Raw genomic sequence first — 114,747 nt, 5'->3', positions numbered from 1 at the left:
CTACGACCACGACGGGCACCGCCACGCGCCGCACCGGACGGGCGAGGGCGTGCACTACGACGAGCACGGGGTGGGCCCGGTGGGCGCCCCCCGGGACAGGACGGGGCGACCATGACCGATCCGGCCGCGCCCGCCGCCGACGTCCCCGCCCGCCGCACCACCCGTCAGCGCAGCGCGCTGGTCGCGCTGCTCGACGAGCTGGACGGCTTCCGCAGCGCCCAGGACCTGCACGCCCTGCTCCGGGAGCGGGGTGACTCGGTCGGGCTCGCGACGGTCTACCGGGCGCTGCAGGCGCTGGTCGACGACGGGCAGCTCGACGTGCTGCGGGGCTCCGACGGCGAGGCGTCGTACCGCCGCTGCTCCCCCGCGCACCACCACCACCTGGTCTGCCGCTCCTGCGGCAAGACGGTCGAGGTGGCCGACCAGCCCGTCGAGCGCTGGGCGTCCCGGGTGGCCTCGGAGCACGGCTTCTCCGACGTCGCCCACCAGGTCGAGGTCTTCGGTACCTGCGCCGCCTGCACCGCCGCCCGCGGCTGAGCCTCAGCGGTCGCGCAGCGCCCGCAGCGCGGACTTCCGCGCCTCACCGGTGAGCCGGTCGAGGAAGACCTTGCCGTCGAGGTGGTCGACCTCGTGCTGGAGGCAGCGGGCCATGAGCCCCTCCCCCTCGATCCGGAGCGGCTTCCCGCGGACGTCGAAGCCCTCGACGACCGCGCGCATGGCACGCACGGTGGGGGCCCAGATGCCCGGGACGGACAGGCACCCCTCGTCACCGTCCTGGATCTCCTCGGAGACCTCGACGAGCACCGGGTTCACCACGTGCCCGATGCGTCCGTCGACGTTGTAGGAGAACGCCCGCACGTTGACCCCGATCTGCGGCGCGGCGACACCGGCGCGGCCGGGGTTGTCGACGGTCTCCTCGAGGTCGCGCACCAGCGCGGCCAGCCAGCCGTCGAAGGCCGTGACCTCGTCGGAGGGGGTGCGCAGGACCGGGTCACCGAGCTCGCGGATGGGGCGGATCGTCACGGCTGCAGTCTCTCAGCCGGGCTTCGCCGCCCCGCCCCGCGGGTTCAGGGACGGCGCCGGACGAGCACCATCTCGTCGCGGTGCACGACCTCCCGGCGGTACTCCGGCGGCAGGTCGCCGGACTTGTGGCCCAGCAGCCGGGGCAGCTCGGAGGCGTCGTAGGCGACCAGCCCGCGGGCCACGACGGTGCCGTCGAGGCCGACCAGCTCGACCGGGTCGTCGGCGACGAACTCCCCGGACACGGCCGTGATGCCCGCGGCCAGCAGCGAGGCGTGCCGCTCGCGGACGGCCTCCACCGCGCCGTCGTCCAGGACCAGCCGGCCGCGCGGCCGGCTGGCGTAGCGCAGCCAGAACTGGCGGGCGCTGGGCCGGCGGCCCATCGCCTGGAACAGGGTGCCGACCCGCTCCCCCGCCAGGGCGGCGCCGGCCTGCGCCGTCGAGGTGACGACGACGGGCACGCCGGCGTGAGCGGCGATGAAGGCGGCCTCCACCTTGGTGGCCATCCCGCCGGTGCCGACCCCGTTCCTGCTGGCCGAGCCGAGGGTGACGGCCGCCAGGTCGGCGGGCTCGCGGACGGTGTCAACCAGCGACGCCGGACCGGTGCGCGGGTCGCCGTCGTAGACGCCGTCCACGTCGGAGAGCAGCACCAGCGCGTCGGCCTGGGCCACGTGCGCCACGAGCGCGGCGAGCCGGTCGTTGTCGCCGAAGCGGATCTCCTCGGTGGCCACCGTGTCGTTCTCGTTCACGATCGGCAGCACGCCCAGCGTCAGCAGCCGCTCCACGGTGCGGTGCGCGTTGCGGTAGTGCCCGCGGCGGGTCAGGTCGTCGGCGGTCAGCAGCACCTGGCCGACGGTGACGCCGTGCGCGGCGAAGGCGTCGGCGTAGGTCTGCACCAGCCGGAGCTGCCCGACGCTGGCGGCGGCCTGCGCGGTGGCGAGGTCACGCGGCCGTCCCTCGATGCCGAGCGGGGCCAGCCCGGCGGCGATCGCCCCCGAGGAGACGAGCACGACCTCCCGGCCGGCGGCGCGGGCGGCACCCAGCACCTCGACCAGTGCGGAGAGCCGACCGGTGTCCAGCCCGCCCGGCAGGGTGGTCAGCGAGGAGGAGCCGACCTTGACCACGACGCGCCGGGCGCCGGCGATCTCGGACCGCACGCCGGACGGCGTCACGGCAGGTCCTCCGGCAGGTCGTCCTCGGTCCACGTCTCCTCGCTCAGCTCGTACGGCACCCGGCGGGCGCGCTTGGCCGCCAGCCGCTCCTCGGCGCGCACGCGGTGCGGCGCGTCGATGCGGGCGTCGGTGCCCCGGCCACCCAGCCCGGCGGTCTCCTCGACCGTGAGCGTGCCGGCGGGCAGGGAGGGCACCCAGTCGAAGGTGACGCCGCCGATGGTGACGGCGTCACCGGTGACCGCACCCGCCTTGGCCAGCGCCTCCTCGACCCCGAGCCGGTTGAGCCGGTCGGCGAGGAAGCCGACGGCCTCGTCGTTGCTGAAGTCGGTCTGGCGCACCCAGCGCTCGGGCCGGACGCCGTGCACGAGGAAGCCTCCGGTGTCGAACTCGGTGTCGCGCTCGACGGTGAAGCCGGAGTCGTCGACCGCCTTGGGCCGCACGGTGACGCGGGCGGGCTCCATCGCGGGCAGGCTCGCGCGGTGCTCCTCGACCGCCGCGGCGAGGGCGAAGCCGAACTCGCGCAGCCCCTCCCCCGTGGCGACGCTGACCGGGAAGACGGTCAGCCCCCGCTCCTCGAGGGTGGTGCGCACCAGGTCGACCAGCTCCCGGGCGTCCGGCACGTCGATCTTGTTGAGGACGGCGATGCGCAGCCGGCCGACCAGGTCGAGCTCGTCGCCGCCGTACTCGGCCAGCTCGTGCTCGAGCGCCTCGATGTCGCTCTCCGGGTCGCGCCCGGGCTCCATCGTGGCCATGTCGACCACGTGCACCAGGACGGCGCAGCGCTCGACGTGCCGCAGGAACTGCACGCCCAGGCCCTTGCCGGTGGACGCGCCCGGGATCAGCCCCGGGACGTCGGCCATCGTGTAGACCGTGTCGCCGGAGCGGACCACGCCGAGGTTCGGCACCAGCGTGGTGAAGGGGTAGTCGGCGATCTTCGGCCGGGCCGCGGACATGGCGGCGACCAGCGAGGACTTGCCCGCCGACGGGAACCCGACCAGGCCGACGTCGGCGATGCTCTTGAGCTCGATGACCGCGTCGAAGGCCTCGCCGGGCTCACCGAGCAGCGCGAAACCGGGGGCCTTGCGGCGGGCGTTGGCCAGCGCGGCGTTGCCCAGCCCGCCGCGGCCGCCCTGGGCCAGCACGACGCGGGTGCCCGCGCCGACGAGGTCGGCGATGACCCGGCCGTCGGGCGTGCTGACGACCGTGCCCGCCGGGACCCGCAGGACCCGGTCCTCGCCCTTGCCGCCGTGCCGGTTGCTGCCCTCGCCGGGCCGGCCGTTACCGGCCTTCTGGTGCGGCCGGTGGTGGAAGTCCAGCAGCGTGTGCACGCTGGGGTCCACCTCGAGGACGACGTCGCCGCCGTCACCGCCGTTGCCGCCGTCGGGCCCGCCGAGCGGCTTGAACTTCTCCCGGTGGATCGAGGCCACGCCGTGACCGCCGTTGCCGGCTGCCACGTGCACGACCACGCGATCGACGAAAGCGGCCATGCCCACCGCCTCCTGCCTGCTAGCGCGACGAGCGCACGGGCGGATCGCCCGTGCGCTCGTCGCGTGGTGAACGTTCTGCGGCCCCGTCCCGTGGACGGGGTCCGGGATCAGGCCTCGACGGCGCTGATGCTGATGGTCTTCCGCCCGCGGCGCGTGCCGAAGGTGACCGCACCGGGGGCCAGCGCGAACAGCGTGTCGTCGCTGCCGCGGCCGACACCGAGGCCGGGGTGGAAGTGGGTGCCGCGCTGGCGCACGATGATCTCGCCGGCCTTGACGACCTGGCCACCGAAGCGCTTCACGCCGAGGCGCTGCGCGTTGGAGTCACGACCGTTGCGGGACGACGATGCGCCCTTCTTGTGTGCCATGTCGAGGTCAGCCCTTCGAGATGTCGCGGACCACGACGCTGGTCAGGGGCTGACGGTGCCCCTGCCGCTTGTGGTAGCCGGTCTTGTTCTTGAACTTGTGGATGCGGATCTTCGGGCCCTTGCCGTGCTCGACGATCTCGCCGGTCACGGTCACCTTGGCCAGGGCCGCGGCGTCGCTGGTGACGGTGTCGCCGTCGACCAGCAGGATCGCCGGCAGGGCGACGCTGTCGCCGGCCGCACCCGCCAGGCGGTTGATCGTGAACGTGTCGCCCACGGCCACCTTGTGCTGGCTACCGCCGGCCTTCACCACTGCGTACACCACTGACTCCTCGTTCGCATTCGTGTGTCCTGCTGTGTTCCCGGCGCGCACGACCGATCGGGCGCCGGGTGCTGGACGGGCTGCGCACGCCTGACCCGGCGGCACCCTGGGGCGCCCGCGCGGTGGCGGTGCAACCCGACCAGCGTACCTGAGGCTGTGCGCCCCGGTCGACGTGACCTAGGACGGTCAGGCGCTGGGCGGCCCGGCCGGGCGGCTGGCTGCCCGGCGGCGGCGCGGACGCCCCGTCGGAGCGGCCGTCGCCGGCTCCTCGGCGACCACCTCGGCCGTGGCCGCGTCGACCGCGGCCACCTCCGCCGCCGCGATCTCCGGTGCGGCCAGGACGTCCTCGGCCGCGAGCGGCTCGGTGGGGGTCGCCTCGACCGCGGGCTCGGCCTGCTCCGGCTGCTCTCCCTGCTCTCCCTGCTCCGGTGCGGGCTGGGCCACGGCGAGCGGCGGCACGACCACCACGTCGGCGGACTCGCGCTCCGGCGTCGCGGGGTGGACCTCCGGGTCCGCGTCCACCGGCGTCACGTCCTCGACGGCGGTTGCGGCGTCGTCGTCCGCGGCGTCGGGCTCCTCGCCCCGGGTGCCGGCCAGGACGGCGGCGTCGGCCGCGGCCCGGTCCTCGCCCGACTGGCCGCGGTTGCGGCGGCCACGGTTGCGTCGCCCGCCGCTGCGCGTGCCCTCGCCCGCCTCGGCGTCGCCCTCGGCGGCCGGCTCGGCGGCCGGGCCGCTCTCCGGTGCGGCCTGCTCGGCGGCGTCGTCCTTGGTGCTGCTTCCGCCGCCGTTGTCGCCCTTGCCGGAGCGGTCGCGCCGGTTGCCGCCGGAGTTGCCCCCGCCGGAGCCGGCGGAGCCGCCACCGTTGCCGCCGCCACCGCCGCGACGCTTCTCGTCGACCGGGTCGGTGCTGACGATGATCCCGCGCCCGCGGCAGTGCTCGCAGTTCTCGGAGAACACCTCGAGCAGGCCCTGGCCGACCCGCTTGCGGGTCATCTGCACCAGGCCCAGCGAGGTGACCTCGGCGACCTGGTGCTTGGTGCGGTCGCGCCCGAGGCACTCGGTGAGCCGCCGCAGCACGAGGTCGCGGTTGCTCTCCAGCACCATGTCGATGAAGTCGATGACGATGATGCCGCCGATGTCGCGCAACCGGAGCTGGCGGACGATCTCCTCCGCGGCCTCCATGTTGTTGCGCGTGACGGTCTGCTCGAGGTTGCCGCCCGAGCCGACGAACTTGCCGGTGTTGACGTCGACGACGGTCATCGCCTCGGTGCGGTCGATCACCAGCGAGCCGCCCGAGGGCAGCCACACCTTGCGGTCGAGCGCCTTGGCCAGCTGCTCGTCGATGCGCAGGTCGTGGAAGACGTCGCCGGTCCCCGAGTAGCGCGACAGCCGTGCGCTCAGCTCCGGCGAGACGTGGCCGACGTAGGCCTCGACGGTGTCCCAGGCGTCGTCGCCCTGGACGACGAGCTCCTTGAAGTCCTCGTTGAAGACGTCGCGGATGACGCGGATGGCCAGGTCGGGCTCGCCGTAGAGCAGGGTGGGCGCGCTGGAGGTCGACCCCGCCTTCTGCTGGATGACCTCCCACTGCGCCGTGAGCCGGTTGACGTCGCGGGTGAGCTCCTCCTCCGAGGCGCCCTCCGCCGCGGTCCGGATGATCACGCCGGCGTCCTCGGGGACGATCCGCTTGAGGATGTCCTTGAGGCGCTGCCGCTCGGTGTCGGGGAGCTTCCGGCTGATGCCGGTCATCGAGCCGCCGGGCACGTAGACCAGGAACCGGCCGGGCAGGTTGATCTGCTGGGTGAGCCGGGCGCCCTTGTGGCCGATCGGGTCCTTGGTGACCTGCACCAGGACCTTGTCGCCGGACTTCATCGCGGTCTCGATCGAGCGCTGCTTGCCCGACAGGCCCGCGGCGTCCCAGTTGACCTCACCGGCGTACAGGACCGCGTTGCGCCCCTTGCCGATGTCGATGAACGCCGCCTCCATGCTGGGCAGCACGTTCTGCACGCGGCCGAGGTAGACGTTGCCGGCGAAGGAGGTCGCCTGCGCCTGGGTGACGTAGTGCTCGACGAGGACGTCGTCCTCGAGGACGGCGATCTGGGTCCGCTCGCCGCGCTGGCGGATGACCATCGTGCGGTCGACCGCCTCGCGCCGGGCGAGGAACTCGCTCTCGGTGAGGATCGGCGCGCGGCGGCGACCGGTGTCGCGGCCGTCGCGGCGGCGCTGGCGCTTGGCCTCCAGGCGGGTCGAGCCCGCGACCCCGCGGACGTCGTCGTCGCTGGTGGTGCGGCCGTTGCGGCCGGCCCGCTCGGGGCGGTCGTCGTCGTCGGTGTCGTCGGAGGCGTCCTCGCCCCCGCTCCCGCTGCGCCGGCGGCGGCGACGGCGGCGGCGGGTGCTCGAGCCGCCCGAGGCCTCGTCGGTGTCGCCGTCGGTGTCCTCGTCGCCCTCGTCGGCCGCGTCCTCGTCGGAGTCCGCGTCCGCGTCGGCCAGGGGCTGGTCGGCGGTCTCGTCGTCGCCGTCGCCGGACTCCTCGGTGCGGCCACGACCGCGCCCGCGGCGACCGCGGCGGCGCCGGCGGCTGCCGGCCCCCTCGGCGGCGTCGCCGTCGTCCCCGGCACCGGCGGTCTCGTCGTCGGCGTCCTCGTCGTCGGCGTCCCGGCCCTCGACGAGCTCGACGTCCTCGACGGGCTCCGCGACCGGACGGCGGCGGCGGCGGGAACGGGTCGGCTCGACCTCCTCCTCGGTCACCTCGGGCGTCGCGCCGTCGGCGGCCTCGACGTCGGGCGACTCGACGGGGCGGCGGCTGCGACGGCGCGGGGCGGGCGGGGCGTCGGCCGGCGGGGCCATGAAGCTGACGAACGCCGGCGCCGCGGCGACGGGCGCCGCCGGGGTCACCGGCTCGACCGCGTCGGGGTCCGGCGCGGCGGCCGGGCGGGTGGCGCGGCGGCGCGGCCGGGCGACCACGGCGGTGGGCTCCGGCGAGCTGAACTGCGCGCCGAACCGGGAGCCGACCTGCTCCGGATCCGCCTCGGGCTCCGGGTCGGGCTGGGGCTCCGGCTGCTGCTCGGGCTGCGGCTCCGGCTCGGCCGCGGCCTCCTCCTCCGGGTCCTCGGGGACCGAGGAGTCCTCGGACACCGCGGGGATCTCGGTGACCTCGTCGTCCGGCCGGGGGCCGTTCTCGTCGGCGCTGGTGGGACTGCTGCTGTCGGTATCGGCCACGAGGGCTCGTCTCCTCAAGGCTCCCGGGCGCCGATCGGATGACTGGCGGCCGCACAGGAGCACGGTTCAGGGCGGGGCGGGCCGTCGCGCGGGTCACGGCGACTGGCTCGCCCTGCGAAGTCTGTGGGCGGCTCCCGCGCGACGGTTGCCGCGGCGGGGAGCCGGACTGCGGTGGTGCTGTGCGGGTGGTGCTGTGGTCTGCGGGTGCGGCACGTCTGGCAGCCGTGTCGCGGGCGACGGTGCGCGGGCCCCGGGGCCTCCGTCGGTCAGACTGCGGCGTGCGCCTCCTGGTCGGGGGCTCCCGCCGTGCGGTCGGGTCCGAGCGGATCGACCACGGTCCCGGTGTCGTCGAGCCGGCCCTGCGCCTCACGCACGGCCCGGGGGGGCAACGGCGGGCGCAGGTCGGCGACGGCAGCCAGGGCGGCCAACACGTCGTCGGGTCGTACGGCGGGCGTCACCTGCCGGACGACCATGTGCAGTATGGCACAACCTGCCCCGGCCGACGCCGACGCGCTGGTCACGGCCACCCGGGCGTCGACGTCCTTGAGGCCGTTCTTGGTGCGCTTGGCGACCGTGACGACGTCGGCGGCGAGGAAGGCCTCGACGGCCCGCGCGAGCTCATCGGGGTCGACCCCGGGCAGCTCCACCCGCCACACCGCGGCATCGATCCGGTCGGCCAGCGAGCCGGTGCCCTCCTGCGCCTCCACGCACTCGAGGACGGCGATGTCCTCGGGCAGGGCGGCGTCCAGCGCGGCGCGCACCGCCTCCGGGTCGCACCGCACCGCCAGGCCGATCTCGACGTACTCCGCCTCGCTGGCCGCGCCGGTCGGGGCGGCGCCGAGGTAGGAGATCTTGGGGTGCGGGCTGAAGCCGGCGGAGAAGGCCATCGGCACCCGCGCCCGGCGCAGCGCGCGCTCGAGGGCCCGCGCCAGGTCGCGGTGCGAGGCGAAGCGCAGCCGCCCGCGCTTGGCGTAGCGGATGCGCAGCTTCTGGACCGTCGGCGGGGGCGGCGGCCCGTCGGGCTGGCGGGCCATCAGACCACCGTGAGCGGGAGCAGGCTGCGACCCGTGGGCCCGATCTGGATCTCGGTGCCGTTGGTCGGGCAGACCCCGCAGTCGTAGCAGGGGGTCCACCGGCAGTCGGCGACCTCCTCCTCGGACAGGGCGTCCTGCCAGTCCTCCCAGAGCCACTCCTTGTCCAGCCCGGAGTCCAGGTGGTCCCAGGGCAGGATCTCGTGCTCCGTGCGCTCGCGGGTGGTGTACCAGTCGAGGTCGACGCCGAAGGTGGCGAGCTCCTCGGCCGCGGCCTGCGTCCACCGCTCGTAGGAGAAGTGCTCGCTCCAGCCGTCGAACCGGCCGCCCTCGCGCCAGACGCGCTCGATGACCCGGCCCACGCGGCGGTCGCCGCGGGAGAGCAGGCCCTCGATCACGCCGGGCTTGCCGTCGTGGTACCGCAGGCCGATCGAGCGACCGATCCGCCGGTCCTCGTTGATCTTGGCGCGGAGCACCCGCAGCCGGTGGTCGATCGTCTCGGCGCTGGCCTGGCCGGCCCACTGGAACGGGGTGTGCGGCTTGGGCACGAAGCCGCCGATGGAGACGGTGCAGCGGATGTCCTTGCGGCCGCTGGCCTCGCGCCCGGCGCGGATCACCTCGACCGCGAGGTCGGCGATCTCCAGGACGTCCTCGTCGGTCTCGGTGGGCAGGCCGCACATGAAGTAGAGCTTCACCTGCGTCCAGCCGTTGGCGTAGGCGGTGGTCACCGTGCGGACGAGGTCCTCCTTGGACACCGTCTTGTTGATGACCCGGCGGATCCGCTCGCTGCCGCCCTCGGGGGCGAAGGTCAGCCCGCTGCGGCGGCCGTTGCGGGACAGCTCGTTGGCCAGCGTGACGTTGAAGGCGTCGACGCGGGTGCTCGGCAGGCTCAGGCCGGTGTTGGTGCCCTCGTAGCGATCGGCCAGCTCCTTGGCCAGCTGCCCGATCTCGGAGTGGTCGGCGCTGGAGAGGCTGAGCAGGCCGACCTCCTCGTACCCGGTCGCCTTGAGCCCCTGGTCGACCATCGAGCCGATGCCGGTGATGGTGCGCTCGCGCACCGGGCGGGTGATCATCCCCGCCTGGCAGAAGCGGCAACCACGGGTGCAGCCGCGGAAGATCTCGACGCTCATCCGCTCGTGCACGCTCTCGGCGTTCGGCACGAGCGGCTGCTTGGGGTAGGGCCACTCGTCGAGGTCCATGACGGTGCGCTTGCCGACCTTCGCCGGGACGTCGTCCCGGGTGCGGGTCACGCCGGCGATGGCGCCGTCCTCGGCGTAGGAGACCGCGTAGAAGCGCGGCACGTACACGCCGTCGACCCGCGCGAGGCGGGCGAGGAGCTCCTCCCGGCCACCCGGGCGGTCCTGCGCCTTCCACGCCTTGACGACGTCGGTGATGTCGCCGACCACCTGCTCGCCGTCACCGAGGACGGCGCAGTCGACGAAGTCCGCGACCGGCTCGGGGTTGAACGCGGCGTGACCGCCGGCGACGACCACGGGGTGGCTCTCGTCGCGGTCGACCGCGTGCAGCGGGACCCCGGCGAGGTCGAGCGCCTCGAGCAGGTTGGTGTAGCCGAGCTCGGTGGCGAAGCTGACCCCGAGCAGGTCGAAGTCCGCGACGGCGCGGTGCCCGTCGACGGTGAACTGCGGGACGCCGTGCTCGCGCATGAGCGCGGCGAGGTCGGGCCAGACGGCGTAGGTGCGCTCGGCCAGGGCGTCGGACCGCTCGTTGAGCACCTCGTAGAGGATCATCAGGCCCTGGTTGGGCAGCCCGACCTCGTAGGCGTCGGGGTACATGAGCGCCCAGTGCACGCTGGCGGCGTCCCAGTGCTTCACCTGGGCGTTGAGCTCACCGCCCACGTACTGGATGGGCTTCTGGATCTGGGCCAGCAGCGGCTCGAGTCGCGGGTAGAGCGACTCGCCGGCGGTGGTGCGGAGCTCTGCAGTCATGACCGGTCCAGGGTAGCCGCCGGGGCGACCACCCCGACCGGCCACGACCGCAGGCTCAGCCCAGGTCGGGGAAGAACAGCCCGATCTCGCGGGCCGCGGACTCCGGCGAGTCCGAGCCGTGCACGATGTTGTTCTGCACCTCGAGGGCGAAGTCACCGCGGATCGTGCCGGGGCCGGCCTTCACCGGGTCGGTCGCGCCGGCCAGCGCGCGGAACGCCTCGATGGCCCGCGGCCCCTCGACGACCAGGGCCATCAGCGGACCGCTGGTGATGAACTCGACCAGCGAGCCGAAGAACGGCCGCTCGCGGTGCTCGGCGTAGTGCGTCTCGGCGACGTCGGCGGTCAGCGTCCGCAGCTCGGCGGCGGCCAGGCGCAGGCCCTTGCGCTCCAGGCGGGTGATCACCTCGCCGACGAGGCCACGGGCGACGCCGTCGGGCTTGACGAGGACAAGGGTGCGTTCGGTCACGGACCGGGAGCCTACGGGCCGGTCTCCGGCCAGCCGATGCTCGGGGCGTGGCCGCGGAAGTGCCGCAGCCACCACCCCCAGTCGCCGGGCACGAGCGCGAAGGGGTCGGGGTGCCCCAGCTCGCGGGCGGCCCACACCGGCCAGTGCGGATTGGCCAGCGCCGGCCGACCGAGCAGGACGACGTCGACGTCGCCGGACCGGACCGCGGCATCGGCGTTCTCCGGGACGCCGAGGTTCCAGCTGGTCGCGACGGGGATGCCCACCTCGCGCCTGATCCGGCCGGCCCGCGCGACCCAGGCGCCGGGCTGGTTCCACAGCGGCTCGGTCATGTCGTCGGTGTTGCCGCCCATGCTCACGTCGGCCAGGTCGAGCCCACGCTCCTTCATCCAGCCGATCGCGACCAGGGCGTCGTCGAACTGCGTGCCCTCGGGGTGGAAGTCGTCAGCGCCCAGGCGCATCGTCAGCGGCAGGTGCTCCGGCCACACCGCGCGCACGGCGTCCAGCGCCTCGAGCAGGAAGCGCGCCCGGTTCTCGAGGCTGCCGCCGTAGCGGTCCTCGCGCCGGTTGGCCAGCGGCGAGAAGAAGCTCGACCCGAGGTAGCCGTGCGCGAAGTGCAGCTCCAGCCACTGGTAGCCGGCCTCGAGCGCCCGCACCGCGGCGTCCGCGTAGCGCCGGTGCAGCTGCGCGATCTCCTCGACGGTCAGCGCGCGCACCGGGTACGGCCGGCGGGGCGCCCCGTAGGGCACCTCCGACGGCCCGACCACCTGCCAGCCCTCCGGGGCGTCCGGCGCGATCTGCCCCCAGCCGGCCCACGGCGGCTCCTCGCTGCCGCTGCGCCCGGTGTGTCCCAGCTGGATGCCCGGCACGCCGCCCATCTCGCGGATCATCGCGGTGACGCGGGCGTGGCCCTCGATCTGCGCGTCCTCGTAGATGCCCGCGCAGTGCACGCTCGTGCGCCCCTCCGGGACGACGGCCACCTGCTCGGGGAAGACCAGCCCGAACCCGCCCGCGGCCCGGGCGCCGAGGTACATGAGGTGGTAGTCGGACAGCCGGCCGTCCGTCGACCGGTACATCGTCATCGGGCTCATGCCGATGCGGTTGCGCAGGGTGACGCCCTTGAGCGTGAACTCGCTGAAGAGGTGGGGCACGGGTCCTCCGTGGCCCATCAGTCCGCGGCGCCGTCCGGGCCGGCCACCGGGACCGGGCCGAACATCGTGCCGATGAGCTCCCGGCGCACCTGCAGCAGGTAGAGCCAGATGAGCAGGAACGCCCCGGCGACGAACCACATCGCGCTGGTCATGAGGCCGGTGGCCAGCAGCGGGACCTGCAGGGCGGTGCCGATGACCAGCCCGCGCTCCCGGCGCTGGATGCCGCTGGCCAGGATCAGCACCAGCGCCAGCCCGACCAGCAGCGTCAGCCGGACCGCGCCGAGCCCGTCGGTCGGCGCGATGGCCCGCGGCACGAACAGGACGGCGATGCCTTCCAGCGCGAGGATCGCCGCGGCGGCCCCGCCCAGCGCCCGGCCGGCCCGGACCGGGTCGGTCGCCTTCACGGACGGCGGCCCTGCAGCAGGGTGCGGGCCTCCCCCGCGGTGATCACGCTGCCGGTCACCAGGACCCCGGAGCCGCCGAGCGCGTCGTCGGGGCCGGCCTCGGCCAGCTCGATCGCCTCGGTGATCGCCTCGCCGAGCCGCGGCGACACGCTGACCCGGTCGGCGCCGAAGACGTCGACGGCCAGGGCGCCCAGCTCGTCGGCGGGGAGCGCCCGCTCCGAGCTGTTCTGGGTGACGACGAGCTCGGCGCAGACCTCCTCGAGCGCGGCCAGCATCCCGGCGACGTCCTTGCCGCGGACCGCGGCCACCACCCCGACCAGGCGGGTGAAGTCGAAGGACTCGCGGATCGCCTCGACCGTCGCCGCCATCCCGGCGGGGTTGTGCGCGGCGTCGACCAGCACCGTCGGGCTGGTGCGCACCCGCTCCAGCCGGCCGGGCGAGCGGACCGCGCCGAACGCGGCGCGCACCGTCTCCTGCTCGATCGGACCGGTGGCCGCGCCGGCGCCCAGGAACGCCTCGACGGCGGCCAGCGCGGTCGCGGCGTTCTGCGCCTGGTGGGCGCCGAACAGCGGCAGGTAGACCTCGTCGTACTCGCCGCCCAGACCCTGCAGGCGCACCTGCTGCCCGCCGACGGCCACCCGGCGCTCGAGGACGCCGAACTCGGTGCCCTCCCGTGCGACGACGACGTCGACCTCGACGGCCCGGCGGATCAGCGAGTCCAGCGCGCCCGGCTGCTGGTGGGCCAGGACCGCGATCGAGTCGGGCTTGATGATCCCGGCCTTCTCCCCCGCGATGGTGGCGACGTCCGGACCGAGGTACTCGGCGTGGTCCATGGCCACCGGGGTGACGACGGCGACCCGCGCGTCGGCGACGTTCGTCGCGTCCCAGGTGCCGCCCATGCCGACCTCGATGACGGCGACGTCGACCGGCGCGTCGGCGAACAGCGCGTACGCCATGCCCACCATGACCTCGAAGAAGCTCATGGGGTGCTCGCCGGCGGCGTCCACCATCTGCACGTAGGGAGCGATGTCGGCGTAGGTCTCGACGAACCGCTCGGCGCTCACCGGCTCGCCGTCGAGGACGATCCGCTCGCGCATCGACTCCAGGTGCGGACTGGTGAAGCGGCCCACGCGCAGGCCGAACCCGCGCAGCAGCTCGTCGATCATCCGCGCCGTCGTCGTCTTGCCGTTGGTGCCGGCGACCTGGATGACCGGCATCGCCCGGTGCGGGTTGCCGAGGAGGTCGACCAGGGCGGCGATGCGGGTCAACGAGGGCTCGAGCCGGCTCTCCGGCCAGCGGGCGAGCAGCTCCTCCTCGACCCGGGCCAGTTCACCGGTGCTGCTGCTGCTCATCCTGCTCAGGATGCCAGCCGGGAGGTTCCTAGACTGAGGCACATGGCACCCGACATCGCGACCTCGGCCACTCCTGCCCCGGCTGCGACCGTCGACGTACCCGAGAAGCCGACCGTCGACGGGCTCGAGGAGAAGTGGGTCGGGCGGTGGGCCGCCGAGGACACCTACGCCTTCGACCGCACCGCCGCGCTGGACCCCGCGACCCCCCGCGAGCAGATCTACTCGATCGACACCCCGCCGCCCACGGCGTCGGGCTCGCTGCACGTCGGGCACGTCTTCAGCTACACCCACACCGACTTCATCGCCCGCTACCAGCGGATGCGGGGCAGGCACGTCTTCTACCCCATGGGCTGGGACGACAACGGGCTGCCGACCGAGCGCCGGGTGCAGAACTACTACGGCGTCCGGTGCGACCCGTCGCTGCCCTACGACCCCTCGTTCGAGCCGCCGGCCAAGCCCGGCAAGGACCAGCTGCCGATCTCGCGGCGCAACTTCGTCGAGCTGTGCATGCAGCTGACCGAGGCCGACGAGGCGGAGTTCGAGAAGCTCTGGCGCCGCGTCGGGCTCTCGGTGGACTGGTCGAACGTCTACCGCACGATCTCGGAGGTCTCCCGCGCCACGGCGCAGAAGATGTTCCTGCAGAACCTGGCCCGCGGTGAGGCCTACGCGCAGGAGGCCCCGACCCTCTGGGACGTCACCTTCCGCACCGCCGTCGCCCAGGCCGAGCTGGAGGACCGCGAACGCCCCGGCGCCTACCACCGCATCGCGTTCCACTCGGCCGACGGCCCGGTGTTCATCGAGACGACCCGCCCCGAGCTGCTGCCCGCCTGCGTGGCCCTGGTGGCGCACCCCGATGACGAGCGCTACCAGCCGCTGTTCGGCACGACGGTCCGGACGCCGCTGTTCGGCGTCGAGGTGCCGGTGGTGGCGCACCGCCTGGCCGAGCCGGACAAGGGTTCCGGCATCGCGATGATCTGCACCTTCGGCGACCTCAACGACGTCACCTGGTGGCGCGAGCTGCAGCTGCCCACCCGCGCCATCGTGGGCTGGGACGGCCGACTGCTCCCCGACGCACCGGACGGCGTCCCGGCGTCGCCCTACGACGAGCTGGCCGGGAAGACGTCGTTCAGCGCCCAGCAGCGGGTCGTGGAGCTGCTGCGCGAGTCCGGTGACCTGGACGGCGAGCCCAAGCCCATCACCCACCCGGTCAAGTTCTACGAGAAGGGCGACCGCCCGCTCGAGATCGTCACCACGCGGCAGTGGTACATCCGCAACGGCGGCCGGGACGCAGACCTGCGGGAGGCCCTGGTGGCCCGCGGCCGGGAGATCCAGTGGGTGCCCGAGCACATGCGGCACCGTTACGAGAACTGGGTCGAGGGCCTCAACGGCGACTGGTTGATCAGCCGCCAGCGCTTCTTCGGCGTCCCCTTCCCGGTCTGGTACCGGCTCGACGAGGCCGGCGAGCCGGACTACTCGGCGCCCCTGCTCGCGCCGGAGGAGTCGCTGCCGGTCGACCCGTCCTCCGACGTCCCGCCGGGGTTCACCGAGGACCAGCGCGGCGTGCCCGGCGGGTTCATGGCCGACCCCGACGTCATGGACACCTGGGCGACCTCGTCGCTGTCCCCGCAGGTCGCCTCGGGTTGGGGCACGGACCCCGAGCTGTTCGGCGCGGTCTTCCCCATGGACCTGCGGCCGCAGGCGCACGACATCATCCGGACCTGGCTGTTCTCAACGGTGGTCCGCTCCCACTACGAGTTCGGGGCGGTGCCGTGGTCGCACGCGGCGATCTCGGGCTTCGTCGTCGACCCCGACCGCAAGAAGATGTCGAAGTCCAAGGGCAACGCCACCACGCCGATCGACGTCCTCGAGCGCTACGGCACCGACGCCGTCCGCTGGCGGGCCGCCGGCGCGCGGCCGGGTGCGGACTCGCCGTTCGATGAGACGCAGATGAAGGTCGGCCGCCGGCTGGCGATGAAGATCCTCAACGTCGGCAAGTTCGTGCTGGGCCTGGGCGCCTCGTCGGCGTCGACGGTCGAGCAGGTCACCGAGCCGATCGACCTGGGGCTGCTCACCGCGCTGGGCCGGGTGGTCGACGAGGCGACCGCGGCCATGGAGGCCTACAACTACACCCGTGCGCTCGAGGTCAGCGAGACCTTCTTCTGGTCGTTCTGCGACGACTACGTGGAGCTGGTGAAGTCCCGCGCATACGGCGACGGGCCGGCGGCGACGTCCGCTCAGGCCGCGCTGGCGGTGGCCCTCGAGGTGCAGCTGCGGCTGTTCGCCCCTGTGCTGCCGTTCGTGACCGAGGAGGTCTGGTCCTGGTGGCAGGCCGGCTCGGTGCACCGCGCCGCGTGGCCGGTGGCCTCCGCGCTGCCCGCGACCGGCGACCCTGCCGTGGTGACGGCGACCGCGGCTGCGCTGGCCGGGGTGCGCAAGGCCAAGTCCGACGCGAAGGTCTCCATGCGCGCCGACGTCGAGACGGCGACGGTCACCGCACCGGCCGCGCAGGTGCCGCTCATCGAGGCCGGCCGAACCGACCTCGTCGACGCGGGCCGGATCGCCACGCTCTCGGTGCAGCCGGGTGAAGGCGAGCTGAGCGTCGAGGTCGTCCTGGCAGAGACCCCCGACGCCTCGTAGCCCGTCGAGCGTGTGCGCTGAGGCCCGGTTCTGAGCTCCGAAACCGGGCCTCAGCGCACTTCGTCGAGCCCGAGCAGACGCCACCGGGCGTCGTAGGCCGAGCGGATGTCCCACCGGCACGCGTCCGGCTGGGTGGTCAGGCGGCGATACCCGAAGCGCAGGGTCTGCCAGCCGATGGTCGCTATCAGCGCGTCACGACGGATGTCGCGCTCCCGCTGAGCCGTCGACCCGTGCCATGCGGCGCCATCCATCTCGACCGCGAGCAGCACCTCATCGCAGGCAGCGTCGAGGAAGAAGCTCTCCCCCGCCACCTCGATCCGGCGCTGCAGACCGAACGACGGCATGCCGGGACCACGCAGCACGTGCAGGCAGCCCCAGATCTCCAGCTCGCTCCGGCAGCCCTCGGCCAAGAGGCGCACGAGTTCCACCAGCGCCGCCCTGCCCGCCAGGCACGGCCGTCTATCGATCTCGCGGAGCAGATCGTGCGGCCCGCACATCCGACCGCGGACCGCGTCGATCGCCGCTGCGCGCAGTTCCGCCCGCGTGAGCCCAGCCGGACGCCCCCAGGCGTCGACGATCGACCGCTCGACGCTCGTGACGGGCAGTCCGTCGGCTCGCCGCTCGCAGTCGCGCAGCGCTCGCGAACGGTGGATGTGGATGCCTGCCGTGCCCCGGCCGCTCCGCGAGTTCTCCACCGTGAGGTGGATCGGACCGTTGCTCGGGGGCATCAGCCGCCACTGCTCCAGGGCCGTCCGGTGGCTCAGCAAGCCCCGGCTGCTCCGCACCGCCGCCTCGAGCCGGATCCGTCGGTCGCCGACGGCGGAGGGCAGCGCGTACACCCCCGGCTGGAGCCGTTCGAGCCGCCCGGTGCCGACCCAGCTGGCGACCGTCTTGCGGTCCACCCGGCTGGTCAAGGCGTCCCACCCGATCCACCCCGCCGGACCGAGGAGCGCGTCCACGTCGTGTGCCATGCGGTCGAGCCTGGCCAGCGCGGACCGGCAACGGGGTCCGCGCCGGCGATCTGTGGACGAGTGACGCGAGGGAGTGCGCTGACGCCCGGTTCTGGGCGATAGAACTGGGCGTCAGCGCACACCTCCGGACCCGGAACGCGACCAGCCCGCTCCCCGGGGTGGGGAGCGGGCTGGTCGGCGGTCAGGTCAGGCGGACTTCTCGCGGCGCTCGCGGGTGGGCTTGCGCGGCACGATGGTCGGGTTGACGTGCTCCAGCACGACCTCCTTGGTGATCACCACGGAGGCGACGTCGTCCCGGCTCGGGACGTCGTACATCACCGACTGCAGCACCTCCTCCATGATCGCGCGGAGGCCACGGGCGCCGGTGCCGCGCAGGATCGCCTGGTCGGCGATCGCCTCGAGGGCGTCGTCGGTGAACTCCAGCTCCACCCCGTCGAGCTCGAAGAGCTTCCGGTACTGGCGCACCAGGGCGTTCTTGGGCTCGGTCAGGATGTTGATCAGCGCCTCGCGGTCCAGCTTCTGCACGCTGGTGATCACCGGGAGCCGGCCGATGAACTCGGGGATCATGCCGAACTTCAGCAGGTCCTCGGGCATGACCTCGGCGAAGGCGTTGGCCTCGGCGATCTCGGCCTTGCCGCGGACCTCCGCGCCGAAGCCGATGCCCTGCTTGCTGGTGCGGGCCTCGATGACCTTGTCCAGGCCGGCGAAGGCGCCGCCCACGATGAACAGCACGTTCGTCGTGTCGATCTGGATGAACTCCTGGTGCGGGTGCTTGCGGCCGCCCTGCGGGGGAACCGAGGCCGTGGTGCCCTCGAGGATCTTCAGCAGCGCCTGCTGGACGCCCTCACCGGAGACGTCGCGGGTGATCGACGGGTTCTCGCTCTTGCGGGCGATCTTGTCGACCTCGTCGATGTAGATGATGCCGGTCTCGGCGCGCTTCACGTCGTAGTCGGCGGCCTGGATCAGCTTGAGCAGGATGTTCTCGACGTCCTCGCCGACGTAGCCGGCCTCGGTCAGCGCCGTGGCGTCGGCGATCGCGAACGGGACGTTCAGCATCCGCGCGAGGGTCTGCGCCAGGTGGGTCTTGCCGCACCCGGTCGGGCCCATCAGCAGGATGTTGGACTTCGCCAGCTCGACGGTGTCCTCGCGGGAGGCGCGGTCACCGCCGGCCTGGATGCGCTTGTAGTGGTTGTAGACGGCCACCGAGAGCGTGCGCTTGGCCTGGTCCTGCCCGATGACGTACTGCTCGAGGAAGTCGTGGATCTCCTTCGGCTTCGGCAGCTCGTCGAACTTCAGGTCCGAGGACTCCGAGAGCTCTTCCTCGATGATCTCGTTGCAGAGGTCGATGCACTCGTCGCAGATGTAGACCCCGGGGCCCGCGATGAGCTTCTTGACCTGCTTCTGGCTCTTCCCGCAGAAGGAGCACTTGAGCAGGTCACCGCTCTCACCGATTCGTGCCACCTGCTGACCTCCACATCGGATTCGCAGCCCTGGAGCCAGGTGCCTGCGTCGTCGTGCACTTCGCCGCTGCCGTCCCCGCTCGACGGGGCTCTCGTCCCGGCGCTGTCAGCCGGGGTTCGGGCGTCCGCCGAACGTACCTGCCACCACCGACGCCTCCGGGCAATGACTCACCCGGCTTCGCGGCGGCCCTCCCACTTCCGTCTCGCTCGCCTCTCGGCCCCTGCCCCGGCCCGGGAGTCGCCTCCCGAACCGCCGCAGTACGACGGTACGAGCCGGGGACGCGACACGCGCGTCCCCGGCTCGCGCCGAGCATCAGGCCGTCGGGAGCGCGTTCAGCTTCCGGCTCTGGATGACCTGGTCGACGATGCCGTAGTCCTTCGCCTCCTGGGCGGTGAGGATCTTGTCGCGGTCGATGTCGGTGCGGACCTGGTCGGCCGTCCGGCCGGTGTGCCGCGCCAGGATCTCCTCCATCTGCGTCCGCACGCGCTCGATCTCGGCGGCGTGGATCTCGAGGTCGGAGACCTGACCGCCCGCCTCACCCGAGGGCTGGTGGATCAGCACGCGGGAGTACGGCAGGGCCAGTCGCTTGCCCGGCGTCCCGGCCGCGAGCAGGACGGCGGCAGCCGAGGCGGCCTGGCCCATGCAGACGGTCTGGATGTCGGGACGGACGAACATCATGGTGTCGTAGATCGCCATGAGCGAGGTGAACGAGCCACCCGGCGAGTTGATGTAGATCGTGATGTCGCGGTCCGGGTCGGTGGACTCCAGCGTGATGAGCTGGGCCATGACGTCGTTGGCCGAGGCGTCGTCGATCTGCACCCCGAGGAAGATGATGCGCTCCTCGAAGAGCTTGTTGTAGGGGTTGGACTCCTTCATGCCGTAGCTCGTGCGCTCCACGAAGGAGGGCAGGATGTACCGGCTGGAGGGCATCTGGAAGCTCATGAGTGTCCCTCCGGACTCAGTTGTCGGTGACCGGGTTGGCGCTGTCGGTCATGGTCGCCCTGCTGACCACGTGGTCGACGAAGCCGTACTCGAGGGCCTCCTGCGCGGTGAACCACCGGTCGCGGTCGGAGTCCTTCTCGATCTGCTCGACGCTCTGCCCGGTGTGCTGCGACTGCAGCTCGTTGAGCTCCCGCTTGGTGCGGCGGAACAGGTCGGCCTGGATGGCGATGTCGGCCGCGGTGCCGCCGACGCCCGCCGAGGGCTGGTGCATCATGATCCGCGCGTGCGGCAGGGCGTAGCGCTTGCCCTTGGTGCCGGCGGTGAGCAGGAACTGGCCCATCGAGGCGGCCAGGCCCATGCCGTAGGTGGCGACGTCGCAGTCGATGAACTGCATCGTGTCGTAGATGGCCATGCCGGCGCTGACCGAGCCACCGGGCGAGTTGATGTAGAGGTGGATGTCGCTCTTGGGGTCCTCGGCGGACAGGAGCAGCATCTGGGCGGCCAGCTGGTTGGCGATGACGTCGTCGACCTGGGTGCCCAGGAAGATGATCCGCTCGCGCAGCAGGCGCTCGTAGACCGAGTCGTTGAGGTTCATCCCCCCGGCAGCGCCGCGCAGCTGCGGGGCGCTGGCCAGGTTCGGGTCGGTGGTGCTCACGGGTGCGGTGACCTCCGTAGGACTGTCCGGCAGTCGGTCTCGTGGGGCGATGGTGCGGGCCTCGACGGCCCCCGGGGAGCGGTGCCCCCCGGCAGTTCGCCTGAGTCCTGTCGACCCTAACGCGCACCTCCGACGTGCAAGTCCCGCAACGGGTGGTGTTCGCCGACGGCGCAGCGGCTGCACCGGGACGAGCACCCGGAGACGACGGACGCCGCCCCACCCGGCATCGGGTGGAGCGGCGTCCTGGGCGTCGTGCGTCAGGCCTTCGAGACGTCCTCGGTGTCCTCGGTCGCGCCCTCTGCGGCCTCGGTGGCGACGGCCTCGACGGCGATGTCGTCCTCGTCGTCGGCGTCCTCGTCCTCGGCGTCGGCAGCCGGCGCCTGCACCGTCTTCGGGCGCAGCGCCTCCAGGTCGACGACGTTGCCCGAGGCATCGGTGATCGTCGTCTGCTCGAGCAGCTGGGCCAGCGTCTTCGTCCGGCGCACGTCGGCGACGAACTCGGCGATGTTGTTGCCCTGCTGCAGCTGCTGCGCGTACTGCTCCGGGCTCATCCGGTTGCGCTGGGCCTGGGCCATGATCTGCGCGGAGAGGTCGTCGTTGTCGACGGTGACCTCACGGGCGTCGGCGATCGCGTCCAGGATGAACTGCGTCCGGACGGCCTCCTCGACGTTCTTGCGCTGGTCGGCGTCGTAGGCCTCGCGGCTCTCGACGCCGGACATCTTGAGGAAGCTGTCCCAGTCCATGCCGGCCTGCTGCAGCTCGCCCTCGAAGGCACGGTTGCGCCACTCGATCTCGCGCTCGACCAGGTTCTCCGGCATCGGCACCTCGACGGCCTCGAGCAGGTGCTCGACCAGCTTGTCGCGGGCCTGCGCGCCCTGCTGGAGGGTCTTGGTGCGGGCCAGGCGGGTGCGGACGTCCTCGCGCAGCTCGTCGAGGGTGTCGAACTCGCTGGCGGTGGAGGCGAAGTCGTCGTCGAGCTCGGGGAGCTCCTTCTCCTTCACCGAGCGAACGGTGACGGTGACGTCGGCGGTCTCGCCGGCGTTGGGGCCGGAGAGCAGCGCGGTCTGGAACGTCTTCGACTCCTCGGCGGACAGCCCACGGACGGCGTCGTCGAGGCCCTCCATGAGGTTGCCGGAGCCGACCTCGTAGGACATGCCGGTGGTCGAGCCGTCCTCGAGCACCTGGTCACCGAGCTTGGCCTCCAGGTCGATGGAGACGAAGTCGCCGTCCTGGGCGGCGCGCTCGACGGCCTGGAGCATGCCGAAGCGCTCGCGCATGACGTCGACCTGCTGGTCGATCTCGTCGTCCTCGACGGCGACGTCGTCGACGGTGACCGCGAGGGAGTCCAGCGCGGGCAGCTCCAGCTGCGGGGCGACGTCGACCTCGGCGGTGAACTCGAGGGTCTCGTTGTCCTCGAGCTTGGTCACCTCGATCTCGGGCTGGCCGAGGACGCGGACCTGGTTCTCGCGGACGACCTCGGAGTAGACCTCCGGGATGGCGTGCTGGACGACCTGCTCCAGGACGACGGGACGGCCGATGCGCTGGTCGAGGACGCGGTTCGGGACCTTGCCCGGGCGGAAACCGGGGACGCGGACCTGCTTGCCCAGCTCCTTGTAGACCTCACCGAAGGCGTGGTCCAGGTCCCCCCAAGCCACCTCGATCGCCATCCGGACCCGCGTGGGGCCCAGTTCCTCGATGGTGCTCTTCACAGCGGCAGTGCTCCTCGGTAAGACGGCTGGTGGGGGCGCCCGGTGGTCGACGGCGCCGCGTCGACCCACGAGTCTACGGGCGGCGGGCGGGGCGACGGCGGGCCGGGATGCGGCTGGCGGAGTTGTCGGGGTGACAGGATTTGAACCTGCGGCCCCCTGCTCCCAAAGCAGGTGCGCTACCAAGCTGCGCCACACCCCGCGGCCGCCCGAGTCTAGGCGTGCGGCACCACCTCCCGGACAGCCGACGGGTCAGGCGGACACCGGCGGACGGCGGTCGGCCCACGGCGCGGCCTCCTCCAGCGCCGCGGCGACCCGGACGAGGACGTCCTCGCGGCCGAACGCGGCGACCAGCTGGACGCCGACCGGCAGGCCGTCGTCGGTCCAGTGCAGCGGCAGGCTGACCGCCGGCTGGCCGGTCACGTTGAACTGCGCGGTGAAAGGCATGAAGGAGCCGATCCGGCGCCCCTCGTCCTCCGGTCCACCGGCGGCGAACCAGCCGAGCTCGGGCGGGGGTGTGGCGACGGTCGGGGTGACGAGCAGGTCGAAGCCCTGGCCGCCCTGCTCCCCCGGCGCCCAGAAGCCGGCCATCCGGCGGACCCAGCCGCCGAGCCAGGCCCGTGCGCCGAGGTAGTCGGTGGCGGGCATCCGGCGGCCGATCGCCCGGTAGAGGGCGTTGCGCGGCTCCAGTTCGTCGTCGGCCACCTCGCGGCCGAGCAGCTGCTCGAGCGCGGCCAGCGTCAGGGCGGTGTCGGCGGCGATCGTGGCGGTGAAGAAGCGGGTGAACTGCTCGTCGAACATCGCCTCCGGCGTCCCGGGCTCCACCGCGCAGCCCAGGCCCTCCAGCAGCTGCCCGGCCTTCGCGACGGCGGCCCGGCAGTCCGGATCGGCCACGAATCCCTGCCCCTCGGCGGCGTCGAGCAGCCCGACGCGCAGCCGCCCGACGGGCGCACCCACCTCGGCCGCCAGCGGGCGGGCGAACGGCGGCGCCGGGTAGGGGTCCCCCGGCATGGCGTGGCTGATGGCGTCGAGGACGGCGGCGGCGTCGCGGACCGTGCGGGTGACGGCGCCGTCGATGGTGGCGCCGGCCCACCCCTCCCCCACGTCGGGGCCCTGGCTCACGCGGGCGCGGGTGGGCTTGAGGCCGACCAGGCCGCACTCGCTGGCGGGGATGCGGATCGACCCGCCGCCGTCGTTGGCGTGCGCCACCGGGACCAGTCCGGCCGCGACCGCTGCTGCCGAGCCGCCGCTGGAGCCGCCGGTGGAGTGGCCGGTGTTCCAGGGGTTGCGGGCCGGCCGGTGCGCGACCGGCTCGGTGGTGATGGTGGTGCCGAACTCGGGCACGTTGGTGCGGCCGACGGAGACGAAACCCGCGGCGCGGAACTGCCGGGCGAGGTAGCTGTCGGACGGCCAGCGGACGTCGGCGTCGCGGAGGAACGAGGTCCCGTAGTTGGTGGCCTCGCCGGCGACGTGGCAGCCGAGGTCCTTGTAGAGGATCGGGACGCCGCGGAACGGGCCGTCCGGGAGGTCTCCGGCCGCCTCCTTGCGGGCGTCGTCGAACCGTTCGCGGATCACCGCGTCGAGCTGCGGGTCGACCCGCTCGATCCGCTCGATGGCGTCCTCGACGAGCTCGAGCGGGCTGGCCTGGCCGCTGCGCACGAGCTCGGCCTGGGCGGTGGCGTCCATCCACGTGGTCTGCGTCACGCCGTGCACCGTAGCGGCGCCGCCTGCGGGTTGGTGCCGACCATCCCGCCTGGCCCGTTACGCTGACCGAGCACCTCGCGGGTGTAGCTCAATGGTAGAGCCCCAGCCTTCCAAGCTGGCCATGCCGGTTCGATCCCGGTCACCCGCTCCGCGACGAATCGTCCGCGCTCTGCGGGCTCTTCCCTCGCATCGCGAGTGCCCGCCCGGGCGTCAACCCCTGAGCAGCTGCTCGGCGGCTGCGGTCTCCTCGCCGTCGTATCCCGGCGGCACGTCGGCCAGCGCCTCCGCGAGGAGATGGCGCCAGCCAGGGGGCCGGCAGGACGCGGGGAGCCGGGCGAGGTCGAGGGCTGCTCGGAGCCGGACGACGCGTGCTCCTTGCCCGGTCGCGGTCCGCACCGCCGCAACGAGGTCCTCCACGGCCGCCGAGGCCTCGCCTCCGCGCATCAGCGTCAGGCCGGCGCGCTGACGGAGCAGGTCGGGGAGGTGGATCTCCTCCCCCATCCGCCGCACCGCGTCGAAGGCCTCGGTCAGGTGCCGATCGGCCCGGTCCAGGTCCCCGGCCGCCGCGTCGAGCCGGGCGAGGTGGGCGAGGTGGAAGGGCAGGAAGGTCAGCCACCCCGTGCGTTCCAGCGTGGCGAGGGCATCCTCGAGGAAGTCGCGGTCCGGCGCCCCACCGGGTGTGCCCGTGGCGGCCCAGGCGGCCCCCCACGCGGACCGGAACGGGAGGCCGTGCTCGCGGCCCACGGCGACCATGTCCCAGCCCGCCCGTGACGCCGCGTCCTCGTCCCCGAGGAAGTACCGGATGATCGAGACGTAGCACTGGACCAGGACGAGGGTGAACGGACCCTGCGGGGAGCCGATCTCCGCCGCCCGTCCGAGGGCCACGCCCTCCCACCGGCGCGACGCGTCGAGGTCCCCGCGCATGGCGCCCACGGCGGCGAGGACGCTCCCCGACGCCGCGATCGGGTCGTCGGGCAGCGGCCACAGCGGCGAGACGCGCTCGTCGGCGTCGCGGGCGGCGAAGGCTCGCTGCGCCCGCTCCAGGTGCTCCTGCGCCGGCACGAGGTGGCCGCGGTGGAACTCCTGGAAGCCCGCCAGCACCGACACCTCCGGCCGGAAGGCGGCGTACGCCGGCTCCCCCACCATCGCGGTGAGCTGGTCGAGCACACCGAGAGCCGTGGTCAGCCGTCCGCTCGTGAGCCAGTAGGCCCACAGGGCGACCAGCGCGGGGAGCACCTCCGGACGCCCGAGCCGGGCGGCGATCTCCTGGGCCCGCCGGTGGTCGGCCTCCACCTCGGGCGAGGCGTAGCCCTGCATCGAGCTGACGGCCAGCCCGTGCATCAGGACGGCGTCGAGCTCGCCGAGGTCGCGTTCGTCCGAGGGGGAGACGGTGTCGAGCAGCTCCAGCACCCGCGAGAACAGCCTCCTGGCCTCCGGGTGCGCCCCGCGGCCGAGCTCGAGCCGGCCGGCGTCCGCGTACCGGGCGACCGCCTGCTCGACCGCCCCGGCGAGGTCCAGGTGCTGCGCGACGAGCGCGGGTTCCGCACCCCGGGCAGCGAGCGCGTCGGCCACACGGGCGTGCCTCCTGCGCCGCACGTCGAGCACCTGCGTCTCGTAGGCGGCGTCCCGCATCAGCGCATGGCGGAAGCGGTAGGTGCCCGCCGCGAGGCCGACCGGCTCGACGATGCCCGCGTCGGCCAGCACCCGCAGCTGGTCGGTCACGAGGTCGGCGTCGCCGGTGACCGCCGCGACGGTCGCCGGGTCGAAGGTCGACCCGATGGTCGCGGCCACCTGGACCACGCGCAGGTCGACGCCCGGCGCCTTGAGGCGCCAGGTCAGCAGCTCCTGCAACCGCAGGGGTATCGACTCGCCCCGCCGCGCGTCCAGGCTCGAGCGCGTGAGCTCCTCGATGAAGAGGGGGATCCCCTCGGCGTGCTCCAGGATGGCCGTCCTCGCCGGGCCGTCCAGGTGCTTCCCGGCCGCCAGGTTGTCGACCAGGCGGTTGGCGGCGGAGCCGTCGAGCCGGCCGAGCTCGACCACGGAGAGGCGGTCCCGCCACGGGACGGCGGCGACGTCGCGTGCCGTCACCACCACCAGCAGGCCCGCGGGACCACGGCGGATGACGCGTCCGAGCAGTTCCACGGTCGAGGGATCGGCCCAGTGCACGTCCTCGACGGCCAGCAGGTGCGGGCGGACCGCGGCCAGACCGGCCAGCCAGTCCACGAGCAGGTCGAGCGTCTCGTCGAGCACGGCGCTCGGATCGAGGTCCGGCGCCGGGAACTCCCCGGTCGGGGCGATCCCGACCAGGGGGCCGAGGAAGGGGATCCCTCGAGCCGGGTCCAGCCCGGCGTCGCGGAGGTAGCTCGCGAGCCGGTCCCGCCGATCGGCGTCCTCGCCCTCGCCGACCAGGCGCTCGAGTAGGCGTGCGACCGGCCACAGGGAGACGTTCGCGTAGTAGGGCAGGCACACCGCACCCACGACCTGCCCGCCGCTGGCCTCGACCCGGTCGAGGAGCTCGACGACCAGCCGGGACTTGCCGATGCCCGCCTCCCCGGCGACCAGGAACGAGGCCTCCTGCGGCTGAGCGCCCTCCCGTACCTCGCGCCAGGCGGAGAGCAGCCGGTCACGGGGCTCGTCCCGGCCGACGAGCCCGGCCTTGCGGTACCGCTCGGCCTGGAACCTGGCGGCGGCGTAGCGCGGGCGCTCCACGGCGAAGACCTCGACCGGGCGGCTGATCCCCTTGAGCCGGCGTTCCCCCAGCGAGCGCAGGAAGAAGTCGGAGTCGACCATCTGCTGGGTGACGTCGCTGACGACCACCGTGCCGGGGTCGGCCGCCTGCTGGATCCGCGCGGCGAGGTTGGGCACGAGGCCGACGACCGAGTCGCGCTCGGCGACGGCGCCGCCGTCGCTCAGGTCCGTGACCACCACCCGGCCGGTGTGCATCCCGACGCGGACCTCCGGCGCCACCCCGAAGCGGTCGGCGAGCTGCGGGGCGGCGTCGCGCAGCGCGACCACCAGGTCGAGGCCGGCCAGCACCGCCCGCCGCGCGTCGTCCTCGTGGGGCGACGGGTGGCCGAACCCCGCGAGGATGCCGTCACCGGAGTAGTGCAGGACGGTGCCGCCGTACCGGGTGACCGCCTCCTGGGCGGCCGAGCGGTAGAAGGCGAAGAGGTCGCGCAGCTGCTCCGGCTCCACCTGCTCGGACATCACCGTCGACCCCACGAGGTCGGAGAAGAGCAGCGTCATCAGCACGCGTTCGCCGGACGGGCCCACCTGCCGGGCCGCCACCCGCTGCAGGATGACCGCGGCGCGCCGGTTGTCCGGATCGACGGCGCGCACCTCCTCGGCCGTCGTCCGGGCAGGTTCGAGGTCGCCCGCCTCCAGGGAGGCCTCAGCGGCCGTGAGGAGTCGTTCGAGCAGGCGGGCGAGCCTCGTCTCCGCCGAGACGACGAGGCCGGTCACGTCCGCCCGCCCGGTGGGCCGACAGCACTCTCGCGGACCTCCACGTGACGTCCCCCTCACGACGCACATCGCAGCGTCCCCATGGTGGGTCGGTCGTCCGGGCGGGACAAGGGTGGGAGGTACGGCCGCGCGGTCGTGCCGACCCGGGCACCGCTCCGGCCCCTACGCTGCCGGCGTGACCGCTGACCGGCCGGCACGGGTGGAGGACGTGCACGAGCTCGCGCAGGCGATGCCGCACGTGACCGTGGTGCACGGGTCGCGGGGCAACGCGGTCTACCAGGTGGGCGGGAAGTCGTTCGCCTTCTTCCGCACGCCGCGCCCGGACGCCGTCGACGCGCAGGGGCACAAGCTGCCCGACGTGATCATGTTCTGGGTCGGGTCGGAGGCGGACAAGCAGGCGCTGGTGCAGGACCCGGCGACGCCGTTCTTCACCACCCCGCACTTCGACGGGCACGCCTCCGTGCTGGTGCAGGCCGGCCGGCTCAGCGAGATCGGCCGGCAGGAGCTCGCCGAGCTGGTGCAGGACGCCTGGCTCGCCCAGGCATCGGCGCGACGCCGGGCCGCCTGGCTGGCCGGGGCGTCGGCCCGCTGAGGCGACGGCGGGACCGGTTGCCGACGGGCACCATGGGGACGTGCCCGAGGGAGACAGCGTCTGGAAGGCCGCCCGGCGCATGCGGGGGCACCTGGTCGGCCGCACCGTCGTGCGCAGCGACTTCCGCGTCCCGCAGCTCGCCACGGCCGACCTGGCGGGCCGCACGATCACCGCGTTCGACTCCTACGGCAAGCACATGCTCACCCGCTTCAGCGGCGGGTTGACGCTGCACACCCACTTCAGGATGGACGGCGCCTGGCAGGTGGTCGGCCCGGGCAAGCGCCTGCCGCGCACCTTCGACGACGAGATCCGCCTGGTCCTGCACACCGACGGCCCGACGGCGTACGCGCTGCGCATGCCGGTGCTCGAGCTCCTCGAGACCGCGCGGGAGGACACGGTGGTCGGCCACCTCGGGCCGGACCTGCTCGGACCTTCGTGGGACGAGGACGCGGCCGTCGAGCGGCTGCTGCGCGATCCCGGGCGCCCGCTCGTCGAGGCGCTGCTGGACCAGAAGAACCTCGCCGGCATCGGCAACCTCTGGGCGGTGGAGACCTGCTACCTGCGCGGCCACTCCCCCTGGACGCCCGTCCGCGACGTCGACCTCCGGGCCACGGTCCGGCTGGCCCGCCGGATGCTGCAGCACTCCCTCGACCACCCCGGTCAGGTCACCACCGGCAACACCCGCCGAGGCCAGACCCACTGGGTCTACGGGAGGGCCGAGCGACCGTGCCGGCGGTGCGGCACGCCGGTCGCCTTCCGCGACTCGGTCACCGGCGCGCCGTACGCCCGCGAGACCTGGTGGTGCCCGCACTGCCAGCCCGGGCCCTTCCCGCCCCTGACCGAGCGCCCCACCCGGCCGGGGCTGCGGCGGGGGGTCGACGAGGAGTCCTTCGGCTCGCGCGGACGGCGCTTGCGCGGGGAGGCGGGGTACGCGCGGCGCCCCCCGAGGTGAGGCCGTGCCCCTGGATCACCGCGCACTCCCCCCTAGACGGTCGGGTCGCCTTCGGGCACCTCGATCGCGACCACGTCGGCCACCTTCGCGTCGGCGCCCGACAGGCCCTCGGCCTCCTCGTGCTCGTCGTGGAAGGCCAGCCAGCGCATGCCGAGCGCCTCGCGCTGCTCGTCGTCGACCGCCTCCTTGAAGGGCGGGAAGAAGTCGGTCTCCTCCTCGGCCATGTGGTCGGCGTTGACCTGCCGCGCGTTGCGGACCGCCGCCCACCAGCCGTCGCTGCCGAGCTCGTGCTCCCCGACGGCCGCCGCGGCGTGCCGGATCTCGTTGTGGTCGTGGACCCCTTCCGCTGTCTCCTGCTCGCCGTCGGCCTCCTGGGCCAGCAGCGGGTAGAACAGCTGCTCCTCGGCGACGGCGTGCACCTCGAGCCGGGCGTGCAGCGCCTCCCAAGCGGCGGCGAGATCCGGTCCGGACAGGTCGTCGAGGGCAGCGAAGTCCCGGCGGAAGATCTCGTGCTCGGCAAGGACCAGGGCGGTGATCTCGAAGTCGGACATGAGGGAGCCGCTACCCGCCCGGGCGCCCGCCACGCCCCGCGTCCTCCCCGGCGGTTTGTCCGCGCTCACGCACGGGGTAGCCGCGACGCAGCGGAGCGGGTCCGCTCCGACATCTGCGCTGGAGGAGAGACGATGGCAAGCGGTGTGGCGACGGTCTGGGTGCCCGTGGACGACATGGACAGGGCGGTGCGCTTCTACACCGACGTGCTGGGGCTGACGGCGAAGAACACCATGGCGGACTGGTCGGAGATCGACGCCGGCGGGCTGACCATCGGCCTGAACGCCCGCGAGGGGACGGCCGCCCATGCCGACGGCGGCGCCGTCATCAGCTTCACGCCCGACTCGGGCATCGAGGAGGAGGTCGAGCGCCTGCGCGGCGCCGGCGTGCAGTTCGCCGGTGACATCGCGAGCTACGACTGGGGCCGGATCGCCGCCTTCAAGGACAGCGAGGGCAACGACCTGCAGCTCTACGCGCCGCCGGCCGGCTGACGACGTCACCGGGCTCGTGGCAGCACGAGCCCGCTCCACCCCGGCGCCGCGGGGCGGGGACGGTCAGTCGAAGCCCGCCGGCAGGCCCAGCTTCACGAACAGCCCCGTCCCGACGTCCAGGAAGCTGGAGATGTGGGCGACCTTCCCGCCCTCGATCTCCAGCACGTGCAGCCCCCACGGCTCGTGCCCGCCACCCGCGCGGGGCCGGTACTGCGCCACCGCCGGCGTCCCGTTGGCCGAGGTGAGGAACACCTTCGACCCCTCGCACTCGCTGCCCGGGCCCCGCATCCAGGTGCCGATGTCCGAAGCACCGCGGAGCCACATCTCGAAAGGGGGCATGTGCTGGGTGGCGTCCTCGTGCAGCAGCTGCACGAACGCCTCGATGTCGTACCGCTCGAACGCGTCCAGGTAGCGGGCGAGCAGCTCGCGGTCGTCGTCGTCCAGGCTGCGCGGCGCCGGCCGGGCCTCCAGGTCGGCGAGCGTGGCCCGCGCCCGCTGCAGCGCGCTGTTCACCGAGGCCACGGTCGTGTCGAGCAGCCCGGCGACCTCGTCGGCCTTCCAGCGCAGCACCTCCCGCAGGATCAGCACGGCCCGCTGGCGGGGCGGCAGGTGCTGCAGGGCCGCGATGAACGCCAGCCGGATCGACTCCCGGGCCACCGCCTGCTCGGCCGGGTCGCCGTCCTCGGGGAGCACCTGGCGGTCGAGCACCGGCTCGACCCACGCCGTCATCGGCCGCCGGCCGGCCAGCGACGCCGGGACCGGCGGGTAGGGGTCGCCGGCGAGGTCCATCGGCAGCGCCCGCCGCTTGCGGCCGTTGAGCTGGTCGAGGCAGACGTTGGTCGCGATCCGGTACAGCCAGGACCGCAGCGCCGAGCGGCCCTCGAAGTCGCCCAGGCTGCGCCAGGCGCGCACCATCGTCTCCTGCACCGCGTCCTCGGCGTCGAAGGCGGACCCGAGCATGCGGTAGCAGTAGCCGGTGAGCTCGCGCCGGTGCTCCAGCAGCCGCGGGTCGAGCTGGTCGGTGGGGCCGAGGGCCACGCTGGTCACCTGGCAACTCCTCCTCCGGTGGGGTGTGCGCGCCAGCACACCACACCGGACCGACAGTCCGGGAGCCCCAGCAGCACGGTTCGGCTGTCGAACCGTGTGGGGGGCGGCCGCTACTGGTAGGAGACCAGGTCAGGAGCGGGGACGACCTGCTCCATCGTCTGCTGCGGGGTCAGCATCGGGGCGTCCTCGTCGTAGAAGTTCTTCCAGCCCCACCAGACCGGCGGCGCCCCCTGGTGCAGCGCCTGCCACGTGGCCTGCTTGTCCCCCTGCGAACCCTGGCCGTCCGCGTGCACCATGACCGCCAGCTCCTCGCGGGAGACGTCGAGCAGCTCGCGACCGGGCAGCATGTCCAGCCGGAACTGGTGCAGCACCAGCAGCTTCTGCGGCAGCCGCTGCTCGCGGGTGAGGTCGGCCAGCCAGGCGACGACGCGGTTGACCTCCTCCACGCCGACCGAGCCGATCTGGGTCAGGTGCACCTCGTCCGGCGCGAGCCGCCACTCCGGGTCCAGCGCCAGGCCGACGTGCGGCAGCTCCAGCAGCGGCCGGTACAGCTCCGCCTGCGTGACGAAGTCGGTGCGCCCGGGCTGCAGGTCCAGGACGACGTACACCCCGGCCGCCCCCGCCGCCTCGACCCAGGGCCGCAGCAGCTCGATGTCGGCCTCGGCCGAGTAGTTGCCGTCCGGGCCCGGGAACTCCGAGGCGACGGTCGCGATGATCTCGAACGACGGCACCACGGCCCGCCCCCCGGCCAGCGGCTCGTACGGCGCGGCGTGCTCGCGCGCCCGCTGGATCGCCGCGTCCACCGGCTGCTCGCCCAGCACGCCGAGGGCGGCGGTCCCGGGGTGGCCGTACAGCGCGACCAGCATCCGCTCGGGGAAGAGCAGCTGCCCGCCGCCCGGGAGCTCGGTCCCGGTCGCCGCCGTCTCCAGCTTCCAGTCCAGCCCGTCCGCGCCGGCCAGCTCCGCGCCCAGGACCACGACGTGCTCGGTCCCCTCGTCGGCCAGCGCCGTCCGCGCCGGCTCCGAGGCGCGCGGGTCGGTCGTGCCGTCGAGCACGACCACCTGCGCACCGGCCGCCCGGGCGGTCGCGGCGGCGGCGAGGGCCTGCTCGCCGGCGGGCACCAGGACGACGGTGCCGGCCTGCCCGTCCCCGGGCCGCACGTCCGGCAGGCGCTCGACGTCGTCGGCCGCGGCCGGCTCCTCGTCGTCGGGCACCAGCGCCACCGGCTCGTCCCGGTCCAGCCCGGCGACCGCGCCCACGGCGCCGTCCTCCGCGACCGGGTCGGCGTCCCCGAGCTCCAGGCCGGTCGCCTCGGCGACGGCGTCCGGCGACGCCGGCACCCGCACGACCTCGGGCCCGTCCCCGTCGACGTCGCCGTCGGCCTCGCCGACCGCGAGCACGGTCCCGGCGCCCAGCCGGTCCACCTCGTCCCCGAGGTCGGCGTCCTCCACCAGCAGCGGGACGCCCAGGCCGACGGCGGCGGAGGCGGCCAGCAGCATCCCGGGCCGGTCGTCCTCGCGGGCGGTCACCACCACCGGCGCGCTCTCGAACAGCACCCCGCTCAGGCCCGAGGCCAGGGCGCCGGCGTCGTCCTCCGGGAGCAGCGTGAGCGGCTCGGCGGGCGATGACATCCCGGCGGCCGTGGCCTCCCCCTCCGGTGCGGCACCCCGCGGCTCGTCCTCCGGAGCGGACCCGGTGCAGCCGGCGACGACCAGCCCCACGGCCAGGGCGACGGGCAGCGCACGGACGCGCACGGGGGACCTCCTCCAGCTCGGGAACGCGCCGACGGCGCTCCCCCGACCCTAGGCGGGTGCCGCGCCGCCCGTTCGCTGGACAGCGGCGGCCCGCAGCGGCCAGCATCGACCCGAGATGAGCGCGCGACGTTCGGGCCGGCCCGACCCCCGATCCACCAGCCAGCGGGCTGGGGCGGCACCCTGCCCGCGACGAGGCTCGACGGCATGACGACCGACACCGCCGTCCTCCCGATCATGACCACGCCAGCCGCCGACGAGGAGCCGCGCCGCTCGAACAGGCTGCGCCAGCTCGGCATCGACACCGGCTACACCCTGACCGGCTTCCCGCTCGCGATCGCCGCCTTCGTCGTCGTGGTGACCGGCCTGTCCGCCGGGGCCGGGCTGCTCGTGGTCTGGGTGGGCGTCGCCGTCCTGTCGCTGACCCTGCTGGCGGCCCGCGGGTTCGCCGCCGTCGAGCGGGCGTGGCTGCCGGCCGTGCTGGACCGGCCCGTGCCGGACCCCGCCTACCTGGTCGCCGAGGGCCGGCCGGTGCGCAAGCTGCTCACCCCGCTGCGCGACCCCCAGACCTGGCTGGACGCGCTGCACGCACTCGTCCGCTTCCCCGTCGCGATCGTCTCCTTCGTCGTCACGATCACCTGGTGGTCGGTCGCGCTCACCGGCATCACCTACGCCGCCTACGACTGGGCGCTGCCCGACTCCTCGACCGACCCGGACAACGAGGACCTGCTGGAGCTCGTCGGCCTCGACAGCACCCCGATCCGGCGCATCGCCCTCTACACCGCGATCGGCCTGGTCTTCGCCGTCCTGCTGCCGTTCGTCGTCCGCGCCGTCGCGCTGCTGCAGGCCCAGCTGGGCCGGGTCATGCTGACCTCGCGGGCCGCGGCCCAGGCCGAGATCGGCCGGCTGGCCGAGGGCCGCGAGGCGGCGGTCGCGGCGGAGGCGGTGGCGCTGCGCCGGCTGGAGCGCGACATCCACGACGGCCCGCAGCAGCGGCTGGTGCGCCTGGCCATGGACCTCTCCCGCGCCCAGCGGCAGCTCGACGCCGACCCGGCCGGCGCCCGCGCCACGCTCGGCGAGGCGACCGACCTCGCCCGCGAGACCCTCGAGGAGCTGCGCGCGCTGTCCCGCGGGATCGCCCCGCCGGTGCTCGCCGACCGCGGCCTCGCCGCCGCCCTCGCCGCCCTGGCCGCCCGCTCCCCCGTGCCGGTCGAGCTGACCGTCGACCTGCCCGCCGAGCGGCTCGCGCCGGTCACCGAGAACACCGCCTACTTCGTCGTCAGCGAGGCGCTGGCCAACGTGGCCAAGCACAGCGACGCCGCGCTGTGCCGGGTGCAGCTGTCCTGCGACGGGCTCCGGCTGCTCGTCGTCGTGGAGGACGACGGCCGGGGTGGCGCGGTGCTCGCGCCCGGGCACGGGCTGGCCGGCCTCGCCGACCGGCTGCAGGCGGTCGACGGGCACCTCGCCGTCGACAGCCCCCGGGGCGGACCCACGCGGCTGACCGCGGCGCTGCCGTGCACGTGAGCGGCCGCCCGCTGCGCGTGGTGCTGGCCGAGGACTCGGTCCTCCTGCGGGAGGGCCTGGTCCGGCTGCTGGCCGACGTCGGGGCCGAGGTGTGCGCGGCCGTCGGCGACGGGCCGTCGTTGGTGGCCGCGGTGGCGGAGCACCGCCCCGACGTCGCCGTCGTCGACGTGCGCATGCCGCCCACGCACACCGACGAGGGGCTGCGCGCCGCGGTCGAGGCGCGCAGCCAGGTGCCGGCGACGGCGGTGCTCGTGCTCTCGCAGTACGTCGAGGTGGCCTACGCCGACGAGCTGCTCGCCGACGGGGCCGGCGGGGTCGGCTACCTGCTCAAGGACCGGGTGGCCGACGTCGACACGTTCCTCGCCGCCCTGGAGGACGTCGTCGGCGGCGGCACGGTCCTCGACCCGCAGGTGGTCGCGCAGTTGTTCGCGCGTCGCCGGGCCGACGACCCGGTGCGCCGGCTCACCCCTCGGGAGCGCGAGGTGCTCGGGCTGATGGCCGAGGGCCACTCCAACACCGCGATCGCCCGTCAGCTGGTGGTGACCCCGGGTGCGGTGGAGAAGCACACCCAGCACATCTTCGCCAAGCTCGGCCTGGCTCCGGACGGCGACCAGCACCGCCGCGTGCTGGCCACGCTGGCCTACCTGCGGAGCTGACCGCTCAGCTGCGGCGCAGCGCCCGCTCCACGTTCTCGACCATCCGGGCGAGGACCAGCACGGTGCGCTCGTACTCCTGCCGGGACAGCCCGTCGGCGGTGTGCCGGCGCACCCGCCCGACCGCCCGCGAGACCCGGTCGTGCGCGGCGGCCCCGTCGGCGGTCAGGTGCAGCAGACCGGCGGCCGGCCGGTCCACCCAGCCGCGGCGGGCCAGGTCGCCGACGACGGCGGACGCGTCACCGGGGAAGTCCGCGAGGGCGGCGACGACCACGGGCTCCTGGTCGACACCCGCGGCGAGCTGGTGCAGCACCTGCCAGTGGCGGCGGGTCAGCCCCTCGCCGGCGACGACGGCGTCCAGCGCCTCCTCGAGGAGCGCGTCGAGGCGCTTCACCCACCAGCCGATCGGCCGCTCGTCGTCCATCCGCGCATCCTGGATACCGATCAGCGGCCCGACAACCCGTTGGCGCCCAACGTCCCCCGACCGGTAGACACGAGCCGTGCCCGAGGACCTCGCCGCCCAGCTCCGCCCGATCACCCGCGCGGAGTGGCCGCAGTTCCTCCGGACGATGGTCGGGGTCTTCGGCGACGAGCCCGCCGGCCGGTACCTGGAGACGCCGTCGCCGTGGGCCGAGCTCGACCGGTCGCTCGCGCTGTGGGAGGACGACCGCGTCGTCGCCACGGCGGGCATCTACAGCCGGGAGCTGACCGTGCCCGGCGCCGTCGTCCCGTGCGCGGGCGTCACCTGGGTCACCGTCGCCCCGACCCACCGCCGGCGCGGCGTGCTCACCGCGATGATGCGCCGGCAGCTCGACGACATCCGGGCCGCCGGACGGGAGCCGGTGGCCGCGCTGTGGGCCGCCGAGGCCTCCATCTACGGCCGCTTCGGCTACGCGCCCGCCACGCGGCGGGGCGGCTGGACCGGGCGCACCGAGCGGCTGCGGCTGCGCTCCGACGTCGACCTCGGCACCGGGGCCGTCCGCCCCGCCGGACCCGCCGAGTTCCGCGCGGCCGCCGCCGGCCTGCACGACCGGCTGCGCCGGTGGGTGCCGGGCAACCTGGCCCGCACCGACGTCTGGTGGGACCGGGTGATGCTCGACGAGCCCGAGGAGCGCAAGGGCCGGCCCGCCCTGCAGCTGCTGCTGCACACCGAGACCGACGGGACGCCGACCGGGTACGCCACCTACCGGCGGACGGCGCGCTGGAGCGAGCAGAGCGAACCGGACGGCGAGATCACGGTCGGCGAGGTGCGCGCCGCGACGCCGGCGGCCTACGCCGCGCTGTGGCGGTACCTGCTCTCGATCGACCTCGTCCGCACGGTGACCTCCGGGATGGCCTCGGACGACGACCCGCTGCGCCACCTGGTCTCCGACGTGCGCGCGCTGCACGCCCGACCGGTCGACGCGCTGTGGGTGCGGCTGGTCGACGTCGGCCGGGCGCTGTCGGCCCGCCGGTACCCCGCGCCGCTGGACATGGTGTTCGAGGTGCGCGACGAGTTCTGCCCGGAGAACACCGGCCGCTGGCACCTGTGGGGTCATCCCGCCGGCGCGTTCTGCGACCGGACCGACCGCGACCCCGACATCGTGCTGGGCATCGAGGAGCTGTCCGCGGCCTACCTCGGCGGCGTCTCGCTGGCCTCGCTGCAGGCCGCCGGGCGGGTGCGCGAGGTGAGCCCGGGCGCGGTCGTGCAGGCCTCGACCGGCTTCGGGTGGCCGGTCAGCCCGTGGTGCCCCGACGAGTTCTGAGCCGGGGACCCGGACCTCAGGGGTGCTGCTGCGGCCCCGTCGGCTGGCCGCCGGCCGGGCGGTGCCGGTCGCGCTCGTAGTCGCGGATCAGCCCGATCCGGCGCACGTGCCGCTCGTCGCCGCTGAAGTCGGTGCGCAGGAACTCGAGCACCAGCTCGGTGGCCTCGTCCACGCTGTGCTGCCGAGCACCGATGGAGACGACGTTGGCGTCGTTGTGCTCCCGGGCCAGCTGGGCGGTGGCGGTGTTCCACACCAGGGCGGCGCGGACGCCGGGCACCTTGTTGGCGGCCATCTGCTCGCCGTTGCCCGAGCCACCGATGACGACGCCGAACGAGCCCGGCTCGGCAACGGTCCGCTCGCCCACCTCGAAGCAGAACGGCGGGTAGTCGTCCTGGGCGTCGTACTCGAACGCCCCGCAGTCGACGGGCTCGTGCCCGGCCTCGGCGAGCACCTTCTTCAGGTGGTCCTTGAACTCGAGGCCGGCGTGGTCGGTACCGACGAAGACGCGCATGGCGTCGAGTCTGTCAGGCTGGCCGCGTGGCGGTCCTGGGGGTCGACGGCTGGCGCGGCCGCTGGGTGGGCGCGCTGCTGGAGGGCCGGTCGGTGCGGCTGCTCGTGCTCGACGACGTCGATGCCGTCCTCGCCGTGCCGGACGTCGAGCTGGTCGCCATCGACATGCCGATCGGGCTGTCCGACGACGGCCGGCGCTTGTGCGACGACGAGGCCCGCGCGCGGCTCGCCCGTGCCGGTAGCTCCGTCTTCCCCGCTCCGTTGAGGCAGGTGCTCGGCGCCGCCGACTACGTCGATGCCTGTCGCATCTCCGTCGCGGCGTCCGGAAAGGCGCTGTCCAAGCAGGCGTGGAACCTGGTGCCGGCGATCCGGCAGCTCGACGACGCCCTGGGGGACCCGCCGTCCGACCGCGTGGTGGAGGTGCACCCGGAGCTGGCCTTCCGGGCGATCGATGCCCGCGTCACCGATCCGAAGGTCACCGCCCGCGGCACCGTGCAACGGCTGTCCGCGCTGCGCGAGGTGATGGACGTCGAGCAGGCGCTCGCCGACGCACCACGCCTCGTCCCGATGATCGACGCGCTGGACGCCTGTGCGGCGGCGTGGTCGGCGCAGCGCCTGGCCGACGGCCGTGGTGGATGCGTCGGCGACGGGGCGCTCGACAGCCGCCGCCGGCCGATGCGGATCTGCTGGTGAACCCGCTCAGGAGCCGGTGAGCCGCCGCACGACCGACAGCGGCAGCAGCCGCAGCAGGGCCGCGACCGGGCGCCACGGCCACTCGGGCACGTAGCCGCGCACCGGCTCCCGCTCGATCACCTGGACCAGCGCGTCCACACCCTTGTCGAGCCCGACGGTCAGCGGACCGCGCCGTCCCTCGTTGATGTCGGTGGCGATGTAGCCGGGCAGGATCGCCGAGACGACGATGCGCGAGCCGTAGGTGTCGGAGCGGATGCCCTCGGCGAGCGAGTTGAGCGCCGCCTTGCTGGCGCCGTAGGCGGTCCGGGTGCCCGGCATGCCCCGCACCGAGGCGACCGACGAGACGATCACGAGGTGACCCGCACCCTGGCCGCGGAAGATCTCCATCGCCGCCTCGCACTGCGCGTGCGAGCCGAGCACGTTGGTCAGCAGGACGGCCCGGTTGTCCGCGGCGGACCCGGTGCCCACCGAGCCGCCCTTGCCGATGCCGGCGTTCACGACCACCCGGTCGAAGCCGCCCAGCTCCTCGGCCAGGCGCGGCATCACCGCCGCGACCGAGGCGGGGTCGTCGACGTCCATCGCCGCGACGGTGACGCGGATGCCGGGGTGGGCGGCGAGCAGCTCGTCGCGCAGCGCCTCCAGCCGGTCGAGCCGGCGGGCGGTCAGCGCGAGGTCGCGGCCCATGGCGGCGAAGCGGCGGGCCATGCCCTGGCCGAGGCCGGCGCTGGCGCCGGAGATGAAGATCCGCTGGCGGGGAGGGTGCGGCACCGGCTCAGCATGCCCGATCCGGCGGGCGACCGATGAGCCGGCGCGTCCCGCGAGGTCGACACCGAGCAGGCAGGACGGGCACGAGCCGAGGAGGACGCATGCTGCAGGCCGACGCAGGAACGGGCCGCGTGGTCGTGACGCGGGAGGTCGACGCACCGCCGGAGGCCGCGTGGCGCGCGTGGTCCGACCCGGAGATGGTCCGGCAGTGGTGGGGGCCCTCCGGCTTCACCTGCCCGCGCGCGGACGTCGACCTCCAGGTCGGCGGTCACACGCTGGTCGCCATGCAGGCCCCGGCCGAGTACGGGGGCTTCGTCATGCACAACCGGTGGACGTACGGCGTGGTCGACGAGCCGCACCGCCTGGAGTTCGTCAGCGAGTTCGCCGACGGCGACGGGCACGTCATCACGCCGGCCGCCGCCGGCATCCCGCCAGGGGTGCCGGAGCAGGTGCCGCACGTCGTGGAGTTCGATCCGCTGCCCGGTGGCCGCACCCGCGTGACGGTCACCGAGACCGGCTACTCCAGCGATGAGGCCCGCGCGCAGTCGCACGCGGGGCAGGAGCAGGTCATGGACAAGCTGCAGGCGCTGCTGGCGCGGCCCTGACGGCCGCCGCCGTCCCCTGCCTTTCCGCGGAATCGCGGCCTGCTCTTCCGCGGAAAGGCAGGGGTGGGTCAGCGGCCGGTGATCTGCAGGGTGTCGGCCGGGACGGACTCCATGTCCGGGCCGGCGGTGCGGGTCCGCTTGAGCTCCCAGAAGTCCGGGAGGTTGGCGAGCAGGACGGCGCCGTCGAAGGCCTTGCCGGCGTCCTCGCCGGTGGGCACCTTACTGATGACCGGGCCGAAGAAGGCGACGCCGTCGATGTGCATGACCGGCGTGCCGACGTCCTCGCCGACGGGGTCCATGCCCGCGTGGTGGCTCTTCTCCAGCTCCTCGTCGTACTCGGTCGAGGTCGCGGCCTCGGCCAGCGAGGCGGGCAGCCCCGCGCGCTCGAGCGCGGGGGCGACGAGGTCCTCGAGCTCCACCTTCTCGTGGTGCCGGAGCGTGCCCATCGCGGTGTAGAGGTCGCCGAGGACCTCCTCGCCGTGCTGCTGGGCGGCGGCGATCGCGACCCGGACCGGGCCGATCGCCTTCTCCATCATGGTCTGGTACTCCTCGGGCAGGTCCCGCCCGCGGTTGAGCACCGACAGGGACATGACGTGCCAGTGCAGGTCGATGTCGCGGACCTTGGCGGCCTCGAGCACCCAGCGGCTGGTCAGCCAGGCCCACGGGCACAGCGGGTCGAACCAGAAGTCGACGCGGGCCCTCACGGGGGCGCTCTGCACTGCCTCGGTCATGCGGTTCTCCTCGCGGTCGGGAACCCGGGTGCGCGTCACCGGGTCTCGGTGGTGCCAATCAGCATCGGCGTCCCCTTGTTCCCGCGCAGGGTGTGCCCCCTCTCCCCCCGCGGCCGCGAATGCCGTCGTCCCCCCGTGGGAAGCTGCCCGACGTGGCCGCACCCAACCTGACCCGCATCGATGCCGCTGCCCGCGCCGAGCTGCTGACCGTCGAGAGCTACGACCTCGCCCTCGACGTCACCGACGGCGCCGGCCACCCCGGCGAGCGCACCTTCCTGTCGACGACGACGGTCGTGTTCGGCTGCCGGGAGCCCGGCACCGCCACGTTCATCGACCTCGTGGCGGAGGACCTCCGCTCGGCCACCCTCAACGGCGTCGAGCTCGACGTGAGCTCGTGGCGGGAGGAGATCGGGCTGCCGCTGCCCGACCTCGCCGAGCAGAACACCCTCGTCGTCACCGCCGACTGCCGGTACTCCAACAGCGGTGAGGGGCTGCACCGCTTCCTCGACCCCGAGGACGGCCAGGTCTACCTCTACACGCAGTTCGAGCCGGCCGACGCCAAGCGGATGTTCGCCTGCTTCGACCAGCCCGACCTCAAGGCCACCTTCACGCTGCACGTGACGGCGCCCTTCGACTGGCAGGTCGTCTCCAACAGCGGCGACCGCACCATCGAGGCCGGCGAGGGCGGCTCGCAGCTGGTGCACTTCGCGCCGACCAAGCGCATCTCGACCTACCTGGTGGCGCTCGTCGCCGGCCCCTACGCCAAGGTCACCGACTCCCACGAGGGCATCCCGCTGGGCCTGTACTGCCGGGCCAGCCTCGCGCAGTACCTCGACCCCGACGAGCTGTTCCGGGTCACCAAGCAGGGCTTCGACTTCTACCACCGGGTCTTCGACTACCCGTACCCGTTCGACAAGTACGACCAGCTCTTCGTGCCCGAGTTCAACGCCGGGGCGATGGAGAACGCCGGCGCGGTGACCTTCCTCGAGGACTACGTCTTCCGCTCCAAGGTGAGCCGCGCCCGCTACGAGCGCCGGGCCGAGACGATCCTGCACGAGCTGGGCCACATGTGGTTCGGCGACCTGGTGACCATGCGCTGGTGGGACGACCTGTGGCTCAACGAGTCCTTCGCCACCTACATCAGCACCCTGTGCCAGGCCGAGGCCACCGAGTACACGACCGCGTGGACGACGTTCGCGAACACCGAGAAGTCGTGGGCGTACGCGCAGGACCAGCTGCCCTCGACCCACCCGATCGCCGCCGACATCCCGGACGTCGCCGCGGTCGAGGTCAACTTCGACGGCATCACCTACGCCAAGGGCGCCTCGGTGCTCAAGCAGCTGGTCGCCTACGTCGGCCGCGAGGAGTTCCTCGCCGGCGTGCGGCGGTACTTCCGCACGCACGAGTACGGCAACACCACCCTCGCCGACCTGCTCGGCCCGCTGTCGGAGAGCTCCGGCCGCGACCTGTCCGAGTGGGCCGACCAGTGGCTGCGCACCAGCCAGGTCAACACGCTGCGGCCGGTCTTCGAGCTGACCGACGACGGCCGGTACGGCAGCTTCGCCATCGAGCAGACCGCGGTGGCCGAGCACCCGGTGCTGCGCAACCACCGGCTGGCCGTCGGGCTCTACAGCGAGGGCCCCGACGGGCTCACCCGCACCGCGCGGGTCGAGCTCGACGTCGCCGGAGCACGCACGGAGGTCCCCGACCTGGTCGGGCACCCGGCCGCCGACCTGGTGCTGGTCAACGACGACGACCTGACCTACGCGAAGCTGCGGCTCGACGAGCGCTCGCTGGCCACGCTGCGCGGCCGGATCGGCGCGATGACCGACCCGCTGGCCCGCGCGCTGTGCTGGTCGGCGGCCTGGGACATGACCCGCGACGCCGAGCTGCCGGCCCGCGACTGGGTGGAGCTGGTGCTCGCCGGCGTGGACGCCGAGACCGAGATCAGCGTCGTCCAGTCGCTGCTGGCGCGGGTGCAGACCGCGCTGAACAGCTTCGCCGACCCGACGTGGGCGCCCACCGGCTGGGCCCGGTTGGGCGACCACGCGCTGGCGGCGCTGCAGGCCGCGCCCGCCGGCAGCGACCAGCAGCTGCTCTGGTCGCGGACGCTGGCCAGCGCCGCCCGCACCGACGAGCACGTCGCCGCGCTGCGCGGCCTGCTCGACGGCTCCCGCACCGTCGAGGGGCTGGTCGTGGACGCCGACGCGCGCTGGGCGTTCCTGCACGGGCTGATCGCCATCGGGGCGGCCGGCGACGCCGAGATCGAGGCGGAGTCCGCGCGCGACGCGACCGCGACCGGCGTGCGACGCGCGGCCACGGCCCGGGCGCTGCGGCCCACGGAGGAGTCCAAGGCCGAGACGTGGCGGCTGTCGTTCCACGACGACGAGGTGCCCAACGCCGTGCACGAGGCGATCGTGGCCGGCTTCTGGCACCCCGCGCAGCGCGAGCTCACCGCGCCGTACGTGGACCGCTACTTCGCCGACATCCGGCCCATCTGGGACCGGCGCTCCGGCGAGATCGCGAAGAACGCCGTCCAGTACCTGTTCCCCTCGGTGGTCGAGCCGCGCACCATCGCCGCGGCCGACGCCTGGCTGGCCGACGCCGAGCAGCCCTCGGCGCTGCGCCGGCTGGTCCACGAGGGCCGGGACGGGATCGCCCGCGCCCTGCGCGCCCGCGAGCGGGACGCCGACGCCGGCCTCCGGGGCTGAACGACGGAGGCCCCGCCCACCGGAACCGGTGGGCGGGGCCTCTGACGTCGAGCGGTCCGGAGGACCGCCAGGTCCTAGTGCTTGCGGTGCGTGGGGCGGCCCGCCTGGTCCGACATCTGGCGCAGGCCGTTGATGATGCCGCCGACGAGGTCGCCGCCGGCGAACGCCGTGGTCATCGACAGCACCGACAGCGCGCAGGCGCGGTCGGGCAGCCGGCGGGCCGCGGCGGAGCCGGTGACGATCTCGACCACGCGCTGCCCCGGGGAGACGGCGATGAGCACCGCCTCGGCGGTGTTCCCGCCCGAGTAGGCATGCAGCTCCTCGGCGCGGGCGCGGGTCGGCGTCCCCAGGTCGCCCACGTAGAGCGTGAAGCGCAGGCCGGTCTCCCGCGAGGACATGGTCAGCGCCTCGTCGAGGCGGGCCAGCTCGCGGAAGCTGAAGATCTGGTCGATGCCCTCGTCGGTGCGCGCCGGCGCCGTCGCGGACGTCGCGGTGTCGTGGGACTCGACTTCGAGCGCGCGGGTCACTGCGGGCCTCCGGGCAGGTCGGTCGCGGGTGCGGCGGGGGTCGTCGGCTGGGCGGTCACCCGGATCACCAGGTGCCCCGGGCGCCGCCGAGCGGGCCGGCCGGCTGGGGGCGGGGAGCGGTCGAGGCGCCACCGGTGTGCGCGGCGCTGCCGTCGGCCGACGTCCCGCCGCTCACGGCGTGCGTCGCGGCGGCATCGGCTCCGTGCCGCTCCCCGTAGACCGAGGAGCCGATGGCCGCGGTCTCGCCGTGCCCGTCGCCGTGCGCCGGGCCCTCCGGGTGCGGCTCGTACCAGATCGGCTCGTGGTCCCACGGCTGCCCCGGCTTGTAGCGGGGACGCCGGTTGCGCACGCCGGGCCCGATGGTCAGCAGCGCGAGCACCAGGACGACGGCCAGCGGCACCCCGGCGAAGACGAGGATGGTCTCGGCGACGGTCACGGGGGTCAACTTACCGGCACCGGCCGCGGTCAGCCCGCCCCGCTCCCCCAGGCGGCGGGGTGTCGACCCGCCCAGGGCCGGGCGGCCTCCAGCTGCGCGGACAGCGCGATCAGGGTGACCTCGTCGGCGGGCCGGCCGACCAGCGCGCTGCCCACCGGCAGGCCGTCGGCGGTCCAGTGCAGGGGCAGGCTGACAGCCGGCTGGCCCGTCACGTTGAACAGCGCGGGGAAGGCCGCGTAGCGCTTGTTGCGCTCGAAGTCCTCGGCGCCGTCGTCGGTGAACCAGCCGACGGGCCGCGGTGTCATGGCCACCACCGGCGCGAGCAGCACGTCGAAGGCCGCGGTGGCCCGCAGGAAGCGGCGGGCGAACACGCGCAGGGCGCCCATCGCGAGCATCGCGTCGCGGGCCGACATCGCCAGACCCCGCTCGCGGAGCACCCGCGTCAGCGGCCGCAGCTCGCCGACCCGCTCCTCCGGCACCGGCAGCGTGGCGGCGGACAGCGCCCACACCTGCTCGAAGGCCGGCATCACCTCGGGCCCGACCAGCCCGCCCGGCGCCTCCTCGACGGAGTGACCGAGCCCGGCCAGCAGCCCGGCGGCCTCCTCCAGCGCGTCCACGACCTCGCGCTGCAGCTCCAGGCCGGGCAGCGGTGACCGGAGGACGCCGATGCGCAGTCGCCCCGGCGCCCGGTCGGCCGCGGCCAGGAAGGTCTCCCCCGGCGGCAGCGGCGGCGCCCAGCCGGGGTCGCCGATCTCCGGTCCGGCCATCGCGTCGAGCAGCGCCGCTGCGTCGCGGACGGTCCGGGCGAGCGGGCCGTGGGTGACCAGGCCGGTGGTCTCGCTGCCGAGCGGGGCGTTGCTCACCCGGCCCCGCGACGGCTTGAGCCCGACCAGCCCGTTGATGCTCGCCGGGATCCGGATCGAGCCGCCGCCGTCGCTGCCGTGCGCGACCGGGACGAACCCGGCGGCGACCGCGACCGCCGCTCCCCCGCTGGACCCACCGGCGAGCATGGTCGGGTCCCACGGGCAGCGGGCCGGGCCGACCAGGTCGTTGTCGGTGTAGCAGGGGAAGCCGAACTCGGGGGTGTTGGTCTTGCCCACGCTGATCGTCCCGGCGGCGGCCAGCCGGGTGACGACGGCGTCGTCCTCGGCGGGCACGTGGTCGGCGGTGATCCGCGAGCCGGACGTCGTCCGCACGCCGGCGGTGTTCGTGAGGTCCTTGATCGCGGTCGGCACCCCCAGGAGCGGAGGCAGCTCCCCGCCGTCGAGGACGCGGCGCCCGGCGGCCGCCGCGGCGGCGAGGGCGCGGTCGGGGGTCACGGTGACGAAGGCGCCGAGGCCGGCGTCGTGCGCGGCGATGCGGTCCAGCGCGTGGGTCACCAGCTCGGTGGGGCTGACCTCGCGGGCGCGGACGGCGGCGGCCTGCTCCAGCGCCGTCAGGTCGTGCAGCTGCGTCACGGCCGGCGACGCTAGTCGTGCCCGCGCGCACGCCCGGTCCGGCGGTGACGTACACAAGGGGACATGGACCTCTCCCGTGCCGCCGCGGAGGCCCTCGACGCGGCCGACCCCCTCGCCGGCTTCCGCGCGCGCTTCGCCGGTGCCGCCGACGAGGGACCGGAACGGATGCTCTACCTCGACGGCAACTCGCTGGGCCGCATGCCGCTGGAGACGCCGGCGGCGCTGGCCCGCGTGGTCGAGCAGGAGTGGGCGCTGGGGCTGGTCGGCTCGTGGTCGCAGTGGATCGGCGCGGCGACGCGGCTGGGCGACCAGCTCGGCGCGGGCGTCCTCGGTGCCGGCCCCGGCCAGGTGCTGGTGGGCGACTCGACCACGGTCAACCTCTACAAGCTGGTGGCCGCCGGCGCCGCCGCCCGACCGGGCCGCGACGTGCTGGTCTGCACCGCCGACGACTTCCCGACCGACCGGTACGTCGTCGCCGGGGTCGCGGAGGCGCGCGGCATGGGCGTGCGCGAGATCGAGGCCGACATCGACGAGGGCTTCGACCTCGGGGTGCTGGCCGCCGCGCTGGACGAGCGCGTCGCCGTCGTCGTCCTCTCGCGGGTGGCCTACCGCTCCGGCGCGCTGGCCGACGTCGCCGAGGTGACCCGGCTGGTGCACGAGGCCGGCGCGCTGCTGCTCTGGGACCTCTCGCACGCCGTGGGCGCGGTGCCCGTCGACCTCGACGCGACCGGCGCCGACCTGGCCGTGGGCTGCACCTACAAGTACCTCAACGGCGGGCCGGGGTCGCCGGCCTTCCTGTACGTGCGCCGCGAGCTCCAGGAGGAGCTGCGCTCGCCGATCCAGGGCTGGTTCGGCCAGCGCGACCAGTTCGCGATGGGCCCGGCCTACGAGCCGGCCGAGGGCATCGAGCGCTTCGGGGTGGGGACGCCGCCGGTGCTCGGCATGGCCGCGGTCGAGGTCGGCGCGGGGCTGGTCGCCGAGGCGGGCATCGAGGCGCTGGCGGCGAAGGGCCGCACGATGACCGACCTGGTGGTGGCGCTCGGCGACGAGTGGCTGGTGCCGGCCGGGGTCGCGCTGGCCTCGCCGCGAGAGGCCGCGCGCCGCGGCTCGCACGTCACCTTCGCCCACCCGCAGGCCTGGCAGCTCACCCAGGCGCTCATCGAGCGCGGCGTGGTGCCGGACTTCCGCACCCCCGACCGCGTGCGGCTGGGCCCCGCGCCGCTCTACACCCGGTTCGTCGACGTCTGGGACGCGATGGACCGGTTCCGCGCGATCCTCGCCGACCGCTCGTACGAGGCCTTCCCCGCCGAGCGCTCGCGCGTCACCTAGTCCGGGTCGGGGACGCCGATCGGGTTGCCGGCCGGCCACAGCCCCGCGACGAGGACCGCGCGGCGCACCGGCCCGAGGAGCTCGACCAGCCGGTCGCACCCCCGGGCGCCGAGCGCGCGCCACGGGCCGAGCGCCAGCCGGTCGGTGTCGGCCTCGATGGCGGTCACCATCGCCAGGCCCTCCGCGGTGAGGGCGCCCTCGTGCAGCCAGCCGCGGTCGGCCAGATGCGCGGCGGCGGCGTCCCATGCGGCGTCGTCCCAGCCGCGCGCCTTCTGCAGCCAGGCGCGGTCGGAACGCCCGGCCGCGGCGGCCAGCACGTGCGACTGCACGCCGTCGACCTCGCGCACCACGAGCGCCGCGGTGTGCCCGTCGCCGCGGTGCTCACGCAGCGTGGTGAGCGCCTGCCACAGCGCGAGGTGCGGCTCGCCGGGGGCGGCCAGGGCGGCGTTCGCGGCCGCGAGCGGGCGGCCGGCGACGTCGACGGCGGCGGCCGCGACGGCGGCCAGCCGCACCGCCTCTGCCGCTGCCTCGGACCGCGGCCAGTCGTCCCCCAGCACGCGGCGGACCGCGGCGTCCACCCCGGCCAGGCGGGCGTCGAGCGCCGCCGCCGGGCTCGCCGCCGACCAGACCGCCGGCACCCGGCGGGCCACGAAGCCGGGCTCGAAGCCCACGAACGCCGCGCCGACGACCTCCGCGCCGACGGCGCCCAGCGGGGCGGCCCGGCCGGCGAAGTAGCCCGACCAGAACCCCGTCAGCCCGACGGCATCGAACGCCGCCTGCGCCTCCGCGGCGAAGTACGTCAGCGCGTGGAACGGCTCCGCCAGGCTCCAGAGCAGTCGGGCGGTTCCGGGCGACGTCATGCGCTGACGCTCTCGGGCATGCCCAGCCACTCGCGCCAGCGCGGGTCGACGGTGCGGTGCCCGAGCAGCCGCCAGGCCGCACCGCTGGGTGTCCGGGGCGGGTGCGGCAGCGCCCAGCCCAGCTCGGCCAGCGAGCGGTCGGCCTTGGTGTGGTTGCACCGCCGGCACGCGGCGACCACGTTGTCCCAGGTGTGCGTGCCGCCCCGGCTGCGCGGGACGACGTGGTCGATCGACGTCGCCGAGCCGCCGCAGTAGACGCAGGTCTGCCCGTCGCGGGTGAAGACCGCGCGCCTGGACAGCGGCACCGACGAGGGGTAGGGCACCCGGACGTACCGGGTCAGCCGCACCACGACCGGGACCGGCAGGCTCACCGTCGCGGCGTGCACGACGTCGGCCGTGCAGTCCACGGCGACGGCCTTCTCGGCGAGCACGAGCACGATGGCCCGCCGGCTGGACACGACGCACAGCGGTTCGAACGTGGCGTTGAGCAGCAGGGACGCGCCCGTCGTGCCCGGCGAGGGCAGGGGCGTGACCGTCGGGGCGGGGTCGCGACGCGGGCCTGGGTGACCCGCCGACGACGACCCGGGCATCGAACGCGGCACGGATCACCTCCGGTCGCCCCGGACCGCCGGTGGCTCCGAGACCCGCGGGCGGTCCCCATTCTGACCCGCCGCGGCGCCCGGCGTCGCCTGCGAACCCTCCGGAGGCCGTCGCAGGGGCTCTACCGTGGCCGGATGCGCTATCCCGACGCCCCCCGGCTCGACCTCGTCGAGGACCTGCACGGACACGCCGTGGCCGACCCGTACCGCTGGTTGGAGGACGCCGACGACCCGCGCACGGTCGCCTGGAGCGAGGCGCAGGACGCGCTGGCCACCGAGGTGCTGGGGGCCCTCCCGTCGCGCCCGGCGTTCGCCGCGCGCATGGAGCAGCTGGTGCACGCCGGCGCCGTCGGGCTGCCGGTCTGGCGGGGCGACCGGGCGTTCTCCACCCGCCGCGACCCGGGGCAGGAGCACGCGGTGCTGCGGGTGACCGAGGCCGACGGCACGGTCCGCGTTCTGGTCGACCCGATGGTCCTGGACCCGGCCGGCACCACGACGCTGGACGCCTGGTCCCCCTCGGTCGAGGGCGACCGGCTGGCCTACCAGCTCTCCGTGGGCGGCGACGAGGAGTCGCGGCTGTACGTCGTGGACGTCGCCAGCGGCGAACTGCTCGACGGGCCCGTCGACCGCTGCCGCTACTCCCCCGTGGCCTGGCTGCCCGGTGGGGAGGAGCTGTTCTACGTGCGGCGGCTGGCGCCCGAGCTCGTGCCCGAGGGCAAGGAGCAGTTCCACCGCCGGGTCTGGCGCCACCGCGTCGGCGCACCGGCCGATGAGGACGTCCTCGTGCACGGCGAGGGCAGCGATCCGGCCAGCTACTTCGGCGTGCACACCAGCCGCGACGGCCGCTGGCTGGTCGTCTCCCGCTCCGTGGGCACCGCCCCCCGGGACGACGTCTGGCTGGCCGACCTCTCCGGCGACGCGACCCTGCGCGAGCTGCAGGTGGGCGTGGACGCGCAGACCTCGGCCTGGGTGGCCCGCGACGGGCGGCTGTGGCTGATGTCGGACCGCGGCACCCCGCGCTGGCGGCTCGCGGTCGCCGACCCGGCCGACCCCGCGACCTGGGCGCCGGAGTCCTGGCGGGACGTCGTCCCCCAGCAGCCGGACGCCGTGCTCTCCGACGTGACGCTGGTCGACGGCCCCGACGGCGGGCTGCAGGTGCTGGCCGTGCACGCGGTCGACGCGACCGACCGGCTCTCGGTGTGGGCGGCGGACGGCTCGGGCCGGCGCGCCGAGGTGCCCGCACCGGGCGCCGGCAGCATCTCCGGAGTGGTGAGCCGACCGGAGGGCGGCACCGAGGCCTGGGTCGGCTACACCGACTACGCGACGCCGCCGTCGGTGCTGCGCTGGGACGCCGGGACCCCGGAGGTGCTCGCCGACTGGGAGCGGGCGGCGGTCGCAGGCGCGGTCCCCGGGCTGGTCGTCGTCGAGACGCACGCCACCTCGGCCGACGGGACGCCGGTGCACCTGTTCGTGCTGTCGCCGACCGGCGCCCCGGACACCCCGCGGCCCGCGGTGCTCTACGGCTACGGCGGCTTCAACGTGTCGCTCACCCCGGCGTACAGCGCGCAGGCGCTGTCGTGGGTCGCCGCGGGAGGTGTGTGGGCGGTGGCCAACCTGCGCGGCGGCTCGGAGCACGGCGAGGAGTGGCACCGGGCCGGTATGCGCGAGCGCAAGCAGAACGTGTTCGACGACTTCGCCGCCGCGGGCGAGCACCTGGTCGCGGAGGGCTGGACGACGCACGCGCAGCTCGGCGTCTTCGGCGGCTCGAACGGCGGGCTGCTGGTCGGCGCCACGCTCACCCAGCGGCCCGACCTCGCGGCCGCCGTCGTCTGCAGCGCGCCGCTGCTCGACATGGTCCGCTACGAGCTGTTCGGGCTCGGGCGCACCTGGAACGACGAGTACGGCACCGCCGAGGACCCGACGGAGCTCGGCTGGCTGCTCGGCTACTCGCCCTACCACCGCGTCCGGGAGGGGACGGCGTACCCGGCGGTGCTCCTCACGACGTTCGAGTCCGACACGCGCGTCCACCCGCTGCACGGCCGCAAGCTCGCCGCCGCCCTGCAGCACGCGACCAGCGCCGAGGCGCCGGTCGTCCTGCGGCGCGAGGTCTCGGTCGGCCACGGCGCGCGGGCGGTCAGCCGAACGGTGGGGCTGGCGGCCGACCAGCTGGCGTTCCTGGCCCAGCACACCGGCCTGGCGCCCGCGGAGGACGATGACGACGCCCGTGGCTGACAGAGGGCCGGGCGCCTGACACAATTTCGGTGATTGTCAGATCACTAATCGTGGCGGCGCTCCGCGCCGACGGGGACGAGATGCCGGGGGGTCCCATGCGCAGGTCGGACGGCACCTCGCGCCCGCCGGTGCGCCGCGGGTCGGCCCGCCGGTGACCGCCACCGCGTCGGAGGACACCGACCCGGTCGGCTTCGCCCGGCCGGCCACCTACCGCGAGGTCTTCGCCGTGCCGGAGTTCCGGCCGCTGTTCGGGACTTTCCTGCTCTCCACGGCCGGCGACGAGCTGGCCCGCGTGGCGCTGACCGTGCTGGTCTACCAGCGCACCAGCTCCCCGCTGCTCTCCGCCCTGACCTTCGCGATCAGCCACTTCCCGTGGCTGATCGGCGGCCCGTTCCTCTCCACGCTGGCCGACCGGCTGCCCCGGCACCGCGTGCTCGTCGCCACCGACGCCGTCCGGGCCGTGGTCCTCGGGCTCATGGCCATCCCCGGGATGCCGCTGCCGCTCCTGCTCGGGCTCCTGCTGCTCGTGTCCCTGTGCGCACCACCGTTCGAGTCGGCGCGGTCGGCGCTCATGGCCGACGTGCTCGACGGCGACAGGTACGCCGTCGCGACCTCCCTGACGACGGTCACCCTGCAGGTCGCGCAGGTGGTCGGCTTCCTGGTCGGCGGGGCGCTGGTCGCGCTGCACCCCTCGCTCGCGCTGGGCATCGACGCCGCCACCTTCGCGGTGTCGGCGCTGTGGCTCTCCGCGCGCCTGCAGCGCCGCCCGGCGCCCGCGCCCCCGGCCGGAGGCGCCTCGCTGTGGCGGGACACCGCCGCCGGCCTGCGCTTCATCCGCGGCAGTCGCCGGATGCTGGCGATCATAGCCGTGCTCTGGATCGGCGCGCTGTTCGCCAACGCCTGGGAGGGCATCGCCGCCCCGCTGGCCACCGAGCTCGACCGCGGCAGCATGGTCATCGGCGTGCTGCTGGCCGCCAATCCGGCGGGCGTCGTCGTCGGCGGGCTGCTGCTGGGCCGGTTCGTCCCGCCCCGCCGCCGCGAGCGGCTGGTCGTGCCGCTGGTGGTCCTCTCGCTGGTGCCGCTGCTCGCCGGCGGCCTCCTCGTGGGCGCGGCCGGGCCCCCGTCGTTCCCCGCCCTGCTGGCGCTGCTGTTCCTCTCGGGCCTCGGGGCGGCGTGGCTCGTCCCGCTCAACATCTCCTTCGTCCAGGCGACGCCGCCGGCCTACCGCGGCCGCGCGTTCGGCGTCGCCGTCAGCGGTCTGTACGGCGTGCAGGGCCTCGGCGCCCTCGCCGCCGGTCTGGCCGCCGAGGGCCTGGCGCCCAGCAGCGTGCTCGCCCTCTGCGGCGGCGTCGGAATGATCGCCGTCGCCCCGGCGCTGGTTGCCTATCGACGGACCCAGGGGTGGTCGTCCGTCGGAACCGAGGCTGAGGGAGCATCGCAGGCATGAGCGAGTCGAGGCGGCTGCCGTCGGCGCGGACCTTCTACGAGGAGGTCGGCGGGCCGGCGACGTTCGAGCGGCTCGTCTCCCGGTTCTACGCCGCCGTCCGCACCGACCCGGTGCTCGCGCCGCTGTACCCCCAGGACGACTGGGAGGGCGCCGAGACGCGCCTGCGCGGCTTCCTGGAGCAGTACTGGGGCGGCCCGACGACCTACTCCGACGAGCGCGGGCACCCCCGGCTGCGGATGCGGCACGCGCCCTTCGCCATCGGTCCCGCCGAGCGCGACGCCTGGCTGCGGCACATGCGCGACGCCGTCGACTCCCTCGAGCTGCCGGCCGAGCAGGACGCCACGCTGTGGGGGTACCTGTCGATGGCCGCACGCAGCATGCAGAACCGCTTCCCCGCCGACGCCGGCGGCGACCTCTCCCCCTGAGGGCCCGGCGCCCCCTTCCCACCCGCGACCTCCGAGGAGCCCCGTGAACCCGGAGCCCAGCACCGCGCTGCCCACCGAGTGGTGGCGGGACGCGGTCTTCTACCAGGTGTACGTCCGCAGCTTCGCCGACGGGAACGGCGACGGCGTCGGCGACCTGCACGGTCTGCGCGAGCGGCTGCCCTACCTGCGCGGTCTCGGCGTCGACGCCCTGTGGATCACGCCGTTCTACCCCTCGCCGATGGCCGACCACGGGTACGACGTCGCCGACCCGCGCGACGTCGCCCCGGTCTTCGGTGACCTGGCCGCCTTCGACGCGCTGCTCGCCGAGGCGCACGCGCTGGACCTGCGGGTGACCGTCGACCTGGTGCCCAACCACAGCTCGTCCGAGCACGCGTGGTTCCAGGCGGCGCTGGCCGCCGCGCCGGGCTCGCCCGAGCGGGCGCGCTACCTGTTCCGCGACGGCCGGGGTGCCGACGGCGCCGAGCCGCCGAACAACTGGCCGTCGGTCTTCGGTGGGCCGGCGTGGACGCGGGTGCCCGACGGCCAGTGGTACCTGCACATCTTCGCGCCCGAGCAGCCGGACCTGGACTTCACCAACCCCGAGGTGCTCGCCGACCTCGAGGAGACGATGCGGTTCTGGCTGGACCGGGGGGTCGACGGCTTCCGCATCGACGTCGCGCACGGCATGGCCAAGCCCGAGGGGCTCCCGGACATGGTGCCGATGGAGGACACCGGGCTGCTGGACGACCACGGCCCCGGCGACCTCCGGTTCGACCAGGACGGCGTGCACGCCGTGCACCGGCGGATCCGCGCGGTGCTGGACGAGTACCCCGACCGGATGGCCGTGGGCGAGGTCTGGGTCTCGGACGACACGCGGCTGGCCCGGTACCTGCGCCCCGACGAGCTGCAGCTGGCCTTCAACTTCAAGCTGCTGACCGCGGAGTGGGCGCCCGACGCCCTGCGCGAGGCCGTCGTGCACTCCCTCGAGGCGGTCGCGGACTCCCCCGCCCCGGCCTGCTGGGTGCTGTCCAACCACGACCGTCCCCGCCACGTCACCCGCTACGGCGACGGCGAGCTGGGCACCCGCCGGGCCCGGGGGGCCGCGCTGCTGCAGCTGGCGCTGCCCGGCGCCGCCTACCTCTACAACGGTGACGAGCTCGGCATGCCCGACGTCGACCTCCCCGACGAGGCGCTGCAGGACCCCATCTGGTTCCGCTCCGGCGGCACCGAGCGCGGCCGCGACGCGTGCCGCATCCCGGTGCCGTGGTCGGGGAGCGAGCCTTCCTACGGCTTCTCGTCGCAGCTGGGGACCTGGCTGCCGATGCCCGAGGGCTGGGCGGAGCTGACCGCGGAGGCCCAGGCCGACGATCCGGGCTCGATGCAGTCGCTGTACCGAGCCGCGCTGGCCTTCCGCCGCTCGTCGCCGGCCTTCGCCGGCGAGGGCCTGGAGTGGTTGCCGTCACCCGACGGATGCCTGGCGTTCCGCCGTCCGGGCGGCCTGGTGTGCCTGCTCAACCTGTCCGGCGCCGCGGTGCCGCTGCCCGAGGGCAGCGTGCTGCTGGCCAGCTCGGACGTCACAGGCGGGGAGCTCCCGCACGACGCCGCGGCCTGGCTGGTCGCCTGACCGGCGTGCACCCGGTGGGTGACACCGGCGGGCGCGCCGTAGTGCAGACTCTCCGGTGATCTCGGGCGCCGGCCGTGCCGCCGGCGCCGACCCGCCGTTCAGGAGGATTCGTGGCCACCGCTTCGATGCCCGCGCAGCCGTTGCGCCCGCTCGTTCTCGCCGACCTGGTGCCCGCCGTGCGCGCGCGCAACGTCGTCCTCGTGGCGCTCGGCGTGCTGCTCACCGCCGTCCTGGCGCAGGTCTCGGTGCCGGTGCCCGGCTCGCCCGTGCCGATCACCGGCCAGACGCTGGCGGTCGTGCTGACCGCGGCGGCGCTCGGCCCGGTGCGGGGCATCGCCGTGCAGGTCGCCTACATGGCCTGCGCCCTGGTGGGCCTGCCCTTCTACTCCGAGGCCACCGGCGGCGTCGACGTCGTCTTCGGCGCGACCGGCGGCTACGTCGTCGGCTTCATCCCGGCCGCGTTCCTCATCGGCCTGGGCGCCCGCCACGCCATGGACCGCAACCCGCTCAAGGCGGTGCCGCTGTTCATCGCCGGCCAGGCGGTCGTCTTCGCCGTCGGCGTGCCGTGGCTGGCCGTCTCGGCCGACATGTCGGCCGCGCAGGCGCTCGACGCCGGTTTCTACCCGTTCATCCTCGGCGGGCTGGTCAAGGCCGGCATCGCCGCCGCGGTCCTCGGCGCCGCGTGGCGGGCCGCCCGCAAGGCCTGATCCCCGCTCGGTCAGCGACCCCCGGACGCCCTCGGCGTCCGGGGGTCGCTGCGTCCCGGGTCAGACCCGGGGCTCGTCGGCCCAGCAGGCGAGGAACTCCTTCTCCTCCGGCGTGAGCCGCCGGGGGCGCCCGAGGGCGAAGTCGAAGGGCACGATCTTCGTGCTGCCGGTGACCGCCAGGTTCCCGTGGTCGAACAGCTCGTAGCGGCAGAGGAAGGTCGCGGCGCGCACGTCGGTCACCCAGACGTCGACCTGCAGCGGCTGCGAGGAGTAGACGACCTGGCGCTTGTAGGCGATCTCGTGCGCCGCGACGATGAGCCCGCGCCGCTGGCCGGTCCGCAGGTCGTGCGTGGGCTGCTCGCGGAACAGGCTGATCCGCGCCATCTCGAAGTAGCCGAGGAAGGCGACGTTGTTGATGTGCTGGTAGGCGTCCATGTCCGACCAGCGCATCGGGACCGCAGCGGTATGCCTCACACCGCCACCCTGCCGTACGGCGCGCGGGTCGCTGCTCGGGGACCCGTCGGCGGCCCTACGGTGGCCCCGTGGGCGACTCCTGGCCCGAGGACCTGCCGGGCGTGCTGGTGCTGCCGTCGGGACGACGGGTGCTCGGTCGTGGCATGCGCCAGGCCGTGCCGCACCCGGAGCCGGAGTTCGGCGTCTACCTGCGCGGCCGCCGCCCGCCGGAGACGCCGTGGGAGCAACGCTGGGTGCGCTGGCGGGACTTCGGCCTCCCGTCGGACCCGGCCGACCTCCGGAGGGCGCTCACGGCGGCGTGGGAGCGGGCGGCGGCCGAGCGGGTGGAGATCGCCTGCACCGGTGGGACCGGGCGCACCGGGACCGCACTGGCCTGCCTGGCCGTCCTCGACGGCGTGACCCCCACCGAGGCGGTCGCCTTCGTCCGCCGCCACTACCGGCCCCGGGCGGTCGAGACGCGGTGGCAGCGCCGCTTCGTCCTGCGCTTCGAGGGGCCCTGAGACGACGACGGCCGGCGCGGAGCGGGTGCTCCGGCCGGCCGTCGTGGGTGTCCGCTGGGTCGTGCTAGTCGCGGGTGAGCTTGCGGTAGGTCGCCCGGTGCGGCCGGGTGGCCTCCTGGCCGAGCCGCTCGACCTTGTTCTTCTCGTAGTCGGCGAAGTTGCCCTCGAACCAGAACCACTTCGACTCGCCCTCGTAGGCGAGGATGTGGGTGGCCACGCGGTCCAGGAACCACCGGTCGTGGCTGACCACGACGGCGCAACCGGGGAACTCGAGCAGCGCGCTCTCCAGGCTGGTCAGCGTCTCGGTGTCGAGGTCGTTCGTCGGCTCGTCGAGCAGCAGCAGGTTGCCGCCCTGCTTGAGGGTGAGCGCCAGGTTCAGGCGGTTGCGCTCACCGCCGGACAGCACGCCGGCCGGCTTCTGCTGGTCCGGGCCCTTGAAGCCGAACGCGGCGATGTAGGCCCGAGAGGGCATCTCGACGTTGCCGACCTTGATGTGGTCCAGGCCGTCGGAGACGACCTCCCACAGGGTCTTCTTCGGGTCGATGCCGCTGCGGGTCTGCTCGACGTAGGAGAGCATGACCGTCTCGCCGACCTTGATCTCGCCGTCGTCGGGCTTCTCCTCGCCGACCAGCATCTTGAACAGCGTGGTCTTGCCGACGCCGTTGGGGCCGACGACCCCGACGATGCCGTTGCGCGGCAGGTTGAACGACAGGTCGTCGATGAGCACCCGGTCGCCGAAGCCCTTGGTGAGCTTGTTGGTCTCGACGACCACGCTGCCCAGGCGGGGGCCCGGCGGGATCTGGATCTCCTCGAAGTCCAGCTTGCGGAACTTGTCGGCCTCCGCCGCCATCTCCTCGTACCGGGCCAGACGCGCCTTGCTCTTCGCCTGCCGGGCCTTGGCACCGGAGCGCACCCACTCCAGCTCCTCCTTGAGCCGCTTGGCGCGCTTGGCGTCCTTGGCCCCCTCGACCTGCAGGCGCGCGGCCTTGGTCTCGAGGTAGGTGGAGTAGTTGCCCTCGTAGGGGTAGGCGCGGCCGCGGTCCAGCTCGAGGATCCACTGCGCCACGTTGTCCAGGAAGTACCGGTCGTGCGTGACGGCGACGACGGTGCCGGCGTACTTCTCCAGGTGCTGCTCCAGCCACGCGACGCTCTCGGCGTCCAGGTGGTTGGTGGGCTCGTCGAGCAGCAGCAGGTCCGGCGCCTCGAGCAGCAGCTTGCACAGCGCGACACGGCGGCGCTCACCACCGGACAGGACGGTGACGTCGGCGTCACCCGGCGGGCAGCGCAGCGCGTCCATCGCCTGCTCGATGCGGGCGTCGAGCTCCCAGCCGTCGGAGTTCTCGATGACCTCCATGAGCTCGCCCTGCTCGGCGAGGAGTGCGTCGAAGTCGGCGTCGGGCTCCCCCATCGCCGCGCTCACCTCCTCGAAGCGGGTCAGCGCGTCGCGCAGCGGCTTGACCGCCTCCTCGACGTTGCCCCGCACGTCGAGCGCCTCGTTGAGCGGCGGCTCCTGCAGCAGGATGCCGACCGTGGCGTCCGGCGCGAGCGTCGCCTCACCGTTCGAGGGCTGCTGCATGCCGGCCATGATCTGGAGCACCGTCGACTTGCCGGCACCGTTGGGGCCGACGACGCCGATCTTCGCGCCGGGCAGGAACGACAGGGTGACGTTGTCGAGGATCACCTTGTCGCCGTGCGCCTTGCGCGCGCGGACCATCGTGTAGATGTACTGAGCCACTGGGCTTCGGAGCCTTCCGTCGTCTCGCGAGCGGGGGGCGGGCCGGCGTCCCCGGCCCGGCCCCCATGCGTTCTCACCTCCGATCCTCCCAGCCCGGGGCAACTAGGCGTGCGCGGGCTGCGCGGCGAGGTCGGCGGCGTCCACCGGGTGCAACGCGTCGTCGGCTGCGAGGTAGTCCCGGCCCCGGCGCGGCTCGCCGTCGGAGCCCGGGAAGTCCGCCTCGTCGGCGGCGTCCCGCGCCGGCGGCACGGGAGTCGTCTCCTCGGCCGCCCGGCCGCTCCGGTCGCGGGTGAACAGCGAGCGGCCCTTCTGCAGGTTGGGCCCGACCGCGAACGCCCGGATCCGGGGCTTGCTGCGGGGGCCGGCGTCGGACTCCCAGCTGTGGGTGGTCAGCGCCCCGTGGACCACCACCGGGTCGCCCTTGCTGAGGCTCGCGGCCACGTTGCTGCTCAGCGCGCCCCAGCACTCGACGTCGACCCAGAAGGTGCCCGAGTCGACGTAACCCTCCTGCGCGGAGTCGTAGCGGCGCGCGGTGGAGGCCATGCGGAAGTTGGTGACCGCGCCCTTCTCGGTGGTGACGCGGCGGGGTGAGTCGGCGACGTTGCCGACGACGGTGACGGTGGTGTCGTTCACGGTGCTCCTCGGAGGTGCTGCGCCAGCGGCGCGGCCGGCGCGGTGCCGGTGTCCTCCGACCCTGGGGGGCGGCGCGCCCGGACGGGTGCGCTCCGGCTCATCTGTGGACGCACCCCACCCCTGTGGACGACGCCCCGCCCGCCGCCGCACCCCCGCCCTACCGTGCGGTGCGATGATCGGCGACCGAGCGCCCGTAGCTCAGCGGATAGAGCAGGTGCCTTCTAAGCACTTGGCCGCAGGTTCGAGTCCTGCCGGGCGCGCTCCTCCGGAGTGCTGCGCGCACCCGTCGGCCCCGGGTCCGGTGTTCGGCTCGATTCCCACCGGTCCCGTCCGTTACCGCTCGTGGGAGTGCTGCGGCGCAGGGGGCGCCGCGGCACCGAACGGGAGGAGGGCCGGTGGCGGTGCGCGTGGCCGCGGGCCTCCCCGGCCTGACCGCGCACCGGTACCTGGCCCTGAGCAGCGCCCGCACCGACCGCTCGCTGGAGCGCCTGACCTCGGGCCTGCGGATCAACCGGGCCGCCGACGACGCCGCCGGGCTCGCCATCTCCGAGGGGCTGCGGGCCCGGCTCGGCGGCGGCGCGCAGGCGCTCCGCAACACCTGGGACGCCGTCTCGCTGGTGCAGGTCGCCGACGGCGCCCTGCACGAGACCACCGCGGTGCTGCAGCGGATGCGCGACCTCGCCGTCCAGGCGGCCAACCGCGGGGTGGTGGACGCCGACGCCGGCTCGGCGATCCAGCGCGAACTCGACGACCTCAAGGCCGAGCTCACCCGGATCGCGTCGGTGACCTCCTTCGCGGGGCGGCCGTTGCTCGACGGGAGCTACGCCGGCTCCTTCCAGGTCGGCGCCGGCCCGGGCGACGTCCTGGACGTGCGGATCAGCGCCGCGACGGGTGCCACGGGCCTCGGGGTGGACGGCGTCAACGTCTTCGCCACCGCCGACCCGGCGTCCGTGCACGTCACCCCCGCGACGGGCTCGGTCGAACAGCCCCGGCTGGGCCAGGTCGTCCTCGTGGGGGTCACCGCGGGCGGGGACCTGGGCGCGGTGAGCGGGACGATCAGCTACGGCGGCAGCAGCCTGGACCTGGGTGCGGTGGTCTACGCGGACACCGACGCCGACGGCACCGTGAGCACCGCCGAGCAGGTGGCCCAGCTCAACGCCGCAGCCGCCGCCGCGGGCATCACCCACCGGCCCGACCCGTTCGTCGACGACGGCGACGACCTGATCTTCCGCGGAGCCGACCCCGCACCGGACGCCACCGACGCCGAGCTGGCCACCCTGAGCCCCGGCTACGGCGGGCCGCACGCCGACGTCCTGGTGGAGCCGGCGCGGACCACCATCCCCCCGCGCGCGGGGCTCATCACGTTCCCCGGCACCACCGCCGAGCAGCTCCCCACCCTGCGCGGCCGCGTCACGGTCGGCGGCGCGAGCCTCGAGCTGGGCTCCGTCGACTACACCGACACCGACCAGGACGGCGTCGTCAGCGGCGCCGAGGCGCTGGCCCAGCTCAACGCGGCCGCCGCTGCCGCCGGTCTCTCGGCCGGTGGGGCGGCCTTCGCGCAGGGGCCGCTGCGCACCCTGGCCGCCGACGAGCACGTGGACCACGGCAGCGTCCTGCACTTCCGCGGACCGGTGCCCGCCGACGGCGCGACGCCGGAGGAGGTCGACTACGCCGGACCGCTGTTCCGGCAGGGCCAGGACATGATCTCGACGATCGACCTGGCACTCGAGACGGTCATGTCGCAGCGGGCGCAGCTGGGTGCGCTGCAGAACCGGCTCGAGCACACCGTCGCCGCTCGCGGCGTCGCGGACGAGAACACCGCCGCGGCGCTGTCGCGGATCCGGGACGCGGACCTGGCCGCCGAGATGGCCGCCCTCACCCGCAGCGACGTCCTCCGGCAGGCCGGCCTCGCGATGCTGGCGCAGGCGGGCGACGCCGGGCGGAACGTGCTCCGCCTCCTGCAGGCCTGAGTCCCGCGCCGGATCCCGGCCGTCGTCGTTCCGCGGACACCTCCTCCGACCTGCGCGGATCCCTGTGATTGAGACCACGTGTCACGGGTACCGGTCGCCCGGCCACGGAGTCAGCTACGGCACCAGGAGCGATGGATGCGACGGTCGACGCACGCCCGCCTGCGCGAGAAGCGGCAACCGATCCCGCCGGCCGCCGACCGGCGGCACCGGGCGCTGCTCCTGGCGGCCGCGGTCGTCGGCTCCGCCGGCCTGGTGAGCGGGCTCGGCGCCACCACCGGCGACGGCGGGCTGCAGGAGGCCGACGCCGAGACCAGCACCGCGCAGCCGACCGCCTCCGAGCTCTCCCGTGGCGCGCCACCCGGGGCCATCACGCTGCCGCCGCTGCCCGTGGCCGTCCCGCAGCCGCAGCCGGCCACGCCGGCCGTGATCACCGGCCTGGCCGAGAACGGCATCCCGAACGTCGCCCTCAACGCCTACCGCGTGGCCGCCGCCCGGATGGGCGCCTCGGACCCGGGATGCGGCATCGACTGGTCGCTGCTGGCCGCCATCGGCCGGGTGGAGTCCAACCACGGCCGGTTCGGCGGCGCCCAGCTGAACCCGGACGGCACCTCGACCCCGGAGATCCGCGGCCCGGCGCTCGACGGGGGGAAGTTCGCCTACATCGCCGACTCCGACGACGGCGCCTTCGACCACGACCCCGCCTACGACCGCGCGGTCGGCCCCATGCAGTTCATCCCGACCACCTGGCGCTCGTACGCGGTGGACGGCGACGGCAACGGCACGACCGACCCCTTCGACATCGACGACGCCGCCCTGGGCTCGGCCAGCTACCTGTGCACCGCCGGCGGCGACCTGCGCACCGCGGCCGGGCAGCGCCGTGCGGTGTTCGCCTACAACCACTCCGACGAGTACGTGGACCAGGTGCTCGCGCTCGCCCGCTCCTACGCGACAGGCATCCCGGTCGACTCGCTGCCGCTGCGCGGCGACACCAGCAGCCCGGTGCCGGCACCGTCCGGCGGCGTGCGCGGGCCGGCCGCACCCGGGCCGGCCCTCGGGCTGCGCGACACGACCCCCGCGTCGGCCGACACGGTGCTGCTCGCGGGGAGCGCCCCGGCGCCGGCTCCCGCCCCGGCACCAGGGCCGGGCGAGCCACCGGCCCCCGCGCCGGCGTCGGGCCCTGCGGCGCCCGCACCGGGCGGATCGGCCGCGCCCCCGGCCGGCGGCGGCTCGGCAGCGCCCGCCCCGGCGGCGCCCGCCCCGGCTCCCGCTCCGGACCCCGCGCCGGCCCCGCCGGCGCTCCCGCTGCCGGCCCTGCCGCTGCCACCGCTGCCCCTCCCGGCACCGCCGCCCGCACCGGCTCCGGCTCTGGAGGCTCCGCCGGGGGTCGCGCTGGTCCCCGGCGTCACCTGCTCGCTGCTGGGCCCGCTGGGCGTCAAGCTGCTGCCGGCGCTGCCGCTCTGCCCCTGATCACGGACCCCCACGACGACGACGGACCCCCGGCCGCGCGAGCAGCCGGGGGTCCGTTCGTCCGTCGCGCCGTCGGCTCGGCGGCCTCGCGCGGAGGCCGACGCCGACGGCCGGCTCAGTACCAGTGCCTCCGCCCGCCGACCGCACGGCCGGTCGAGCCCAGGACGTACAGGACGGCCCCCACGACGAGCAGGATGATGCCGATCGTCCACAGGATCGAGATCTCCAGGAAGAACCCGAGCAACAGCAGGACCAAGCCCAGAACCAGCACGTTCGTCTCCGTTCCACGTTCCGCGGTGTGTCGGCGCGGACGGTAGCCACGCCGCCCGGATCCATGCCTCGCCGCTCCGCCATGTCACCCGTTCGTGATCATGGGCGGTCCGGTCGCCCTCAGCGCGCGGACGGCGGCCGGAACACGGCGAACGGGTCGGTGACCTCGAGCTCCGGCGCGGCGAACCGGTAGAGCGCCGCCGGCCGCCCGCCGGACCGGCCCGACGGCGCCTGCTCCCCCGTCGGCTCCAGCACGCCGCGGCGCAGCAGCACGCGCTGCAGGTTGGTGGCCGTCACCTCGTAGCCGAGCGCGGCGACGTAGAGCTCGCGCAGCTCGGCGACGGTGAACTCGGGCGGAGCCAGCGCGAAACCGACGTTGGTGTACGAGAGCTTGGCGCGCAGCCGGCCCAGCGCCGAGCGCACGATCGAGCCGTGGTCGAACGCCGTCCCGGGCAGCGCGTCGACCGGGTGCCAGGCGGTGTCGTCGGGCAGCGCGGGGTCGACGTGCGCGGGGACCAGCCCGAGGTACGCCGTCGCCACCGTGCGGCCGCGGGGGTCGCGGTCGGGGTCGCTGCGGGTCTCCAGCTGCTCGAGGTGGCCGAGGTGGGCGACCTCCACCTTCGCCGCCAACTGCCGGGCCACCGACGCGCCGAGGGTCTCCTCCGCGAGCAGCGGTCCGCCGGGCAGCGCCCACGCGCCGGCGAACGGCTCGTTCGGCCGCTGCCAGAGCATGGCGTGCAGCCGCCTGCTCCGGACCTGGAGCACGACGGCCAGCGCCTGGTGCGGATAGGCCGGGCGCTCCGGCGACGACCAGACGGATCCCACGTCCGGGAATGCTAGTGTCTTGGCGCGAGGTTTTAGCCTGGTAGTCAGAAACCACTCCGACGGAGGTCCCCGTGACCGCGACGCTCCCCGCCCCGACCGCCCCCGCGTGGACCCCCGACCAGTGGCAGCACTGGCGCGAGGAGGTCCGCCGGCTCGCTCGCGAGAAGGACGCCGTCGTGCTGGCGCACAACTACCAGGCGCCCGAGATCCAGGACGTCGCCGACCACGTGGGCGACTCCCTCGCGCTCTCGCGCCTGGCCGCCTCCAGCGACGCCGGGACGATCGTCTTCGCCGGCGTCCACTTCATGGCCGAGACGGCGAAGATCCTCGCGCCGGAGAAGACCGTCCTCGTCCCGGACGCGGACGCCGGCTGCTCGCTGGCCGACACCATCACCGCCGACCAGCTGCGCGCCTGGAAGGCGGAGCACCCGGGCGCCGTCGTGGTCTCCTACGTCAACACCTCGGCCGAGGTGAAGGGCGAGACCGACATCTGCTGCACCTCGTCCAACGCCGTCGAGGTGGTCGAGTCGATCCCCGCCGACCGCGAGATCCTCTTCCTGCCCGACCAGTTCCTGGGCGCGCACGTCCAGCGGGTCACCGGCCGGGCGAACATGCGCATCTGGATGGGCGAGTGCCACGTGCACGCCGGCATCTCCCCCACCGACCTGCGGGCCAGCGTCGCGGCCGCGCCCGACGCCGAGCTGCTCGTGCACCCCGAGTGCGGCTGCGCCACGAGCGCGCTGTGGATGGTGTCGGACGGACAGCTGCCCTCGGAGCGGGTGCACATCCTCTCCACCGGCGGCATGCTCGACGAGGCCCGCCGGACGAAGGCCGACCGCGTGCTGGTCGCCACCGAGATCGGCATGCTGCACCAGCTGCGGCAGGCCAACCCGACCACCGCGTTCGAGCCGGTCAACTCCCGCGCCGCCTGCCCGTACATGAAGATGTCGACGCCGGAGAAGCTGCTGCGGGCGCTGCGCGAGGGCCGCGACGAGGTGACCGTGGACCCGCAGGTCGCTGCCCGCGCCCGGGCCGCCGTCGAGGCCATGGTGGCCATCGGCACGCCGTCGCCGGTCGGTGAGTGAGGTGCACGGGGTCGCCACCCTGGCGCCGCCCGTCGTCGCGGAGCTGCCCCTGCCCGCGGCCGAGGGCGAGCGGGTCACCGACGTCGTCGTCGTCGGCAGCGGCGCGGCCGGGCTGATGACCGCCGTCGCGCTGGCCGATGCGGGGCGCGCGGTCACCGTCGTCACCAAGGGCGAGCTGGGCGCGGGCAGCACGCCGTGGGCGCAGGGCGGGCTGGCCGCCGTCCTCGGGAACGACGACGACGCCGAGCTGCACGTGCGCGACACGCTCGTCGCCGGCGCGGGCCTGTGCGACGAGGCGGCGGTGCGCACCCTGGTCGCCGAGGCACCGGAGGCCGTCGCCGAGCTGCGGGCGCTCGGCGCCCGGCTGGACCTCGCCGCCGACGGCCGGCCGGCGCTCACCCGCGAGGGCGGGCACAGCCGCGACCGGATCGTGCACGCCGGCGGCGACGCCAGCGGGGCCGAGGTCACCCGCACCCTGGCCGCCGCACTGCGCGCCCGCGGCATCACCGTGCTCGAGCGGACCGTCGCGCTCGACGCGCTGCGGGCCCCCGACGGCCGGGTGGCCGGGCTGCGCATCGCCCGCACCACCGACGGCGGCGCGCTGGTCGACGTCGAGGACCTGCGGGCCCGCGCCGTCGTGCTGGCCACCGGCGGATTCGGCCAGGTGTTCACCGCGACCACCAACCCGGCCGGTGCCACCGGCGACGGGCTGGCCCTCGCGCTGCGCGCCGGCGCGGAGGTCGCCGACGTCGAGCTGGTGCAGTTCCACCCGACCGCGCTGTGGACCGGTACCGGCGCCCGCGGGCAGCAGCCGCTGGTCTCCGAGGCGGTGCGCGGCGAGGGCGCGGTCCTCGTCGACGGCGACGGGACCCGGATCATGGCCGGCGCGCACCCGCTGGCCGACCTGGCGCCGCGCGACGTCGTCTCGGCGACCGTCGCCGCGCACCTGCGGGCCAGCGGCGCCGAGCACGTGTTCCTGGACGCCCGGCACCTGGGCGCCGACTTCCTGGAGCGCCGCTTCCCCGGCATCACCCGGGCCTGCCGCGACGCCGGGATCGATCCCGCCCTCCAGCCGGTCCCCGTCGTGCCCGCGGCGCACTACGCCTGCGGCGGGGTGCTGGCCGACCTGGACGGGCGCACCGGCGTGCCCGGGCTCTTCGCCGTGGGCGAGGTCGCCTGCACCGGCGTGCAGGGGGCCAACCGGCTGGCGTCGAACTCGATCACCGAGGGGCTGGTCGCCGCCCGCCGCTGCGCCGCGCTGCTCGCCGCCGCCCTGCCACCGCTCGCCGACGTGGTCCCGCCGGCCGGTGACGGAGCCGCGATCGACCCCGCGGCGCGCGCCGTCGTCACGACCGCCACGACCCGGCACGCCGGGGTGCTGCGCGAGGCCGAGGGACTGGCCGAGCTGACCCGGGCGCTGGGCGCCGTCGACCGGGCGCCCGCAGCGCCGCTGGACCTGGCGACCGTCGAGACCACCGCGCTGCACACCGTGGCCACGCTGCTGGCCTCGGGCGCGCTCGCCCGAGCGGAGAGCCGCGGCTGCCACCGCCGCCTCGACCTCCCGGCCACCCGGCCGGAGTGGCAGGTGCGGCTGGTGCACCGGCTGGACCGCACCGGCCACCTGCGCACCCGCACCGTGCCGGTGCAGGCCGCCGCCGACGAGCTGGTGGTCGCGTGAGGACCCCGCTGCGCGACGGGACCGCCTCCGCGCTGCGCGCGGGCGGGCTCGACCCGGCCGACGTGGAGCGCGTCGTCCGCACCGCGCTGGACGAGGACCTCGCGTTCGGCCCCGACGTCACGACGGGGTCCACGGTGCCGGCCGACGCCGTCGCGACCGGCGACGTCACGCCGCGCAGCGTCGGCGTCCTCGCCGGCGTGCACGCCGCGGCCGCCGTCTTCGAGCTGGTGGGCGGCGCGGCGGTCGAGGTCCTCGTGCACGAGGCCGACGGCGCGGCCACCGAGCCGGGCCTCCCGGTGCTGACGGTCACCGGACCGACCCGCTCGCTGCTCACCGCGGAGCGCACGGCGCTCAACCTGGTCTGCCACCTGTCCGGCATCGCCTCCCTCACCCGGCGGTGGGTCGACGCGATCGAGGGCACCGGCGCGGCGGTGCGGGACACCCGGAAGACGACGCCGGGCCTGCGGGCGCTGGAGAAGTACGCGGTGCGCTGCGGCGGCGGGGTCAACCACCGCATGGCGCTCGGCGACGCCGCCCTGGTCAAGGACAACCACGTCACCGCGGCGGGGGGCATCGCCGCCGCGGTGGAGGCGGTGCGGGCCTCGGCGCCGGGCATCCCGCTCGAGGTCGAGTGCGACACCCTCGAGCAGGTGCACGAGGCGGTCGAGGCCGGCGTGCAGCTCGTGCTGCTGGACAACTTCTCCACCGCCGACACCCGGACCGCCGTCGACCTGGTGCGCGGCACGGGGGTGCGGCTGGAGGCCAGCGGGGGGCTGTCGCTGGACCGGGCGAAGGAGGTCGCGGCGACCGGCGTCGACTTCCTGGCGGTCGGCGCGCTCACCCACAGCGCGCCGGTGCTGGACCTGGGCTTCGACCTGCGCTGACCCTCCGCGAGATCTGCACACTCGGGGCTTTGAGCGCCCTGAAGGGCCCGAGTGTGCAGATCTCGCGGCCGGACGCGACCGTCAGGCGGCGCGGCGGTCCGGGTGCACCCAGCCGATGGCCGGGGCCACGTGCTCGACGACGTTCTGCAGCAGCCGGGCGTTGTACTCGACGCCGAGCATGTTGGGCACGGTGATGAGCAGGCTGTCGGCCTCGCGCACCGCGGCGTCCTTGGCCAGCTCCTCGGCGAGCTGGTCGGGCTCGCCGACGTAGCTCTTCCCGAACCGCGCCCGCACGCCCTCGAGCACCCCGACCTGGTCATCGCCGCTGTCGCCGCCGAAGTACTGCCGGTCCAGGTCGCTGACGATCGGCAGCACGCTGCGGCTCACCGACACCCGCGGCTCGCGCTCCCAGCCGGCCTCGCGCCACGCCGCCCGGAAGCGGGCGATCTGCTCGGCCTGCAGCTCGTCGAAGGGGACGCCGGTGTCCTCGACCAGCAGCGTCGAGCTCATCAGGTTCAGTCCCTGCTGCGCCGTCCACTCGGCGGTCGCGCGGGTGCCCGACCCCCACCAGATGCGGTCGGCCAGACCCGGCGACTGCGGCAGGACCGGCAGCTGCCCGGGGCGGCCGCCGGTCATCTTCGGGTCGGCGTCGACGATCGGCTGCGCGGAGATGGCGGCCATGAACAGGGCGGTCTTCTGCCGGGCGAGGTCGGCGTCGCTGCTGCCCGGTCCGGGCACGTAGCCGAAGGCCTCCGAGCCGCGCAGCGCCGTCTCCGGTGAGCCGCGGCTGACGCCGAGCTGCAGCCGGCCGTCGCTGAGCAGGTCGGTCGCCGCGGCCTCCTCGGCCATGTACAGCGGGTTCTCGTAGCGCATGTCGATGACGCCGGTGCCCAGCTCGATCCGGCTGGTGCGGGCGGCCATCGCGGCCAGCAGCGGGAACGGCGAGGCCAGCTGGCGGGCGAAGTGGTGCACCCGCACGTAGGCGCCGTCCAGGCCGATCTCCTCGGCCGCGACGGCCAGCTCGACGCTCTGCACCAGCGCGTCGCGGCCGGTGCGCACCTGCGACCCGGGGATGGGCTGCCAGTGCCCGAAGGACAGAAAACCGATCCGCTTCTCCACGCCTCCCCCAGCGCCGCCGCGGCGCACCGTGTTCCCGGGATGACGGGGGCCTGCGGCGACGTTCCGACGACGAGCGACCGCATCGGGCGGTCCCGGTGGGAGGGGATCCCATGCGCGCCACCGTCAACGGCACCGTCGTCGCCGAGGCCCCGGAGTCCGAGCTCGTCCGGATCGAGGGCAACTGGTACTTCCCGCCGTCCGCGGTGGTCGACGGAGCGCTCGCGGAGAGCCCGACGGCCTACACCTGCCCGTGGAAGGGTGCGGCCCAGTACTGGGACGTCGTGACCCCGTCCGGGACCGCCTCGGACGGCGCCTGGAGCTACCCGGACCTCAAGCCGTCGGCCGTCGAGCGGGTGGGGACGGACTTCGCCGGCTACGTCGCCTTCTCCCCGGGGGTCGTGGTCGGGGACTGACCACGTGGCCGCCGGCGGGCGGCACCACAGCAGCTTCCACCGGGGACGACGCCGGGCCCTGTGCACATCTGCCGAGACCGTGACCGCATCTCACCCGCTGTGACGGCACGATCACGACTCTCCGCGTACGGCTTCCGTCACTTCACGCCTCCGATGCGTAACCCTGGCCCGGTGAGCATCCCCGCCTCCGAGACGCCGTGGCAGCCCGCCGGCACGCCCACCGCGGCGGCGCGGCAGCGCATGCGCGCCATCGACACGCTGCTCGCCGACCGCGGCCAGCTGTTCCAGGCGCTGTTCATGTCCGCGCCGATCGCGAAGGCGCTGGTCGACCTCGACGGTCACGTGCTGGTCGCCAACCCGGTGATGTGCGCGCTGACCGGTCGCGGTGCCGACGAGCTCGCCGGCCGGCACGTCGACCTGCTCGCCCACCCCGACGACCCGCCCGTCGGCGACCTCGCCCTGGTCCCCGCCCCCGGCGAGCCGCCGCTGGACCCCAACCTGCTGCTCGACGGCGAGCGCCGGCTGCGCCGCTCCGACGGCACCGAGCTGTGGGTCGTGCAGGCGCACGAGGTGGTCCGCCACAACAACGGCGTCCCGCAGTTCGTCGTCCTCTCGCTGGTCGACGTCACCGACCGCCGCCGGGCCGAGGACGACCTCGTCCGCCGCGCGTTCACCGACCCCCTGACCGGCCTGCCCAACCGCCGCGCCCTCACCGACCGGCTGCGGCACGCCGTCGCGCTCTCCCGGCGCCGCGGGCTGCAGGTCGGCCTGGTGCACCTCAACATCGACCGGTTCCGCGCGGTCAACGACACCCTCGGCCACGAGGCCGGCGACCTGCTGCTCAGCCAGGTCGCCGACCGGCTGCGCTGGAGCACCCGCGTCGAGGACACCGCCGTGCGGCTGGGCGCCGACGAGTTCCTCGTCGTCGCCGAGGACGTCGAGGACCTCGAGGGCCTGCGCGCCCTGGCCGAGCGGCTGCTCGGCGTCCTCGACGAGCCCTTCGTCGTGCACGGCCGCGAGATCACCCTCTCGGCCAGCGTGGGCCTGACCCTCGGCTCCGACCTGACGCCGGACGACCTGCTGCGCCAGGCGCAGAGCGCGCTGAACCGGGCCAAGGTCGACGGCAGCCGCGCCCGCGTCGAGGTGCACGAGGGGGCCCTCAGCGACAGCGACGTCGACGCGCTGCAGCTGGAGACCGACCTGCGGCACGCGCTGGACAACGACGAGCTGCGGCTGTTCTACCAGCCGATCGTGCACCTGGCCGACGAGGCGCTGCTGGGCTACGAGGCGCTCATCCGGTGGCAGCACCCCACCCGCGGGCTGCTCCCGCCCGGTGCTTTCCTCGACGCCGCGGAGAACAACCGGCTCACGTCCAAGCTGGGCGCCTGGGTGCTCCGGCGGGCGTGCCTGGACGCCGCCACCTGGCCCGAGGACCTGCGGGTGCACGTCAACGTCTCGGCCCGGCACCTGGCCGAGGAGGGCTTCAGCGAGCTGGTCGCCGCGGCGCTCGAGGAGTCGGGGCTGGCGCCCGGGCGGCTGGAGCTGGAGATCACAGAGTCGACGGCGCTGTTCGCGGCCGAGGCCACGCTGCACTCCGTCGCCGTCGTCACCGACCAGGGCGTGACCCTGGCGCTGGACGACTTCGGCACCGGCTACTCGGCCATCACCGCGTTGCACCGGCTGCCGATCCACACGCTCAAGATCGACCGCTCCTTCGTCGCCGACGTCGTGGCCGAGCCCGCGACCGCCGCCCTCGTGCAGGGCCTGCTCCAGCTCGGCCGCGGCATGGGCCTGCAGGTGATCGCCGAGGGCATCGAGGACCTCGACCAGGCCGCCTGGCTGCTCGACCACGGCTGCGCCATGGCCCAGGGCTACGCGTTCGGCCGGCCGGCGCCGCTGCCCAGCCCGGCGGACGTGCTCATCGGCGAGGTCACCCAGGCCCCGGCCGAGGAGGTCGCCGGCGCACTGCTGCCCGACGAGCTGGAGACGCCGATCGTGCCGCAGCAGCGGACCGCGGACCCGGAGCCGCCGCGCCGGGTCGTGCTGGCCACCGACGACACCGGCAAGTTCGGTCTGTTCGACCAGTTCGCCGACGAGGCGGAGGACTCCTAGGCCTGCTCCGCGCCCCAGCGCCCGAGTGCGTCGATCGCCTCGCGCAGGCCGTGCCCGCGGTCGGTGAGCGCATAGGCCCGGGTGTTGTGCCGGAGGGGCAGCCGGGTCAGCACGCCGGCCGCTTCGAGCTCGCGGAGGCGGGTCGCGAGCATGTTGGTGGGCACTCCGAGGTCGCGCTGCAGGTCGCCGTAGCGCTGCGGCCCGTCGAGCAGTCGCTCCACGACGAGCAGCGCCCATCGCGCCCCGACGACGCCGAGGGCCGCGGCGAGATCGCTCACGTGGTCGGGTCGGCGTCCGGCTTCATCCAGAACGGCGAGTAGTGGTAGCCGTCGGGGTCGTCGAACTGGCGCTGGTACATGAAGGGGTAGTCGTCCACGTCGCCGATCCGCCCGCCCGCGGCGCCGGCGCGCTCGACCAGCTCGTCGACGGCCTCGCGGCTGCCGAGGTCGAACGAGACGGTGACCTTCGAAGGGGTGTGCGGTCCGCCGACCAGCTCCTCGACACCGCCGACGCCGGCGTACATCTCGCGGCTGCCGAGCATCACGTACTGCTCCGGTGCGATCGAGAAGCACGCCACGTTGTGATCGGACATCTCGGCGTTGAGCGTCCAGCCGAGCGCGGTGTAGAAGGCGGTGGCGCGCTCGACGCTCTCGACCGGGCAGGTGATGAAGAGGCTCACGGCGGCAAGACTTGCAAAATGCAAGTGAGCCGTCAAGTGCCTCAGGGCCGGGGCAGGGCCAGGGGCACCGGGCGCTTGGGCTCCCGGCCGTCGCCCGAGGAGGTCCCCCGCAGCCGCCGGCCGATCCACGGCGCCACGAAGCCGCGGACCCAGGTCGCCTCCTCGACGACGGCCACCCGCAGCGCGCGCGGCGCCGCCGGGGGCAGGGGCGTGCGCCAGTCGACGTCGTCCCCGGTGGGCACGCCCAGCGCGGTCGCGGCGGCCAGCGCCGTGCGCCGGTGGCCCTCGGGTGTGAGGTGGATGCGGTCGGTGTCCCACATCCGGACGTCCTGCACCCAGCCGGCGCCCCACTGGTCGAGGACAGCGGCGCCGGTGCGCGCGGCGATCGACCAGATGTCGGCGTTGAAGACCGCGATCTTCCCGCGCGCCCGCCGCAGGATCGGGGTGTTCCGGGTGTCCACGCCGGTCGCGAGCAGCACGTCGGCCCCGGCGTCCCGGAACCGGATCACGGCGGCCTCGAGGGTGGCCGCGAGCTCGTCTGGGTCGGCTCCCGGGCGCATCAGGTCGTTGCCGCCGGCGACCAGGCTGACCAGGTCCGGACGCGCCTCCAGCGCGACGGGGACCTGCTCCTCGACCACCTGGCGCAGCAGCCGCCCTCGGATGGCGAGGTTGGCGTACTCGACGTCGTCCCCGGTGGCGGCGGCGAGGTGCCCGGCGAGCCGGTCGGCCCAGCCGAGGTACTCGCCGGGGCGCGACGGGTCGGCGTCGCTCAGGCCCTCGGTGAAGGAGTCGCCGAGGGCGATGTACCGGCGCCAGGGCGCCGAGGAGGCGGAGAACTGCACGGCGGCAACTCCACCACAGCCGCTCAGGCCACCGACGGCGGCCAGCGGTGCACGCGCCACGCGTCCCAGGTGGCGTGCCCGGCCGGCGGGTCGCCGACCGGTTCGCTGCCGTCCAGCTCCCCCGGCGTCGGGACGTCGAAGGCGGCCGCCCAGGCCGCGAGCTCCGCGTCGGACATCGGCCACGTCGTGTGCGGCGCTGCGGCCTGCCGCTCGTCGAGCCGCCGGCGCTGCTCGGCCGGGGTGCACGCGCAGTAGCGCAGCTCCACCGCGGCGCCGCGGTCGGCTGCGGCCTGCCGCAGGGCGGAGCGCTCGTCCCGGCTCCACAGGCCGAAGTCGAGGACGACGTCGGTGCCGAGCTCCAGGGCGCGCAGGCCGATGTCGACGAGCCGCCCCTCGATGACGTCCTGCGCCGACGACGGGTTCTCCGCGCCGTAGAGGGCCTTCACCCACTCGTCCTTCGTCAGCCGGAGCGCTCCGTGCTCGACCTCGATGCGCCGGGCGGTCGTGGTCTTGCCGGTGCACGGGAGCCCCACGGTCAGGTACGGCGTCGCCCGCCGCATCGCAGCTCCTCCCGGCACCCGCTCACGCTACGGCGGCGTGAGAACGGCGTGACCATCGCGTTGCCGACCGGCGGCGCCCGCGAACGCCGGTCACGATGCCCGCATGCGCACCGACGTCGCCGCCTCGCTGACCCTCTCCGCCCCCGCCCCGTCAACCGCGCTGCTGCAGGTGGCGGTCACCGCACCGCTGTCCGAGCAGCTGACGGTCATCTCGGGCGGCGAACCGGTGGAGGCCGAGGAGTTCGAGGTCGACGGCGCCCGCGTGCACCGGCTGGAGCTGCGGGCCGGCGACACGACCGTCAGCTACTCGGCCTCGGTCGCCGACGGCGGTGCCCCGCGCCGGGTCACGCCCGCGGAGTGGGCGACGGCGCTGCGCCCGAGCCGCTACTGCCCGTCGGACCAGCTGGAGGGGTTCGCGCACGGCGAGTTCGACGCGTCCCTGCCGCGGGCGGAGCTGGTCCCCGCCGTCGCGGAGTGGGTGCACGGCCGGCTGACCTACACCTCGGGGTCCAGCCGGCCGGTCGACACCGCCGTCGACACGCTGCTCATGGGGCAGGGCGTGTGCCGCGACTACGCGCACCTGACCGTCACCCTGCTGCGCGCGCTCGAGGTGCCGGCCCGGCTGGTCGCCGTCTACGCGCCCGGCCTGGACCCGATGGACTTCCACGCCGTCGTGGAGGCCGACGTCGACGGCACCTGGTGCGTCGTGGACGCGACCCGCCTGGCGCCGACGCGCTCGCTCGTGCGCATCTGCGCGGGCCGCGACGCCGCGGACACCGCCTTCCTCACCACGCTCGGCGGCGTCGCCCGGTTCGAGGGCATGACCGTCACCGCCACCACCGACGGCGACCTCCCCGCTCCCGACCACTCCCCCTTCGCCCTCCCCTGACGAATCGGGATGTCGACGTGTCGAGGTGTCGATCAGTCGCCGTCGCGCCAGGTCTCCAGGAGGCGCAGCCAGATCTCGCTCATCGTCGGGTAGGACGGGACGGCGTGCCAGAGCCGGGCGATCGGGACCTCGCCGACGACGGCGACCGTCGCCGAGTGCAGCAGCTCGGCGACGCCGCGGCCGATGAAGGTGACCCCGAGCAGCACCTCGCGCTCGGTGTCGACGACGGCGATCGCGGTCCCCTCGTACCCGTCCGCGAACAACGAGGCCCCGGCGATGCTGCCGATCGGGTACTCGACCACCCGGTGCGGCAGGCCCTCGCCGGCGGCCTGGGCGGCGGTGCGCCCGACGCTGGCGACCTGCGGGTCGGTGAACACCACCGACGGCGTCGCGGCGTGGTCGGCGGTGGCCGACGTCGGGGCCCACGCCGCCCCGTCGAGCTGCTCGCCCCGGGCCCGCGCCACGATGGCCGCCGCCGCCTGGCGCGCCTGGTACTTGCCCATGTGGGTGAGCAGCTGCCGGCCGTTGACGTCGCCCACGCCGTACAGCCAGGGCCGCCCCTCGACCTGCAGGGTGTCGTCGACCGGCAGGTACTCCCCCGGCTCCAGCCCCACGGTGTCCAGCCCGAGATCGGCCGTGCGCGCCGCCCGGCCGACGGCGACCAGCACCTCGTCGCCGCGGTACTCCTGCTGCGACGTCGTCAGCACGACCTCGGTCCCCTCGCGCCGGGCCGCGCTGACGTCGGCGCCGAACACCACCTCCACGCCGGCCGCCCGCAGGGCCGCCGTCACCGCCTCGCCGGCCTGCGGCTCGGCCCGCGGGAGCAACCGGTCGCCGCGCTGCAGCAGGGTGACCTGCGCGCCGAGGGCCTGCCAGGCGGTCGCCATCTCGCAGCCGACGTACCCCCCGCCCAGCACGAGCAGCCGCCCCGGCGCCTCCTTGGCGCTGGTCGCCTCGCGCGGACCCCACGGGGTGACCTCGGCCAACCCGTCGACCGGCGGCAGCTTGCCCACCGACCCGGTGCAGACGGCGACGGCGCTGCGCGCGGTCAGCCGCAGCTCCCGGCCCTCGTCGTCGGTGACCACGACCGTGCGCTCCCCGTCGAGCCGGCCGGTGCCGCGGACCAGGTCGATGCCGGCGCCTTCGACCCACCGCACCTGGCTGCCGTCGTCCCAGCCGTGGGTGAAGGTGTCGCGGCGGGCGAGGGTGGCGGCGACGTCCTGCTCGCCGGTCACCGCCTGCGCGGCGCCGTCGACGGCGCGGGCCTCGGCCAGCACCTCGGTGCCGCGCAGCAGCGCCTTGCTCGGCATGCACGCCCAGTACGAGCACTCCCCGCCCACCAGCTCGCTCTCGACGAGGACGGCGGACAGCCCGCCCTTGACGACGACGTCGGCGACGTTCTCGCCGGTCGACCCGGCTCCGAGGACGACGACGTCGTAGGTGCGCTCTTCCGTGGCAGTCACGGCCGCGATCTTCGTCGTGTGGTCGACTGTCCGCCATGCCGGTCGACGCCGCGGAGTTCGCCGCCGCCCTGGGCCAGTACGCCGCCGGGGTGTGCCTGCTGACCGTGCGCGACGGCATCGACGACGTCGGGACGACGGTCAGCTCGGTGATGAGCGTGTCGGCGCGGCCCCCGCTGCTCGGCGTCGGCCTGACCGCGGCCGGCTACCCCGCGGAGGTGCTCGAGGAGGTCGGCCGCTGCGCGCTGACCGTGCTCGCCGCACCCCACGCGATCGTCGCCTCGCGGTTCGCCTCGGCCGGCCGGCCCAGCGCCCGGCACCTGCTGGAGGCGGTGCCCTGGACCCGCGCCCCGGGCAGCGACGCCATCGTCCTGGCCGGCGGGCTCACCGCGCTGGACTGCCGGCTTCAGCGGCTCGTCGAGGCCGGGGACCACGTGCTCGCGCTGCTCGAGGTGACCGACGTGCTGCCCGGCGACCCGGCCGCCGAGCCGCTGCTGCGGCACCGCGGCCGCTACGTCGACCCGACCGGATCGGCCGCCGGCAGGGGCTGATCCAGGCGTCGGCCGCCGGGATGTCACATCCGGGGGCCCGGCGGTGCTTCCCTGGCATGGACCTCGTGCGGCATCCCCGCCACCTCCCGGGTGCGGCGGTCCCCGCGCTCGCCGGGGCGGCGCCCGCCGGTGTGCTGGGGCGGATCGGAGGGAGGGACCGGGTGCCGGCTGCCGACTCGTCCGCCCGCAGCGGCCTGCGCCCCGATCTCGACGCCGTCTTCCGCCGCGAGTACCCGCGCGTGGTGGCCGTCGCCGCCCGCGTGCTCGGCGCCCGGGACCAGGCCGAGGACGTCGCCCAGGAGGTGTTCCTGGCCTTCAACCGTTCGTCGGTGCCGGCCGGCGAGGCGGCCGGCTGGCTCTCGGTCGCCGCGGCGCACACCGCGCTCAACGTGATCCGCTCGGGCCGCCGCCGCTCCGCGCGCGAGGAGACCGCCGCCGCGGCCGGGCCGGCCGACGTGCCCGACGTCGCGGACACCGTCGTGACGCGCGAGGAGCGCAGCCTGGTGCGCGCCGCGCTCGGCCGGCTCCCGCGCAAGCAGGCCGTGGCCCTGGTCCTGCGGCACAGCGGGCTGAGCTACGCCGAGGTCGCGGCCGCCCTGGACCTGTCCCCCGGCAGCGTCGGCACCACCGTGCGACGCGCCGAATCCGCCCTGCGCGAGGAGTTGACCCGTCATGCGTCATCCCACTGACGGCGTGGTGCGCCGCCTGCTCGACGAGCCGGCCGGCGTCGCCGACACCGACCGCCGGCACGTCGCCGGCTGCCCCCGCTGCCTGGGCGAACTGGCCGCGGCCCGTGAGGACGCCGACCTGGTCGGCGAAGCGCTCGCGGCCGACGCCGACGTCGACGTCCCCGCCGCGTGGGCCCGGCTGTCGACGGCGGCGACGACTCCCGCACGGGTCCCCGTGGCGGCCTCCCCGCGGCGCGGGCGGTTCGGCGAGCTCGTCCGGCGTCCTGCGGTCGCGGCCCTCGCCGTCGGCGTGGTCCTCGCAGGAGCCGGCACCGCGGCCGCCACCGACTGGCTGCAGATCTTCCGCACCGAGGAGGTCGTGGCGGTGGGCCTGCGCAGCGCCGACCTCGTCGCGCTGCCCGACCTCGAGGCCTACGGGGACGTCGAGGTGACCGGCGACGGCGACCTCCGCTCGGTGCCCGACGCAGCCACCGCCGAGCGCGAGAGCGGCCTGCAGGTGCCCGAGGTCGACGCGCTGCCCGCCGGCGTCACCGGCGAGCCCGTGTACCAGGTGGGCGGGCAGGTCACCGCCACGTTCACCTTCTCCGCCGAGCGCGCCGCGCGGTCCGCCGGCGAGGACGTCCCGCCGCCTCCACCGGGCGTCGACGGCAGCTCGGTCCGCCTCGTCGCCGGCCCCGGCGTGGCCCAGGTGTGGAGCACCTCGACCGGTGCGCCCGGCCTGGTCGTCGGCCGCGCGGTGGCGCCGACCGCCTTCTCCGACGGCGTCGCCTTCGAGACGGTGCGCGACCACCTGCTCTCGCTGCCCGGCCTGCCCGAGGACGTCGCGGCGCAGCTGCGCGCCTTCACGGCGGACGGCTCGACGCTTCCGCTGCCGGTGCCCTCGGACTACGTGACCACCTCCACCGAGGACGTCGACGGCGACCAGGCGACCGTCCTGGCCACCCGCGACCGCACGCTGGCTGCGGTCGTCTGGGTCTCCGACGGCGAGGTGACCGTCGTGGCCGGGCCACTGGACACCGACGAGGTGCTCGCCGTCGCGCGGGGGCTCCGCTGACCGCGGCGGCCGGGCCGACCGGCGGGGCCGCCCTGGAGGACGCGGCCCGGCTGGTGGCCGGGTTGCCGCCGACGGCCGCCGCCTGGTGCACCGGCCTGCGCAAGCGCTACGGGAAGCGGACCGCCGTCGACGGGGTGTCGCTGGAGGTGGGCCGCGGCGAGGTCGTCGGCCTGCTCGGGCCCAACGGCGCCGGCAAGACGACGGTCATCAAGATGGTGCTCGGCCTGGTGCGCCCCGACGCCGGCGAGGTGATGCTGCTCGGCCGGCCGGCCACCGACCCCACCGCACGGGCCCGCGTCGGCTACCTCCCGGAGCTCTTCCGGTACCAACCGTGGCTCAGCGCCACCGAGGTGCTGGACCTGCACGTCCGGCTCTCGGGCACCGACGTGCCGCCCGCCGAGCGCCGCGACACCCTGGCACTGGTCGGGCTGGACGGCCGGGCCGGCGACCGCGTCGGCGGCTTCTCCAAGGGCATGCAGCAGCGGCTCGGGCTGGCCGTCGCGCTGGTGGCCCGGCCGGAGTTCGTCGTCCTCGACGAGCCGACCAGCGCCCTGGACCCCCTGGGCCGCGTCGACGTGCGCGACATCGTGCTCTCGCTGCGCTCCCGCGGGGTCGCGGTGCTCCTCAACTCGCACCTGATCGGCGAGGTGGAGCGGGTCTGCGACCGCGTGGTGATCCTCGACCGCGGCCGGGTCGCCGCGGCGGGCACGCTGGCCGAGCTGCTCGGCCAGCACGAGGTGCGGCTGCACCTGACCGGCCTCCCTCCGGACGGCGGGACGCGGCTGGCCGCTGCCGGCCGCGTCGAGCGGCAGGGCGACTGGTTCACCGTCGCGTTCCCCGCCGACGACGAGGCCACCGTGCCCGACCTGGTCCGCGACCTCGTGGGCCTCGGCGCGCGGGTGCACGCGGTCGAGCCCGGGCGGATCAGCCTGGAGGAACGCCTGCTCGGCATCCTGCGCGACGGGCAGGACCAGCCGTGACCCGCGTCGTCCTCACCGTCGCCGGGCTGACCCTGCGCGAGGCCTCCCGCCGCCGCGTGCTGCTGGCGCTCGGGGCGCTCACCCTGGTGCTGCTGGCGCTGAGCGGCTGGGGCTTCTCGCGGTTCGCCGCGGAGTCCGGCGGCACGCTGACCAGCGGCGAGGCGCGGCTGACCGCCTCCATCCTGCTCAACCTGGTCATGTTCGGCTACAGCCTCATCGCCGCGCTGGGCACCGCGTTCCTCGCCGGCCCGACGCTGTCCGGCGAGACCGAGTCGGGCATCGCGCTGGCCGTGCTGGCGCGGCCCATCCGGCGCTCGGCGTTCCTGCTGGGCAAGTGGCTGGGCCTGGTGACCTTCGGCGCCGGCTTCGTGGTGCTGGCCGGGCTGGCGCAGGTCCTGGTCGTCCGGGCGACGGTCGACTACTGGCCGCCCTCCCCCGTCACCGCGCTCGCCCTGCTGGCCGCCCAGACCGTCGTCCTGCTGACGCTCGCGGTGCTGCTCTCGACCGTCGTCTCGCCCATGGCGTCGGGCGTGGTGGCGGTCGGGCTGTTCTGCACCACCTGGGTCGCCGGGGTGGTCGGCGGCATCGGTGCCGCGCTCGGCAACGACGCCGTCGCCCGGGTGGGGTCGGTGTCGCGGATGCTGCTGCCCACCGACGGGCTGTGGCGCGGAGCGATGCACGGCTTCCAGGACCCGTCGGCGCTGCTGCAGTTCGGCGGTGCCGACGGCGAGGCCTTCCCGTTCCTCAGCGTCGCGCCGCTGACCCTCGCCTACGTGGTCTGGGCGGCGGTCTGGGTGGCGATGGTGTGGGGCCTGGCCGCGGTCTCCTTCGTGCGCCGGGACCTCTGAGCCGCCGGTGGTGGGGCGGAGATCCCCCTCGGCCGTTCGGCGGACTAGCGTCGGACCCGCCATGACCGCCTTGCCCGCACCCACCGAGTCCGCCCTGCGCCGTGCGCTCACCCGCGCCGAGCGGGGCGTGACCCTCGACGCCGTCGAGGCCGAGACGCTGCTGCACGCCCGCGGCCTGGGCGACGGCGAGCCGCTGGACCGGCTGCTCACCGCCGCCGCGCGGGTGCGCGACGCGGGGCTCGCCTCCGCGGGCCGGCCGGGCGTCGTGACCTACAGCCGCAAGGTGTTCATCCCGCTCACCCACCTGTGCCGCGACCGCTGCCACTACTGCACGTTCGTGACCACCCCCGGCGCGCTGCGCAGGGAGGGCAAGGCGCCCTACCTCTCGCCCGACGAGGTGCTCGACATCGCGCGGGCCGGTGCGGCGATGGGCTGCAAGGAGGCGCTGTTCACCCTCGGCGACCGCCCGGAGGACCGCTGGCCGGTCGCTGCCGAGTGGCTGGAGGCGCACGGCTTCGACTCGACGCTGGGCTACCTGCGCGCGATGGCGATCCGGGTCCTCGAGGAGACCGGGCTGCTGCCGCACCTCAACCCCGGCGTCCTGTCCTGGGAGGAGATCCAGCGGCTCAAGCCGGTGTCGGCGTCGATGGGCATGATGCTGGAGACGACCGCGACGCGGCTGTGGTCCGAGCCCGGCGGCCCCCACTTCGGCTCCCCCGACAAGGAGCCCGCCGTCCGGCTGCGGGTGCTCGAGGACGCCGGCCGCTCCGCCGTCCCCTTCACCACCGGCGTGCTGCTCGGCATCGGCGAGGACTACGCCGAGCGGGTCGACGCCGTCCTGGAGATCCGCGCGAGCGCGCAGCGGCACGGGCACGTGCAGGAGGTGATCGTCCAGAACTTCCGGGCGAAGCCGCGCACGGCCATGCAGGCCCATGACGACCTGGAGCTGCAGGAGTACGTGGCTGCCGTCGCCGTCACCCGGTTGCTGCTCGGGCCGAAGGCCCGGGTGCAGGCCCCGCCCAATCTGTCCGACTCCACCGAGCTCGGCCTGCTGCTGCGCGCCGGCGTCGACGACTGGGGCGGGGTCTCCCCGCTCACGCCGGACCACGTGAACCCCGAGCGGCCCTGGCCGAACATCGACAAGCTCGCCGAGCTCTCCGCGGACGCCGGGTTCGAGCTGCGTGAGCGGCTGGCCGCCCAGCCGCCGTACGTGCGGCAGCCCGAGCCGTGGCTGGACCCGCGGGTGCGGCCACACGTGGACGCCCTGGCCGGCCCGGACGGCCTGGCCGTCGAGGGGCGGCTGCCGGTCGGCCTGCCGTGGCAGGAGCCGGACGAGGCCTGGACGTCGTCGGGCCGCGTCGACCTCCACGTCGAGGTGGACACCACCGGGCGCACGAGCGACCGGCGCAGCGACTTCGACGCCGTCTACGGCGACTGGTCGGAGCTGCGCTCGCGCACCGAGTCCGCCCGCGACGGGCACTCGACCGCGCTGCCCACGGGCGACCCGGAGGTGCGGGCCGCCCTGGCGCACGCCGAGACCGATCCGGCCGGGCTCTCCGACGCCGAGTACCTCGCGCTGCTGGGTGCCGACGGCGCCGACCTGGAGGCCCTCACCGCGCTGGCCGACTCGGTGCGCCGCGACGTCAACGGCGACGACGTCACCTACGTCGTGAACCGGAACATCAACTTCACCAACGTCTGCTACACCGGCTGCCGGTTCTGCGCCTTCGCCCAGCGGCGCACCGACGCCGACGCCTACACGCTGTCGATGGAGCAGGTGGGCGACCGCGTCGACGAGGCGTGGGCGGCCGGGGCCACCGAGATCTGCATGCAGGGCGGCATCCACCCCGACCTGCCGGGGACGGCGTACTTCGACCTCGCCCGCGAGGTGAAGAAGCGGCAGCCGGGCATCCACCTGCACGCGTTCTCCCCGATGGAGATCGTCAACGGCGCGGCCCGCACCGGGCTGTCGTTCCGCGAGTTCCTCACCGGGCTCAAGGAGGCCGGCCTCGACTCGGTCCCCGGCACGGCGGCGGAGATCCTCGACGACGACGTCCGCTGGGTGCTCACCAAGGGCAAGCTGCCGACGGCGACCTGGCTGGAGATCATCGGTACCGCGCACGAGGTCGGTCTGCCGACGACGTCGACGATGATGTACGGCCACGTCGACACCCCGGCGCACTGGGTCGGGCACCTGCGCACCCTGGCCGCCCTGCAGGACCGCACCGGCGGGTTCAGCGAGTTCGTGCTGCTGCCGTTCGTGCACCACAACTCGCCGATCTACCTGGCCGGCGTCGCCCGCCCGGGCCCCACGGTGCGGGAGAACCGGGCGATCCACGCCGTCGCCCGGCTGCTGCTGCACGGCCGCATCCCGAACATCCAGACCTCGTGGGTCAAGCTCGCCGACGCCGGCACCAAGGCGGTGCTGCAGGGCGGCGCCAACGACCTCGGCGGCACGCTGATGGAGGAGACGATCAGCCGGATGGCCGGCAGCGAGAACGGCTCGCTGAAGACCATCGCCGAGCTCGAGGCCATGGCCGCCGCGATCGGCCGCCCCGCCCGTCAGCGGACGACGGAGTACGGCACGCCGTCGGCCGAGCGGATCGCCACCGCACGGTCCGAGGAGGGCCGGGCCCGGCTCACGCTCTCCATCACCCCGCGCTGAGCTGCGGGAGCGGTCAGCCGTCCGCGGCGGCGAGGGGCCGGATCCGGAACACCGGGTGGTCGGCAGCGATCGGCTCGAAGGCCTCGACCGGCTCGTGCCGGTCGACCGTGATGTGCGCGCGGGCACCCGGGGCGAGGTCGAGGTAGCGCTTGAGGACGGGGGCGCGCTCGGCCACCGGCACCTCCTCGAGGCGCACAGCGGTCCGCGTGCCCCGGCGCAGCACCGCCGCTCCCCCGGCGGCGCGCACGTTGTGCACCCAGTTCGCCCGTTCGCCCAGCATGGCCACCAGGTACCGCTTCCCGTCGAGGTCGGCCACCACGACGGGCACGGGCACCACCCGGCCGGTGCGCCGGCCGGCCACCTCGAGCGTGACCGCCCGCTCGACCGGGAGCCGGCCGCTGCCGAGCACCACCGCATCGAGCCGGTTGAGCACGCGGGCGAGACCGTGGGGATGGCCGTCGCGGTACATCCACCGCCGCAGCCGCCGACGCGGTCCCGCCGCCGTCCAGGAGGCGAGCACGACGTCAGACCTCCTTGGGCATGTGCCCGACGCCGAAGGTGTGCATGACCTTGTGCCCGAAGTCGGCGGTGGGCCCGAACATGCACGGGCACCCGCCGTCGATCACGGTGACGCCGTGCGCGCGCCCGAAGGCGGTGGCCTCCTCGCTCACGCTCCCGGCGCCCGGTCCGCGGTGCATCCACACGCGGTCGATGCCGAGCTCGACGCACTCGCGCATCGTCTCCTCGGCATGGGCCGGGCTCGTCCCGATGACCACCGCCTCGACCCCGTCGGGCACGGATCCGAGGTCGCGGTGAACCGGGTCGCCCTCGACCTCGTCGGCGTGGGGGTTGATCGCGAAGACGGTGTAGCCGCGGTCGCGCAGCCGCTTGTAGACGACGTTGGCGCCGTGGTCCTTCGGAGATCGGGACACCCCCGTCACCGCGACGCGCTGGTGGGTGAGGAACTCCTCGGCGGCCTGCTTGACGGGGATCACGGATGCCTCCTGGTGAGGTCGGGCGGACGCCGCCGACCCTTCCGACCGGTACCGCTGCGCCACCACGGGCGTTCGGCCCTGGGCGGTACTTCCGTCGGTCCCGGGACGGGCGGTGCGGGCGTCTAGCCTCGCCCCGTGGGTCTATTCGGGACGTTCGCGTACAGCGACGGGCGGTGGAGCAGAGGCGCCCCGACCGCGGTGCCGTTCCTGCTGGTCGACGTGCACGACAGCCGGATCGCCACCGTCGACCACCGCCGCGCCGACGCCGGCGGCGGCCGCTTCTTCCTGGGCTACGAGCCGCGCATCTACTTCGAGGAGCCCGACGCCTCGCCCGCGGTGGACGTCGACGCCGAGGCCGAGGGCTTCGCCGCCTGGGCGAAGGAGGCGACGGGCACCGAGCTCGACCCGGCCGACGTCGCGCCGCTGCTCGCCTCACCGAGCGGGGCGCCGCCGGCCGACGAGTCGGTCGAGCTCACCGTGGACCGGCTCGCGGCGCTGGCCGGCCTGCCGCCGCTGGACTGGCCGACCGAGGCCGACGGCTACGCCGGCTGAGCCTCAGCGCTGGGCGAACGCGAGTCGGGCGCCCAGGGCGACGAACGCCCCACCGAACACCCGACGCACCCAGGTCAGCACCCGCGGCCGGGAGATGACGTGGTCGCGGACGGCTGCGGCGAACAGCCCGTAGCCGACGAAGACCACGAAGGTCACGGCCATGAAGACCGCGCTGAGCCACAGCATGCCGGCCAGCACGTTCGGCGAGCCGGGCGCGACGAACTGCGGCAGGAAGGCGAGGAAGAAGATCGTCAGCTTGGGGTTCAGGATGTTGACCAGCACCCCGGAGAGGATGACCTGCCGTGCCGAGCGCGTGCCCGACTCCGACCGGACGGCCAGCGCGCCGGTGTCCCGGACCGTGTTCCAGGCCATGTGGAGCAGGTAGGCGACGCCGGCGTACTTCACGACCTGGAACGCCACCGCGCTGGTGTGCAGCAGGGCGGCCAGGCCGGTGATCGCCGCCAGCACGTGCGGGAGCGTGCCCAGCGTGCAGCCGACGGCGGCGATCACGCTGGCCCGGGCACCGCGGGCCAGGCCAGCGGCCACCGTGTACAGGACACCGGTCCCCGGGGTGGCGACGACGACCAGCGTCGTGATCAGGAACTCGACGCTCATGGCTGCTCCTCGGCCCGGCCGGTGCGACGTGGCGCGGACGCTACGCGCCGACCACGACATGGGGCACCATCCACCCGACCGCGCGGCAGCTGCGCTGCGCCCGGGAGAGGAAGACCCGTGCCCGTCCAGGACCGCCTGACCCCGCGCACCCGCCGCCTCGTCTCCCTGCTCGCGCTCCTGGTGGGCGTCCTCGCCGCCGTCCAGCTGGTGCGCGGCGTGGTCGCCCTCGCCGGCCCCGGGCCCGAGGTCACGTTCGTCGCGGAGAGCACGGTCGACAGGGTCGAGGGCACGGTCCCGGCCGCTGACGCCGGGCAGTACCTCTCGGGGGAGCAGCGGTCGGCCCTGGACGAGCAGCGGCGGACCGACGTGCGGGAGACCGCCGCCGCCGGCACGGTCCTCGTCCTCGCCGGCGCCGTGCTCGCCCTGAGCAGGCGTCGAGCGGGGGCGTCCGGGTAGGGGCCCTGCCGTGCGCGCCATCTCCTACCGCCGTACCGGCGGCCCCGACGTCCTCGAGCTGGTCGACGCCCCGGTCCCGGAGCCCGGCCCGGGTGAGGTGCGGGTGCGGGTCGCCTTCTCCGGCGTGAACCCGACCGACTGGAAGTCCCGCAGCGCGGCGCAGCCCGGCCCGGACGGCCAGGTGCCGAACCAGGACGGCTCGGGCACCGTCGAGGCCGTCGGCCAGGGGGTCGACCCGGTGCTGGTCGGCGAGCGGGTGTGGATCTGGGAGGCCGCCTGGCAGCGCCGCTGGGGCACCGCCGCCGAGCACACCGTCGTCCCGGCGTGGCAGGTCGTGCTGCTGGGGGCCGACCCGTCCTTCGAGCTGGGTGCGGCTCTGGGCATCCCCTTCCTCACCGCGCACCGCTGCCTGACCGTGGCGGAGGCGCTGCCCGACCGGCTCGGCGCGGGCGCGCTCACCGGGCACACCGTGCTCGTGTAGGGCGGCGCCGGCGCCGTCGGCAACGCGGCGATCCAGCTGGCCCGCTGGGCCGACGCCACGGTGATCGCGACCGTGAGCAGCCCGCGCAAGGCGCAGCTGGCCGCGGCCGCCGGCGCGGACCACGTCGTCCACTACCGGGAGCAGGACGTCGTCGCAGAGGTGCGGAAGATCGCCCCGAAGGGCGTGGAGGCGATCGTCGAGGTCTCCGCCGCCACCAACGCGGCGGTCGACGCGCAGGTCGTCGGCATGCACGGCGCCGTCGCCATGTACGCCGACGACGGCGGCGCCGAGGTGACCGTCCCGGTCCGCACGCAGATGGGCCCGAACGCCCGCTGGCAGTTCGTGCTGGTGTACACCGAGCCCGAGCGCGCCAAGGTGCTCGGCATCGAGGACGTGGCCACCGCGGTCGCGGACGGCGCGGTGCGGGTCGGCGAGGACGCGGGGTTGCCGCTGCACGTCTTCCCGCTGGGCGAGACGGCCGCCGCGCACCAGGCGGTGCAGGACGGTGCCGTCGGGAAGGTGCTCGTCGACGCGCGCGCCTGACCACGGGGGCCGCGGCGGCCCTAGGGTCGGGCCATGACCACCGACGCCCCCGTCGACCTGCACGCCCTCGCCGGCGACCTGCTGGAGAAGGCGACCTCGGAGCCCGCCGGCCGGGCCGCCCGCACCCTCGCGCACCCGGTGGACGGGTTGCGCCAGACGGTGATCGCGCTGCGCGCCGGCGCCGAACTGGGCGAGCACGAGAGCCCCGGCCCGGCCAGCCTGCTGGTGCTGCGCGGCAGCGTGCGGCTGGTGGCCGGCGAGCGCTCCACCAGCCTTGCGGCCGACCTGTTCAGCCCGGTCCCGGACCGCCGGCACAGCGTGCACGCCGACGAGGACAGCGTCGTGCTGCTCAGCGTCGCAGTCCCCGACCGGGCGCCGCAGGCCGACTGAGCGCGCACCGGACCCACGCGCGGACCGGGCCGCCCCGCGGGGCCGCCCGGTCCGCGCTCCGGCTCAGGGGCGACGCCGCGCGCAGCCGCGCAGCACGGAGTAGCCGGTGAGGACCAGCACGACGAACAGGATCCCGACGCCGGTCACCAGGCCGGCGGTCAGCAGCCGGGTGTCGCTCTCCGTCTGCAGTTCGGGTGCCTCGTCCGCGGCGACCAGCGTGGTACCGCCCGGCAGGGAGTTGCCGGGCACCGAGCCGGTCGACGGGGCCGGGGGCTGCGCCGCGTCCGGCTGCGGGGCCGGATCCTGCTCGACCTGCGGGGCCACGACCTCGCCGGTCACGGCACCGGCTCGCGGCGCGGTCCGGGCCGTCGCAGTGCCGGCGCCACCGGGGGTCGCGCCGGCGCCGGCGGCACCCGGGTCGCCCGTCGCACCGGCGACCGGCGCCGGGGACGTGGGGACGGCGGGGGTGCCGGACGGCGCCGGGGTGGGCGCGGCCGGCGTCCCGTCGGTGCCCGCGGTCGGACCCGCGGGAGTGGTCGTCGGGGTGGTCGGCGTGGCGGGCGTCGTCGGCTCGCTGCCGGTCCCGCCGTCGCCCTCGCCGTCGCCCTCGCCGCCCGGCTCCGCGACCGGCGTCAGGGCCAGGTCGACCCGCCAGGTGTCGTCGGTCTCCTCGGCCCCGGTCTCGAGCAGGAAGGTCTGCGGCTCCGTCTCGCCCTCGACCGCGAACGACCACTCCCCCGGCGCGAACCAGCCGTGGAAGGTGGCCACGCCCTGGTCGTCGGTGGTCATCGGGAAGGTCTCGTAGGCCGGCCACGCGGTGACCGGGTCGTCGGGGCCCGGCTCGGAGCCCGTGGCCACGAAGCCGGGGCCGGTCAGCGTGACCTCGGCGCCCTGCTCGAGGACGCCGGAGCGGCGCACCTCGGCCTCGACCGTCCGGCGGAACAGCGAGGCGTTCTGCACCGTGACCGTGGTCGCGCACGCCTCGGCGTCGATGGAGACGCAGAGCTCCAGGAGGGGGATCTCGGCCGCAGCTGCCAGGCCGACGGGCGCCACCGTCTGGCGCACCTCGTACTCGCCCGCGGGCAGGGCGATGGCTGCGCCGGTCAGCGGCAGCTCGCTGGTCTCCTCGTCCGGGAGCACCTGCACCGAGCAGCTGCCGAGCTCGTCGGTGACGCAGGTGCCCACGGTCCCGGCACCGGTGAGCTCGAACTCCGCACCCGAGAGGTCCAGCCCGGACGGGGCGGTGCCCACCGTCTCGATGACCAGGGTCGCCGACCCGGTGGCCGGGAGCTCCGGCGCGGGCGGCGGGCCGAGCCGTACGGTGCCCAGCTGGAGCGCCCTCGGTCCGACGTCGGCGGCCGTGGTCGTGACCTGCAGTGCGGCTCGGTCGTACCGGGGGTCGAGCTGCACCGGTGTGAGCGTGTAGTCCCCCGGCAGGAACACCGGCGCGGTCAGGAAGAACGGGAACAGGGAGAACGGGCCGTCGAAGGTCAGCTGGCCGCCGCGGTCGCTGGTGGCGTAGCGGTCCGCCGTCGAGCCGGGGGCGTCGAGGCGGAACGTGGCCCACGGGACAGGCGCCCCCGTGGTCGCGTCGACCACCCGCGCGGTCACGGCGTCGCGGTACAGCGAGTCGTTGGTGATGGTCAGCTTCTTGCTGATCGGCAGGAAGAACCGGTTGCACTTGCAGATCTCGACGGTGGCGACGTCCCCGCTCGCAGGCGTCACCCCGGCGAGCGCCAGACCCGAGGGCTGGGTGACGGTGTAGAGCCCCGTGGGCAGCGAGAGCCGCGACGTGGAGCTGCCCTGCACGGACTTCCCCGAGGTCCAGTCGACCTCGCACCGGCCTGACGAGTTCGTCAGGCAGGTGCCCTGGTGGGTCGGCGAGGTGAACCGGATCCCGGCGCCGGCCCGGTCCACCCCCGGCGGGAGGTCCCCGGTGACGTCGAGCTGCACGGTGAGCTCCCGGACCTCCCCGAGCGCGGTCGGCTTCGGCGCGGCGGTGGCCGCGGGTGCGACGACCACGCCCAGCGCGAGGGCGAGGACTGCCAGCAGGGAGCCCAGGGCGGTGATCCGCCACCGGGCACGAGGGGCGTGGACGGCCGACTGCTTCACGATGCGCTCTCCGGCGGTCTCGCGACGACCGTCGTCGCGAGCCGCGCGCAGCCTGTCCGGCGCGACCCCGGGCGACCCACGACACGCCGCCCCCGACCCGGGCCCGGGCGACGCCGCCCCCTCGCCTCCCAGCAGTCCCACGCGCCACCGGCGGCGTGGTGCGGAACTGCCAACCGGCCTGTCGACTCGTGGTCGCCGTTGACGGTGAAAGCCCAGGTCAGCGGCCGATTTGGTACCGGATCAGCCCAGGCCGAGGTCCCGGGCGATGAGCATCCGCTGCACCTCGCTGGTGCCCTCGCCGATCTCCAGGATCTTCGCGTCGCGGTAGAACCGGCCCACCGGGAACTCGTTCATGAAGCCGTACCCGCCGTGCACCTGGGTGGCGTAGCGGGCGTTGTCCATCGCGACCTCGGAGCTGTACAGCTTGGCGATCGACGCCTCGCGCTTGAACGGCTCGCCGCGGAGCATCTTCTCCGCCGCCCGGTAGTAGGCCAGCCGCGCAGTGGAGGCGCGCACCTCCATGTCGGCGATCATGAACTGGATGGCCTGGTTGCGGCCGATCGCCTGCCCGAAGGCCTCCCGCTCGCCCGCGTACTTCACCGACTCGTCGACGCACCCCTGCGCCAGCCCGACCGAGAGCGCCGAGATCGCGATCCGCCCCTCGTCGAGGATCGAGAGGAACTGCGCGTAGCCGCGGCCACGCTCCCCCACCAGGTTCTCCTCGGGCACGCGGACGTCGGTGAAGGACAGCTCGCGGGTGTCCGAGGCGTTCCAGCCCACCTTCGAGTACCGCTGGCCGACGGCGAACCCCGGCGTCCCCGACGGCACGATGATCGCCGAGATCTCCTTGCCGCCGTCGGGCCGCGTGCCGGTGACGGCGGTGACGGTGACCAGCGCGGTCAGGTCGGTGCCCGAGTTGGTGATGAAGGCCTTGGAGCCGTCGATCACCCAGTGGCCGTCCTCGAGGCGCGCGGTGGTCCGCGTGGAACCGGCGTCCGACCCGCCGCCGGCCTCGGTGAGCCCGAACGCGCCGAGCGCCTCGCCGGCGCACAGCCGCGGCAGCCACTCGCGCTTCTGCGCCTCGGTGCCGAACCGGAAGATCGGCATGGCGCCGAGGGACACACCGGCCTCGACGGTGATCGCCATGGACGAGTCCACGCGCGCCAGCTCCTCGAGCGCCACGCACAGGTCGAAGTAGGTGCCGCCCCCGCCGCCGTACTCCTCGGGGAACGGCAACCCGAACAGCCCCAGCTCGCCCATCTGCCGCACGATGTGCGTCGGGAACTCGTCCCGCTCGTAGAACTCGCCGATCTGCGGGGCGATGACCTCGCGGGCGAACTCGCGCACCGTCGTCCGCAGCGCCTCGGTCTCGGGCGAGAGCCGGTAGTCCAGCATGTCAGTCCTCCTGCCCGGGAGCGGCCGGGGTCACCAGCGCCACCCGTTCGTCCAGCGCGACCGTCCGGCCCGCCGTCACCAGGAGCTCGGTCACCGTCCCCGCGACCGGGGCGGTGAGCACGTGCTCCATCTTCATCGCCTCGACCACCAGCAGCGGGGTCCCCGCCGCCACCTCGTCGCCGACCGACGCCTGCACCACCGTGACCGTCCCGGGCATCGGGGAGGTCACCACGCCGCTCCCGGCGCTCCCGGCCGCGGTCGACGCCAGCCGTTCCTGCTCGCGCAGCGCGGTCACGTGCCCATCGGCGGCCAGCCACACCGTGCCGCCCTGGTGGACCACGGCGTAGGAGGTGGTGAGGTCGCCGACGGTGACCGTCAACCGCTCGCCGTCCCGGACCGCCCGGGCGGGCACCACGCCGTCGTCGCCGACGCGCACCTCGGCCGCCGTCGACCGACCGCGCAGCCGCACCTCCACCGGCTCGCCACCGGCGGCCTGCAGCCGGCGCACCGTCCAGGCCGGCTCGCCGAGCCGCCAGCCGTCCGGCACGTCCCACCGGTCGACCACCGGCCCCGACGGCTCGCTCTCCACGAGGAGCGCGAGGGCGGCCGCCACGAAGACGGTGGAGGGCACCGGGTCCGGCGTCGTCAGCGCCTCGCCGCGGCGCTCGATGAGGCCGGTGTCGAGCCTGCCCTCGACCACGTCGGGGTCGGTCAGCAGCGCCCGCAGGAAGGCGGCGTTGGTCGTCACCCCGAGGACGGCGGTGCGGCCGAGGGCGGCGACCAGCCGGGCGCGGGCGGTCTCCCGCGTCGGCGCCCAGGCCACGACCTTGGCCAGCATCGGGTCGTAGTCGGTGCCGACGGCGGTGCCCACGGCCAGCGAGCTGTCCACCCGGATGCCGGGGCCCTCGGCCTCGACCAGCCCGAGCACGGTGCCGGCCGAGGGCAGGAACCCGCGCGCGGGGTCCTCGGCGTAGAGCCGGGCCTCGATCGCGTGCCCGTCCAGGGAGACGTCGCTCTGCTCGACCGGCAGCCGCTCTCCGGCGGCGACCCGGACCTGCAGCTCGACCAGGTCCAGGCCGGTGATCGCCTCGGTGACCGGGTGCTCGACCTGGAGCCGGGTGTTCATCTCGAGGAAGAAGAAGTCGCGCGGCCGGTCGGCGTCGACGATGAACTCGACCGTGCCGGCGCCGGTGTAGCCGACCGCCTTCGCCGCCTCGACCGCCGCGCGGCCCATGGACGCCCGCATCGCGGTGTCCAGCAGCGGCGACGGCGCCTCCTCGACCACCTTCTGGTGCCGGCGCTGCAAGCTGCACTCCCGCTCGCCGAGGTGGATGACGGTGCCGTGCGCGTCGCCGAGGACCTGCACCTCGATGTGCCGGGAGTTGCCGACGTAGCGCTCCACCAGCAGCGTGTCGTCGCCGAACGAGCCGCGCGCCTCGCGGCGGGCCGCGGCGATGGCGTCGGGCAGCTCCTCGGCCGAGCGCACCACCCGCATGCCCTTGCCGCCGCCACCGGCGCTCGGCTTGAGCAGCGCCGGGAACCCGACGGCGACGGCGGCGTCGGCCACCTGCGCGTCGGTCATCCCCGGTTCCGTGCGGCCGGGCACGACCGGCACCCCGGCGGCCGTGACGGTCTGCTTGGCGCGGATCTTGTCCGCCATCGCCTCGATCGCCGCCACCGGCGGGCCGATGAAGACGATGCCCGCGGCCGCGCAGGCCTTCGCGAAGTCGACGTTCTCGGACAGGAACCCGTAACCCGGGTGCACCGCCTGCGCGCCGGTGCGGGTGGCGGCGTCGAGCACCCGCTCGATCGACAGGTAGCTCTGCGCCGCGGGCGCCGGCCCGATCGGCACGGCGACGTCGGCCAGCCGGGTGTGCAGCGCACCGGCGTCGGCGTCGCTGTGCACCGCGATCGAGCGGATGCCCATCGCGCGCAGCGTCCGGATGACCCGGACGGCGATCTCGCCCCGGTTGGCCACCAGCACGGTCTCGAACACCTACGCCACCGCCCCTTCCTGCTTTTCCGCGGAGAAGCGGTCCGCTTCTCCGCGGAAAAGCAGGGAGCTGATGGGGTCACATGCGGAAGACGCCATAGCCGACCTCCTCGAGGGGCGCGTTGGCGCAGGCGGAGAGCGCCAGGCCGAGGACCGTGCGGGTGTCCGCGGGATCGATGACGCCGTCGTCCCACAGGCGGGCGGTGGCGTAGTAGGGGTGCCCCTGCTGCTCGTACTGCTCGCGGATCGGCGCCTTGAAGGCCTCCTCGTCCTCGGCCGGCCACTCCTCGCCGCGGGCCTCCAGGCCGTCGCGGCGCACCTGGGCGAGCACCGACGCCGCCTGCTCGCCGCCCATCACCGAGATGCGGGCGTTGGGCCAGGTGAAGAGGAAGCGGGGCGAGTACGCCCGGCCGCACATCGAGTAGTTGCCGGCACCGAACGAGCCGCCGATGACCACGGTCAGCTTGGGCACCCGGGCGCAGGCGACGGCGGTGACCATCTTGGCTCCGTGCTTGGCGATGCCACCGGCCTCGTAGTCGCGCCCCACCATGAACCCCGAGATGTTCTGCAGGAAGAGCAGCGGGATCTTCCGGCGGTCGCACAGCTCGATGAAGTGCGCGCCCTTGAGCGCGGACTCGCCGAACAGCACGCCGTTGTTCGCGACGATCCCGACCGGGTGCCCGTGCAATCGGGCGAAGCCGGTCACCAGCGTCGGCCCGTAGAGCGGCTTGAACTCGGCGAACCGGCTGCCGTCGACCAGGTGGGCGATGACGTCGCGGACGTCGTACGGGGTGCGCGGGTCCGGCGGCACCACCGAGGTCACCGACGCGGGGTCGTGCACCGGCTCCTCGACCGGCTCGACGTCCCAGGGTCGGGGCTCGCGCGGGCCCAGCGTGCCGACGATCCGGCGGACGATCTGCAAGGCGTGCGCGTCGTCGTCGGCCAGGTGGTCGGTGACCCCGCTGACCCGGCTGTGCAGGTCTCCCCCGCCCAGGTCCTCGGCGCTGACCACCTCACCCGTTGCCGCCTTCACCAGCGGCGGGCCGCCCAGGAAGATCGTGCCCTGCCCGCGGACGATGACCGCCTCGTCGCTCATCGCCGGCACGTAGGCGCCGCCTGCCGTGCACGACCCGAGGACGGCGGCGATCTGCGCGATCCCCGCCTTGGACAGGTTGGCCTGGTTGTAGAAGATCCGGCCGAAGTGCTCGCGGTCGGGGAAGACGTCGTCCTGCATGGGGAGGAAGGCGCCGCCTGAGTCGACCAGGTAGACGCAGGGCAGCCTGTTCTGGCGCGCCACCTCCTGCGCGCGCAGGTGCTTCTTCACCGTCATCGGGTAGTAGGTGCCGCCCTTGACGGTGGCGTCGTTGGCCACCACCACGCACTCGCGCCCGGCGACCCGGCCGATGCCGGTGATGATCCCGGCGGCGGGGGCGTCGCCGTCGTACAGGCCGTGCGCGGCCAGCGGGGAGAGCTCCAGGAACGGGCTGCCCGGGTCGAGCAACGCGTCCACCCGCTCGCGCGGCAGGAGCTTGCCGCGGGAGACGTGCCGCTCGCGGGCGCGCTCGCCGCCGCCGAGGGCCACCGTGCGCAGCTGCTCGGCCAGGTCCGCGGCCAGCGCGGCGTGGGCGGCGGCGTTCCGCCCGGCGGCCGCGGCGTCGGTCGACGAGCTGGGGGAGAGCACCGGGGCGTCCACGGCAGCAGGTTAACCATCGTTCACTCCCGGGGGCCAGCCCGCGCGCCGACGGGATGAACCGCGGTTCACGCCTGGCTACGATCCGCGGGGTGACGACCACCGGCCCGGCGCGGGACACCGCCCTGCACGCCGACGCCGCCCGGCCCTCGCGGCGGGAGCAGATCCTGCAGGCCGCCGCGCAGCTCTTCGCCGAGCGCGGCTCGCGCGCCGTCGGCGTCGACGACGTCGGCGCGGCGGTCGGCGTCACCGGTCCCGCGATCTACCGGCACTTCGCGGGCAAGGACGCGATGCTCGCCGAGATGCTGCTCCGGATCAGCGAGCGGCTGCTGGCCGGCAGCACCCAGCGGGTCGCGGCCGCGGGGGCGGACCCGGTCGCCCAGCTACGGGCCCTCATCGCCTTCCAGGTCGAGTTCGCGCTGGAGAACCCGGCACTGATCACCGTGCACGACCGCGACCTCGGTTCGCTGGCCGAGGCCGACGCCGCCCAGGTGCGCCGGCTGCAGCGCCGCTACGTGGAGGTCTGGGTCGCGGTGCTCGCGCGGCTGCACCCTGCTGCGGAGGCCGCGGCCTGCCGCGCCCGCGCGCACGCGGTCTTCGGGCTGATCAACTCCACGCCGCACAGCGCCGGGCAGCTCGACCGGCCGGCGATGGCCGCGCTGCTGGCCGGGATGGCCGAGGCCGCCGCCACGTCCTGACCCCCTGAGCTCCACGAGATCTGCACACTCGGGGTGTTCAGCGGTCTGAAGACTCCGAGTGTGCAGATCTCGCGGCGGGGGGCCGTCAGCCGGCGGGGAGCTCCGGGGTCACCAGGGAGAGGCCGTCGGTGGCGATCTTGTCGATCTCGGCCTCGGTGCCGCCCGAGTTCTGGTCCACCCAGGCGCTCTCGACGATGGTCACCGTCGGTCCGGACACCGCGCTGGCGTACTCGGCGCTGCGCAGCTGCTCGGGCCCGCCGGGGTAGCGCACGCCCTCGCGCAGCAGGTCGTTGACGTTGCCGCTACCGCTGGTGTCGGCCCGCCCGCGCAGGTCCCGGGCGGCAGCGGTGTCGGGCATCCGCACCCGCGCCACCGAGACGACGACGTCGCGCCCGCCGACCTGCGCCGAGTACAGCGCGCGGGACAGGCCCGAGCAGTCCGAGGTCTGGAAGAACGTCGCGATCTGGCCGTAGGCGCGCCCGGCGCACGACTCCTGCGACTCGGCGGCCTGGACGGTGAAGGCGACGCCGCCCACCTCCTGCACGCTGCCGAGGGCGGGGCCGGCCGGGCCCGTCTCCTCCGTCGGCTGCTCCGGGGCCGCAGCGCCTTCGCCGCCGCCGTCCCGGTCGGCGAGCGCGAGGCCCACGCCGACGCCGGCCAGCACCAGGACGAGGACGCCGAGCACGGCCAGCAGCGTCCGGCGGGTGCGCCCCGGCGTGCGGTCCGCGCGGTCGTCGTCCTCCGCGCTGCGGTCCCAGAAGTGCTGCGGAGCCGGCTCGGCCGCGGGGACCGGCGCGACGGGGGCGGCCGGCTGCGGCTGCTGCGCCGGGAGGACGGCGGTGCGCGGCGGAGCGGGTGCCACGTCGGGCTCGGCGGCGGCGAACAGGCCGCCGATCCCGCCGTCGGACGGCGGCTCGGGCGGCCCGTCGATGGCCACGGTCTCCCGAGCGGGCGCGGTCGGCGGCGCCGAGGCGGGGGTGACCAGCTGCACGCCCGGGGGCGGGCCGGCCGCGGGCAGGGGCGGCACGGACGCGGGGACGTTCGGCAGGGGCGCCGGTGCGGTGGACCGGGACGACGACTCCGCCGCGGCGGCCGCGTGCGCAGCGGCGACCGAGGCGGCCACCGCCTGGTCGATCGACGCCCGCGTCGGAGCGGCCGGGCGGGCCTCCTCCGGTGCGGGGGCCGGGGCCGGCGGGGTTTCCGGGGGCGGGCCGCCCGGCGTCGCGGCCATGGCGGCCGGGGTCAGCAGCTGCGGCCGGCGCAGCACGTAGGGCGAGTAGGGGAAGCCCTCGCCGTTGAGCTCCTCGACCGAGGGGCCGCGCCCCTCCAGGCCGAGCGCCTCGAGCGCGGCCCGCACGTCGGCCGTCGTCCACAGGCGGGGGTTGTCGACGCCGGTGTACCGGCTGGCGCGGGCGATGCCGAGCAGCAGCGAGCGGGTGTCGAGCTGGGCGACCTGGTCGCCCTCGCCGAGGTCGCCGTCGGCGGGCAGCAGACCCTCCACGCTCCCGACGAGCACCGTGAGCCGGGCGATGCGGCCGGGCTCCAGCCCGGCGCGGCGCAGCCGGACGGCGGTCTCCATCCCGGCGCGCATGAGCCCGTCGAGCGGGGTGGACCCGCCGCCGGCCAGCTGCAGCACCGCGCCGCCCGTCCCGGCGGGGCCGATCGTCCAGGGCCCCTCGGGCGAGGCGGTCACGACGCCGGTCTGGCGCACCACCTCGGCGACGCGGACGACCGCGATGCCCTCGGGCACGAACAGGACGGCGTCGGAGAGCCGGCGCTGCAGGGGCCCGTCGGCGAACGGGATCGAGGCCACGACCGCGCCCCGGACGGCGTTGCCGGTGTCCCAGCGGACCAGCTCGGCGAAGAAGGCGCGCTCCCCGTCCGTCTGCGGAGGCAGCGGGGTCAGGGGCAGCACGGCGTGGTCCTCCGGGCGGTGGCGTGGGCGGTCTCGCGGTGCCGGGCGGGCCGGCGGTGGTCGTCCCCGTGGTCGCTCCCGACGCTACGTCACGTCGTGCTGACGCATCGAGGACCGCGCCGGATCCCGCACGGATCACACGAGCACGCCGGCGCGGCGCGCCCGGCGGGAGCGGCGCACCTGTCGGAGGGGGTGCGTACCCTCGGTCGCCGTGGCTGACAGCGCAGGGCACCTGGTCTGGATCGACTGCGAGATGACCGGGCTGGACCTCGAGAAGGACAAGCTCATCGAGGTCGCGGTGCTCATCACCGACTCCGAGCTGAACGTCCTGGACCCGGGCCTGGACCTCATCATCGGGGCGGAGGACGCCGACCTCGACGGCATGAACGAGGTCGTCCGGGAGATGCACGCCAAGTCGGGGCTCACCGAGGAGGTGCGCGCCTCCGCGCTGACCGTCGCCGAGGCCGAGCAGCAGGTCCTCGCCTACGTGAAGCGCTTCGTCCCCGAGCGCCGGACGGCTCCGCTGTGCGGCAACTCGATCGGGACCGACCGCGGCTTCCTCGCCCGCGACATGCCCGAGCTCGACGACCACCTGCACTACCGGATGATCGACGTCTCCTCGGTCAAGGAGCTCGCCCGCCGCTGGTTCCCGCGGGTCTACTTCGCCCAGCCGGCGAAGGGCCTGGCACACCGGGCACTGGCCGACATCATCGAGTCGGTGCGCGAGCTGGCCTACTACCAGCGCACCGTCTTCGTCCCCGCGCCCGGACCCAGCAGCTCGGACGCGAAGAAGGCCGCGCAGGACGTCGTCGGCGGGTTCGCCGCGCTGCTCGGCGGCGAGGGCGGGGAGTCCTCCACCGTCGCGTGAGGAACGCCGCTCCCCCGGCCTCGTCGGCGCGCGGAGGCGCTCCGGTATCGTTGCGCCGGTTCCCCTCCCGCGCCTGCGCGGGCGGACGGACGTGGTGGGTGTAGCTCAGCTGGTAGAGCACCAGGTTGTGATCCTGGGTGTCGCGGGTTCGAGCCCCGTCACTCACCCCACGCGAGAGGCCCTGGTCGGTACGCCGGCCAGGGCCTCCGCCTTTCCCGGAGTCCGCGCGGAGCCGGGCCGGAACCCATTGACCGGGGGCCGACCGCGCAGGAGGGTGCGGGTCGGCTCGTCGGGCGGCTGTGCGCGGCCGACGCGTCGCCCCGCCGTCCTCCCGCCCCCTGGAGCACCCCCTGACCGTCGCCATGGACCATCCCGGCGCCAGCGCCGCGACGTCGACGTCCGCCGGCCTCGTGGCGCTCGGCGGGCTCACGTCGCTCGGCGCCGGGGCGATCCACGCCGCCGCCATCGGGGTCCACAGCGAGCACCGGCCGGCCGTCCTCGCGTTCACCGCGGTCGCCGCCGCCCAGCTGGCGTGGGGCGTCCTGGCGCTGGTCCGCGGCACCCGCCTCATCGCCGTCCTCGGCCTGCTGGTCGGAGCGGGCGCCCTCGGCGGCTGGGCCCTCGCCAAGGTGAGCGGCATCCCCTTCGTCGCAGGGCTCGACGTCGCCGAGCCGGTCCAGACGGCGGACGCCCTCGCCGCCGGGCTCGGCCTGGCGTCGGTGTCCGCCCTCGGCGTCGCCCTGTGGCCGGAGCACGACGCCCGCCCCGTGGTGCGGGCGCCGTTGCCGCTCCTGGCCGTGGGGGTCGCCGCCCTCACCGTCTTCGGCATGGTGACGGCGGGCTCGCACGCCCACGCCGCCGGGGACCACCACGGCTCGGGCGGGACGCTCGCCGCCGGCCACGACCACGCCGACGGGGCCGGGGACCACGTCGAGGACGCCTCGGCGGCCACCGTGCCCTACGACCCCACCAGGCCGATCGATCTCAGCGGCGTCGAGGGCGTCACCCCCGAGCAGCAGGCCGCGGCCGAGAACCTCATCGCCGTGACCCTCCACGGCCTCCCGCAGTGGGCCGACCCGGCGTACGCCGAGGCCCACGGGTTCCGCTCCATCGGCGACGGCTTCACCGGCATCGAGCACCTCGTCAACGAGGCCAACATGGACGACGACGTCATCCTCGACCCGGACGTCCCGGAATCCCTCGTGTACGACACGAGCGGGGGCGACCGCCGCCTGGTGGCGGCCATGTACATGCTCAAGCGCGGCACGCCCCTCGACCAGGCGCCGGACCTCGGCGGCAACCTCATGCAGTGGCACACCCACGACAACCTCTGCTACAACGCCGAGGGCAAGGTGCGGGGCATCACGGACGCGAGCGGCGCCTGCCCGGCCGGCCTGGTCAAGCCGGTCGAGACGCCGATGATCCACGTCTGGCTGGAGCCGCACCCGTGCGGGCCGTTCGCGGCGCTGGAGGGCATCGCCGGCGGCCGCATCCCCGACGGCGAAGAGGTCCTCTGCGACCACGCCCACGGCGACTGACCGACGTCACGGCGAGCCCGACGCCCCCTCCGGGAAGAGCGGCTGCGGCTCGCCGTAGCGGAAGGTCCGGTAGCGGTCGGCGCCGAGGAGGTCGCGCAGCGCCGCCTCCGCCTCGGCGACGTCGTACGCCGGGGCCACCGGGGGCAGCAGCGGGTCGTGGTGGCACAGGGCCACGGCGGGACGACCGAGCAGCTCCGCCTGCTCGACGAGGAACTGCGTCATCGAGCCCTGGTACGGCTCGCCGTCGAGGTTCGGGCGCCCGGCGGCAGCGAGGACGGCGACGTCGGGCCGCAGGCCGTCGAGGATCCCCCGCCAGTAGCCCGGGCTGGCGCTGACCAGCAGCGACCCCTCCGGTGTCTCGAGCAGGTAGGCCAGCTGGCCGCCGTCCCGGTGCGACGCCCGTCCGGAGGCCGCCTCGAAGTACTCCCGCGTCTCCGCGGAGAGCGTGGGCAGGAGGTCGAACAGCGCGCCGGCGGCTCGCGCCCGGTCCTGGGCGCTCACCCCGAGGTCGCCGAGGCACGCCGCACCGCTGTCCCCGCCGCCGGCCGCGAAGAGGCAGGAGTGCAGGGCGGGCAGCACCCGGACCCGGATGTCGTCGCCGCAGTCGACCGTCTCGCCGCCGGACACCGCCAGCACCTGCTCGTCGGGCACGCCGTTGGCGGCCATCAGGTGCGCGACCTCGTGGTTGCCGACGACGAGGGCGCCGGTCGCCCGCGCGATCACGTCGGCACCGAGCACGTGGTCGAAGTGCGCGTGCGAGATGAAGACCAGGTCGGCCTCGTCGATCTCCGCGGAGCCCAGCCCCGGGCTCGGGACCCCGGGCGCCTTGTCGAGGTAGGTGTCGAAGAAGAGCGTCGTCGTCCCGATCCGCACGCGGAACGTCGCGCAGCCGAACCACTCGATCGTCGCGTCGGTCACGGCCGCAGTCTGCCCGCTCCCCCGCCGGCGGGCCCGTGCCCGCCGGCGGGGACGGCCTCAGCCGATGCGCACCGGGAGCGCCCGCGGGCCCCGGATCTGCCCCGCCGACCACCGCACCGCGTCCGGGTCGGCCAGGGAGAACTCCGGGATGCGGTCCAGCCAGACGTCCAGCGCCACGGTCAGCTCCATCCGCGCCAGGTGGGAACCCACGCAGCGGTGGATGCCCAGCCCGAAGGCGGCGTGCCGGTTGACCTCCCGGTCGATGACGACCTCGTCGGCCCGCTCGAAGCGCTCCGGGTCGCGGTTGGCCGCCGGGAACGGCAGCAGGACCCAGTCCTCCTTCTTCATGTGCACGCCGCCGAGCTCCACGTCCTCCTTGACCAGGCGGGCCATGGTGACCGGGGCGTAGGCGCGCAGGAACTCCTCCACCGCCCTCGGCCGCAGGGAGCGGTCCGCGACCAGCCGCTTCCGGTCCTCGGGGTTCTTCGCCAGGTGCCACAGCGAGGCGCCGATCGCGCTCCACGTGGTGTCGATGCCGGCGATGAGCAGCAGCGTCATGGTGCCCACGACGTGCTGCGGGCTCAGCTTCTGCCCGTAGAGCTCGGCGTTGATGAGGTAGGTCGTCAGGTCGTCCCGGGGGTTGTCCAGGTGGTCGCGGACCTGCTCGAACAGGTAGTCCGAGAGCTGCATCCCCCTCGCCTGACGCTCCTCGATCGGCCCGTTGACCCCCTCGAGAGCGTTCTCGACGAAATGCGCGAACTTCTCGCTGTCCTCCTGGGGGAAGCCCAGCATGTCGGCGATGACCCGCATGGGGATGTACATGCCGTACTCGGTCGCGGCGTCCACGACGTCCCGGCCGGCGAAGGCGTCGATCAGCGAGTGGCAGAACGCCTCGGTGGTCACCGCCTGCTTGGCCACGTTGGACTTGGTGAACGCCGGCAGCAGCAGCTTCCGTGCGTCGTGGTGGAACGGCGGGTCCGAGGAGATCGGGGGGGCGAATCCCACCGGCGCGATGTCCAGCGGGGGCCGGACGTTGCTCGCGATGATCGCCCGGGACGTGAAGTGCTCGGTGTCGTAGGCGATCGCCGCGACGTCCTCGTACCGTGTGGGCAGCCACGCCCCGCCGAAGCGGTCCGTGTGCGCGATCGGGCAGCGGGCCCGGAGGTCGTCCCAGACCTCGATCGCGTTCTCGGCGTACTCGGGTTCCATGTGCGAGAAGTCGGTGGTCCAGTCGGTCACCGGCCCGGCCACGATCTCGTTGACCGTGCCGAGCTGGGCCTGCGCGATGCGCTGCTGGCGGGCCTCCTCGGTGAACCTGTCGTCGACGGTCATACCCGGGCCTCCTCGTGGACCAGGACGGCGGACTCGGGGCAGTTGGCCGCGGCCAGGCGGACGTCGCCCTCCCGGTCGGCGGGCACGTCCCGGTCGGCGGTGAGGGCGGTCAGGACCGCGTAGCCCTCCTCGTCCTCGCCGAACAGGTCTGGGGCGAGGTCGTAGCAGCGGCCGTGGCCCTGGCACCTCGCGGAATCGATGCTCACTCTCATGTGCGGCTTCCGATCTGTTCTCCGGTGTGGACGGGTTCGAGGCAGGTGACGACGCGGACGAGCAGCTCGGTCCACTCGTCGTCGTCGACGTCGTGCAGGTCAGGACCCAGCAGGGTCGTGCCGGCCGCGAGGGCCAGGCAGAAGTGGGCGACCGCGCGGGGGGAGAGCCCGGCGTCGAGCTCCCCCCGGGCCTGGCCGTCCCGGACGAGGGCGGCGAGCCAGCCGGCCCGCTCCTCGGTGTACTCGTGCAGCGCCGTCGTCACCTCGCCGTGGTGCCGGGCCGCGATGAGCGCCTCCACCGCCAGGTAGGAGTCCGGGTCCTGCCGACGGCGCAGCGCCGCGCCGGTCTGCAGGAGCAGGTCGGCCACCGAGCGGCTGGGGAACCGGGCGACCAGCTCGGCCAGCGGCCGGCGCCCGTGCTCGCGCAGCGCGCCGATCAGCAGGTCCGCCCGCGAGGTGAAGTAGCAGTACAGGGCGCTGTTGCTGAGCCCGGCCGCTGCCGCGATGTCGGCCACGCGGGTGCCGTCGTAGCCACGCGCGGCGAAGACGTCGGCGGCCGACCGCAGCAGCCGGCGCCGCGTCTCCTCCGCGTTGGCCCCGACCGTGCGTCCCATGGGCAAATGAAATGTGATTCAGTTCACTTTGTCGAGGGGGGCGCGCATCCGATCTGCTCCGGATCCCTCCCCCGGCGGCGTCAGCCGATCCGGAGCGGCAGTGCCCGCGGGCCGCGGATCTGCCCGGTCGACCACCGCACGCCCGCCGGGTCGGCCAGCGTGAACTCCGGGACGCGGTCCAACCAGACGTCGAGCGCCACCCGCAGCTCCATGCGCGCCAGGTGCGACCCGACGCAGCGGTGGATGCCCAGCCCGAAGGCGGCGTGCCGGTTGACCTCGCGGTCGATGACGACCTCGTCGGCCCGCTCGAAGCGCTCCGGGTCGCGGTTGGCCGCCGGGAAGGGCAGCAGCACCCAGTCCTCGGCCTTCATGTGGACGCCGCCGAAGTCGATGTCCTCCTTCACCAGGCGCGCCATGGTGACCGGCGCGTAGGCGCGGAGAAACTCCTCGACCGCCGTGGTCCGGAGCGCGCGGTCCCGCACCAGCGCTGCGCGGTCCTCGGGGTGCGTGGCCAGGTGCCACAGCGAGGAGCCGATGGCGCTCCAGGTGGTGTCGATGCCGGCGATCAGCAGCAGCGCCATCGTGCCCGCGACGTGCTGCGGCTCGAGCTTCTGCCCGTACAGCTCCGCGTTGATCAGGTAGGTGGTGAGGTCGTCCCGCGGGTTCTCGACGTGGTCGCGGATCTGCGCCAGCAGGTAGTCGAAGAGCTGGTCGCCGCGCTCCTCGCGCTCCTCCAGCGGGATGTTGATGCCTTCGAGCGCGTCCTCCACGAAGACCTTGAATTGCTCGCCGTCCTCGGCGGGGAAGCCGAGCATGTCGGCGATCACCCGGATCGGGATGTGCGCGCCGTACTCGGTCGCCGCGTCGACGACGTCCCGGCCGGCGAGGCCGTCGATCAGCGAGTGGCAGAACGCCTCGGTGGTCACCGCCTGCTTGGCGACGTTGGTCTTGGTGAACGCCGGCAGCAGCAGCTTGCGGGCGTCGTGGTGGAACGGCGGGTCCGAGGAGATCGGGGGCTCGCCGCCGACCGGCGCGATGTCCAGGGGGGGCCGGTAGTTGCCCGCGATGATCGCGCGGGAGCTGAAGTGGTCGGTGTCGTAGGCGATCGCCGCGACGTCCTCGTACCGCGTGGGCAGCCAGGCGCCGCCGAAGCGGTTCGTGTGCGCGATCGGGCAGCGGACCCGGAGGTCGTCCCAGATCTGATGGGCCTTCTCGTTGTAGCGCTCGTCCATGTGCGAGAAGTCGGTGGCCCAGTCCTCGACCGGGCTCGTGTCGATCTCGCTCCAGGTCCCGAGCAGCTCCTCCTCGGCCTGCCGCCGGTGGAAGTCCTCGGTGAACCGGTCGTCGACGGTCATCGTCGCTCCTTCTCTCCAGCGGACCGCGGTGCGGACGCGGGGTGGGCCGAACCGTGCAATCGAACTGTGATTCAGTTCACCGCGTCAAGGGGCTCCGGCCCGCGCCGACGAGACGAGGAGGGCACGTGGCCAACCACGGCGACTGGCAGTTCGGGATCTACTTCAACGGGCTGGTCGGCCAGAAGCCGTCGCTGCCCATGCACTACGACGCCCTCGAGCAGGCCGCCGAGCAGGCCATGTCCGAGGAGGTGTGGTCCTACGTCGCCGGCGGCGCCGGCAACGAGCGCACCCAGCGGGTGAACGCCACCGCCTTCGAGCGCTACGGCCTGATGCCGCGGATGCTGGCCGGCGCCGCCCAGCGAGAGCTCGGGATCGAGATCTTCGGCAGGCAGCTGCCGACCCCGCTCATGCTCGCGCCCGTGGGGGTCATCGGGATCTGCGAGCCCGAGGGCCACGGCGACCTCACGACCGCGCGCGCCGCGGCGGCCACCGGCGTCCCCATGATCGCCTCGACGCTCATGCAGGACCCGCTGGAGGACGTCGCCGCCGCGCTCGGGGACACCCCCGGCTGGTTCCAGCTCTACCCGCCGAACGACCGCGAGCTCACCGAGAGCCTGGTCCGGCGGGCCGAGGCCGCCGGGTACGAGGCCATCGTCATCACCCTCGACACGCTGACCCTGGGCTGGCGGCCACGGGACCTGACGATCGCGAGCTTCCCGCAGCTCACGGGGCTGTGCCTGGCCAACTACACCTCCGACCCGGTGTTCCGCTCCCGGCTGACCGCGCCGCCCGAGGAGGACCCGCAGGGCGCCGTCGGGCACTGGGCCTCGATCTTCGGCAACCAGAGCCTGAGCTGGGACGACCTCGCCTGGTTCCGCTCGCTCACCTCGCTGCCGATCCTGCTCAAGGGCATCTGCTCCCCCGACGACGCCCGCCGCGCCGTCGACGCCGGGATGGACGGCATCTACTGCTCCAACCACGGTGGGCGCCAGGCCAACGGCGGCATCCCCGCGATCGACTGCCTCGCCGACGTCGTGGACGCCGCCGGTGACGCACCGGTCGTCTTCGACAGCGGCGTCCGCGGCGGCCCGGACGTGGTGAAGGCCCTCGCCATGGGTGCCCGCGCCGTGGCGGTGGGCCGCCCGTACGCCTACGGCCTGGCCGTGGGCGGGCAGGAGGGGATCGAGCACGTGATCCGCTGCCTGCTGGCCGAGACCGACCTGACGATGGCGGTCGACGGCTACCCCTCGATCGCCTCGCTCACCCGGGACGCGCTCCGCCCCGTCCGGTGAGGGAGGTGGGTCACCGGCCGACCTGGGCCGGTGACCCGCCACCCTCGAGGTCGCCCTCGGTGTCCAGGTAGGCCTGCTGCAGCTCGGCGAGCAGCGCCGGATCGGGCTCGGCCCACATCCGCCGGTCGACCGCCTCGAGCAGCCGCTCGGCGATGCCGTGCAGCGCCCACGGGTTGGAGGTCTCCATGAACGCGCGGTTCTCGGGGTCCAGCACGTAGGTCTGCGCGAGCTTCTCGTACATCCAGTCCGCGACGACGCCGGTCGTGGCGTCGTAGCCGAACAGGTAGTCGACGGTGGCGGCCAGCTCGAACGCGCCCTTGTAGCCGTGCCGGCGCATGGCGGCCAGCCACTTCGGGTTGACGACCCGGGCGCGGAAGATGCGCGCCGTCTCCTCGGTCAGCGAGCGGGTGCGCACCTGCTCGGGCCGGGTGGAGTCGCCGATGTAGGCCGCCGGCGCGGTGCCGGTCAGCGCGCGGACGGTGGCGACCATGCCGCCGTGGTACTGGAAGTAGTCGTCGGAGTCGGCGATGTCGTGCTCGCGGGTGTCCACGTTCTTCGCCGCGACCGCGATCCGCCGGTACGCGGCCTCCATGTCCGGCCGGGCCTGCACACCGTCCAGGTCGCGGCCGTAGGCGTAGCCGCCCCAGACCGCGTACACCTCGGCCAGGTCGGCGTCGCCCCGCCAGTTCCGGCTGTCGATCAGCGACAGCAGGCCGGCGCCGTAGGCACCGGGCTTGGAGCCGAACACCCGGGTGGTCGCCCGCCGCCGGTCGCCGTGACCGGCGACGTCGGCGTCGACGTGCGCCTTCACGAAGTTCAGCTCCGCGGGCTCGTCCAGCTCCGCGGCCAGGGTCACGGCGTCGTCGAGCATGGTCACCACGTGCGGGAAGGCGTCCCGGAAGAACCCGCTGATCCGCACGGTGACGTCGATCCGCGGGCGGCCCAGCTCGTCGAGCGGGACGGCCTCCAGGCCGGTGATCCGGCGGGACGCCTCGTCCCAGACCGGCTGGACGCCCAGCAGCGCGAGCACCTCGGCGATGTCGTCGCCCGAGGTGCGCATCGCCGAGGTCCCCCACACCGACAGCCCGACCGAGCGCGGGTACTCGCCCGTGTCGGCGCGGTACCGGTCGACGAGCGACTCGGCCATCGCCTGGCCGGTCTCCCACGCCAGCCGCGACGGCACGGCGCGCGGGTCCACGGAGTAGAAGTTGCGGCCGGTCGGCAGCACGTTGATCAGCCCGCGCAGCGGCGAGCCCGAGGGTCCGGCCGGCACGTAGCCGCCCTCGAGCGCGTGCAGGGTCGCGTCGAGCTCGTCGGTCGTCCGCTCCAGGCGGGGCACGACCTCGTCGACGGCGAACCGGAGGACGGCGGCGACGCCGTCGTCGTCCCGGCCGAGCACCTCGCGGACGACGTCCTCGACCGCTCCCCTGGTCCAGCCGCGCACCTCCATGCCCTCGACCAGCGCCTCGGCCAGCGCCTCGACCCGGTCGGTCTCCGCGAGCCCGGCCGTCCCGTCCTCGACCAGGCCGAGCGCCTCGCGCAGCCCGGGCAGCGCGACCGAGCCGCCCCAGATCTGGCGGGCCCGCAGCATGGCCAGCACCAGGTCGACGCGGTTCTGCCCGGTGGGCGGCGCCCCGAGCACGTGCAGGCCGTCCCGGATCTGGGAGTCCTTGATCTCGCAGAGCCACCCGTCGACGTGCAGGATCATCTCGTCGAAGTGGTCGTCCTCGGGGCGCTCGTGCAGGCCGAGGTCGGCGTCGAGCTTCGCGGCCTGCAGCAGGGTCCAGATCTGCGCGCGGACGGCCGGCAGCTTGGCCGGGTCCATGGCCGCGACGTTGGCGTGCTCGTCCAGCAACTGCTCCAGGCGGGCGATGTCGCCGTAGGAGTCCGCGCGGGCCATGGGCGGCACCATGTGGTCGACCAGCGTGGCGTGCGCGCGGCGCTTGGCCTGCGAGCCCTCGCCGGGGTCGTTGACCAGGAACGGGTAGACCAGCGGCAGGTCGCCCAGCGCGGCGTCCGGGCCGCAGGACGCGGACAGGCCCACGTTCTTGCCGGGCAGCCACTCGAGGTTGCCGTGCTTGCCCACGTGCACGAGCGCGTGCGCGCCGAACTCCGCGCGCAGCCACCAGTAGGCGGCCAGGTAGTGGTGCGAGGGCGGCAGGTCGGGGTCGTGGTAGATCGCGATCGGGTTCTCGCCGAAGCCGCGGGGCGGCTGCACCATGACGACGACGTTGCCCGCCCGCAGTGCGGCGAAGACGATGTCGTCGCCGTCCACGAACAGCGAGCCGGGCGCGGGGCCCCAGTGCTCCTCCACCGCCTCGCGCAGGTCGGCGGGGAGGGTGTCGAAGTGCTCGCGGTAGCGCGCCGCGGGGATGCGCACCGGGTTGCCCGAGAGCTGCTCCTCGGTGAGCCAGTCGGCGTCCTGCCCACCGGCGGCGATGAGCGCGTGCACCAGCGCGTCGCCGTCCAGCCCGGCCACCCCGGGCAGGGCGCCGGGGCCGTCGAACGGGCCGATGTCGTAGCCCTGACCGGCCATCGCGGCCAGCAGCCGGACCACCGACGCCGGGGTGTCCAGGCCGACGGCGTTGCCGATGCGCGCGTGCTTGGTCGGGTAGGCCGAGAGCATCACGACGATGCGCCGCTCGGCCGGCGGGGTGTGCCGCAGGAGCGCGTGCGCCACGGCGGTGCCGGCCACGCGGGCGGCCCGCTCGGGGTCGGCGACGTAGGAGGTGAGGCCGTCGTCGTCGGTCTCCTTGAAGGAGAACGGGACGCTGATCAGCCGTCCGTCGAACTCGGGGATCGCGACCTGGTTGCCGACGTCGAGGGGGGACAGCCCGTCGTCGTCGGCGGCCCACTCCTCGCGCGAGCGGGTCAGGCACAGCCCCTGGATCACCGGCACGTCCAGCGCCGCGAGCTCGCCCACGTCCCAGGCGCCGTCGTCCCCACCGGCCTGCGCGGTCGCCGGCCGGGCGCCGCCGGCGGCGAGCACCGTGACCACCATGGCGTCCGCGCCGCGCAGGGTCGCCAGCAGTTCCGGGTCCACCGAGCGCAGCGACGAGGTGAAGACCGGCAGCGCCCGGCCGCCGGCGTCCTCGACGGCGCGGCACAGCGACTCGACGAAGCCGGTGTTCCCGGACAGGTGGTGGGCCCGGTAGTAGAGGACGGCGACCGTGGGACCGGTCCCCCGGCTGTCGCGCTCGAGCACGCCCCAGTCGGGTGCCACCGACGGCGGCTCGAAGCCCTCGCCGGTGAGCAGCACGGTGTCGGACAGGAAGCGGTGCAGCTGGACCAGGTTGTCCGGCCCGCCCTGCGCGAGGTAGCCGTGCGCCTCGGTCGCCACGCCCATCGGCACGGTCGAGAGCTCCATCAGCTCCGCGTCGGGCACCTGCTCACCACCGAGGACGACGACCGGCGCGGCTCCGGCCAGCAGGGGGCCGAGCATCTCCTCGTACTGCCGGCGGACGCCGAGGATGCGGACGACGACCAGCGGGCTGCCCTCGACCAGGGCGGCCAGCTCGGCGGCGTCGAGCCGCGCGGGGTTGCCCAGCCGCCAGCCGGCGCCGGAGGCCCGGGCCGAGAGCAGGTCGGTGTCGCTCGTGGAGAGCAGGGTGAAGGCGGGGTCGCTCACGGCGCGTTCCTCACTCGGGGTCCGCGCCCCGGGTCGTCGGGCACGGCAGCCGGAGTGTCTGGCTCGCCCTGCTCCGCGCGTGCGGAGCCGGGCTGACAGTGGCGGGACCGCGTCGGACTTGCACCGACTTCCTCGCTGGCTGCCGTGGATCGCCCACGGTAGCGCCCCTCCCCCGGCCGCCCGCCCGCCGGTCAGGCCACGCGGACGGCCGCCCCCGGGACCTCGTCGTGCGCGGCCGGGTGCAGCACCGCGGCCAGCGTCTCCACGCCGTCGACCAGCCGCGGGCCGGGCCGGACGACCACCGCGTCGCCGTCGAGCGCCCACACCGCACGACCGGGCAACGCCCGCGCGACGACCGCCGCCTGCTCCACCGCTCCGGCGAGGCCGAAGCCGCACGGCGCGACCACGACCACCTCGGGGTCGGCGGCGGCGAAGAAGTCCCAGTCGACCGGTACCGAGCGCTGACCGGGCAGGCAGGCCACCGGCTCCCCGCCGGCGGCGGCGACCTGGTCGGGCACCCAGTGCCCGGCAGGGAAGGGCGGGTCGACCCACTCGACCACGGCGACCCGCGGCCGCGGTCGGCCGGCCACCCGGCTCGCGACCGCCGACAGCCGGGCGCGCAGCGAGGCCAGCAGCGCGTCGGCCCTCTCCGGGACGCCCGTGCGCTGCGCGACCGCGGTGATCGTCGCCAGGACCTCGTTCAGCGTGTGCGGGTCGAGGGCCAGCACGTCGGCCCGGCAGCCCAGGTGGGCCAGCGCCTCGTCCACCGATCCCGACGGCACGGCGCAGACGCGGCAGAGGTCCTGGGTCAGGACCAGGTCGGGATCGAGCGCGGCGAGGGCGTCCGCGTGCAGCGTGTAGAGGTCCACGCCCGCGGCCAGCCGCGCGCGCACGGCGGCGTCGATCGCGGCCGGCGTCATGCCCGCGGTGTCCATCCCGCCGACGACGACCGCCTTCTCCCGGCGGGCCGCGGGCGGCTCGTCGCACTCGAACGTCACGCCGACGAGCTGGGCGCCGAGCCCGAGGGCGTAGACGATCTCGGTGGCCGAGGGCAGCAGCGACACGACGCGCACGGGGCCACGGTAGGGCCGGGCATGCTGTCCCGGTGCCCGGGGACCAGCGCGCGACGGACGCCCTCGCGTCCGCAGCCGGGCTCGGTGCGTTCTTCGCGACCGCCCCGGCGGCCGGGCCGGGCTGGACCTCGTGGGACGAGCTGACCGGCGAGCCGGCCGTCCTCGCGCTGCACCTGACCGACGTGGGCCGGGCGCTCGCCGCGCCCCGCGGCGGGGTGGTGCCGGAGGCACCGGTCAGCGCCTCGACCGCCCACCTCGGGCTCGTGGCGCGGCTGGTCGCCCCGGTGCTCGGCGCCGCGCTGACGAGCGGCACGCTGCCCGTGGCCGCGCCGGCATCGGTGCACCTCCGGCTGCCGGGCGCGAACCCGCTGCCGCTCGCCCTCGGTGGACCGGCAGCCGTGGCGGCCGACCGGCCCGGGGACCTGGCCGACGCGTTCACCCGGCACTGGCTGACCCCCGCGATCGCACCGCTGGGCGCCGCGGTGCAGGCGGCGAGCGGGGTGTCGCCGCAGGTGCTCGACGGGAACGTGCTCTCCGCCGTCGCCGGGGCGCTGCGGATGGCCGCCGCGGCGCGGCCGGAGCTGGCCGGCCGGTCGGCCGCGGCGCTGGACGACCTGCTGCGCACCGGCCCGCTGGCCGGCCTCGGGGACCTGCGGCAGGACGGCTCGTTCGTGCGCCGCTCGTGCTGCCTGTTCTACCGGCTGCCCGGGGCCGGCACCTGCGGCGACTGCGTGCTGCGCACCGGGTGACCGCGGACCTGGATCAGGCGCGGGACCGGGCCAGCAGGTAGACGAAGTACGGCGCACCGATGAGGGCGACGGCCAGCCCCGCCGGCAGCTCCGCGGGCGCGAGCACGGTGCGGCCCACGGTGTCGGCGATGCCGAGCAGCGCGGCGCCGGCCAGCAGCGACACCGGGACCGACCGGGCGTGCCGGCCCCCCACCAGCGCCCGCGCCAGGTGCGGGGCGACCAGTCCCACGAAGCCGACCACCCCCACCGCGACGACGGCGGTGGCCGCGAGCAGGGCCGCCAGCACCAGCACGAGCAGCCGCACCCGCTCCAGCCCCACCCCGACCAGGCGGGGGGTGTCCTCGTCGAGGGCCAGCAGGTCGAGCTCTCTCCGCACGACCAGCGCCAGCGGCACGGCGACCAGCAGCACCACCGCGACCGGCACGACCTGGCCCCACGAGCGGCCGTACGTCGTACCGGCGAGGAAGGTGAAGATCCGCGGGGTGTCGAACGGGTTGGCCCGCAGCAGCAGGAAGGTGGTCACCGCGACCGAGCCGTACCAGACCCCGATCCCGATGAGCACCAGCCGGTCGGCGTCCAGGCCCCGGCGCCAGGCCAGGCCGTAGACCAGGGCGAAGGCGACCAGCGCGCCGACGACCGCGGCGAGCAGCGTGCTCGACCCGCTGGCGCCGGCCCCGCCGGCCACCAGCACCGCGCCCAGCCCTGCGCCGCCGGTGATGCCGAGCAGGCCCGGCTCGGCCAGCGGGTTGCGGCACGTCGCCTGGATGAGCGAACCGGACAGCGCCAGGGCGGCGCCGCCGAGCAGGGCCGCCGCGACCCGGGGTGCGCGCTCGTCGAGCGCGAAGCGGAGGAAGGGCGAGCCCGCGTCCTGCAGCCACAGCGCGAGGTCGCCGGTGCGCAGCCAGGTGTTGCCGCCCAGCAGCCCGACGACGGCGACGGCGACCACGAGGGCGACCGCGCACGTCAGCACCACGACGAAGCGGCGCCGGGTGCGGGCGAGCGCGCCCGAGCCCGGTGGCTGGCGGGTGGGGCCGGAGTCGCGGCCGCGCCGGGCGAGCAGGACGAGGAGCAGGGCGCCCAGGAACGTGGTGGTGATCCCGGTCGGGATCCGGATCGCCTCCTCGGCGCCGAGCGCGGCCCGGATGACGGCGTCGGCCAGCACCACGACCAGCGCGCCGACCAGACCGGCCGTGGGCACGAGGACGACGTGCCGCTGCAGAGCGGGCACCACGCGGGCCATGAGCCGGGTCACCACCGGCGCGGCCAGGCCGACGAACCCGATCGGCCCGGCCAGGGTCACCGACGCCGCGGTGAGCAGCACGGCGAGCAGCGTGCCGAGGATGCGGGTGGAGCGGACCGGGACGCCGAGGACGCCGGCGGTGTCGTCGCCGAGGCCGAGCAGGTCGAACCGGCGGGAGAGCAGCAGCGCCCCACCCGTCGCCAGCAGCACCACCGGGGCGGCCCGCTGGAACGCGTCGAGGCCCAGCTGGCTGAGCGAACCGCCGCCCCAGGCGAACAGGCCGGTCGTCTCCTGCGCGAACAGCACGAGCAGCGCCGCGGTGGCCGACTGCAGCGCCAGCGCCACCGCCGTCCCGGCGAGGACGAGCCGGGTGGTGGAGGTGCCGCCCCCGCCGGCCAGACCCAGCACGAGCCCGGCGGCGACCAGGCCGCCGGCGAAGGCGACCGCGCCGGAGGCGGCCAGCGGGACGGCCAGGCCGAACGCGGCCACCGCGCTGACGGCGAAGAACGCGCCGGCCGTCACCGCGAGGGTGTCCGGTGAGGCCAGCGCGTTGCGGGCCAGCGACTGGAAGATCGTCCCGGCGACGCCGAGGGCGAACCCGACGGTCAGCCCGGCGGCCAGCCGCGGGACGCGTGAGCCGAGCAGCACGTCGCGCGTGCCCGGGTCGACCCCGCCCTGGCCGGTCAGCAGGCCGAGCAGGTCGCCGGCGCCCACACCGGACGTGCCCTGGGTGAGGTGCCAGCCGGCCACCACCGCGAGCCCGCCGACGAGGAGCAGCTGGACGAGGGCGGCGCCGACGATCCGGGCCGGACCGGCCGGCGCCGGCGCCTCCGCCGCCGAGAGCGGTCCGGCCGCCCCCGGCAGCGGAGCGTCCGCGACCGCACCCGCGGCCCCCGAGGATCGCTCGGGGGCCGCGGGCAGGTGGTCCGGACCGGTCACGTCAGTTCGTCAGCAGGTCGACGTAGGCCTGCACCGCCTGCTCCGCGGAGCGCGGGCCGCCGAAGGTCCAGATGGCGGGCGGGAAGGCGTAGGTCCGGCCGTCGGCCACGGCGGGGATGGAGTTCCAGGCGGGGTTGTCCTCGAGCAGCGGCATGAGCTCGTAGTCGGGGTCCTCGGTGCCGGTGTGGAAGAACGCCGCGTCACCGACCGCGCGCATGCCCTCGATGTCGGTCGACCCGAGGCCGTACTGCTCGTCGACCGGCCCGGTCCAGGCGTTGGTGAGGCCGAGCTCCTCGCCGAGCTCGCCGAACAGCGAGCCCTGGCCGAAGGGCCGGAAGGTGACGTTGCCGCCCTGCGCGTAGCCGTCGAAGTACACGAAATCGGTGATGGCGACGTCGCTGTCGGCCACGGTCTGCTTGGCGTCGGCCAGCGTGGTCCGGAACTCCTCGACCACGGTCTCGGCGCGGTCCTCGCGGCCGGTCGCCTCGGCGATCAGGGTGAAGGTGTCGACCATGTTCTGGATCGGGTCGGCGGCGTCGGCGCCGGTCGTCGCCAGCACCGGGACGTCGTACTCGTCGAGCTGGGCCACCACCGGGTCGTCGGGGGTCGCCTCGATGATCACCAGGTCCGGCTCGGCGGCGAACAGCGCGTCGAGGTTTGGCTCGCCGCGCGTGCCGACGTCCTCCACGCCCTCGGGCAGCTCCTCGGCGCTGTTCCAGGTGCCGTAGCCCTCGACGTCGGAGACGGCGACCGGGGTCAGGCACAGCGACAGCACCATCTCGGTCTGCTGCCACTCCAGAACGGCCACCCGCTCCGCGGGCGCGTCCAGCTCCACGGTTCGGCCCAGGGAGTCGGTGACGCTCACCGGCCCCTCGGAGACCTCGACGTCGTCGCAGCCCTCGGCGCCGGAGCCGGTGCCGGCGGCTGCGGCGGAGTCACCGGACCCGCCACCCTCGGAGCCGGTGTCGGTGGTGCCGCAGGCGGTCACGGCCAGCGAGGTGGCCGCGACGGCGACGAGCGCGCGGGTGAGCGACCCCCGGCGACGGGCGGGCAGCGTGGTGGACGACATGGACGATCGATCTCCTGGGTTCGGACGGGCGGTGGGGGTCGGGGTGCGGGTGTCGCGGCTCAGCCGGCCGCGGCGACGGGCCGGCGGCTGCGCTGGTGGTGCCGGGCGCGCGGGACGATGCGGAGCAGGCCGGTGTCGTCGTCCCGCCGGACGGCGATGGGGAGCCCGTAGACGGCGGACAGGTGCTCGGCGGTGAGCACCTCGTCGGGTGCCCCGCTGGCGGCGATGCGCCCGCCGCGCAGCAGCACGACGGTGTCGGCGACGGTGGCGGCGTGGTCGAGGTCGTGCAGGACGATCCCGATCGCCGTGCCGTGCTCGTCGGCGAGCTCGCGCACCAGGTCGAGGATCTCCACCTGGTAGCGCAGGTCGAGGTGGTTGGTCGGCTCGTCGAGCAGCAGGACGCCGGTGTCCTGGGCCAGGCAGGTCGCCAGCCACACCCGCTGCAGCTCGCCACCGGAGAGCTGGTCGACCGGGCGGGCAGCCATCGGGACCACGCCGGTCAGGGCCATGGCCGAGTCGATGGCGGCGCGGTCGGTCGCGTCCAGCGCGGCGAACCGGCGCCGGTGCGGGTGCCGGCCGAAGGCGACCACGTCGCGGACCACCAGCCCGGAGGGGTGCGGGCGGGACTGGGACAGCAGCGTCACCCGGCGGGCGAACTCGCGGGCGGAGAGGGGGGCGGCGTCCTCGAGGCGGTCGTGGGTGCCCACGCTGATCCGGCCCGAGTCCAGCGGCTGCAGCCGGGCGAGGGAGCGGAGGACGGTGGACTTGCCGCTGCCGTTCGGGCCGATCAGCGCGGTGACCGCCCCCGGACGCAGCTGGACGGAGACGCCGTGCACGACCGTCGTCCCGGAGTAGCCGAGGACCAGGTCGTCTCCGTGCAGAGCCAGCGCCATGTTGGTGAGGCTATCCTTACTCGGGTCACGCCCGGAAGGGCCCTACCAGCGGCGACGTAGCCTCGGAGCCGCCATGTCCGCTCCCCCGCCCTCCCGCGACCGCGCGGACGCCTGCCCCGGCGCCCTGCAGACGCACGCCGCGGCCGACGGCGCGCTGGCCCGGGTACGGGTGCCCGGCGGGCTGCTGACCTCGACGCAGCTGCTCGTGCTCAGCGCGGCCGCGCGCGAGCTGGGCGACGGCGCGCTGGAGCTGACCAGCCGCGGCAACCTCCAGCTGCGCGGGCTCCGACCGGGCTCCGAGCCGGAGCTGGGCGACCGGCTGGCCGCGGCAGGACTGCTGCCCAGCGCCACGCACGAGACGTCCCGCAACGTCCTGGCCAGCGCACTGACCGGCCGCGCGGGTGGGCGGCTCGACGTGCGCCCCTGGGTGGCCGCGTTCGACGCCGGGCTCTGCGCCGACGCCCGGCTGGCGGGCCTGCCCGGGCGGTTCCTCGCCGCCCTCGACGACGGTCGCGGGGACGTCGCCGGGCTGGGGGCCGACGTCGGGCTCCTGGCGCTGCCCGACGGCGACGTCGCCCTGCTGCTCGCGGGCGAGGACAGCGGTCTGCGCGCGGAGCCCGGCTCCGCCGTCGCGCTCGCGCTGGCGGCCACCCGCGCCTTCCTCGACGTCCGGGCCGAGCTGGGCGGTACCGCCTGGCGGGTCCCGGAGCTGGCGGACGGTCCTCGTCGGATCGCCGCCCTGCTCGGCGGTCCGGTCGCCGGGCCCGTGCCCGTCCCGGCCGCGTCGACCGGCAGCCCGGCCGGTCCGGTGGCGCAGGACGACGGCCGCACGGCACTGGTCGCCGTCGTGCCGCTGGGCCGTGTGACCGACGCGCAGGCCGAGCTGCTCGCCGCCACCGCGGACGGCGAGCTGCAGCTGACCCCGTGGCGCAGCGTCGTCGTCCCGGACCTGGCGGACGCCTCCGCGGTCGGTGCGCTGACCGCGGCCGGGCTCGTGCTCGACCCCGGTAGCGCCTGGCTGCGGGTGACGGCGTGCGCCGGCCGACCCGGGTGCGCGAAGTCGCTGGCAGACGTCCGGGGCGACGTCGTGCGGGCCGTGACCGGCGGCGCCCTCCCGGCGGCCGGGGCACGGCAGCACTGGGTGGGGTGCGAGCGGCGCTGCGGCCGGCCCGCCGGCGAGGTCGTGGACGTCGTGGCGACCGCGGCCGGCTACCGGGTCGGCTGACCGGTCACCTCCGCCAGAACAGGTGGTGGGTGACGCCGCTCGGGCTCGGCACGACGTCGCAGTGGTAGCGGTCGAGCAGCTCGTCGGGTGACATCCAGAGCCGGGCGCCGCGACCGAGCTCGGCCGGATGCACCGCCACGTGCAGCGTGTCGACGAGGTCGGCGTCGAGGAACTCGCGGATCGTCGTGGCGCCGCCGCCGAGCCGGACGTCCTTGCCGTCGGCCACCTCCCTCGCCTGCTCGAGGACCTCGGCCGGCTCCCCGGCGACGAAGTGGAACGTGGTGTCCGAGAGCGTGAACGAGGGCCGCAGGTGGTGCGTGAGGACGAACACCGCCGTGTGGAACGGCGGCTCGTCGCCCCACCAGCCCTGCCAGTCGTGGTTCTCCCACGGACCGCGGTGGGGGCTGAACTTGTGGGCGCCCATGATCTCCGCGCCGATGCCGTGGGCGAAGTCGCGGGTGAAGTAGTCGTCGAGCCCTCGGGTGCCGCCGGGGTCGGTGCGGTTCGGCCAGCTCGCCGTCGCACCGGCCCACGCCATCAGCTGGCCCGGGTCGGCATGCCCGAACGGCCGCTCGAGGCTCTGCCCCTCGCCGGCGCCGTAGCCGTCACTGGACACGACGAAGTTCTGGACTCTGAGCAGCTGGGTCACGGATCCTCCTGGGTGGTCGACGACGGGTGGACTGCGGCCGCCGGTGGATCTCATCGCCCCGGTCAGCCGACCCGACGCCACGCGTGATGCAAGCGATCCGCCAGAGCTGTGGACGAGCGGCTGAGCTGGGGATTCCCGGTGCAGCTCCCACTGACCAGCGGTAGTATTCGTACATGTGTTCGACCGTCTGCACGACTCCGCTCGAGTGCCTCGCTGGCGCGTTGGACACGCTCGCCGGCCAGCGGTTGGACGGTGACTTCGGGCCTGCGCTGCTTGATCGGCTCGCGCCGTTGCTGGTGGCGGACAACCGGCTGGCCGCCGAGGTGGCGCGGACGGTGCGGCAGTGCGAGGTGGCCGGCTCCGCTGAGCACGACGGCAAGGCCTCGATGGCCTCGTGGCTGCGCGGGCACCACCGGATGTCGGCGGGTGCGGCCAACGCGCTCGTGCGCAACGGGCGGGCGCTGGAGCAGCTGCCGGCACTCGCTGCGGCCGCTGCGGCCGGAGGTGTCA

At 74.8% G+C, this 114,747-nt stretch carries 104 protein-coding genes, 4 tRNA genes, 2 pseudogenes and 1 riboswitch (1 of these 111 only partly in view); of the genes and pseudogenes, 48 read left to right on the top strand and 62 right to left on the bottom strand.

Annotated features, from left to right (window positions below; translation table 11 throughout):
* Both ACI79H_RS04690 and ACI79H_RS04685 read left to right on the top strand, forming a co-directional pair.
* Positions 1-115, top strand: the 3' portion of a protein-coding gene (locus ACI79H_RS04690; protein ID WP_456553214.1) for a metal ABC transporter permease. It extends 911 nt beyond the left edge of the window; only the last 115 of its 1,026 coding nucleotides appear in the window; the start codon falls outside the window, past its left edge; the stop codon is at positions 113-115.
* Complete coding sequence (locus tag ACI79H_RS04685; protein ID WP_456553213.1) at positions 112-537, top strand: Fur family transcriptional regulator; 426 nt, start codon at positions 112-114, stop codon at positions 535-537. The genes ACI79H_RS04690 and ACI79H_RS04685 overlap by 4 nt, the downstream gene beginning before the upstream one ends.
* Before the next feature lie 3 nt (positions 538-540).
* On the opposite strand, the gene def is transcribed toward ACI79H_RS04685, so the two are convergent.
* The 12 genes from def to ACI79H_RS04625 all read right to left on the bottom strand — a co-directional run bounded on the left by def (position 541) and on the right by ACI79H_RS04625 (position 13,926).
* Complete coding sequence (gene def / locus ACI79H_RS04680) at positions 541-1,023, bottom strand: peptide deformylase (RefSeq protein ID WP_456553212.1); 483 nt, start codon at positions 1,021-1,023, stop codon at positions 541-543.
* 44 nt (positions 1,024-1,067) lie between these two features.
* The gene (proB, locus tag ACI79H_RS04675) at positions 1,068-2,192 is read right to left on the bottom strand and encodes a glutamate 5-kinase (RefSeq protein ID WP_456553211.1); all 1,125 of its coding nucleotides are present in this window, start codon (positions 2,190-2,192) and stop codon (positions 1,068-1,070) included.
* Positions 2,189-3,679 (bottom strand): GTPase ObgE, encoded by a 1,491-nt coding sequence (obgE, locus tag ACI79H_RS04670; RefSeq protein WP_456553210.1) that lies wholly within the window; start codon positions 3,677-3,679, stop codon positions 2,189-2,191. Before obgE ends, proB begins: the two co-directional genes overlap by 4 nt.
* A 107-nt stretch (positions 3,680-3,786) precedes the next feature.
* Positions 3,787-4,044: a 50S ribosomal protein L27 gene (gene rpmA / locus ACI79H_RS04665; RefSeq protein ID WP_091984959.1), complete on the bottom strand. Its 258-nt coding sequence runs from the start codon at positions 4,042-4,044 to the stop codon at positions 3,787-3,789.
* Between the two features lie 7 nt (positions 4,045-4,051).
* Positions 4,052-4,363, bottom strand: coding sequence for a 50S ribosomal protein L21 (rplU, locus tag ACI79H_RS04660; protein WP_200492229.1), 312 nt, complete (start codon positions 4,361-4,363; stop codon positions 4,052-4,054).
* A gap of 186 nt (positions 4,364-4,549) precedes the next feature.
* Entirely contained in the window at positions 4,550-7,579 is a 3,030-nt protein-coding gene (locus tag ACI79H_RS04655) for an Rne/Rng family ribonuclease (protein ID WP_456553209.1), read from the bottom strand.
* Positions 7,580-7,845: 266 nt separating this feature from the next.
* Entirely contained in the window at positions 7,846-8,613 is a 768-nt protein-coding gene (locus ACI79H_RS04650; protein ID WP_456553208.1) for a TIGR03936 family radical SAM-associated protein, read from the bottom strand.
* Positions 8,613-10,556 (bottom strand): TIGR03960 family B12-binding radical SAM protein, encoded by a 1,944-nt coding sequence (locus tag ACI79H_RS04645; protein WP_456553207.1) that lies wholly within the window; start codon positions 10,554-10,556, stop codon positions 8,613-8,615. The genes ACI79H_RS04650 and ACI79H_RS04645 overlap by 1 nt, the downstream gene beginning before the upstream one ends.
* A 55-nt stretch (positions 10,557-10,611) precedes the next feature.
* Positions 10,612-11,022 (bottom strand): nucleoside-diphosphate kinase, encoded by a 411-nt coding sequence (ndk, locus tag ACI79H_RS04640; RefSeq protein ID WP_456553206.1) that lies wholly within the window; start codon positions 11,020-11,022, stop codon positions 10,612-10,614.
* An 11-nt stretch (positions 11,023-11,033) separates the two neighbouring features.
* Positions 11,034-12,170, bottom strand: coding sequence for an NADH:flavin oxidoreductase/NADH oxidase (locus ACI79H_RS04635; RefSeq protein ID WP_456553205.1), 1,137 nt, complete (start codon positions 12,168-12,170; stop codon positions 11,034-11,036).
* A 17-nt stretch (positions 12,171-12,187) separates the two neighbouring features.
* Positions 12,188-12,574 carry a DUF4233 domain-containing protein gene (locus tag ACI79H_RS04630; protein ID WP_456553204.1) on the bottom strand — a complete coding sequence of 129 codons (387 nt, stop codon included), beginning with the start codon at positions 12,572-12,574 and terminating at the stop codon, positions 12,188-12,190.
* Positions 12,571-13,926 carry a bifunctional folylpolyglutamate synthase/dihydrofolate synthase gene (locus ACI79H_RS04625; protein ID WP_456553203.1) on the bottom strand — a complete coding sequence of 452 codons (1,356 nt, stop codon included), beginning with the start codon at positions 13,924-13,926 and terminating at the stop codon, positions 12,571-12,573. The genes ACI79H_RS04630 and ACI79H_RS04625 overlap by 4 nt, the downstream gene beginning before the upstream one ends.
* 42 nt (positions 13,927-13,968) lie before the next feature.
* Between ACI79H_RS04625 and valS the strand changes: the two genes are divergently transcribed.
* A complete protein-coding gene (gene valS / locus ACI79H_RS04620; RefSeq protein WP_456553202.1) occupies positions 13,969-16,563 on the top strand; it encodes a valine--tRNA ligase in 2,595 nt (864 codons plus the stop codon).
* A 50-nt stretch (positions 16,564-16,613) separates the two neighbouring features.
* Here valS and ACI79H_RS04615 read toward each other — a convergent pair whose 3' ends face one another.
* The 7 genes from ACI79H_RS04615 to ACI79H_RS04585 all read right to left on the bottom strand — a co-directional run bounded on the left by ACI79H_RS04615 (position 16,614) and on the right by ACI79H_RS04585 (position 24,002).
* The gene (locus ACI79H_RS04615) at positions 16,614-17,534 is read right to left on the bottom strand and encodes a DUF559 domain-containing protein (RefSeq protein ID WP_456553201.1); all 921 of its coding nucleotides are present in this window, start codon (positions 17,532-17,534) and stop codon (positions 16,614-16,616) included.
* A 186-nt stretch (positions 17,535-17,720) separates the two neighbouring features.
* Complete coding sequence (gene clpX / locus ACI79H_RS04610; RefSeq protein ID WP_456553200.1) at positions 17,721-18,995, bottom strand: ATP-dependent Clp protease ATP-binding subunit ClpX; 1,275 nt, start codon at positions 18,993-18,995, stop codon at positions 17,721-17,723.
* A 312-nt stretch (positions 18,996-19,307) separates the two neighbouring features.
* On the bottom strand, positions 19,308-19,937 hold the full coding sequence (locus tag ACI79H_RS04605) for an ATP-dependent Clp protease proteolytic subunit (RefSeq protein ID WP_456553199.1): 630 nt from the start codon (positions 19,935-19,937) through the stop codon (positions 19,308-19,310).
* A gap of 16 nt (positions 19,938-19,953) precedes the next feature.
* Entirely contained in the window at positions 19,954-20,592 is a 639-nt protein-coding gene (locus tag ACI79H_RS04600; protein ID WP_456553198.1) for an ATP-dependent Clp protease proteolytic subunit, read from the bottom strand.
* A gap of 257 nt (positions 20,593-20,849) precedes the next feature.
* Positions 20,850-22,301: a trigger factor gene (gene tig / locus ACI79H_RS04595; RefSeq protein WP_456553197.1), complete on the bottom strand. Its 1,452-nt coding sequence runs from the start codon at positions 22,299-22,301 to the stop codon at positions 20,850-20,852.
* A gap of 125 nt (positions 22,302-22,426) precedes the next feature.
* A tRNA-Pro gene (locus ACI79H_RS04590) sits at positions 22,427-22,500 on the bottom strand.
* A 50-nt stretch (positions 22,501-22,550) separates the two neighbouring features.
* Positions 22,551-24,002 (bottom strand): amidase, encoded by a 1,452-nt coding sequence (locus ACI79H_RS04585; RefSeq protein ID WP_456553196.1) that lies wholly within the window; start codon positions 24,000-24,002, stop codon positions 22,551-22,553.
* A gap of 77 nt (positions 24,003-24,079) precedes the next feature.
* Here ACI79H_RS04585 and ACI79H_RS04580 point away from each other — a divergent pair.
* Positions 24,080-24,150 (top strand) — tRNA-Gly (locus ACI79H_RS04580).
* Positions 24,151-24,212: 62 nt separating this feature from the next.
* Here ACI79H_RS04580 and ACI79H_RS04575 read toward each other — a convergent pair.
* Positions 24,213-27,464: an ATP-binding protein gene (locus ACI79H_RS04575; protein ID WP_456553195.1), complete on the bottom strand. Its 3,252-nt coding sequence runs from the start codon at positions 27,462-27,464 to the stop codon at positions 24,213-24,215.
* A gap of 175 nt (positions 27,465-27,639) precedes the next feature.
* On the opposite strand from ACI79H_RS04575, the gene ACI79H_RS04570 reads away from it, so the two are divergent.
* Positions 27,640-28,056 carry an MmcQ/YjbR family DNA-binding protein gene (locus tag ACI79H_RS04570; protein WP_456553194.1) on the top strand — a complete coding sequence of 139 codons (417 nt, stop codon included), beginning with the start codon at positions 27,640-27,642 and terminating at the stop codon, positions 28,054-28,056.
* Between the two features lie 40 nt (positions 28,057-28,096).
* Complete coding sequence (locus tag ACI79H_RS04565) at positions 28,097-29,008, top strand: DNA-formamidopyrimidine glycosylase family protein (protein ID WP_456553193.1); 912 nt, start codon at positions 28,097-28,099, stop codon at positions 29,006-29,008.
* A 32-nt stretch (positions 29,009-29,040) separates the two neighbouring features.
* Here the strand turns inward: ACI79H_RS04565 and ACI79H_RS04560 are convergent, their stop codons facing one another.
* Entirely contained in the window at positions 29,041-29,559 is a 519-nt protein-coding gene (locus ACI79H_RS04560) for a hemerythrin domain-containing protein (RefSeq protein ID WP_456553192.1), read from the bottom strand.
* 132 nt (positions 29,560-29,691) lie between these two features.
* Here ACI79H_RS04560 and ACI79H_RS04555 point away from each other — a divergent pair, with 132 nt between their 5' ends.
* Positions 29,692-30,048, top strand: a complete 357-nt coding sequence (locus tag ACI79H_RS04555) for a VOC family protein (protein ID WP_456553191.1) — start codon at positions 29,692-29,694, stop codon at positions 30,046-30,048.
* Between the two features lie 63 nt (positions 30,049-30,111).
* Here ACI79H_RS04555 and ACI79H_RS04550 read toward each other — a convergent pair whose 3' ends face one another.
* Positions 30,112-31,095 carry a sigma-70 family RNA polymerase sigma factor gene (locus ACI79H_RS04550; RefSeq protein ID WP_456553190.1) on the bottom strand — a complete coding sequence of 328 codons (984 nt, stop codon included), beginning with the start codon at positions 31,093-31,095 and terminating at the stop codon, positions 30,112-30,114.
* 110 nt (positions 31,096-31,205) lie between these two features.
* Positions 31,206-32,849, bottom strand: a complete 1,644-nt coding sequence (locus tag ACI79H_RS04545) for a hypothetical protein (protein ID WP_456553189.1) — start codon at positions 32,847-32,849, stop codon at positions 31,206-31,208.
* Between the two features lie 204 nt (positions 32,850-33,053).
* Here ACI79H_RS04545 and ACI79H_RS04540 point away from each other — a divergent pair, with 204 nt between their 5' ends.
* Together ACI79H_RS04540 and ACI79H_RS04535 are read left to right on the top strand one after the other, a co-directional pair.
* On the top strand, positions 33,054-34,370 hold the full coding sequence (locus tag ACI79H_RS04540) for a sensor histidine kinase (RefSeq protein ID WP_456553188.1): 1,317 nt from the start codon (positions 33,054-33,056) through the stop codon (positions 34,368-34,370).
* Positions 34,367-35,026, top strand: a complete 660-nt coding sequence (locus ACI79H_RS04535) for a response regulator (protein ID WP_456553187.1) — start codon at positions 34,367-34,369, stop codon at positions 35,024-35,026. Before ACI79H_RS04540 ends, ACI79H_RS04535 begins: the two co-directional genes overlap by 4 nt.
* A 4-nt stretch (positions 35,027-35,030) precedes the next feature.
* On the opposite strand, the gene ACI79H_RS04530 is transcribed toward ACI79H_RS04535, so the two are convergent.
* Positions 35,031-35,447 (bottom strand): MarR family winged helix-turn-helix transcriptional regulator, encoded by a 417-nt coding sequence (locus ACI79H_RS04530; protein WP_456553186.1) that lies wholly within the window; start codon positions 35,445-35,447, stop codon positions 35,031-35,033.
* Positions 35,448-35,523: 76 nt separating this feature from the next.
* Here ACI79H_RS04530 and ACI79H_RS04525 point away from each other — a divergent pair, with 76 nt between their 5' ends.
* Positions 35,524-36,768, top strand: coding sequence for a GNAT family N-acetyltransferase (locus tag ACI79H_RS04525; protein ID WP_456553185.1), 1,245 nt, complete (start codon positions 35,524-35,526; stop codon positions 36,766-36,768).
* Between the two features lie 16 nt (positions 36,769-36,784).
* On the opposite strand, the gene ACI79H_RS04520 is transcribed toward ACI79H_RS04525, so the two are convergent.
* Positions 36,785-37,279 (bottom strand): ribose-5-phosphate isomerase, encoded by a 495-nt coding sequence (locus tag ACI79H_RS04520; protein ID WP_456553184.1) that lies wholly within the window; start codon positions 37,277-37,279, stop codon positions 36,785-36,787.
* A gap of 26 nt (positions 37,280-37,305) precedes the next feature.
* Between ACI79H_RS04520 and ACI79H_RS04515 the strand changes: the two genes are divergently transcribed.
* Positions 37,306-37,971 (top strand): DUF429 domain-containing protein, encoded by a 666-nt coding sequence (locus ACI79H_RS04515; RefSeq protein WP_456553183.1) that lies wholly within the window; start codon positions 37,306-37,308, stop codon positions 37,969-37,971.
* Between the two features lie 6 nt (positions 37,972-37,977).
* Here ACI79H_RS04515 and ACI79H_RS04510 read toward each other — a convergent pair whose 3' ends face one another.
* Positions 37,978-38,739 (bottom strand): SDR family oxidoreductase, encoded by a 762-nt coding sequence (locus ACI79H_RS04510; protein WP_456553182.1) that lies wholly within the window; start codon positions 38,737-38,739, stop codon positions 37,978-37,980.
* Positions 38,740-38,837: 98 nt separating this feature from the next.
* Between ACI79H_RS04510 and ACI79H_RS04505 the strand changes: the two genes are divergently transcribed.
* Positions 38,838-39,341 (top strand): SRPBCC family protein, encoded by a 504-nt coding sequence (locus tag ACI79H_RS04505; RefSeq protein WP_456553181.1) that lies wholly within the window; start codon positions 38,838-38,840, stop codon positions 39,339-39,341.
* A 68-nt stretch (positions 39,342-39,409) separates the two neighbouring features.
* On the opposite strand, the gene ACI79H_RS04500 is transcribed toward ACI79H_RS04505, so the two are convergent.
* Positions 39,410-40,072 carry a mycothiol-dependent nitroreductase Rv2466c family protein gene (locus ACI79H_RS04500; protein WP_456553180.1) on the bottom strand — a complete coding sequence of 221 codons (663 nt, stop codon included), beginning with the start codon at positions 40,070-40,072 and terminating at the stop codon, positions 39,410-39,412.
* A 152-nt stretch (positions 40,073-40,224) separates the two neighbouring features.
* Between ACI79H_RS04500 and pepN the strand changes: the two genes are divergently transcribed.
* Positions 40,225-42,783 (top strand): aminopeptidase N, encoded by a 2,559-nt coding sequence (gene pepN, locus ACI79H_RS04495; protein ID WP_456553179.1) that lies wholly within the window; start codon positions 40,225-40,227, stop codon positions 42,781-42,783.
* 74 nt (positions 42,784-42,857) lie between these two features.
* Here the strand turns inward: pepN and ACI79H_RS04490 are convergent, their stop codons facing one another.
* The 3 genes from ACI79H_RS04490 to ACI79H_RS04480 all read right to left on the bottom strand — a co-directional run bounded on the left by ACI79H_RS04490 (position 42,858) and on the right by ACI79H_RS04480 (position 45,203).
* Entirely contained in the window at positions 42,858-43,310 is a 453-nt protein-coding gene (locus ACI79H_RS04490) for a DUF5130 family protein (protein WP_456553178.1), read from the bottom strand.
* A gap of 64 nt (positions 43,311-43,374) precedes the next feature.
* On the bottom strand, positions 43,375-43,746 hold the full coding sequence (gene ctaJ, locus ACI79H_RS04485; RefSeq protein WP_456553177.1) for an aa3-type cytochrome oxidase subunit CtaJ: 372 nt from the start codon (positions 43,744-43,746) through the stop codon (positions 43,375-43,377).
* A gap of 29 nt (positions 43,747-43,775) precedes the next feature.
* Entirely contained in the window at positions 43,776-45,203 is a 1,428-nt protein-coding gene (locus ACI79H_RS04480; protein WP_456553176.1) for an amidase, read from the bottom strand.
* A 63-nt stretch (positions 45,204-45,266) separates the two neighbouring features.
* Here ACI79H_RS04480 and kynU point away from each other — a divergent pair, with 63 nt between their 5' ends.
* The gene (gene kynU, locus ACI79H_RS04475; protein WP_456553175.1) at positions 45,267-46,532 is read left to right on the top strand and encodes a kynureninase; all 1,266 of its coding nucleotides are present in this window, start codon (positions 45,267-45,269) and stop codon (positions 46,530-46,532) included.
* On the opposite strand, the gene ACI79H_RS04470 is transcribed toward kynU, so the two are convergent.
* Positions 46,529-47,392, bottom strand: coding sequence for an SCO6745 family protein (locus ACI79H_RS04470; protein WP_456553174.1), 864 nt, complete (start codon positions 47,390-47,392; stop codon positions 46,529-46,531). The genes kynU and ACI79H_RS04470 overlap by 4 nt on opposite strands.
* A complete protein-coding gene (locus ACI79H_RS04465; protein ID WP_456553173.1) occupies positions 47,389-47,994 on the bottom strand; it encodes an HNH endonuclease in 606 nt (201 codons plus the stop codon). The genes ACI79H_RS04470 and ACI79H_RS04465 overlap by 4 nt, the downstream gene beginning before the upstream one ends.
* A gap of 132 nt (positions 47,995-48,126) precedes the next feature.
* Here ACI79H_RS04465 and ACI79H_RS04460 point away from each other — a divergent pair, with 132 nt between their 5' ends.
* The 5 genes from ACI79H_RS04460 to ACI79H_RS04440 all read left to right on the top strand — a co-directional run bounded on the left by ACI79H_RS04460 (position 48,127) and on the right by ACI79H_RS04440 (position 54,426).
* Positions 48,127-50,223 (top strand): prolyl oligopeptidase family serine peptidase, encoded by a 2,097-nt coding sequence (locus ACI79H_RS04460; protein ID WP_456553172.1) that lies wholly within the window; start codon positions 48,127-48,129, stop codon positions 50,221-50,223.
* Between the two features lie 151 nt (positions 50,224-50,374).
* Entirely contained in the window at positions 50,375-51,670 is a 1,296-nt protein-coding gene (locus ACI79H_RS04455) for an MFS transporter (protein ID WP_456553171.1), read from the top strand.
* Positions 51,667-52,095: a globin gene (locus ACI79H_RS04450; RefSeq protein ID WP_456553170.1), complete on the top strand. Its 429-nt coding sequence runs from the start codon at positions 51,667-51,669 to the stop codon at positions 52,093-52,095. Before ACI79H_RS04455 ends, ACI79H_RS04450 begins: the two co-directional genes overlap by 4 nt.
* 43 nt (positions 52,096-52,138) lie before the next feature.
* Positions 52,139-53,719 (top strand): glycoside hydrolase family 13 protein, encoded by a 1,581-nt coding sequence (locus tag ACI79H_RS04445; RefSeq protein ID WP_456553169.1) that lies wholly within the window; start codon positions 52,139-52,141, stop codon positions 53,717-53,719.
* Between the two features lie 110 nt (positions 53,720-53,829).
* Positions 53,830-54,426 (top strand): biotin transporter BioY, encoded by a 597-nt coding sequence (locus ACI79H_RS04440; RefSeq protein WP_456553168.1) that lies wholly within the window; start codon positions 53,830-53,832, stop codon positions 54,424-54,426.
* Positions 54,427-54,486: 60 nt separating this feature from the next.
* Here the strand turns inward: ACI79H_RS04440 and ACI79H_RS04435 are convergent, their stop codons facing one another.
* The gene (locus tag ACI79H_RS04435) at positions 54,487-54,900 is read right to left on the bottom strand and encodes an acyl-CoA thioesterase (protein WP_456553167.1); all 414 of its coding nucleotides are present in this window, start codon (positions 54,898-54,900) and stop codon (positions 54,487-54,489) included.
* Between the two features lie 68 nt (positions 54,901-54,968).
* Here ACI79H_RS04435 and ACI79H_RS04430 point away from each other — a divergent pair, with 68 nt between their 5' ends.
* Entirely contained in the window at positions 54,969-55,400 is a 432-nt protein-coding gene (locus ACI79H_RS04430) for a protein-tyrosine phosphatase family protein (protein WP_456553166.1), read from the top strand.
* A 64-nt stretch (positions 55,401-55,464) separates the two neighbouring features.
* On the opposite strand, the gene ettA is transcribed toward ACI79H_RS04430, so the two are convergent.
* Both ettA and ACI79H_RS04420 read right to left on the bottom strand, forming a co-directional pair.
* Positions 55,465-57,135 carry an energy-dependent translational throttle protein EttA gene (gene ettA, locus ACI79H_RS04425; protein WP_456553165.1) on the bottom strand — a complete coding sequence of 557 codons (1,671 nt, stop codon included), beginning with the start codon at positions 57,133-57,135 and terminating at the stop codon, positions 55,465-55,467.
* Between the two features lie 102 nt (positions 57,136-57,237).
* Positions 57,238-57,768, bottom strand: coding sequence for a single-stranded DNA-binding protein (locus ACI79H_RS04420; protein WP_456553164.1), 531 nt, complete (start codon positions 57,766-57,768; stop codon positions 57,238-57,240).
* 187 nt (positions 57,769-57,955) lie between these two features.
* Here ACI79H_RS04420 and ACI79H_RS04415 point away from each other — a divergent pair.
* The 3 genes from ACI79H_RS04415 (at position 57,956) to ACI79H_RS04405 (ending at position 61,205) form a co-directional block, all read left to right on the top strand.
* Positions 57,956-58,028: transfer RNA gene (locus ACI79H_RS04415), tRNA-Arg, on the top strand.
* A 135-nt stretch (positions 58,029-58,163) separates the two neighbouring features.
* Complete coding sequence (locus ACI79H_RS04410) at positions 58,164-59,738, top strand: flagellin N-terminal helical domain-containing protein (RefSeq protein ID WP_456553163.1); 1,575 nt, start codon at positions 58,164-58,166, stop codon at positions 59,736-59,738.
* A gap of 135 nt (positions 59,739-59,873) precedes the next feature.
* Entirely contained in the window at positions 59,874-61,205 is a 1,332-nt protein-coding gene (locus tag ACI79H_RS04405) for a lytic murein transglycosylase (RefSeq protein WP_456553162.1), read from the top strand.
* Between the two features lie 115 nt (positions 61,206-61,320).
* On the opposite strand, the gene ACI79H_RS04400 is transcribed toward ACI79H_RS04405, so the two are convergent.
* Both ACI79H_RS04400 and ACI79H_RS04395 read right to left on the bottom strand, forming a co-directional pair.
* Positions 61,321-61,476, bottom strand: coding sequence for a DUF6131 family protein (locus tag ACI79H_RS04400; protein ID WP_456553161.1), 156 nt, complete (start codon positions 61,474-61,476; stop codon positions 61,321-61,323).
* A 119-nt stretch (positions 61,477-61,595) separates the two neighbouring features.
* Positions 61,596-62,300 carry an NUDIX hydrolase gene (locus ACI79H_RS04395; RefSeq protein ID WP_456553160.1) on the bottom strand — a complete coding sequence of 235 codons (705 nt, stop codon included), beginning with the start codon at positions 62,298-62,300 and terminating at the stop codon, positions 61,596-61,598.
* A 71-nt stretch (positions 62,301-62,371) separates the two neighbouring features.
* Here ACI79H_RS04395 and nadA point away from each other — a divergent pair, with 71 nt between their 5' ends.
* Genes nadA through nadC form a run of 3 tightly spaced genes read left to right on the top strand, consistent with a single transcriptional unit; the run spans position 62,372 to position 65,947 of the window.
* Positions 62,372-63,385: a quinolinate synthase NadA gene (nadA, locus tag ACI79H_RS04390; RefSeq protein WP_456553159.1), complete on the top strand. Its 1,014-nt coding sequence runs from the start codon at positions 62,372-62,374 to the stop codon at positions 63,383-63,385.
* A complete protein-coding gene (locus tag ACI79H_RS04385; RefSeq protein WP_456553158.1) occupies positions 63,378-65,063 on the top strand; it encodes an L-aspartate oxidase in 1,686 nt (561 codons plus the stop codon). Before nadA ends, ACI79H_RS04385 begins: the two co-directional genes overlap by 8 nt.
* A complete protein-coding gene (gene nadC, locus ACI79H_RS04380; RefSeq protein ID WP_456553157.1) occupies positions 65,060-65,947 on the top strand; it encodes a carboxylating nicotinate-nucleotide diphosphorylase in 888 nt (295 codons plus the stop codon). The genes ACI79H_RS04385 and nadC overlap by 4 nt, the downstream gene beginning before the upstream one ends.
* 81 nt (positions 65,948-66,028) lie before the next feature.
* Here nadC and ACI79H_RS04375 read toward each other — a convergent pair whose 3' ends face one another.
* Positions 66,029-67,066, bottom strand: coding sequence for an LLM class flavin-dependent oxidoreductase (locus ACI79H_RS04375; protein ID WP_456553156.1), 1,038 nt, complete (start codon positions 67,064-67,066; stop codon positions 66,029-66,031).
* 110 nt (positions 67,067-67,176) lie between these two features.
* Here ACI79H_RS04375 and ACI79H_RS04370 point away from each other — a divergent pair, with 110 nt between their 5' ends.
* Together ACI79H_RS04370 and ACI79H_RS04365 are read left to right on the top strand one after the other, a co-directional pair.
* Positions 67,177-67,479, top strand: coding sequence for a DUF427 domain-containing protein (locus ACI79H_RS04370; protein WP_456553155.1), 303 nt, complete (start codon positions 67,177-67,179; stop codon positions 67,477-67,479).
* Positions 67,480-67,650: 171 nt separating this feature from the next.
* Positions 67,651-69,591 carry a putative bifunctional diguanylate cyclase/phosphodiesterase gene (locus ACI79H_RS04365; protein WP_456553154.1) on the top strand — a complete coding sequence of 647 codons (1,941 nt, stop codon included), beginning with the start codon at positions 67,651-67,653 and terminating at the stop codon, positions 69,589-69,591.
* Here the strand turns inward: ACI79H_RS04365 and ACI79H_RS04360 are convergent.
* Genes ACI79H_RS04360 through ACI79H_RS04345 form a run of 4 tightly spaced genes read right to left on the bottom strand, consistent with a single transcriptional unit; the run spans position 69,588 to position 71,672 of the window.
* Positions 69,588-69,869, bottom strand: coding sequence for a winged helix-turn-helix transcriptional regulator (locus ACI79H_RS04360; protein ID WP_456553153.1), 282 nt, complete (start codon positions 69,867-69,869; stop codon positions 69,588-69,590). The genes ACI79H_RS04365 and ACI79H_RS04360 overlap by 4 nt on opposite strands.
* Complete coding sequence (locus tag ACI79H_RS04355; RefSeq protein ID WP_456553152.1) at positions 69,866-70,270, bottom strand: VOC family protein; 405 nt, start codon at positions 70,268-70,270, stop codon at positions 69,866-69,868. The genes ACI79H_RS04360 and ACI79H_RS04355 overlap by 4 nt, the downstream gene beginning before the upstream one ends.
* Positions 70,271-70,311: 41 nt before the next feature.
* Positions 70,312-71,112 carry an SGNH/GDSL hydrolase family protein gene (locus ACI79H_RS04350; protein ID WP_456553151.1) on the bottom strand — a complete coding sequence of 267 codons (801 nt, stop codon included), beginning with the start codon at positions 71,110-71,112 and terminating at the stop codon, positions 70,312-70,314.
* 23 nt (positions 71,113-71,135) lie between these two features.
* Positions 71,136-71,672, bottom strand: a complete 537-nt coding sequence (locus ACI79H_RS04345; protein WP_456553150.1) for an AAA family ATPase — start codon at positions 71,670-71,672, stop codon at positions 71,136-71,138.
* Between the two features lie 103 nt (positions 71,673-71,775).
* On the opposite strand from ACI79H_RS04345, the gene ACI79H_RS04340 reads away from it, so the two are divergent.
* A complete protein-coding gene (locus ACI79H_RS04340; RefSeq protein ID WP_456553149.1) occupies positions 71,776-72,561 on the top strand; it encodes a transglutaminase-like domain-containing protein in 786 nt (261 codons plus the stop codon).
* A 32-nt stretch (positions 72,562-72,593) separates the two neighbouring features.
* On the opposite strand, the gene ACI79H_RS04335 is transcribed toward ACI79H_RS04340, so the two are convergent.
* Positions 72,594-74,024, bottom strand: coding sequence for a dihydrolipoyl dehydrogenase family protein (locus ACI79H_RS04335; protein WP_456553148.1), 1,431 nt, complete (start codon positions 74,022-74,024; stop codon positions 72,594-72,596).
* A 35-nt stretch (positions 74,025-74,059) separates the two neighbouring features.
* Between ACI79H_RS04335 and ACI79H_RS04330 the strand changes: the two genes are divergently transcribed.
* The 6 genes from ACI79H_RS04330 (at position 74,060) to ACI79H_RS04305 (ending at position 80,808) form a co-directional block, all read left to right on the top strand.
* On the top strand, positions 74,060-74,572 hold the full coding sequence (locus tag ACI79H_RS04330) for a flavin reductase family protein (RefSeq protein ID WP_456553147.1): 513 nt from the start codon (positions 74,060-74,062) through the stop codon (positions 74,570-74,572).
* A gap of 161 nt (positions 74,573-74,733) precedes the next feature.
* On the top strand, positions 74,734-75,261 hold the full coding sequence (locus ACI79H_RS04325; RefSeq protein WP_456553146.1) for a sigma-70 family RNA polymerase sigma factor: 528 nt from the start codon (positions 74,734-74,736) through the stop codon (positions 75,259-75,261).
* Positions 75,245-76,315: a hypothetical protein gene (locus ACI79H_RS04320; protein ID WP_456553145.1), complete on the top strand. Its 1,071-nt coding sequence runs from the start codon at positions 75,245-75,247 to the stop codon at positions 76,313-76,315. Before ACI79H_RS04325 ends, ACI79H_RS04320 begins: the two co-directional genes overlap by 17 nt.
* A 53-nt stretch (positions 76,316-76,368) precedes the next feature.
* Complete coding sequence (locus ACI79H_RS04315; RefSeq protein ID WP_456553144.1) at positions 76,369-77,295, top strand: ABC transporter ATP-binding protein; 927 nt, start codon at positions 76,369-76,371, stop codon at positions 77,293-77,295.
* Positions 77,292-78,143 (top strand): ABC transporter permease, encoded by an 852-nt coding sequence (locus tag ACI79H_RS04310; RefSeq protein ID WP_456553143.1) that lies wholly within the window; start codon positions 77,292-77,294, stop codon positions 78,141-78,143. The genes ACI79H_RS04315 and ACI79H_RS04310 overlap by 4 nt, the downstream gene beginning before the upstream one ends.
* A 61-nt stretch (positions 78,144-78,204) precedes the next feature.
* Positions 78,205-80,808: a bifunctional FO biosynthesis protein CofGH gene (locus ACI79H_RS04305; RefSeq protein WP_456553142.1), complete on the top strand. Its 2,604-nt coding sequence runs from the start codon at positions 78,205-78,207 to the stop codon at positions 80,806-80,808.
* A gap of 13 nt (positions 80,809-80,821) precedes the next feature.
* Here the strand turns inward: ACI79H_RS04305 and ACI79H_RS04300 are convergent, their stop codons facing one another.
* Positions 80,822-81,328: a nitroreductase/quinone reductase family protein gene (locus ACI79H_RS04300; RefSeq protein ID WP_456553141.1), complete on the bottom strand. Its 507-nt coding sequence runs from the start codon at positions 81,326-81,328 to the stop codon at positions 80,822-80,824.
* A gap of 4 nt (positions 81,329-81,332) precedes the next feature.
* Positions 81,333-81,803, bottom strand: a complete 471-nt coding sequence (locus ACI79H_RS04295; protein WP_456553140.1) for a CoA-binding protein — start codon at positions 81,801-81,803, stop codon at positions 81,333-81,335.
* A 135-nt stretch (positions 81,804-81,938) separates the two neighbouring features.
* Here ACI79H_RS04295 and ACI79H_RS04290 point away from each other — a divergent pair, with 135 nt between their 5' ends.
* Positions 81,939-82,355 (top strand): hypothetical protein, encoded by a 417-nt coding sequence (locus ACI79H_RS04290; RefSeq protein WP_456553139.1) that lies wholly within the window; start codon positions 81,939-81,941, stop codon positions 82,353-82,355.
* A gap of 3 nt (positions 82,356-82,358) precedes the next feature.
* On the opposite strand, the gene ACI79H_RS04285 is transcribed toward ACI79H_RS04290, so the two are convergent.
* A complete protein-coding gene (locus ACI79H_RS04285) occupies positions 82,359-82,970 on the bottom strand; it encodes a LysE family translocator (RefSeq protein ID WP_456553138.1) in 612 nt (203 codons plus the stop codon).
* Between the two features lie 117 nt (positions 82,971-83,087).
* Between ACI79H_RS04285 and ACI79H_RS04280 the strand changes: the two genes are divergently transcribed.
* From ACI79H_RS04280 to ACI79H_RS04265, 4 genes and pseudogenes are all read left to right on the top strand, one after another.
* Positions 83,088-83,426 carry a hypothetical protein gene (locus ACI79H_RS04280; protein WP_456553137.1) on the top strand — a complete coding sequence of 113 codons (339 nt, stop codon included), beginning with the start codon at positions 83,088-83,090 and terminating at the stop codon, positions 83,424-83,426.
* Between the two features lie 10 nt (positions 83,427-83,436).
* Positions 83,437-83,907 carry an alcohol dehydrogenase catalytic domain-containing protein gene (locus tag ACI79H_RS04275; RefSeq protein ID WP_456553136.1) on the top strand — a complete coding sequence of 157 codons (471 nt, stop codon included), beginning with the start codon at positions 83,437-83,439 and terminating at the stop codon, positions 83,905-83,907.
* A gap of 24 nt (positions 83,908-83,931) precedes the next feature.
* Positions 83,932-84,450, top strand: a pseudogene (locus ACI79H_RS04270) (zinc-binding dehydrogenase); the annotation flags it as partial.
* Positions 84,451-84,483: 33 nt separating this feature from the next.
* Positions 84,484-84,840: a LuxR family transcriptional regulator gene (locus tag ACI79H_RS04265; protein ID WP_456553135.1), complete on the top strand. Its 357-nt coding sequence runs from the start codon at positions 84,484-84,486 to the stop codon at positions 84,838-84,840.
* A 63-nt stretch (positions 84,841-84,903) separates the two neighbouring features.
* On the opposite strand, the gene ACI79H_RS04260 is transcribed toward ACI79H_RS04265, so the two are convergent.
* From ACI79H_RS04260 to ACI79H_RS04245, 4 genes are all read right to left on the bottom strand, one after another.
* Positions 84,904-86,952 carry an MSCRAMM family protein gene (locus tag ACI79H_RS04260; protein ID WP_456553134.1) on the bottom strand — a complete coding sequence of 683 codons (2,049 nt, stop codon included), beginning with the start codon at positions 86,950-86,952 and terminating at the stop codon, positions 84,904-84,906.
* 240 nt (positions 86,953-87,192) lie between these two features.
* Positions 87,193-88,347, bottom strand: a complete 1,155-nt coding sequence (locus ACI79H_RS04255) for an acyl-CoA dehydrogenase family protein (RefSeq protein WP_456553133.1) — start codon at positions 88,345-88,347, stop codon at positions 87,193-87,195.
* Between the two features lies 1 nt (position 88,348).
* Complete coding sequence (locus tag ACI79H_RS04250; RefSeq protein WP_456553132.1) at positions 88,349-90,343, bottom strand: acetyl/propionyl/methylcrotonyl-CoA carboxylase subunit alpha; 1,995 nt, start codon at positions 90,341-90,343, stop codon at positions 88,349-88,351.
* 76 nt (positions 90,344-90,419) lie between these two features.
* Positions 90,420-92,033 carry a carboxyl transferase domain-containing protein gene (locus ACI79H_RS04245; RefSeq protein ID WP_456553131.1) on the bottom strand — a complete coding sequence of 538 codons (1,614 nt, stop codon included), beginning with the start codon at positions 92,031-92,033 and terminating at the stop codon, positions 90,420-90,422.
* Positions 92,034-92,122: 89 nt separating this feature from the next.
* On the opposite strand from ACI79H_RS04245, the gene ACI79H_RS04240 reads away from it, so the two are divergent.
* Positions 92,123-92,728 carry an SACE_7040 family transcriptional regulator gene (locus ACI79H_RS04240; protein ID WP_456553130.1) on the top strand — a complete coding sequence of 202 codons (606 nt, stop codon included), beginning with the start codon at positions 92,123-92,125 and terminating at the stop codon, positions 92,726-92,728.
* Positions 92,729-92,813: 85 nt separating this feature from the next.
* On the opposite strand, the gene ACI79H_RS04235 is transcribed toward ACI79H_RS04240, so the two are convergent.
* Positions 92,814-94,643 carry a hypothetical protein gene (locus ACI79H_RS04235; RefSeq protein ID WP_456553129.1) on the bottom strand — a complete coding sequence of 610 codons (1,830 nt, stop codon included), beginning with the start codon at positions 94,641-94,643 and terminating at the stop codon, positions 92,814-92,816.
* A 211-nt stretch (positions 94,644-94,854) separates the two neighbouring features.
* On the opposite strand from ACI79H_RS04235, the gene orn reads away from it, so the two are divergent.
* From orn to ACI79H_RS04220, 3 genes are all read left to right on the top strand, one after another.
* Positions 94,855-95,511, top strand: coding sequence for an oligoribonuclease (gene orn / locus ACI79H_RS04230; protein ID WP_456553128.1), 657 nt, complete (start codon positions 94,855-94,857; stop codon positions 95,509-95,511).
* A gap of 94 nt (positions 95,512-95,605) precedes the next feature.
* Positions 95,606-95,681, top strand: a tRNA-His gene (locus ACI79H_RS04225).
* 192 nt (positions 95,682-95,873) lie between these two features.
* Entirely contained in the window at positions 95,874-97,049 is a 1,176-nt protein-coding gene (locus tag ACI79H_RS04220) for a hypothetical protein (RefSeq protein WP_456553127.1), read from the top strand.
* A 6-nt stretch (positions 97,050-97,055) separates the two neighbouring features.
* On the opposite strand, the gene ACI79H_RS04215 is transcribed toward ACI79H_RS04220, so the two are convergent.
* From ACI79H_RS04215 to ACI79H_RS04195, 5 genes are all read right to left on the bottom strand, one after another.
* On the bottom strand, positions 97,056-97,967 hold the full coding sequence (locus ACI79H_RS04215) for an MBL fold metallo-hydrolase (protein ID WP_456553126.1): 912 nt from the start codon (positions 97,965-97,967) through the stop codon (positions 97,056-97,058).
* 57 nt (positions 97,968-98,024) lie between these two features.
* A complete protein-coding gene (locus ACI79H_RS04210) occupies positions 98,025-99,299 on the bottom strand; it encodes a cytochrome P450 (RefSeq protein WP_456553125.1) in 1,275 nt (424 codons plus the stop codon).
* Entirely contained in the window at positions 99,296-99,511 is a 216-nt protein-coding gene (locus ACI79H_RS04205; RefSeq protein WP_456553124.1) for a ferredoxin, read from the bottom strand. The genes ACI79H_RS04210 and ACI79H_RS04205 overlap by 4 nt, the downstream gene beginning before the upstream one ends.
* Positions 99,508-100,125: a TetR/AcrR family transcriptional regulator gene (locus tag ACI79H_RS04200; protein WP_456553123.1), complete on the bottom strand. Its 618-nt coding sequence runs from the start codon at positions 100,123-100,125 to the stop codon at positions 99,508-99,510. Before ACI79H_RS04200 ends, ACI79H_RS04205 begins: the two co-directional genes overlap by 4 nt.
* An 80-nt stretch (positions 100,126-100,205) precedes the next feature.
* A complete protein-coding gene (locus tag ACI79H_RS04195; protein WP_456553122.1) occupies positions 100,206-101,480 on the bottom strand; it encodes a cytochrome P450 in 1,275 nt (424 codons plus the stop codon).
* 125 nt (positions 101,481-101,605) lie between these two features.
* Here ACI79H_RS04195 and ACI79H_RS04190 point away from each other — a divergent pair, with 125 nt between their 5' ends.
* Positions 101,606-102,772 carry an alpha-hydroxy-acid oxidizing protein gene (locus ACI79H_RS04190; RefSeq protein ID WP_456553121.1) on the top strand — a complete coding sequence of 389 codons (1,167 nt, stop codon included), beginning with the start codon at positions 101,606-101,608 and terminating at the stop codon, positions 102,770-102,772.
* Between the two features lie 10 nt (positions 102,773-102,782).
* Here the strand turns inward: ACI79H_RS04190 and cobN are convergent, their stop codons facing one another.
* Both cobN and ACI79H_RS04180 read right to left on the bottom strand, forming a co-directional pair.
* Entirely contained in the window at positions 102,783-106,400 is a 3,618-nt protein-coding gene (gene cobN, locus ACI79H_RS04185; RefSeq protein ID WP_456553120.1) for a cobaltochelatase subunit CobN, read from the bottom strand.
* A gap of 52 nt (positions 106,401-106,452) precedes the next feature.
* Positions 106,453-106,534, bottom strand: a riboswitch (cobalamin riboswitch).
* Positions 106,535-106,591: 57 nt separating this feature from the next.
* Entirely contained in the window at positions 106,592-107,473 is an 882-nt protein-coding gene (locus ACI79H_RS04180; protein ID WP_456553119.1) for an ABC transporter substrate-binding protein, read from the bottom strand.
* A 32-nt stretch (positions 107,474-107,505) separates the two neighbouring features.
* Here ACI79H_RS04180 and ACI79H_RS04175 point away from each other — a divergent pair, with 32 nt between their 5' ends.
* Positions 107,506-108,222 (top strand): (2Fe-2S)-binding protein, encoded by a 717-nt coding sequence (locus tag ACI79H_RS04175; protein WP_456553118.1) that lies wholly within the window; start codon positions 107,506-107,508, stop codon positions 108,220-108,222.
* 13 nt (positions 108,223-108,235) lie between these two features.
* Here the strand turns inward: ACI79H_RS04175 and ACI79H_RS04170 are convergent, their stop codons facing one another.
* From ACI79H_RS04170 to ACI79H_RS04160, 3 genes are read right to left on the bottom strand one after another with little or no spacing between them, the layout of a single operon-like run.
* The gene (locus tag ACI79H_RS04170) at positions 108,236-110,401 is read right to left on the bottom strand and encodes an iron ABC transporter permease (protein ID WP_456553117.1); all 2,166 of its coding nucleotides are present in this window, start codon (positions 110,399-110,401) and stop codon (positions 108,236-108,238) included.
* 1 nt (position 110,402) lies between these two features.
* Positions 110,403-111,470 carry an iron-siderophore ABC transporter substrate-binding protein gene (locus ACI79H_RS04165; protein ID WP_456553116.1) on the bottom strand — a complete coding sequence of 356 codons (1,068 nt, stop codon included), beginning with the start codon at positions 111,468-111,470 and terminating at the stop codon, positions 110,403-110,405.
* Between the two features lie 59 nt (positions 111,471-111,529).
* Entirely contained in the window at positions 111,530-112,363 is an 834-nt protein-coding gene (locus tag ACI79H_RS04160; RefSeq protein ID WP_456553115.1) for an ABC transporter ATP-binding protein, read from the bottom strand.
* A 73-nt stretch (positions 112,364-112,436) separates the two neighbouring features.
* Here ACI79H_RS04160 and cobG point away from each other — a divergent pair, with 73 nt between their 5' ends.
* Entirely contained in the window at positions 112,437-113,588 is a 1,152-nt protein-coding gene (gene cobG / locus ACI79H_RS04155) for a precorrin-3B synthase (protein WP_456553114.1), read from the top strand.
* Between the two features lie 4 nt (positions 113,589-113,592).
* Here the strand turns inward: cobG and ACI79H_RS04150 are convergent, their stop codons facing one another.
* Positions 113,593-114,237, bottom strand: a complete 645-nt coding sequence (locus tag ACI79H_RS04150) for a dihydrofolate reductase family protein (protein ID WP_456553113.1) — start codon at positions 114,235-114,237, stop codon at positions 113,593-113,595.
* Positions 114,238-114,410: 173 nt separating this feature from the next.
* Between ACI79H_RS04150 and ACI79H_RS04145 the strand changes: the two are divergent.
* Positions 114,411-114,747, top strand: a pseudogene (locus tag ACI79H_RS04145) (endonuclease); the annotation flags it as partial.

The organism is Blastococcus sp. SYSU D01042, assembly GCF_054050515.1.
Note: the sequence above shows the minus strand (reverse complement) of the source record. Positions and strands in the feature narration are given on the sequence as shown.

Coding starts and splice junctions, on each gene's coding strand:
- ACI79H_RS04220 (WP_456553127.1), top strand. CDS start 95,874: ATGGACCATCCCGGCGCCAGCGCCGCGACGTCGACGTCCGCCGGCCTC.
- ACI79H_RS04530 (WP_456553186.1), bottom strand. CDS start 35,447: ATGGACGACGAGCGGCCGATCGGCTGGTGGGTGAAGCGCCTCGACGCG.
- obgE (WP_456553210.1), bottom strand. CDS start 3,679: ATGGCCGCTTTCGTCGATCGCGTGGTCGTGCACGTGGCAGCCGGCAAC.
- ACI79H_RS04200 (WP_456553123.1), bottom strand. CDS start 100,125: ATGGGACGCACGGTCGGGGCCAACGCGGAGGAGACGCGGCGCCGGCTG.
- ACI79H_RS04305 (WP_456553142.1), top strand. CDS start 78,205: ATGACCGCCTTGCCCGCACCCACCGAGTCCGCCCTGCGCCGTGCGCTC.
- ACI79H_RS04645 (WP_456553207.1), bottom strand. CDS start 10,556: ATGACTGCAGAGCTCCGCACCACCGCCGGCGAGTCGCTCTACCCGCGA.
- valS (WP_456553202.1), top strand. CDS start 13,969: ATGGCACCCGACATCGCGACCTCGGCCACTCCTGCCCCGGCTGCGACC.
- ACI79H_RS04555 (WP_456553191.1), top strand. CDS start 29,692: ATGGCAAGCGGTGTGGCGACGGTCTGGGTGCCCGTGGACGACATGGAC.
- rpmA (WP_091984959.1), bottom strand. CDS start 4,044: ATGGCACACAAGAAGGGCGCATCGTCGTCCCGCAACGGTCGTGACTCC.
- ACI79H_RS04560 (WP_456553192.1), bottom strand. CDS start 29,559: ATGTCCGACTTCGAGATCACCGCCCTGGTCCTTGCCGAGCACGAGATC.
- ACI79H_RS04625 (WP_456553203.1), bottom strand. CDS start 13,926: ATGAGCAGCAGCAGCACCGGTGAACTGGCCCGGGTCGAGGAGGAGCTG.
- ACI79H_RS04605 (WP_456553199.1), bottom strand. CDS start 19,937: ATGAGCTTCCAGATGCCCTCCAGCCGGTACATCCTGCCCTCCTTCGTG.
- ACI79H_RS04405 (WP_456553162.1), top strand. CDS start 59,874: ATGCGACGGTCGACGCACGCCCGCCTGCGCGAGAAGCGGCAACCGATC.
- ACI79H_RS04500 (WP_456553180.1), bottom strand. CDS start 40,072: ATGACCGAGGCAGTGCAGAGCGCCCCCGTGAGGGCCCGCGTCGACTTC.
- ACI79H_RS04340 (WP_456553149.1), top strand. CDS start 71,776: ATGCGCACCGACGTCGCCGCCTCGCTGACCCTCTCCGCCCCCGCCCCG.
- ACI79H_RS04540 (WP_456553188.1), top strand. CDS start 33,054: ATGACGACCGACACCGCCGTCCTCCCGATCATGACCACGCCAGCCGCC.
- cobG (WP_456553114.1), top strand. CDS start 112,437: ATGTCCGCTCCCCCGCCCTCCCGCGACCGCGCGGACGCCTGCCCCGGC.
- ACI79H_RS04345 (WP_456553150.1), bottom strand. CDS start 71,672: ATGCGGCGGGCGACGCCGTACCTGACCGTGGGGCTCCCGTGCACCGGC.
- ACI79H_RS04210 (WP_456553125.1), bottom strand. CDS start 99,299: ATGACCGTCGACGACAGGTTCACCGAGGAGGCCCGCCAGCAGCGCATC.
- ACI79H_RS04520 (WP_456553184.1), bottom strand. CDS start 37,279: ATGCGCGTCTTCGTCGGTACCGACCACGCCGGCCTCGAGTTCAAGGAC.
- ACI79H_RS04320 (WP_456553145.1), top strand. CDS start 75,245: ATGCGTCATCCCACTGACGGCGTGGTGCGCCGCCTGCTCGACGAGCCG.
- ACI79H_RS04255 (WP_456553133.1), bottom strand. CDS start 88,347: ATGCTGGACTACCGGCTCTCGCCCGAGACCGAGGCGCTGCGGACGACG.
- ACI79H_RS04285 (WP_456553138.1), bottom strand. CDS start 82,970: ATGAGCGTCGAGTTCCTGATCACGACGCTGGTCGTCGTCGCCACCCCG.
- ACI79H_RS04195 (WP_456553122.1), bottom strand. CDS start 101,480: ATGACCGTCGACGACCGGTTCACCGAGGACTTCCACCGGCGGCAGGCC.
- kynU (WP_456553175.1), top strand. CDS start 45,267: ATGGACCTCTCCCGTGCCGCCGCGGAGGCCCTCGACGCGGCCGACCCC.
- ACI79H_RS04165 (WP_456553116.1), bottom strand. CDS start 111,470: ATGTCGTCCACCACGCTGCCCGCCCGTCGCCGGGGGTCGCTCACCCGC.
- ACI79H_RS04650 (WP_456553208.1), bottom strand. CDS start 8,613: ATGGCCCGCCAGCCCGACGGGCCGCCGCCCCCGCCGACGGTCCAGAAG.
- ACI79H_RS04685 (WP_456553213.1), top strand. CDS start 112: ATGACCGATCCGGCCGCGCCCGCCGCCGACGTCCCCGCCCGCCGCACC.
- ACI79H_RS04370 (WP_456553155.1), top strand. CDS start 67,177: ATGCGCGCCACCGTCAACGGCACCGTCGTCGCCGAGGCCCCGGAGTCC.
- ACI79H_RS04265 (WP_456553135.1), top strand. CDS start 84,484: ATGACCACCGACGCCCCCGTCGACCTGCACGCCCTCGCCGGCGACCTG.
- ACI79H_RS04160 (WP_456553115.1), bottom strand. CDS start 112,363: ATGGCGCTGGCTCTGCACGGAGACGACCTGGTCCTCGGCTACTCCGGG.
- ACI79H_RS04505 (WP_456553181.1), top strand. CDS start 38,838: ATGCTGCAGGCCGACGCAGGAACGGGCCGCGTGGTCGTGACGCGGGAG.
- ACI79H_RS04470 (WP_456553174.1), bottom strand. CDS start 47,392: ATGACGTCGCCCGGAACCGCCCGACTGCTCTGGAGCCTGGCGGAGCCG.
- ACI79H_RS04205 (WP_456553124.1), bottom strand. CDS start 99,511: ATGAGAGTGAGCATCGATTCCGCGAGGTGCCAGGGCCACGGCCGCTGC.
- ACI79H_RS04460 (WP_456553172.1), top strand. CDS start 48,127: ATGCGCTATCCCGACGCCCCCCGGCTCGACCTCGTCGAGGACCTGCAC.
- ACI79H_RS04330 (WP_456553147.1), top strand. CDS start 74,060: ATGCCGGTCGACGCCGCGGAGTTCGCCGCCGCCCTGGGCCAGTACGCC.
- ACI79H_RS04450 (WP_456553170.1), top strand. CDS start 51,667: ATGAGCGAGTCGAGGCGGCTGCCGTCGGCGCGGACCTTCTACGAGGAG.
- ACI79H_RS04615 (WP_456553201.1), bottom strand. CDS start 17,534: ATGGCACACGACGTGGACGCGCTCCTCGGTCCGGCGGGGTGGATCGGG.